We start from the raw sequence: 115,343 nt of genomic DNA on the forward strand, positions 1-115,343 counted from the left end.
ATTTTTAGGATTAGACAAAAATTCCCATGCTTCCTTTTTAGAAATAGGAAGATTTTGTTTCGCATGAAGCGTGTATATTTTCATAAATGCTTTTCTACAGTCTTAAAACTGAATTTTTCTATTCATGCGTAACAATCTGTACAGCTCATTTTGAGCTGTATTTCTTTGCCTTCTGAAAGAAATAAAAGCGATGAAATTTTTTAGGAAACTTGACATAATGATACTTTTTTTTGCTAAGTTAGAGTTGTTTCATGATATTCTGAAACACTTAAACAAAACATTAACAGTTATCGTCACAACATGAATCATCTTTTACTAATTTACAACTCAAAACAGCTAAAGCACATCCTAATAAAGGACCCAGAATGTAAATCCATAAATGTTCTAGATGCCCTGAAAGGAGTGCGGGAGCTATAGATCGAGCAGGGTTCATGGAAGCACCAGTAATAGGTCCAGCAAACATTGCTTCTAAAAGGACAACCCCACCTATAGCTATTCCTGCAACGACTCCAATTTCTTTTGCTCCAGTAGAAACATTAATAATGACTACCATTAAAAAAAAAGAAAGTATAATTTCTAAGATAAATACTTTAAATGGTTCAATCTGGGGCAGGGTAGCTCCTAGAAGTTCATTTTCAGGAAATAGAAATAATATTAAAGCACTAGCAATACATGCACCGATAAGTTGTGATACAACATAGCCAGGCACATGTTTCCAAGAGAATCGTTTTGCAACTGCAAAGGCAATGGTCACAGCCGGGTTAATATGGGCGCCACTTATGTCACCAAAAGCATAGATCATGCCCATTACAATAAGCCCAAAAGTTATTGCAACACCAGGATGTGTTACTACACCTTTGGTAACTTCATTAATAACGATGGCCCCTGTACCACAAAATACAAGTGCAAAAGTGCCAATAGCTTCTGATAGATATTTTTTAAACATTTTACAAAAGTAGGAACTTATTAGTAGTTTCTATTTTATATTTTTGTTAACAAGTAAGTTACAGGTCGAATTGTACCTTCGCTGAAACACTAAAAATCAATATACAAATCATGAAAAAATTACTAGTATTATTTCTTGGAGTAGTATTTGCAACGCAAGTACAGGCTCAAATTACAACGCCGGCACCTAGCCCTTTTCAGAAAATAGAACAGAAAGTTGGATTAACAGATGTTACTTTAGAATATTCTAGACCTTCTATGAAGGGAAGAACAATATTTGGAGATTTAGTTCCTTATAATAAAGTTTGGAGAACTGGAGCGAACGCGAATACTAAAATTACATTTAGTGATGATGTAATGATTGGTGGAAGTGAAGTGAAAGCTGGCACCTATGCTATCTATACAAAACCTATGACTTCAACTTGGGAAATCTATTTTTATTCAGATAGTAATAACTGGGGAAATCCTCAAGAATGGGATGAAAGCAAGGTGGTCGCAACTGTAAAAGCAGATGCCTATCCAATGCCCATGGAAGTAGAAACTTTTACGATGAGTTTTGACGACTTAAAAAACGACTCAGCTGTAATAGGTATATTATGGGATAAAACTTATGTAGCTGTTCCTTTTAAAGTGAATACAGATGAAATGGTAACTGCTAGCATTAATGGCGTTATGAATGGTCCAAGTGCAAATGATTATTATTCTGCTGCAGTTTACTATCTTGAAAATGGAAAAGATATTAATCAGGCTAAAACTTGGATTGACAAAGCAGTAAGTATGCGTGCAGATGCTTTTTGGTATAAAAGGCAACAATCTTTAATCTATGCAAAGTCTGGTGATAAAAAAGGAGCGATTAAAGCAGCTAAAGAATCGATGGCTCAAGCTAAGGCTGCTGGTAACGCAGATTATGTAGCTTTAAATGAAAAATCTTTAAAAGAATGGGGTGCAATGTAATACTCCATTTTTTAATAATTAAAATAAAAGCCTCAATTTCTTGAGGCTTTTATTTTTTTAATGTACTGATCTTCATCTTATTAATTTACAAATGAGATTCCGTGGTTTTCACAAATTTTTACAACCTTATTAAAGTCAGGAGGTCCAGCTGGCAGATCGGCCAATTCTCTAAACATAAGTTCAATACCAGCAGGAAAGGCACTTGTAATCATTTTTGCTTTTTCTGTTCCTACAACAGTCCATGAATGAGCTACATTTTTTGGTGCAAAGGCTGTATCACCAGGCTCCAGTATAGTACTTTTATTATCTATCATAATTTCAATTTTGCCCTTAATCACTCTAAAAATTTCATCTTCTTTAGTGTGAATATGTGGAGGAATACCTACTCCTGGGTCGACATTATCTACCCATTCCACAATTTGATTGTTGGTATCACTCCCCAGTAACTTATGGGTTTGTATATCTCCAATAACATTTAACACTTCTCCTTCTTTGTCTTTTATGATTTTTGGTTTGAGATTATTAATTGTTTCGGTATTTTCAAAAAATTGCTTGCTATTGGCTATCCCAGGAAAAAGTGCAAAACTAAGTCCTAATCCAGAGGTTTGAATGAATTTTTTTCTATCCATGGCTTTAAATTTATTGCTTAGATAAATATAAATGATTGACTAGGGTATAAAGTATAGATTACTACGGTAAATCCTTTGAATATCGGAAATCAGCTTTTTCGAATTTGAGAAGGTGTTGTTCCTGTATGTTTTTTTAAAAAATAACTGAAATAATCGGGTGAAGAGAAACCAAGTTCATACCCTATTTCTTTGATAGTCTTGTCTGTGAATTTTAAGCTATGGCGGCTACGCATTACCAGTTGTTCTATGATAAGATGTTTGGCATTTACACCTAAAACTTCCTTGACGCTTTCATTTAAATATTTTCTGGATACGTTCAGTATATTGGCAAATTGCCTCACTTCGTGGTACTGCGTTATATTATTATCAATGCTCTTTTTGAATTTATACACTAACGCAGACTTAGCATTTGAATCTGAAATAACCGATTTTATATTACACTTTCCGTCGCAATAGACAAAAAAGGTATTTAGTAGCGAAATAATGGCTTCCTCGCGATGTTTTAGATGGGTACTCAATAGCTCATCCAACATTTCAAGAATTGCTTGTACACGTGTTTCAATGCCTGGGGAAAGCTTTATTTTAGGAATCTCGTCACTATTTAAGAGACGAACTTCAGTAATGTGTAGATTTTTAAAAGTAGGATGATTTAATATACTTTTTGGGAGATATAGCACATATCCTGATGAAGTTGTTAAATCTTGTTTTATAATTTTCCAATTGCAATTTGGTTTTAAAAAAAATATTGAATTAGATACGTTCTTATATAAAGTATCATTAATTTCAATTGCTTTTGCTCCATTTTGAATCCAACAAACCGCATATGAAATCATATTCTGATTTGAAGTAATTTTATTTAAAATACCCGATATTTTAATAGTATCAATATTCATTTTGACCATATTACTATCATTTGTAGCTATAATTAATTCAGTAAAAAACAACAGTTTACCAAGAATTTTTTAATTAAAATATACTTAATTTCTGTGTAAAAATATCATTGTTCCAATCCAGCTTCCCCCTATAACTAATTTTCTTTCAGTTTTTGCTATTTATCTAACACATTTAAATACCTCTCAATATTTTCAATTAAGTTTTGAGCTTTTTCTTTGACTTTTTTCGACCAGCTTATTTCTGCTCTAGTTTTAAGCAATCTGCCCACTACAATACTTTCAAATTCAATACTCTCTAAAACGGCTTCTCTATTATTTATTCTTGCGATTCTATTTTTAAAGTATGGATTAATTCCTGTTATGTAATCAGCTAAATCCCAATTTTTGTAAACAAATCCTTCTACATTATCTCTTGCAAACTGATTATGTCCTTCAAATAGCTTAGAGAACCTTTCGGTATCTTCGTAATAGGTGTATTAATAGATTCCTTTAAAAAGTTATCATTTATCCATTTAAAATGACCTCCAGATTCCATTGTTTTTAAGGCAGTAGAAACAGAATAGAAGGATTTTTCAAGAGCAACATCACCAATGTCATTTAGCGGTATATCTTTTGTTCCTTCAGGATTTGAAACAATTTTAAAAAAAATATCTATGTGTCCTTGAATAGATTTATTATACAAAATTTGCTTATCTAATTTTCTTAGATCTTCTTTTAAATTTAACTGCATAAGCTCAAGTGATGCTTCAAGTTGTTCTTTTTCTTGAGCTTTCTGATTTAAATTATTGATTTGAAGAGCTATTAAAATTCCAATTACTACAAGTACAATTTCTCCAATTGCATAAAGAAGATATTTGCTGAACTTATTTTCAGTGAGTAATCTTTGACGAATTTTTCTGAAAAATTTTAACATTAGAGGTTGGTTTTCTAATAGATATGATTTTTATATTATTGGAGTTTCAAATTCAGTTTTAGCAACTACTTGCCCTATAGTTTAATATATTTTAAATCAATTATGTACTTCTATATATTCATTAATTATAGTAATTAATTTATTGGCTTTTAAGATTGCATCTTTTGAAAGATCTATTTCTCCTGTTGCTCTAAATTTTCTTCCAATTAAGGCATTTTCCAACACGCTACTTTCTCTCAAAATATTAGTATTATTTTGTGTTGGATTTCGTTCTTTTGAATTTGAATAAGGATTTGAATTTGGTAAAAGTGAACCAAACTCTATTTTGTTATAGGTAAAGCCTTCTATATGATTTTTTACAAATTGATTATTTTCATTTGTAAGATTTGATAATTTGTCAACTATAGCATAATAACTATAAATCGATTGTATTAAATCTTGATTTTTAATCCATTGAAAATGAGATCCTGATTCCATTGAATTAAAGGTTGTAGTAGTAGGAAAAAAAGTTCTTTCCGTAGCTATATGAAATATGCTATCAGCAAAAGTAGATAATTGAAGGTCTTTATATTTTGGTATTGAAATAATTTGAAAAGTAAAATCTACAGCTTTTAATACTGTTTTATTATACTCGATTTGTTCATTTAGATCATCTATATCGTTATGAAGATTTAATTTTAAAGAATTTAAAGATGCATTTACTATATTCCGTTCTTTTTTGGATTCATTTAAATTATTGATTTGTAATGCAATCAAAATCCCGATGACCACAAGTATAATTTCTCCAAGAGCATAAATAAAATATTTACTGATTTTGTTATCAGTGAGCAATTTGTGTCGAATCTTTCTGAAAAATTTTATCACAAGCCGTTAGTTTCTCTAAAGATATAATTTTAATTTAATTAGGGAGTTTAGACTTTGAAAACAAATGCCTCTAGTTATTTATTTTCGTGAGGATTGACAGCTTAACGCTGGCGCGTGATTATCTCGCCATTCGGCCTTCGTAGCCGAGCCACTTCGGCGAAGGAGGCAAGGCGAGGGGAAGCGCAGCCTATTTTTTGGCTGTGCGTGCGTTTCGGAAGCGCAATGGCAAGCTGTTGTTCGAAATCCAGTCAGATTAGTTTTAATGTTTAAATATAAGATTAATTATCAAGCTATGATTTCAGCCCCGCTGAATTATAACCATTGTTATGTGCAGTTTTTTACTTCAACCGTTTCTTAATATCCATTCTTTGATGAAGAACCCTAACAATTTCAATTTTGTTGTTGTTAATTTTTCTGTAAAAAATAAGATGAGATTTAATTTTAGTTACTCGATAATTCTTTCGAGTCTGTTCAGCCGATTTACCAATGAGATAATTTTCTGCAATGAATTCTATTTCATTAATAATTAAATTGTAATATCTGTCAGCTTGCTCTTTAGACCATTTTTTAAAAGTATATATCCAAATATCATCTAAATCAATAATCGCTTTTTTACTTATTCGGTAATTGTCTTTACTCATAAGTACTGCCGATGTAGCTTTTCTAAATTTTTCTTAGGATCGAAGTTTTCTACAAAACCACTTTCTTCACCAACTTCAAGAGCTTTTATTAATTCTCTTTCTTTTTTTTCTTCTCTTTCTAATAATCTTAATGCTGAACGAATTACTTCGCTAACAGAACTGTATCGTCCAGATTTTACTTCATCTTTTATAAAATCTTCAAAATGATCTCCAAGTGATATTGATGTGTTTTTTCCCATTGTATACTGAAATTTTATCAAATATACCAAGTTTTGGTAACTTGACCAAATTGCACATAACGTCTACGGTTATGATTTGTTGGGGACTGACAGCTGTAGCGATGGCGGGCGAAACGGCAGCAGCGAAGCTGCGTGTGTTTCGGAAGTGCCTCAGAAAGCTGTGCATTCAAACCTTTCCGATAAATTAATTGTTTAAATGTAGTAAAAAATAACCTCGCTTTTGTGCAGCCCAATAAATTATGAACCGTTGTTATATAATGTTTGTATTCCAAATGAACTTTTTTTGCATATTTTTCGGCGTAGTTCCGAATAAAAAAGAAAGTTCCGAAGAATTGTATCTCTTTCGGCAAGTAGTAGAGTAGAAGCTTACCATAGAATATCAGATTACTTTTTCAGGAGTAGCTAAAGAATGCTCCCTATGAAATATTTTATAACGGTTTTGTGTATGGCTCGTTGCGGAAAATCAGCTATGATTTTCCGCCGTAACCGAAAGATAGCAAATTGCAATGAATTCCGATTAGGAATTCAGCCGCAATGAGCTATACACGGTGTTGCCACACGTTTTTTATTTTTCCGACCAGACTTTACTTGTCCAAAATCGGTTGTCATTTATATTAAATCGACCATCAATAAATTCCATTTCGGTCAGATAAATTTTCCGAATTGATTTTTGGACTCTGTCAAATCCATCCAATTCATCAGAAGTCGAACTGTATTTAAGGCGGTCGTAAATTTTTATTTTTTTAGATTCAGCTTCTTTGATTCCGATGTAACATTCTCCAGAGTACGAAATTCCATCGTCATTCATTGCGTATTTGTTTTCCTTTTTGGTAATTGATAGAAAAACAATTTTATTATCTGAATTGTAAAAAATAGTGTCAATATAAACTTCTAAAGATTTTCCTTCTGGCGTTGCAGAAGAAAGTCTAATAGAATCACGTCTTAATTTTGTCAGATTCGAGAGTTGTTTTTTATCCGCTTTATATTCAGATTGTTCAATTCCATATTCGTTCAAATATTCATTCGGTGTTGATGTTTTCTTACAACTCAAAATGAGCAAGAACGTTAGAATTATTATATGGATTGCTGGTTTTCTCAAATGTGTGGCAACGTCTCTGGTTATGATTTCGGTGGGGATTGGCAGCGTTGCGTTGGCGCGTGATTATCTCGCATTAGCGAGGGGAAGCACAGCCTGTTTTTTGGCTGTGCGTGCGTTTCGGAGCAATGGCAAGCTGTTTGTCGAAATCCAGTCAGATTAGTTTTAAAGTTAAATATAATGATTTTCACCAAGCTATGAATTCAGCCCCACTGAATTATAACCGCTGTTGGGCAAAGTTTTTTACCTTTTCTTTCTAAACATTTGAAGAAACTCCTCTTCTTCAGATTCTAATATTTGTTCATAATCAAATAATTCAATTCCCGCTTCCTCGTATGCATCTTCCCATTTACCATAATTATGATTTTTTTGAATAGCCACTAATCGTCTATTCTCGTCTGGGGTAACTAAAATATATTTTCCAAGTTCTTTTTGATATAACTCTTTTAAGTTTGTTCCATCTCCATTCAGACTGATTTCAGCATCAGTTAAGAGTTTCTTAGCCGAGTCTTTTCTTGGGTATATATGATCTCTTGTTAATCTTACCTCTGCTGAATCTCTCAAACTACTTATTGCTGCCTTAGAAACTTTATTGTTCCAATAATCCTTTCCATGTGGTAAATACCAAATTGCAGCTCCAATAATAGTTTCTATAAATGCCCTTTGATTTTTTGAAGTGCTTTCTTCGGAATAGTATTCACGTATTGAATTGATTAAATTTTCTAAAGCTATACACCGTTCTCTTAGTCTTTCTTCTGTTGTCATTTTTCTAAATTTTGCCCAACGGCTCTGTATAAGAACAGTAGGGCTGAAAATGAGCGCAAACCATTCGGTTGAACACAAGCCGAATTTTTAAATTTTACTTATTACTTTTCTTTTTTCAATAAGCCAAATTTTAAAATTTGGCGACTTAGCAAATGCGCCCAAACCTTTTGGTTTTACGAGAATTGCCCTATTGTTTTTATACTTTGTTGCCCATAGTACTTTTGCGTTCAGCTTTGATTAACTCATTATCTTTCTTCCAAATATAAATCGGACAAGTTATAAAATTAAACAAAATCAAATACCAAGTCCAATTTGATTTGACAGATTTTTCAATATTCTCAAACGACCTCAAACGGACGATTAAAAAAATCAATTGTCCGACCGTTAAAATCTGCAAAGTGAACATTTGAATATAATAGACTTTTATTGACGGAATTAACCAAACAAATTCTTTCGGAAACCAAAATGTAAACATATACATAAAGGAAAGTACCGATGGAATTGTCAGTAAAACTTTAATCAGATTGTTCAGTTCGTTTTTCTTGGTCATTAATGCTTAAATAATGGATTGCGATTATTAATTTGATGTTAGGATTTGATAAATCAAAACTTTCTTTATTAGTATAAATCCATTGTTGTAACAGTGTCGAACTTTCAAAATCGCCAGAAGCAATTAGTCGGTCTGCATATTTTTTTAAAAACTTATTATTTTGCCCAACCGCAAGTAAGAAATCTGCATATTTGCCTTCTACACCTTTTGCGCAAAGTGATTGATAACTTTTATTTGTCTTTAAATTTGTTGTTTTGCAAAAATTCCAAATTTCGTTGAACGTGGTTTTTCCAATTGAATTATAAAGCACTTTCTGCATTTGGAAATCAACAAGCTCAAAAATCGGTTCGTAACCAACATCAATTAAATCCGGAAGAATTGGCTCGAAACAACTTTTGAAATCGGTTTGGTCATTTTCGCAGATTTGGTTCTCAAAAAATTCGGTTATTTTCTTTAAATCCGCAATTTGGTCGGCTGAAAAATTAGCTTTCAATTCGGGTGTTGAGGATTGACTTTTACAGGACAAATTTAAAATCAGAACAAGTAATATTAATATTCTCAATGTTTTTTCAGTATTATGGGCAACGGTCTAGTATAAGAAAAGTAGGGCAGTTGTACGCGTTACTTTTCGGATTAAGCTAAAGCCGAATTTTTAAATTTTGTTATTTATCTTTTCTCCTTTTAAATATACTAAATTTAAAAATTTGGCGACTTGGCAAATACACACAGACCTTTCGGTTAAGCACTTTTTGCCCTATTTTTTTTATACATTGTTGTGGTGCGTTTTTATTCCAGTTTCTTTTTTAAATCATCAAATTTTGATTTCATTGTTGGATTTCCGTAGGTTAACTTTTTTATCGTTAGTCCATCAGCTTTCTTATTTGCAAGTCGTAATTGATTTTCACTTGTTGTTAATTCTTGCTTAACTTTTTGCATTCGTGCAATTGATTTATCAATCTCTGCAATTGCTTTTTCAAAATGACTTGATGCTGATAAGTAATTTTTAGCGAAACCATCTTTAAATTGATTTATCTTGTCTTCAAAATTTGTTATGTCAATACTTTGATTTCTTATTGTGTTTAATTCTTGCTTATACTTTAAAGATGCCATTGCTCCATTCCGCAAAAGAGTAATTATTGGAATAAAGAATTGAGGACGCACCACATACATTTTTGGGAACTTATGAGACACATCTACAATCCCTTTATTATAATACTCACTATCACTTTCCAATAAAGAAACTAAAACTGCATATTCGCAATTCTTTGAATTTCTGTCTTTGTCAAGTTTTGCAAGAAAATCTTCATTTTTCTTTTTGTTAGTTGTTTCATCATTTTCGTTCTTCATTTCGAACATAATTGAAACGATTTCATTTTCTTGGTCATCTGTCTCTTTAAATATGAAGTCCCCTTTAGTTCCAGAACTTGCATCATTATCTTTTTCAAAGTATGAATTTTGAAAAGCTGAAGAACGTAGGTTGTTAAACTCGATTTCACAATGTTGCTCTAAACTTTCTCCCATCATTTTAGTTGAAAGTTTGAGTTTCATATCCTTTACTCGAGCAATTTCATCGTCCTTGTATTTTATTATAGTGTCTTTGTTCTGTAATTCGGTGGTGTACTTTTGCTCTAATGAATTTTTAAGATTTTCTTTTTCTAATTCTTTAGTTTTTATATCATTTTCTAGATTGTCGCGTTGCTTTTCAATTTCTTTAGTTGCTTTCGATACTGCCAATTCTTTTACAGTTTCAAAATTTTCAACTTTGGATTTTAAATCAGACAATTCATTATCTTTTTCGGCTAATTTTTCTATTAATTCACTCTTACTATTTGCTTTTAGCTGTGTTATCTCGTTTTCTTTTCTTGAAAGTTGTTCTTGCAGTGAACTTTTAGTTTTTTCAATAGCAAGTTCAACAGCACTTTGTTTCTGTTGTTCAGCAATTGTAAGTCGCTTGTTTAGTTCTTCTTCAAATTGATTATCACGAACTTGTTTTACAATATCAGCAAACCCAGCTTCATCAACTTTAAATGCTTTGTCACAATTTGGGCAAATAATTTCGTTCATATTTAATATTTTCGTTTAAGTTCGGATTTTTTTTCAAATGCACCACAACGTCTCTGGTTATGATTTCGGAGGGGATTGGCAGCTTAGCGTTGGCGCGTGATTATCTCGCCAAAGGCGAGGTGAAGCGTAGCCTATTTTTGGCTGTGCGTGCGTTTCGGAGCAATGGCAAGCTATGTGTCGAAATCCAGTCAGATTAGTTTTAAAGTTTAAATATAAGATTAATTATTAAGCTATGAATTCAGCCCCGCTGAATTATAACCGTTGTTGCCCACTTTTATTTTATTCGTTTATAAATTTCAAATTCTTTATTATTCCCAAATTCTGCTTTGTTTTTCAAAAGATTTTTAATTTTCAATTTATGAGGTTTGAAATAATAATTCCCATCAGTTCCTTTAAAAATAAGTTTTCTTTTCAAAAGTCTTTTTGTGAATTCAAAACTTTTTTTTGCTTTTTCTTTTTGAATTAATCTATAAATTAGAATTTCATTATTCTTAATTTCCCATTTTCCGTACTCGATATGTTCTTTTGTGAAGTATCTTTCAAATAAATTATCTTTTTTAAAAGTCAAATCAGGATATCCAGTTCCGCTTTCAGTTTCGTATGGACACCAAGGTATTTCTTCATATTTTGATTTTTCAGCATTATTTCTCAAATCAAGTTCTTTTTCAAATCTCCACGTTCCTAATAATAATTCAGACTGACTTTTTTGAGCAATCAAAATTCCAATTTGAAAGGTTAATATGAAAGTTATCAGGATTTTTTTCATAATTGTGGGCAACGGTCATGGCTATGAGTAGTGCGGGCGCAAACACGCACTTTCCTTTCGGTTGAGCACAGAGCCAAAACCTTGTTTTCTGGTTTTTTATCTTATTTATTTTAAAAAGCCAAAACAAGGTTTTGGCGGTCATTGCAAATTAGCAATTTCTCCTCGATTAAGCACCTAATCCCGCATTACTTATAGCCGTTGTTGTGGTGCGTTTTTCTTCACTTTTATTGTCCAATCAGCTATATTCAATTCCATTTTTTCTTGTCTTTCCCATCTTCCCATTTCTTCACATTCAAATTGTAATTTATTCCCGTCCCAACCTTTAAATCAATCATATCCATCTCGAAAGGACTTTTGATAACTTTTAAGTCTTTTAACGAGTTTGTCAGTTTGCATACGTCCGAAAATTCAGATAAAATGAAAGTTCCGTTGGGCGTAACTTCTAAGTTTGCATATTGTGGTTGGTCTTCGGTTTCGATAATATTCAAATTCGATGCGTTTAGCCGGAAAGCATAGTCAGAGGTCAGAACGATAATTTCATCCCGTTGATTTGAAACTTTAACATCTTTTGGATATCCGCGAAATTGTCCGACAATTTGAGTTCCGTATTCATTCGTAAATTTTATCCAAGTCCAAGATTGCGAATTCCACACGCTTTCGATATCATATATTCGCTCTTCAAATTCGCCTGAGTATGGTTGATTTACTATTTCAGCTTTCACTTAATTTTCTATTTCGCAATCTTTTTCTCAAATGCACCACAACGTCTCCGGTTATGATTTCGGTGGGGATGGACAGCGTTGCGTTGGCGTGCGATTAACTCGCCTTTGGCGAGGGGAAGCGCAGCCTATTTTTTGGCTGTGCGTGCGTTTCGGAGCAATGGCAAGCTGTGTGTCGAAATCCAGTCAGATTAGTTTTAAAGTTTAAATATAAGATTAATTATCAAGCTATGAATTCAGCCCCGCTGAATTATAACCGCTGTTAGGCAACGTTTTTATTCTCGTAATGCTTAATTTCATTCAGCTCTTGCTCTTTGTTCTCTTTTTCTTCTTCAATGTCATAGTCATCTTGAATTCCCAACCAAAACTTAGCTGAATTTCCAAAATATTTACTCAATCGTAAAGCAGTATCTGCTGTAATTCTACGATTACCTTTTACAATTTCTGAAATACGGGTTTGTGGAATTTTTAAATCTTTAGAAAGACGGTAAGCCGTAATTTCAAGAGGTTCAAGAAATTCATAACGTAAAATTTCTCCTGGATGTATATTTGCTAACTTTTCCATATTGTTATTTTTAATGATAATCGATTATTTCTACTTCGGATGCGTTTCCTTTGTTCCATTGAAATATTATTCGCCATTGCTTGTTAATTCGAATGCTATAAAATCCGTTTAAATTCCCACTCAATTTTTCAAGTCGGTTTGATGGAGGAATACGTAAATCACCTATATCTTGTGAGTTATTCAACATTCTCAGTTTACGGCGTCCAATATTCTGTATTTCAACCGGCATTTTTTTAACTCGAATAGCATTCCATATTTGTTCAGTTTCTTTCGAGCCAAAGGATACAATCATAGTTTTGATTTACGTTACTAACGTCAAAAGTAAGTAAAAATTTTTAATTGAAGAAAAATTTTAACCAAATGTTGCCTAACGTCTCCGGTTATGATTTCGGTGGGGATGGACAGCTTAGCGTTGGCGCGCGATTAACTCGCCCTTGGCGAGGGGAAGCGCAGCCTGTTTTTTGGCTGTGCGTGCGTTTCGGAGCGATGGCAAGCTGTGTATCGAAATCCAGTCAGATTAGTTTTAATTTTTAAATATAATGTTTTTTACCAAGCCATGAATTCAGCCCCACTGAATTATGAACCGTTGTTAGCCATAGTCTCAGCTAAAATCAGGACTGTAAACATCAATTTTTAGATTTAGCTCATTTTCCAATTCAGCTATTTCTTTGTCAGCTTTTGACTTGCTCCTAAATTCTCTAATCAGAATTTTTTCAGTGTGTTTTTTATTTAACAAGTAAATTCTATAAACAATAAATTTTGTTGTGTTTTGTGCGTTAGTATAACTATAAGTTGTTTGTTTTTGATTAATGGTCAAAAGACTTAAGTATGGATAATATTTAAAATTTTTCCAATCTCCAGTTTTAATTCCGAAATGACTTGTAAATTTTCTAAATCTATTATTAGTAATATCTATATCAATTCCATTATGAGAGAAACCTAGATAAATTCCTAAAATTACAAGTATAATTCCTCCAATTTTCGAATCAAATCTAAACAAAAAAGCAATTCCCAAAATAAAAAAAACAAATCCAACAATCAGTATGAAAATTGTAAATTTTGGAGTTACAAATCTTGTTTTATGTTTTTGCATGGATTATGGCTAACGTCTACGGTTATGATTTCGGTGGGGATGGACAGCTTTGCGTTGGCGTGCGATTAACTCGCCTTTGGCGAGGGGAAGCGCAGCCCGTTTTACGGCTGTGCGTGCGTTTCGGAGCGATGGCAAGCTGTGTATCGAAATCCAGTCAGATTAGTTTTAAAGGTTAAATATAAGATTAATTATCAAGCTATGATTTCAGCCCCACTGAATTATAACCAATGTTGCCAGCAGTTTTTATTTTTTCGGTAAATACAATTTCATATTCTCAATTTCTAGCTCGTCCAAATGTCCCATTTTACTTTCGTCTTTAGTTATTAAGTGTAAATGAATATTTGAGTCGTGATGCGTGAAAACTCCCTTGTGTTCTGTAGAGAAAAATCCAATTATCGTTGCTTCTTCATCTTTCAGTTCGTAATTAGTTTGTCCTTGATGAGCTTCTTTTGGTGATGAAACTTTTGTTCCTTGTGGTAAATTTTGAATATGAATAACTCCTTTTGAAATTTTCCCTATTAATTTGAAGGCAAAAGGTCTTTTAAATTCAGTCGTCTTTTCATCTACTAATCTTTCAAGGTCTTTAATTGACTTAATATTTGAGGCTAATTCTATTTCGTTCCATTCAGTTACGTTAGCATAAACTAAAAAAGGTGCTGAGACATCAAATGTTTTTTCAACTGTCATAGTTGAATCAGATGTGACTTTTGAAACATAACTTTGTCCATTATTGATAAGTAATTCTCCAGTTAGATAGCTTTCTGGTCCAAGTCCATAAAGCCCTTTTTTATTAGTAATAGTATCAAGTTTAATAGTTCCACTTAATTCTCCTTTCCACATAACATTTTTCATTGCACCTACAATATTAATGTCTGGATAGGTTTCATTCGAATTGTTTTTCTTTTGGTCAGAATTGCAACCAAATATTCCGATTGTTAGAATTCCAACTATTACTTTTTTTATCATAGATTTCGGTTTTCTCAAATTGCTGGCAACGTCTCCGGTTATGATTTCGGTGGGGATTGACAGCTTTGCGTTGGCGCGTGATTATCTCGCTTTAGCGAGGGGAAGCGCAGCCCGTTTCACGGATGCGCGTGAGTTTCGGAAGCATGGCAAGCTGTATGTCGAAATCCAGTCAGATTAGTTTTAATGTTTAAATATAATATGATAATTATCAAGCTATGAATTCAGCCCCACTGAATTATAACCGCTGTTGCCTCACGTTTTATTTCAGACTTTTTTTATTGAATAGAACTTAATGTAGAAATCGGAAAATAAAGATGTCATTTTTTCTTTCTCTCTCAACCATTTATTTCGGTACCTTTTGTTCCTTTTATCGTAATCGTGATATAATTCTCCTACTAAATCTGCTTTAAAGATGTCTAAATATCTTCGCCGCCAAGAAGACCAGATACTAAATTCTTCATCTTCTATTTTAGTGTTTTTGAGCAGGTCAATTATTTTATCGGCACTTTGCTTTAATGTATGATGAGATGGAAATTTTAATTTTTCTTCTTCCCAAAGTTCATTTTTAATTTTTTTAAATTCTTCTTGTAATTCCTCAAAAGCTGTTTTCATATTGAATAGTGTTATAGTACAAATATATGAAAAAAACGAATGCAATAGTTTTTACCTATTGTTGTCCGTATGTTTAATTAGCAAAATCGTCAAATTTCAAAAACAGATATTTTTAATTTGTCTGTACAATTAAGAACTTTAGTGTTGTTTTTGCTGAAATGTGTGGCAACGTCCTCGTATATGGCACGTACCGTTCTTCGGCTGAGTGAGATACACGAAATTTATCTAGTTTAAAGATAGATAAATTTTGGTGTATAAAGAGGTATGTGCTATATACGTTGTTAGCTACAGTTTGTTATTTATTAATCTCCTTCGCCTTCTGGAACAATCACAAAAGCCCATTCCACTTCATCAGGAACTCCGTATTTCACTAAAAATTCACCTCCAAGTCCGCTAACTTGTGATTTTTTGTCTTCTATTTCAAGACCATAGGTTTCTCCAAACATGAATTTTACGCCATTGTTTAACTCAAGCGTATCTGTATCGACCATATTGAAAACTTTGAATTCGTTCGCTTGTATTTTAAGTCTTTCTGAAACTTGAATTTCATTTAAAGTTTCATTGAAAATAAACACCTTGTAAGTTTTCCCAGTTTTCTCGTATTTCGCTGGAATTATGGAAACTTCATTTCCCTTTTGGATAAATACATTTCCGTGTTTATCTGTCCACTTTTCCTCTTTTGCCATTTCCATTGGGTCAAATCCGTACATAAATTTATTTAACTGTCCATTCGAGCTTTCCAGTCCTACAATATCCATTAATTGCTCAATATAAACACAAACCATTTCTCGGTCTTCGGTATCTAACTCCAGATAGTTTTCTCTAAATTTTGAAAGTCCAATTCCGATCTGTTCTTGATAATCCTTGTCAGTCGGTTTTTCAGATTCCGCAACGTTTTTAAAGTCATATGCAATTTGGTTGATTTTCTCTGTTAAAATTGGTCTCACTTTTTCATCTGCGAGTCCAGGATAATGATTCGGATATGGTAGTGCAACAAATTTTTTCTTTGCAATGAATTCCGCAAACAGTTCATTAGCATTTTCTGGTGTTTTCATTTCAGTTGCTTTTTGTCCGCAAGCAGATAGGGTTAAAAAAACTATGAAAATTTGGATGTATTTCGTCATTTCGAAAATTGTAGCTAACGTCTTCTGTTATGATTTTGGTACGGATTGGCAGCGTAGCGTTGGCGTGTGATTATCTCGCCAAGGGCGAGGGGAAGCACATTCCGTTTCACGGATGTGCGTGAGTTTCGGAAGTTTCGGCAGCTGCGAATCGAAGACCATTCGGTTTTAGTTTAAGAGCTAAATGTAAACAAAATATTACAAGCTATGATTTCAGCCGTACTAAATTATAACAGTTGTTATATAATGTTTGTATTCCAAATGAACTTTTTTTGCATATCTCTCGGCGTAGTTCCGAATAAAAAGAAAGTTCCGAAGAATTGTATTTCTTTCGGCAAGTAGTAGAGTAGAAGCTTACCAAAGAATATCAGATTACTTTTTCAGGAGTAGCTAAAGAATGCTCCCTATGAAATATTTTATAACGTCTACGGTTATGATTTCGGTGGGGATGGACAGCGTTGCGTTGGCGCGCGATTAACTCGCCTTTAGCGAGGGGAATCGCAGCCTATTTTTTGGCTGTGCGTGCGTTTCGGAGCGATGGCAAGCTGTTTTTCGAAATCCAGTCAGATTAGTTTTAAGGTTTAAATATAAGATTAATTATCAAGCTATGATTTCAGCCCCGCTGAATTATAACCGTTGTTGTAAGCAGTTTTTTTATGGATCATTCTGAAACTCATCATTCACACATTTTAATTCAGTTTCTTGTATTTCTACTAATTTGTTAATATCAAAATCAATTCTCCAAGATTTTAATTGAGTTTTGAAAAAAGCACTATCATTAATTATTGAAAACGCGAAAATTGTTTCATCATCAGAAGGGTTAATTCTCTCGCAATATCCAAAGCCTATTTTCAATTTATTATTGTTTACCAGCTTGACAGTATCTAATAGTTCATATGCAACTTTCCATTCATTTATTCTTATGATCCTTTCTAAAATTAATATATGGATACTATCGTTTTTAATATACTGGAGTCCCTTATTACTGTTTGAATTATTTAAATGGTTTAATAACAAACCTCTCTTTTTCTGAAAATCTTTAAATTTTGGAAAAATCGTTATATCGCGATAGAAAGAGTATTTATTCAAGTTGTCATTTACGAGTGTTATTCCATTATCTTCTTTTAAAAATTTTGTTCGACTTTTAGGAATTAAAATTTCTAAATTTTGAAAATCACCAATCCCTCTTGAAACTTCAGCTATTTTTATTAATTCGCTGTCCTTAAAAAAGATTATCAAGTTAATTCCATCCTCAGACTTAATTAGGTGACGCTCAATTTTTGATAAATCTAATCTCCAAAATTTTTGAATTTTTTCAACATCAGCGTAGGGTCCTAAAATCATCATTTCGTCCCACTCAAAACTATCAAGAATCTTGAAATCAATAATTTCTTTATTGGATGAAAATTTACTTTCTATTTTACCTGAAATTTGATCATCAGATTTCATTTGATTATCAATTTCTTGACAAGAAATGCTTATCAGGAATACGAATAATATGTAGCCGAAATTTTTCTTCAAAATTGCTTACAACGTCTCTGGTTATGATTTCGGTGGGGATTGACAGCTTTGCGGAGGCGCGTGATTATCTCGCCAAAGGCGAGGGGAAGCGCAGCCTGTTTTTTGGCTGTGCGTGCGTTTCGGAAGCGCAATGGCAAGCTGTGTATCGAAATCCAGTCAGATTAGTTTTAAGGTTTAAATATAAGATTAATTATCAAGCTATGATTTCAGGCCCCACTGAATTATAACCAATGTTGGCTCAAGTTTACATTCTATTCATAACTTCAAACTCAGCTTTTACCATATTCAAATATATTTTTTGATTTCTAGGAATTTCAGTGTTTAGATAAAAATAATCCTCAAGACTATGTAGTGCTTTTTCAGCTTCTTGAATTTGTCCGTTCATTAGATAATATTGAATCTGATAAATCTGAGTAAAATAGTTGTCTGGTCCATTATCATCAGATGCCAAAATTTCATCAATCATTGGTTTTATCTGCGAGTCATTATCAGAGTTGTCATCAAAAATATAGTATTTTATGATGTCAGATTTTCTGTCAGATTTAAGTTTGAGTTCTTCAGTTTCTGGTGTAAATAAATCTTTACGATAGATAAGGCGATCATTTTTAAGAAAATACCACCTTGCTAATTGGTCTTTTGGATCAGGCTTCTTTTCAAATTGTCGAGTAGCATTACTAAAATTTGTAAACATTATAAAAATTTTCTCTTTATCCTCAATCTCTTTGATAGAGTAAGTGATTTTTGCAGGTGCTGGTTTTACTTCTTTAAAATTCACTTGAACTTTGTCCTTGTATGTTACTCCGTCATAAACTTCTCGTAAAATTGAAGTCATCTCTTCATAATCGTAATTCTTATACAATTCGGTCATAAAGAAGGAATCTGGACATAAATGATGTATAAAAGAATATTTGTTAATTCCTAATTCGTGTTCTGAAGTTTTATTTTCTCTTGTGATTTTAAATTTATCCTGTGCGTTGATAGTTAAACAGATAAATGCAATTAGTGTGGTTGTTATTATTTTTCTATTCATAAATTCAAATTTGAGCCAACGTCTCCTGTTATGATTTCGGTACGGATTGACAGCTTTAGCGTCTGGAAGCGCAACGGCTTTGTAACTTCTAAAGTTATTCTAGAAGGAAGCATGCGTTTCGGAAGCTTCGGCAAGCTGTCGACCGAAGAACAGTCAGATTTAGTTTAAGAGTTAAATGTAAACAAAAACCTCCAAGCTACGAATTCAGCCGTACTGAATTATAACAGTTGTTGTGCGTTCGTATTTTTTTCAACATAAAACTTTTATTGTTTCATTTCCACTCTAATCAGTCGTATTGTTATAGTGTCACTCAAATTTTCTACAGAGTGAGGTGCTTCTGGTTTTTTATACATTGTCAAAGGGAAAGTAAGTGGTTCCGGTATTTTGCGAGAATCCATAATTACATTTCCTTCTCCATCACGGTCAATAAAATCTCCCCCTTCCATAATATAAAGTACACTCGGCCACTGATGATGATGAACAGCTTCTAATTCGTTTGGGGCAATTGTTACTTCCAAAACTCTTACTTTGTCATTTTCCAACAAAATCTTATGATTTTTCGATGCAGAAACTACAGCATCTTGTTCTTTAGGCCAATCCGCTGGATTTCCTGTTTTGTATAAAAGTTTTTGTTCTTCAGTTATTTGTCCGAGAACTGAAGTAGTTGAAAATACCGTAAGGCAAATCAAAGTAACTAGAAATTTAAAAGTTGATTTCATAATTGGTTATTTTTAGTCTTAATGCTTACTCTAATCGGTTTTCAGCTTTCCCGTTTTTCTTTTTTAGAGTCGTTTGTCATATGACGCACAACGTCTCCGGTTATGATTTCGGTGGGGATTGGCAGCTTTGCGTTGGCGCGTGATTATCTCGCCATTCGGCCTTCGTAGCCGAGCCACTTCGGCGAAGGAGGCAAGGCGAGGGGAAGCGCAGCCCGTTTTACGGCTGTGCGTGCGTTTCGGAGCAATGGCAAGCTGTGTGTCGAAATCCAGTCAGATTAGTTTAATGTTTAAATATAAGATTAATTATCAAGCTATGATTTCAGCCCCGCTGAATTATAACCGTTGTTGTGTGGCGTTTTTTTTACCATAAATATTTTAATTCAATTCTGTCCGTTTTAATGTCCAAAACTCTATACATCGAACCTCTTATTTCAATAAGCGTACTTCCCTCGTCAATATCCAAATTCTTTTTAAAATCCGAGTTGTTTTCTTTGTCAAAAGTCCAGCGATAGATTCCGTTACTTTTTGGTTTGTTTTCAGTTGTTCTTGTTAGAACCAGATTACGATTTTTTAAAACTCCATTTTCCCATCCAGAAACTTCCCAAATTCCATTAAAACCGCTAGCCAAAGAATCAGCTACTATTTCTCGTTTTTTTTCTAATTCAATAAACTTGTGTTTGAATATTTTACTTTCCAAACTATCGTAGTCAATTCCATTCCATTCACAGTTCCCAACGATTTTAATTTCTATTCCATTTGTTTTGATGTCATAATAGTCAATGGATGATGAATTGAATGAACAAGTGTCTTTTATTGTTTTTGCTTTTTCAATAAATTCAGTTATTAATTTTAAGTCAGATTTTCCGATTTCAGTTGTCCAAGTTGAGTCAGTTCCAGAACCATAATAATAAAAAGGACTTTTTTTAATTGCTTTTATTTTTTCTCCGCTTTTAAAAATGTCCATTGAGTAAAATTCAATTCTTTCATCTCCAGTTCTAAATCGAATTTCAATGTCCGAAAAGTCATTATATTCCGCTTTGTCAATCTTGTCAGAATTGCAAGAAGTCAAAATTAGAAGTAAGATTATTAAATGTTTTCTCATTGTTTCTTAAATGACACACAACGTCTCTGGTTATGATTTCGGTGGGGATTGACAGCTTTGCCTTGGCGAGTGATAAACTCGCGTTAGCGAGGGGAAGCGCAGCCTATTTTTTGGCTGTGCGTGCGTTTCGGAGCGATGGCAAGCTGTGTGTCGAAATCAAGTCAGATTAGTTTTAAAGTTTAAATATAAAGATTAATTACCAAGTTATGATTTCAGCCCCACTGAATTATATCGTTGTTAGCTGTAGTATTTTTTTTCCACTTCATTTTTTAATTCTGATAATGCTTTAATTACAACTTTTCCAATAGCTCTTGTTTGGAATATAATTGAATTAATATTTCCTAGAAATAAATCGTTTAATTCGGCAAGATTGGTCTCACTTTCTGTATTTGGTTCTGCGTGATGTGTTCCGCCAAGATTGTAGAGTGCAAAGTTTAAGATATCTTTTACTGTATAAATTGTATCATTGTGATAAATTAATAATGCTTTAAAAAACTGATCTTTTTTAGTTTTAACACTCTTTGCATTCGGTATTCCGTCTGGAGGATAGAAGCCGTCAGCGACTATGTATGTAGTTGGCTTAGGTATTAAACTAGGGCTAGATTCAGAACGCATTTTAGTATCTCGATATTCAAATTCAATTTTTAATTTAAATTCTCTATTAATTTTATCTACAAGAGGACCAGTCGTATCAAATAATAATGATCTAATAATTTCGGATGATTTTAAAATTTGATAAGGTTTATCAGAATGTATTTTTAGTTCTAAGTCATTTAAAGTTTCAATAAATAATTCGTGTTTTTCCATATTACAGCTAACGTCTCTGGTTATGATTTCGGTGGGGATTGACAGCTTAGCGTTGGCGTGTGATTATCTCGCGTTAGCGAGGGGAAGCGCAGCCTATTTTTTGGCTGTGCGTGCGTTTCGGAGCAATGGCAAGCTGTTTGTCGAAATCCAGTCAGATAAGTTTTTAAGTTTAAATATAAGATTAATTCTCAAGTCATGAATTCAGCCCCACTGGATTATAACCGTTGTTAGCCACAGTATTTTATCAGTAATCTTTTCTCGAATAAAAATCTTTTTCCTTGATTTCAATTCTGTTCTCATTAAACCAATTGGCAAAATCAGAAAAATTCTGCTCTTTATTAGCATACCATTCTTGATAATCAGTTGGACTGCCTTGTGATAAAATCCAATAAGTGTACGTTTCTAAAAATCCGTTTTCCTCAATTTTAAGTTGGTGGTCAAGCAATTTATTTGGATAATCTTTGTGAAACTTTTTCTCATTAAACCAAAAATCTAAAAAGTTTTTTCGAGCGTTATAAATTGTTGAAAGGTTTATGTTATTTTGAAAATCGATAGCGGAAAAAGCAAAGGCTGTTGCAAAAGTTCCCTCAAATGGTAAACCGCTACCTTTTTTCAATTTTCGCATATCTTTCTTATCTTCAATTACAATTTGAAATCCTTTTTCGGTAAGATGAAATTCGCCAGTTGTATCAGATTGGACTTCATAACTTTCTTGATAATTTTCAAAAAGTAATTTGCTTATCTCTTCAGTCCTTTGAGTGTTTGGCTCCAATAATATAAACATCTCGCCATAAAGTAAAGTCCAAATTCGTTCCTCCGTTAATGAAAATACTTTTGATAGCCTGTAATAATTTGATGAATAATTTGGATTAACTTTTATACCATCTTCCCAAAAATCAATCGCCTCATTATATTCTTTATTATGAAATTTTATACTACCACTTTCTAAATGGAACTTTCCTGAATTAGGGAATTTCACCATTCCTCTCTTGTAAGTTGACAAGGCTACTTCTGGATTTCCAGTTAAATCATACGCATTTCCGAGTAATTGATAAATATTATCGGTAACGTCCTTGTGTTCAGTTATAGTGTTTAAAATCTTAATCGATTTTGCATAGTCTTTTTTCTTGTAATAAGCGTAGGCAATTTCGTATGGATAATCTATTCGTTCTACATCTAACTTTTGGGCTTGTTCTAACAAATCAATTGATTTGTCTAATTCACCTTCATCCATTAGTTTAATTGCATTACGTCCTAAATCAAGAGCTTTTTCTTTGTCAGTTTGGGCAAACGTAAAGTTGGAAATTGAAAATATTAATGCAATAAAGAATATTTGTGTTTTCATCATATTTTTTTCAATATTGTGGCTAACGTCTCCGGTTATGATTTCGGTGGGGATGGACAGCTTTGCGTTGGCGTGCGATTAACTCGCCTTTGGCGAGGGGAAGCGCAGCCTATTTTTTGGCTGTGCGTGCGTTTCGGAGCGGTGGCAAGCTGTGTATCGAAATCCAGTCAGATTAGTTTTAAGGTTTAAATATAAGATTAATTGTCAAGTTATGATTTCAGCCCCACTTAATTATAACCGATGTTGGCTACAGTATATTAGTTCAGATTTTTTTTGTCAACTCAGATATTAATTCAGATAGTTTTTCCCCAAAAGATTTAGTCCAAATATCAATCAGATTTATTTTACCATTTTCTGAATTAATTATTATCCTAATTCCAGCATTAAGTTTGTCAAACTTTCTCCGTTTCGTTTCTATTCCCTTAATAGAATTATAAGAAAAAGTTAAACTATCTTTCTTTAATATGTTTTTCCTAAAATAATCAATTGGTGTAATTGTGAGTAATCCATTTTCGGAGTCAATCCGAATGTTATTGTTTAGTTTAATTCGGTTAATTCTTTCATTTAAAGTAAAAATCACCCATATTAAAGCTATTCCAATTAGGAATAATTGCATTGAAAAAGGAAAAGGAATTTTAATAAGAAGAAAACAAACAATTAGCGGTATTATAATGACTAAAAACAAATCTCCGATTATATTCAACTTATTAATCTTTCTCGGACATATAGATAATACATTTTCGTCAAAGAATATTTCTGGATCTCTAAAATTATTCCTTTCTTCTTTATAATAGTTTATAAATTTTTCTTGTTCTACGGTCATTTATATTGTTGCCAACGTCTCTGGTTATGATTTCGGTGGGGATTGACAGCTTTGCGTTGGCGCGTGATTATCTCGAGTTAGCGAGGGGAAGCGCAGCCTATTTTTTGGCTGTGCGTGCGTTTCGGAAGCGCAATGGCAAGCTGTTGTTCGAAATCCAGTCAGATTAGTTTTTTTGTTTAAATATAAGATTAATTATCAAGCTATGATTTCAGCCCCACTGAATTATAACCTGTGTTAGCTAACGTTTTTTAATCAGTTTTATATTTTCTTCAGTTATCGTTAAGTAACTAAACTTTTTATTTTCCTTTTCTATAGTTCTGTCGATAATCATTATACTGTCGGTCAGCTTTTTAATTTTCCATAGTTTCTCAACCTTGTCCAAATCACTTTGTAATTCCAGAGTTAAGAATTCTGTTGAATTACTGATGTCAATTCCAGATTTGGATACTTGATAAAAATATGATGCAGAAATAGTATCGCCTTTAATTTCATAAAAAGGCGGATATTGAAAATCACTTTCAGATATTCCTGGTGGCGCAGGTGGCGGTGGCGGTTTTACTATACTGTCATTAAAGAACAAATCATAATTTTTCTCCTCAATCCAAATTCCATTCAGTAACTCTTTATTCCATTGAATTTTACTTTTCTCAAGGGTTATTTCATAGTCCTTTTCGGAAATCAAAAGCCCTTTGAGAGTATTCTTGTCAATCTGCTTGATTGCAATTACTCTTCTGTCAAAAACCAATAAGTCGTTATTTTCAAAAGATGCAATTCTCCAAGGTAAATTCTTGTCGCTATATTCAAAAACAGTATAGGTTGAGTCCTTAAAATCGATAGTCAAAGTGTCCTTTTCTCCGATTGAGGTCATAACAAAGGTATTCCCTCGTAAAGTATTCGAAATGTCAATCCGTTCAACGTTTTTTTGACAACTAAACAGCGTTAAAATCAGAAGTAAAAATATTGTCGGTTTGTTCATTCTCAAATGTTAGCTAACGTGTTTGTGTATGGTTAGTTGCGTGTTTCAGCAACTAATTTAGTAAACAAAAACGAACGCGAGAAAATTCCGAAGGAATTTTCCAAATAGGCAACGACCAAAGCAATTAATTATACACGTTGTTGTAGGTAGTTTTTATCCTTTATTTTCATATAAATACCATTCCGTCAATGTCAGATTAGATATCAATAATTTTTTTCCGATGTATAATTGTACAATTCCGCTTTTCTTTCCTTTTTCCGTAATAATATTCCAGTTCAGATTTGAATCAAATTCCAGAAAGTCGTGTTCATTAAATCGGTTTTCGCTGTTGCTTTTCCACCATCCGTTTCGAATTGAGTCGTTAGAAATAAAAATGATGATTTGATTAATCACAACGATTAAAACCAAAACCTTTAAATATTTAAATAATTTTTTCATTCAGATTTTGGTAATTCAATTCCAATTATTTCTGCCTCTCCAATTTTATTTGGTCCTTCGTGAATCCACCATTTTCTTCCGATATCCATATATTCATCAATCGGTTGTCTCGATAAAAATCGGACTAAAACTTCTTTAGTTTCTCCAGGCATAATCCATTCATTCTGGTCAAATTGAATATCTCCCATATATGCATATTTGAATTGTCCATTTGTTTGGTATTCAAAAACGTGGTTTGGTCTGTATCCACTTTTTATCCCAGTTTTTCTTCCGCCATTTTCTGTCGAAATGATTTTTAATTTTGCTTTAACGTGAATCAATTCAGGCGTTTCGTCAAGGTCAAAATCAGTAATGCTATAATCAGTATATTTTCCGAAAGCGTGAGTGTCAAAAACTTTTCCATAGCCTAAATTCAGCCATCTTTTGTAAATCAATTTTCCATTGAAATACAAGTAAAGTTCATTGTCGTTTTTTATTTCCTTTCGTATTATCACAGTTTGTTTAAATTACCTACAACGGTCTTGTGTATGAAACGTAGCGTATAAATAAACGCTAATTTTTCGGATATAGCACGAGCCGAATTTTTTATTTTTTTGTTTAATTTTCTTTTATAAATATAACCAAATAAAAAATTTGGCGTACTTTGTAAATATATGAAAACCCCTCGTAAAGCCTATAATAGCTATGTTTTATAAACGTTGTTGTGCGCAGTTTTTTTTATTCTATTATTCCAATTATGTTACTCGTTCCTTGTACTGACTTTAAAAACTTTTCATAATTTTCAATTTTTTTTCTAGCGTCTGGAATGTTTAAATCTTTAGCATTTCCAGAATTAACTTTTTCGGTAATACGCTTTATTTCTTCAAAATCTACATTTTTGAAAATATCTTGTACTTCATTTACTTGCATAAGATACCATCCAGATAAATTTATGTAATGTCCTTTATAACCTATAAAATTTAATATTAAAAGATTTAAAAGGTTGTGAAGTTTCAGAGCATTAGCTTCTAATTCAGCTTCCCAACTTGAATCAATTGGTATTCCACCGTGTAAGTAAGCGTTTCGCTGGTCTAATACTTCTAAATCATCTTGATTAAGAGTAATTCCATATAACTCAAATGGTTTTATTAGTTTATCCTTATTTGTAGGACTATTTAAATTATTAATTTTAGTAGCAAGAATGTCAAATCCTTTAGGGTCAATTTTAGTTTTATAAGTTTCTAAAAGAGCTATTTGTTCTTTTCTGAAACTTTTGGCGGTTGGTTTGTCTTGGATTGGTTTAAATACTTCTTGATTTAAATCTTTTAAAAACTCTGTAAGAGTTTCTATGGCTACCGAATAAAGTGCTCCTTTTTGAATTGAATCAGATAAATTACCAGCAGTAATTATAAGTTCTATTGTACGCAATAATTCAGGATGATTCAAAACTTTTTCGCAGAATGACGAAAATAAATTTGAATCAAACATTTTGTGATGTTTTTCCAAATCCTTTTGTTCCTGTTCACTTCTGTCTTTGAAGGTTTGAAAGAAAAATGTAGGGTTAACTATTTGATTTTTAGAAATAATAGAAGGTGATTCTAAAACATATTCATACTCATCGATTGTTTCAAAATTTTCTGTATTTGATAAAGCATAAACCACTTCTTCTTTGTAAAATTTACCGGATAAAAAAGCAAAGCATAATCTAATTATATATGAGTATTTTTTGAAATCATCTAATGCTATTTTATTAACCGAATCGATTATCATTGAATTCATTGGTTCAATACCATAAAAATCAAATTTATTTCCATTTATTTCAACATTGACAAACATTCCTTTAGTCGATGGAAATGGTAATCCTATTAATGACTTTTGTAGATGCCAAGTCTCATAATCGAACTTTAAACGATTTTTTTTGAATTCTAAAATTTCTGTTGGATAAGTAAATTCAGTATCATTTGTCTGAATAACAATTCTTGTATAACTAGGTTTTGGGCTTTCACTAAATGTTTTTAGGTTATTTAGTGTTCCATTTAGATATTGAGGTTTTTTCGGATATTCTGTTTTAAAATTACTTACGGATTCTTTTTTGGTATAAAACGATTTTCCGTCTTGAATGATAGTTAGAGCTTTGTTTAATCCATAACTCTCTTTATGTAATACACCTCCAATATTTAGAAGTTTTTCAACTTTAATTTGAAATGGTAATCCTTGTTCTCTGTTATTTATAATCTCAATTGGAAAATTTTGTTGAACTGCTTTTTTATCCGAAGTATTAAATGAAAGTTGAATTTCATATTTACCACCTAAAGCTAGTTTTTGCAAGCATTCAACTGTTTGTTTAAAATTCTTATGTTTTGCTGTTTTTAAGATTTTTTTTTCATAATCTAAAAGAGGTCTAACAAGTTGCTTTTTCAATTTAAGAAATATTAATTTTCGATTTATACATTTTTTTATCATTCGGTCGAATCTTGAAATTGCGCACAACGTCTCCGGTTATGATTTCGGTGGGGATTGGCAGCTTAGCGTTGGCGCGCGATTAACTCGCCAAAGGCGAGGGGAAGCGCAGCCCGTTTTACGGCTGTGCGTGCGTTTCGGAGCAATGGCAAGCTGCTTGCCCAATTCTTTCAGATTAGTTTTAAAGTTTAAATATAAGATTAATTACCAAGCTATGAATTCAGCCCCGCTGAATTATAACCAATGTTGTACGCAGTATTTTATACCGCTAAACGTTTAGTCAAAGTCAAAATATATTTCGCATTAAATATTTCCACACTTTTATTCAATTCGTCACAGTCTTTCTGCTCCGCTTTTCTCAAATTCAGTTTTTCACAAACATTGTCAATCAGTTCAATATCATCTAAATTTTCAACCCCATATATTTTATGGATATCATCTTCTGGGTAAATTGAAAAATCATCCATTTGAATAAACTCTCGAATTTCGTCGTGAACGACTTCAACGTGTCGCTTTTCAAATCCGCTTTTCACAAGGCGGTTTATATATTCCGTTCGAGTTATTTTCGGTCGACTTTTGTTCAATTTACGCAACTTTTTATCATTCCGTTTATTTTGAACGTAACTAAAAATCAATATTAGAAAGATGATTACTCCAATGATGATTATCGTTTTTCCCATATTGCGTACAACGTCTCTGGTTATGGTTTCGGTGGGGATTGACAGCTTTGCGTTGGCGCGTGATTAACTCGCGTTAGCGAGGGGAAGCGCAGCCTGTTTTTTGGCTGTGCGTGCGTTTCGGAGCAGTGGCAAGCTGTTTTATCGAAATCCAGTCAGATTAGTTTTAAAGTTTAAATATAAGATTAATTTTCAAGCTATGAATTCAGCCCCACTGAATTATAACCTGTGTTAGCCACTGGCTTTTTTCAGCTCAAAATTTCACTCAGATAAACTATTCCGTAAATCCATCCTAGATATAAAGCTGTATATGTCAGCGAATAAATAGATGAAATTCCGATATCACCTTTGGTAATTTTTGATTTTGAAAAAACAAATTTCATTGCTCTAAAAAAAATCCAATAAAGTGTAGCTAAAATTATAAAAATTGAAAACCAGAATACAGCTTCGAGAAGTATTAGTAAAACGATTATCAAAATTGTCATACCAATCCAAAGCAATAAAGATAAAATAAATCCACCAATACCTTCTCCTACATCAACGGAAGGAGAATTAAAATCAGGTGTAATATTACCGAACATATCATCGTCTCTAAATTTTCTAAACTTGGGGAAATTATCAGTTAGTCCAATCCCTTTGTAAAGGCCGTATGTCATAAATAGGAAAAGTGCTGTTCCGATTATTGATAATGATAAATATAAGTTTGAAGTGATTGTACGATTATAATTTACTCCAGTTGCATAGACCGTAAGAATTGTGATAGCAACCACTAGCAGTGAAACTATAAAAACTGATTTTCCTTTTAAGTATTCTTGTTTGTTTTGCAATTTGAAGTTTTTTTCAGCTTGTGGCTAACGTCTCTGGTTATGATTTCGGTGGGGATTGGCAGCGTAGCGTTGGCGCGTGATTATCTCGCCAAAGGCGAGGGGAAGCGCAGCCTATTTTTTAGCTGTGCGTGCGTTTCGGAGCAATGGCAAGCTGTTGTTCGAAGTCCAGTCAGATTAGTTTTAAAGTTAAATATAATATTTTTTACCAAGCTATGAATTCAGCCCCACTGAATTATAACCGTTGTTACAACACGTATTTATTACTTAAAACATTTCGTGATGCAATTTTAGCCTCTATCACATAATCACTATTTTCATCCGCAATACGTTTTAATTCCGATTCCGATTTTGTCTGGAATTTCTGCTCGTAATTTAGAATACGTTTCTCTTTTTCTGCGTTCTTCTCCGCAATACTTTTCTCGGTAGTTTCCTTTTCCGGAAATATTTTATCAATCAGCCCTTTGTTCGTCATTAAAAATACAATGAGTAGAATTAGAAGTAGCGGATTAAATTGAAAAAAGATGATAGTGATTCCAAAAGTCATAAAGAAAATATCAATCAGAGAAACAGTTCCGATTAAAAGAGTTAGTCCAAAAATATAAGTGTACCATTTTCTATTCTGAAAATATAAAATTGTTGAAATCAATATGAGAGTAAATCCGATGTAATGTCTGTAATTAAGTGCAGTGTCAGAAAACAAAGATATTCCGATTGAAACAAGCACGAGAATAATTGCAATCAAAAGGGGTGTAAAATTTTTCTCGATGTTTTTTTTCATATGTGTTGTAACGTCTCCGGTTATGATTTCGGTGGGGATGGACAGCTTAGCGATGGCGTGCGATTAACTCGCCTTTGGCGAGGGGAAGCGCAGCCTATTTTTTGGCTGTGCGTGCGTTTCAGAGCGATGGCAAGCTGTGTGTCGAAGTCCAGTCAGATTAGTTTTAAAGTTAAATATAGTGTTTTTTACCAAGCTATGAATTCAGCCCCGCTGAATTATAACCGCTGTTGTAAACCGTTTTTATAAAACAATTATTTTTTCCCATTCATAATTTTCATTCGAAAAATGTCCGTAACAGGCTGTGGGCAAATACTCAATATTTTTTAAGTTTAATCTTTCAATAATCGCATTAGGTCTAAAGTCAAATTCATTTTTAACGAAATTGGTAAGACTTTTATTGAAAATATTATTTGTGTTTACTGCTATCATTACTGGTTCTTCTTTTCCAAAAGCATAAGAAACACTAATTGTACAATTTTCAGCCATTTCGTTTGCTACGATGTTCTTCGCGACAAATCTTGACATATAACTTGCAGACCTATCCATTTTTGATGGGTCTTTACCAGAAAAAGCTCCTCCACCGTGTTGAGATAAACCACAATAAGTGTCGATGATTATTTTTCTTCCGGTCAATCCAGTATCATTCATAAAGCCTCCTTGAATAAAATCAGATTTATCAAATATCAATTCTTCGATTGAATTTTTATAGAATTGGTCATTTAATATTAAGTCTTTGATATTGTTTTCTAAAGCATCAAGGTCACAATTTTCTTTATGTTGAAGGCTTATTATAAGGGACTTAATTTTATTATTTTCAATTGTTGCTTGAATTTTACCATCAGGTAAAAACAATTTTTTGTTTATCCTGTAATCATCAATATTTCGAGCAATATCATTTATTGCTAAAACTCCAAATGGAAGAAAATTATGCTCAATTTTATTGCAGGCAAATCCATACATTACTCCTTGGTCTCCAGCAAGCCCTTTTTCAACAATTTTATTTAATTGATAAGATTGTACGTTTATTTTATTGATAATTTCTAAACTATCAGAATAACCAATGCTTTTATAAATTTCGGATGCAATTTTTTCTACATCAACTTTAGCATTTGATTTTATTTCTCCAGCTATTATTAAACTATTTGATACTCCTAAACATTCAATACCAGCTTTTGTGTTGCTATCATTTTTTAAGAATTCATCTAAAATTCCATCAGAAATTTGGTCACACACCTTGTCAGGATGACCTTTTAAAACTGTTTCTATAGTATAATGTTGGTTTACCAAGTTTAACTGATATTATAGAATTTTTTCATTTCTTCCCACTCTTTTGTTAGTTGAACTTTCTTTTTTTCATAAATCTTGTCATCTAAACCAGACTTATTGTAGGCAAGAAGAGTTTCATACTCCAATGAAAGTTTTAGTGGATTGGCAACTTCAAGTCTTTTGTACGGCATTTTCTCTAACTCTGTAAAAACCTCTTTATAATTTTTCAATAAACTTTTCAATCTATCTGTAAAATTTAGATGATGTATTAATTCGGTAAGAAAGAGTGAAGATAAAAATATTTGAATTATTGGTAGTCCAATTGAGTTTTGTATTAATCCAAAATACGCCACTATCAAGAAAATTAACCCAAATATTGAATTTTTTAAAACCATACTTGGTCTTTGAGCCTTTGCTAAACTATAGGTGAAAAAGCAGTTTTCAAATCCGTTGACTAAAACCTTATACATTCCATCTTTGACTTCGTCATTGTCAAAATAATGTTGTGAGCGATTTCCCAAAAATTTTGTTCCTAATGAATTATCAATAAAATTTAGTCTTCTATATTCGGATACTGATGGATTTATAAAAACCTCTATTACAACATCAAGAATGTAATATGCAACTATAATAATGAAGTTGATAATTTTTATTAATTCAAAAATTGTAGGAAATTCAATTTCATATCTTTCTATAATTGGAACAACTATTGAAATTATACCAGCAGAATAAAGAAGAATATCTGCAATTCCTTTAAGACGTTTTAATCTCTTAAATTCGTTTTGATAAGGAACTATTTTACTTTTAAATTTTCTTTCAGACATCTGGTCATTCAAATGGTTTACAACGGCTCCGTATATGAAAAGTAGCGCTGAAAATAAGCTGTTTCTTTTCGGATAAACACAAGCCGAATTTTTAAATTTTACTATTTATCTTTTTACTTTGAAATCGTCAAATTTAAAAATTTGGCGACTTTCCAAAAACGCCCAAACCTTAGTGTTAGCAATGACTTGCGCTATTTTTTATATACAATGTTATGCCACGTTAATTAACCGCAACATTATCAAATGACCATTTCATTACAGCAAAATTATCTAAAATATTTTCGTGTCTATCTCCGATTGAAGTTTTAGTCCATTTTTCTTCTTCGGTATAATTTTTTATTTCCGCTTGTTGATTTAGTAATGGATTGTCTTTGTATGACTTTAATTTTTGAGAGAAAGCTATATTTCCAATTGATTTATTATGTGAGCCTGAAATAAGCATCAAATTTCCTAAACAATTTAAATACTGCTCTAAAAAATCTTCATCATAAATATTTTCGCTTGTGACTTCATAACCACTCGCTAATGGGTCGCCATCTGTTGGTGTTTGTGGCGAAATATGTTCTATCTGTTCGTCTTCAATATTACCATTGTTAATATCATAGCCTTTATTTTGAATATGGTTTTCATATTTCCACAACAGATAATTTAGCACGCTATTTTTGTACATATAGCCGTCTAAATATTCGTACATTCTATCATCGCCCCAGTAATATGCATCATTAAATTTGTCTTTGAAATGAGTTCTCAATGTTTCCAAGTCGCCATTAAAAGCCGTCAAAATTTCATTTAGCCTACTTATTAAGTCGGCTCTACTGTTTATTAACTTATACCTAAATACAGCTATCTCAAGAATATGATATAGTGTATTTAGCTTTTTGTTGTCGTCGCCGAAGAATTTGTAACCTTTTATTACGAAAGGATAGACAAAAACAGGAATTGATAGGTTTCTTAAATCCTTCAAGTATTTGTCATTTGAATTATCCATTTTCTTTATGTTAGAAAATGAAGTATGCAGTTCATCGGCAAAATCTTTAATCCATTTAACTTTGTTTTTAGACGCTATAAGTTTCTCCTTTATGTCATCCAATGTTCTATAATTAAATCCTTTCACATAAGCATTACAATGATAAATCAGTACGCTATCTTCATTGAGCGTTTTAAGGTCATTAATTATTAGATAAATCAATTTAAATATATTAGAAACGTACGCTACATTACCTTCTGTTTCTTCTTCTGAGCTATAAACGTACATTTGATACATAAAATAAGATTTGATTTTTTCCATATTGGTCAAATCTTTTCCTCGATTATTTTGAAGTTCGAACATCAGCGCAGAGTCTTTCTTTCCAGCAAGTTCAATACTCGTAATTTCAGTTTCTTCTACTTTATTCAAGATTTTTAGCAAAACAGAAGTATCAAGTTTGTTCAGCTCCTTTTTAAAATGATTTTTGGCTTTTAAAATTCTTACTTGTGATGGCGTAGCGGTTGAAAATTTTTCTTTTCCTTCGACAATGACACTTTCAAAACAAGCTTGGTCATATTCAACAACACGAAGTTTAACATTTCCAGCATTTTTTAAATATATACTTTCTTTGATTTCTGGTTCAAACTCAAATTTTTCTTTTTCTTTTCTTAATTTTAGAACATCGATTATTGCTCTAAAAAAAATCGAGAGAGTAGTTAATCTTTGTTGACCATCAATTACTTCGTAGGTTATGTCTTTCTTGATAGTCTCGAAAAGCAAATTCCCATAAAAATAGTTGTTGTCGCCATTTACTTGCTCTTTCAAATCAGTGAGAAAAGTATTCCAATTATCTGCATCCCAAGAGTAAGCTCGTTGATAAACAGGAATTATATAATGTTTTTGAGAACTATCAAAAAGCCCCAAAATTGTAGTTGGTTTAAATTGCATTGATGTTGTTTTTTTAATGTGGCATAACGTCTTCGGTTATGATTTCGGTGGGGATGGACAGCGTTGCGTTGGCGTGCGATTAACTCGCCTTTGGCGAGGGGAAGCGCAGCCTATTTTTTGGCTGTGCGTGCGTTTCGGAGCGATGGCAAGCTGTGTGTCGAAATCCAGTCAGATTAGTTTTAAAGTTTAAATATAAGATTAATTATCAAGCTATGATTTCAGCCCCACTGAATTATAACCGCTGTTAGACAATGTTATTTTTAATTCGATTTATTAATGATACTGTAATTATTTCAAATAAAAGTTTTCTTTGTTCTCGAATTGCCTCCCATTGATTTGTTGACCAAATTGTAGAATTTCTTTTATCCATCCCGTGGGCCAATATGTGCCTTATGTCGTCTATCGTATCTCTACGGAAATTTGAATTTTGAGATTTCACCTTTTCAGTAACAGCTTCTCTTAAATTTTGATTTCCCTTAGCATAATCGTGCAACAACATTCTTTCAAAACTTTTTTTAACCTTTGAACTTCCTTGACCATTATACCAGTATCCTTCTATAAAAGTCCATAAACACAATAACTCAATTTTAATATTTCTAATTTTCGAGATCTTTGTGAGAGAGTACAAAACACTTAATTCGGATTCCGTAAATTTTGAAATAGAATTATAAATTTGTACTACTTTATCAAATGTTTTTGGGTTTATAGTATGGCTATCTTTACTATATTTTCCATCCCAACCTACCCATCCAGGACAACTCACGCCTCCTTTTGGTACATATTCAGAAGTATGTGAAACATATGAATCATGATAAACCAATTCTAGTGCTAAATTAAAAGGAAAAGCAAATTTATGAAAGCCTAAATTTTTGACTGGATTAAGTGTAGTTACATAGACGTTTAAATGAGGTATCGGAGTATAAGTAATTGAAGTTGAAATGTTTTTCATAATTTTATTCTCAACCCAATCATTATGTAGATCTGATAATTGATTTACACCGTCATAATCAGTAGCTACTATATCAATAAGCTCATCATTTATTTGAATTTTTTTAGATAAATAATTATGTTGAACAGTAATTCCATTTATAGCCCATAAAGCATATCTCAAATTATCCTTCATAATATTGTCTAACTCGTTATATCAAAACTAAAAGTACTGTTTACAAATCTCTAGATTCCGTATAAGCCAACTTTTAAGTTCTGTTTTTAATAATTTATAATCATTGTTTTTTAAAAGTAAACTAAAATCTTTCAAATTTAAAATTATAAATATATTAATTCATACATTACCCACAACCCACAACCCACAACCCACAACCCACAACCCACAACCCACAACCCACAACCCACAACCCACAACCCACAACCCACGACCCACAACTCACAACCCACAACTCATATAGCAATTTACTATTGATTCGATAAAAACCCGCCGCCACGCATTTTAGTCGCTAATTCCTTTAAGGCAATGTCCAACGGGCTCTTTATGGATAATAAATCTTTTTTTGCAACATGGGTATAAATCATGGTCGTTTCTGGCTTGGCATGCCCTAACAACTCTTGAATATATCGTAAATCAATACCACTTTCCAGCAAATGGGTTGCGTAACTGTGTCGCAAAGTATGCGGTGTCACACGTTTTTTAATCTTAGCTTTTTTACAGCTTTTTCTTAAAAAAGCACGAATACTTTCAGGGCTGTATTGTGAAAAATTACGTCCATAAATCAAATATCCGTTGGGCTGATAGGTCATTTTATAATTAGAAAGCAACGGAACCATGGTTTCAGCAAGAATTACATAGCGGTCTTTACGCCCTTTTCCGCCACGAACGACCAGCTGTCGCCTGTCTATATCAATATCCCTTATATGTAAATTGAGGACTTCACTTATCCGTAAACCACACGAATAGAGTAATGCTAAAATAGTTCGGTGTTTTAAATTGGCAGTGACTGTGAGTATGTCCAAAACTTCTTCTTTACTCAATACAGTTGGAAGATACCGTGTTTTTTTTGGCATAAATAATTGTGTGGTATCTATCTGAGTTCCATAAAATTCATGAAATTGTTTCATCGCACTAATAAATTGTCGATGCGTATTGATAGAATATTTATAAGGTGCAAAAACCTTTTCTACATATTCTTGAACCTTTGGAAGGTCTAACCTGGTTAGATCCATTTTATTGTGGTATTCTACTAGGCCAGCTACCAACATTAAATACGTCATCACCGTACTCTCACTATAGCGTTTACCTTGAAGATACTCTCTAAATTGTTTCAATACCAACCGGTTTTCAGCAGAGATATTTTTTATTTTTCCTTTTGTTACTGAAGATTTTTTGAGGACACCGCGTTTTGTGATCACTTCGGAAACTATCGCGACACCTTTTAACTTGGTTTGTAATGTTTTAACAATTTCTGAAGCTTCCAAAATATACCAGGCACGGTGCGTTTTACTGTATTTAGCATAAAACGTTTCTTTAATTATTTTTTTAATGTCTGGATTGTATTCAAAATATAGGAATAATTTGAGCGAAGCCCGATGCATTTTCCGTTCGTACGAAAGGGTAGGTAGTTTGTCAAACTCCATAAGGATTAGGATGCCAGAACGCATCTATGCCTAAAAAACCTTTAGGCGTTATTTAAAATAGGGGAGTTAGACTTATGCAGACAAAACTTTCCGAAGAAAAATAAAGTACTTTGCATACTTGCAAAAAGAAGCCGAATTTATATAACCTCACATTACATACTATTCACTTCTACCAGTAAATGTCTTAAATAGTTATGACAAATCCTAATAAATAATACACTTGTTATTTATTGGAGGTATTTAGAAACGGTTGGATCACTAAAGCGAGTACCATCACAATCACACACCCTACCAGGTTAAGCCATAAATACGGCATTACATCGATCCACCAGATATATACAATAATAGCCTGTGTAATTAAGGCCGCTATAAAGGTCGCGCTCCCTCGCACATATTTTACAAAGAAAGCAAGTAAGAAGATACCAAGTACATTTCCATAAAAAATAGAACCAATAATATTTACTAATTGAATCAAATTATCAAACAAATTGGCAACACAGGCCACACCAATAGCGATCACACCCCACAGTAAGGTAAACCAACGAGACGCCCGCACATAATATTTTTCGGTTCTGCCTTTTACATTTCGTTGAAACAGGTCAATAGCAGTAGTAGAGCCTAGCGCATTCAATTCGGAAGCGGTTGAGGACATCGCAGCACTTAAAATCACGGCGAGTAAAAGTCCTATAATTCCGCGAGGAAGATTATTTAATATAAAATGTATAAATACGTAATCTTTGTCATTAGTTTCGGCATTCGGATTTGCCTTCTTAATCACTACTTTTGATTGTTCACGTAGCGCATCTTCAGAAGTATTTAATTGTGCAATTTCATTGCGCAGCGTTTCTTTTTCTGAAGCTGCTTCCGCTCTTGCAAAAGCGATTTGCTTGACACTAATCTGTTGTTCTAACGCACGTTTTTCAGTTTCCAAAGCTTGGTATTCGGAAGCATATTCCGAAGCCATTACGTCTTTTACAGCTGCCGGATTAAAATGCAAAGGCGAACTATTAAACTGATAAAACACAAAGACCATGATCCCAACCAAGAGGATACAAAATTGCATAGGCACTTTTAATAGACCGTTAAAGATCAACCCCATTTGACTCTGTTTTACGCTTTTCCCCGAAAGGTAGCGTTGCACTTGGCTTTGATCTGTCCCAAAGTAGGAGAGGGCGAGAAAGCTTCCGCCAATAATTCCGCTCCAAAAGGTGTACCGATTGTCAAAATCAAAAGAGAAATCAAGAACTTCCATCTTTCCGCTGGCACCGGCAATGTTAAGAGCATCCGAAAAGCCAATATCCAACGGCAGGTAATTCAGAATCAATAAAAACGCCAGTAGCATCCCTAAAAAGATAATACCCATTTGTTGTTTTTGCGTCACACTCACGGCTTTGGTACCGCCACTTACCGTATAAATGATAACGAGCACACCTATAATGATGTTCAGATAAATAAGATTCCACCCCAGCACTGCAGACAAGATGATCGACGGTGCAAAAATGGTAATTCCCGCAGCCAGACCTCTTTGTATTAAAAAGAGAATGGCGGTAAGCGTACGTGTTTTAAGGTCAAAACGTCCTTCCAGATACTGGTAGGCCGTAAATACTTTAAGACGATGATAGATAGGGATAAAAACTAGACAAATGACGACCATGGCGATGGGCAGTCCAAAATAGAATTGTACAAAGCCCATTCCCGAGTGAAAGGCTTGTCCGGGTGTAGACAAAAAGGTAATTGCACTTGCTTGTGTTGCCATGACACTCAGGCCAATGGTCCACCAGCGGGCCTCGCTTCCGCCTTTTAGGTAATCGGTTACATTTTTGTTGCCACGACTTTTATAGGTTCCGTAAAGGACGATAAATGCTAAAGTGCCAAGAAGAATAATCCAGTCTATCTGCTCCATGCTAAGCGTAATGTTGGGTTAGTAAGTAGAAAAGATAAATGTAGCCAGCGTTGACCAGTAGTACCACAGTGTACTTCCATTTCCAGGTAAATTGCTGCTTTTCTTCGTGGATTTCTTCAGACATAAGGACGGAATAATTTGAAGTTCTAAAGTTATCTATTTTAAATGGCTTCGGAAAGTTTTTCTTTGAAGGAAAATGTCTCTTATAGAGATTGTCCCCTTGAGGGGACTTTAGGGGTGTTTTTCTACTTTTTTTTAAATTTATTTATAGGAGTAGCAGCTTCAAAGCTTGAGTTGTTCCCTTGAACTGCCTTCGACGAGTGTAATGAGATGATGGCAAATACTTTTAAGGGTGGTTTTACTTCGCGTAACTCTGTATCGCTCTGCGAATCTCTGTGGAATAAATTTTCGTCTCACATTTCACCAATCACGTTTCATTATTTTTTATGAAATAAAAAGTATTTTTGTCCCATGCAAGAAACGCTGAAGCAGCTTCCGTCCAAAGCAGCCGAGAAACATAAAGAGAATAAAAAATTCTTCACCAAACTGAAGAAGAAACCACCCAAGCATCTCGATACGCTCATGGTCGAACTGCATGAAGCCGAATTTGAACGAACCGATTGCCTAACGTGTGCTAATTGTTGTAAAACTACCGGCCCTTTATTTACTCCAAAAGATGTGACGCGAATTGCCAAACATTTTAGGATGAAGGAGCAGCAGTTTATTGAAACCTATCTTCGGGTGGATGAAGACAACGATTATGTATTGCAAAGTGTGCCATGTACGTTTTTGGGAGCTGATAATTATTGTAGTATTTACGATGTACGACCTAAAGCCTGTAGTGAATTTCCCCACACCGACCGAAAGAAATTTCAGCAGATCTCAAATCTAACATTAAAGAATGTGGCTATTTGTCCGGCGGCATTTAATATAGTTGAGGAGATGAAGAAGAGACTACCGTATTAGTTGACAGTTCTCAGTTGGCAGTTCTCAGAATTTTAACTTCACGATTTTACACCCCTAAAGTCCCCTCAAGGGGACAGTCAATTTGAAAATTTTTATAATAAACCTACTTGAGCACGAGATATTTTTTTCTTTTTGATAAGATATTTGAGTCAGGAATTGTCCCCTTGAGGGGACTTTAGGGGTATTTTTAAATTGATTGTAATGTACATACGTTTCACCTCTCACGAATTATTCATACAACAGATACTTCTTTCTCATCAGGTCATATGTTGTAAGACCCTCTGCCCACGTCGCTCTAATATCGGCTGGAGCTAAACCCTGTTCAATTTGCTGCTGCAATTTTTTCGTTCCAGCAAGATTGGTAAAGAAATCATTAAAAAATTCTTTTTTCTTTCCGTAGCCAACATACGCTTCGATCAACCATTCGAGATTAATTTTGTCCAATTGTGGTGCTTCAGAAAGATCTCTCCCATTACAAAGCTGCCCTTTAAATTTAGGATACTTGGCTCCTTCATTCGATTGTGGTGTAAACTGAAACGTAAATTTTTCCGAAGGCAACTCAGGCGCACCAAAAATCTGAAACTGCTTGTCTGTTCCGCGACCAGCACTTACAACCGTACCTTCAAAAAAACAAAGACTAGGGTAGAGGTTGATGGATTGATCGTTTGGTAAATTAGGAGACGGCTTTACAGGTAGTGAATAGTTTTTTTCATGTAGGTAATTATCCATAGGTATGACAGTCAAATCACATTGGATTCCAATATTCAGCCATTTTTCACCATTAATCATTTGCGCATATTCGGCAATGGTCATTCCGTGAACGACAGGCACAGGATGCATCCCGACAAAACTTTTATAAACTGGCTCTAGTATGGGCCCATCAATATAACGCCCATTTGGATTAGGACGATCCAATACCATGACAGGAATTCCCGCTTCGGCACAGGCTTCCATGACATAATGAAGCGTAGAGATATACGTGTAGAATCGAGCGCCCACATCTTGAATATCAAATACGACCATATCGAGCCCTTGTAACTGAGCCGCAGTTGGTTTTTTATTGTTTCCGTAGAGCGATATAATAGGCAATCCCGTAGCGGTATCGATTCCGTCTTTTACAAGTTCTCCAGCATCTGCTGTACCTCTAAATCCGTGCTCTGGTGCAAAAACTTTCTGGACATTGATCTTTTCTTTTAATAAATAATCCACCAAATGCATGTCATTCTCTATGGTCTTAGTACCAATACGAGAGGTCTGATTGGCTACTACCGCAATTCTTTTTCCCTGTAATAGTGGGAAATACTTTTGAGGCAGGGCTGCAGCAACGATGATTTCATTTTGGAGCGTTGCTTCCTTTTTTCTTTCAATATCTCTTTCGGCATCTTCTTTTACGGCAACTCCCGCTTCTATTAGGTCGTCTAAGGTGCTTTCATTTTCAGGAATAGTGTTCGTTGTGGTGCTTCCGCAAGAAAAGGCGACAAAAAGCGTTAATAAAAGTGTATTTTTGAAAAACAATAATCGCATAGCATTCGTGAATTTAGAATTTTTTATCGCCAGACGTATCATCACGTCCAAAGACCATAAAAGTAATATTTCGGCACCGATAATAAAAATTGCCATTACCGCAATTGTACTTGGGTTTGTGGTTATGTTGGTTTCTATTGCGACGGGTGTCGGACTCCAAAAAAAGATCAAAGAAAAAGTCTCTGCCTTTAATGGTGATATTGTGATTACCAACTACGATACCAACTTCTCAAACGATTCTGGTATCCCAATTAGTATCAATCAGCCGTTTTATCCCGAATTTAAATCTGTTAACGGAATTCGCCACGTGCAAGCGACGGCTTTAAAAGGAGGCGTAATTCGTACCGAAACCGATTTTGAAGGAGTGGTTGTTAAAGGTGTGGGAGCCGATTATAACTGGGAGTATTTTGAAGAATTTCTAACTGAAGGCAACTTGCCCGATCTCTCTGGAGACCTGAATAGCGAATCATTAATTTCGCAATATCTTGCCAATCGCCTCGGATTTAAAGTAGGGGACAAGGTACGTACCTATTTTCTCAATACCGATAGTTCCAAAGCACCACGAAGCAGAGCATTTGTGGTTTCAGGAATTTATGATAGTGGCTTTCTCGAATTTGATCAACAGTTTATGATGGCAGATATTCGGCACGTTCAACGACTTAATAATTGGGAAGATACACTGGTGGGAAGCTTTGAACTTTTTGTCGAAGATTTTGATGAGATCAATGAGGTTGCCAATCAAGTGTACACCGAAATTCCTAGCGACCTCGATGCGGTTTCGATCCGCGACAAATACTACTCGATCTTTGAGTGGACCGACCTGTTCGATTTCAATATCGCCCTTATTATTGGTATCATGATTTTGGTCGCAGGGATTAACATGATCACAGCCTTGCTCGTATTAATTCTGGAACGTACACAAATGATAGGAATTTTAAAAGCACTGGGAAGCACAGATTGGAGCGTTCGAAAGGTATTTTTATACAATGCGATGTATTTGATTGGCGTCGGACTTTTCTGGGGAAATCTTATTGGTATTGGTTTATTATTAATTCAAAAATATTTTAAAGTTATTACACTCAATCCACAAACCTACTATGTTACCGAAGCTCCTGTCTATTTTGATGTTGGCTATATAGTGTTGTTAAACATTGGAACTTTTCTGCTATGTCTAGTAATGTTATTGGTGCCATCGTATATTATTTCAAAAATATCTCCTGTAAAGGCGATCCGATTTGAATAACTTGGGCGCTCCCCACTCACTCACTGCCTTCGTTCTGGGTCAGGCTATCCGCTATATCCAAGACTTAAAAAACGTCTTGGGATGCCGCTGCTATCCTTAGCGCAAAATCCTTGCACTTCACATCCCTAAAACGTACCTTTGCCGTCTCTAAAAAAGACTATGGAATACGCAAAAAATATATTGGAAACTATTGGGAATACGCCTTTAGTGAAGATCAATAAACTGGCCGAAGAAATTCCGGCACTGGTACTCGCCAAATACGAAACCTTTAACCCTGGCAACTCGGTAAAAGATCGTATGGCAGTGAAGATGATTGAAGATGCCGAAGCAGATGGTCGCCTCCAACCTGGCGGTACCATCATTGAAGGAACCAGCGGAAACACAGGAATGGGATTGGCTCTGGCTGCGATTGTCAAAGGCTACAAGATGGTATGTGTGATTAGTGATAAGCAGAGCAAGGAAAAAATGGACATCCTCCGTGCGGTAGGTAGTAAGGTAATCGTTTGCCCCACCAATGTAGAACCGGATGATCCCCGATCGTACTACTCGACTTCAAAACGCCTTGCCGAAGAAACACCTAATAGCTGGTATGTGAATCAGTATGACAACCCAAGCAACGCTGCAGCACATTATGAAAGTACTGGACCAGAGATCTGGAAACAAACCGATGGAGAAGTTACCCATTTTGTAGTAGGAGTAGGAACTGGTGGAACCATTAGCGGGGTGGGTAAATACCTAAAAGAACAAAATCCGAATGTAAAAGTTTGGGGAATTGATACTTACGGAAGTGTCTTTAAAAAATACCACGAGACAGGAGTTTTTGACGAAAACGAGATCTATCCATATATTACCGAAGGCATCGGAGAAGATATTTTACCAAAGAATGTAGATTTTTCAGTCATTGATGGTTTTGAAAAGGTTACCGATAAAGATGCGGCCATCTATACGCAAAAGCTATCAAAAGTTGAAGGAATGTTTTTAGGGAATTCAGCAGGAGCAGCGATGAAGGGACTCCTTCAGCTAAAAGATAAGTTTACTAAAGACGATGTAGTAGTCGTATTATTCCATGACCATGGAAGTCGCTATGTAGGTAAAATGTATAATGACGAGTGGATGCGCGATCGCGGATTTATAGAAGACGAAGCAACGGTTGCAGAGGACCTTATTAAAGATCATGCAGATAAACCTTTAATTACAGTAAAAACCGAAGAGTTAGTTTCTCACGCCATTGAGCGCATGAAACAATTTAAGATCTCACAGATTCCTGTAGAAGATACCACAGGTTTTGTAGGAGCCTTAGATGAAACAGATCTACTTCGAAAGTATCTGGAAAATAAGGACATTTCTAACTTGCCAATTAAAGAAGTGATGCACAAACCGTTTCCTATTGTAAAACGAAGCACTCCCATTGAAGAAGTATCTAAACTGATACATAAAGAAAACAATGCAGTATTGGTAGCTCTTGAAAATGGAAGCTACCATATTATTACAAAGCATGATATTATAAGTGCCTTGTAATTAAAACCTATAATTGGTTTAAAATCCCGCTTCTCTAAGCGGGATTTTTTTTATCTTTAAGGTTCTCCCCGGTTGGCGCGCCAACTATATGAAGGAAGACTTTTTACATTATGTCTGGAAATTTCAGAAATTTGAAATAGCACAGCTTACTACTACAACCAACGAGTTGCTTACAATTAGTAACGCAGGGCAACACAATGCCAACTCGGGACCTGATTTCTTTAATGCCAGAATTACAATAGGTAATCAGCAATGGGCAGGAAATGTGGAATTACATATAAAAGCTTCAGACTGGTATGTCCATCAGCATGAAAAAGATGTAGCATATGATTCGGTGATTCTACATGTGGTTTGGGAATACGATGCTGATATCTTCCGAAGGGATGGCACAACAATTCCAACGATTGTTTTAAAAGAAATTGTTTTACCAGAAGCTACTTCCAATTACCAAAATCTATTTACAAAAGAGTATCAGTTTATAACCTGTGAGCAGTCCATCGCAACAGTTTCAGAATTTACACTTAGTAATTGGATTGAACGGTTGTATTTTGAGCGTTTGGAAAAACGATCGTTAGCGATTAACAGAGAAGTAGAAACCCTTCAGTATGATTGGGAAGCCTTACTTTTTAGAATGTTGGCAAAAGGGTTCGGACTTCAAGTTAATGGCGAAGCATTTTGGAGTATGGCTAGTTCTTTAGATTTTTCTATAGTGCGAAAATGTAAGAGCTCATTTCAGTTGGAAGCTTTATTGTTTGGACAAGCTTCATTGTTAGAAACAGAGATGGAGGACAAGTACTATCTAGCTTTGCAACGAGAGTACAGATACCTTCAGAAAAAATTTGGTGTTTCAAATGCGCATGTGATTCCGGCGAACTATTTTAGGTTGCGTCCACCTAACTTTCCAACCATACGATTGTCACAACTAGCGGGTTTGTATCATAATTCAAGCCACTTATTTTCAGAAGTAATGGCAGCAAGAAATTTGGAGCGCTTGTATGTATTATTTGATTGTAGGGCAAGTGAGTACTGGGAAACCCATTTTAATTTTCAGGTCGTTTCAAAAAAGAAAAGCAAGCAGCTTACTAAAAAGTTCATCGATTTGTTACTTATAAATGTGGTACTTCCTGTAAAATTCTGCTATGCTTCGTATCAGGGTCAGGATGTTTCTGAAGAGATCATTTCGTTGGCAAGTGCGATGCCTTCCGAAGAAAACACTATCCTTACAAAGTTTAAAAACATTGGTATTAGGTCAAATACTGCTTTAGAAAGTCAGGGATTACTGGAGCTTAAGAAAAATTACTGTGACCCAATTCGCTGTCTGCATTGTGCGATAGGAACCGCTATTCTAAAAAATTGATCATTTCCACTTGATATTGCAGCCTATGCTTGGTTTTTGATCTTTTCGTTGCGGATTGTTATTTAAAATGTTATCCAATGCTTCTCTAAGGTCACGACCGTTGACCGGAATGCCATTGCCCGGGCGAGAGTTGTCAAGTTGTCCTCTGTAGACCAACTTCAAGTTATCATCAAACAAATAAAAGTCTGGTGTACAAGCAGCATCATAAGCTTTAGCTATTTCCTGACTTTCATCAAATAGATATGGAAAACTAAAATTGTGTTTACGGGCGTTTTGCCACATTTCGGCCGGACCGTCCTGTGGATATTTCTCTACATCATTACTACTAATGGCAACAAAACCAAAACCAGTCACTCGATAATCATTAGCCAAACGAACCAGTTCTTCATTCACGTGTTTTACAAATGGGCAATGATTACAGATAAACATTACGACAGTGCCTTTTTCGCCACGAACATCTTTAAGACTCACTGCCTTATTGGTAATCGTATCTAATAATGTAAAATCTGGAGCAACAGTGCCTAAAGACATCATATTTGAAGGAGTGAGGGACATAGTAAGAAATTTAATGATTAGTTGTAAAAGTACGGTTAAAGTTACAAAGTATGGTTTTTGATATTGCGTCTAAATTATTAAACATTTTATAATTTTTTGAATTTGAACAGTAACTCTTGTATCTTTAAATAAAACAAAATAACATGAAAGAATCATATAGTTCTTTGTCGGTTGCGATAGAAGATTTAAAAAGAGAAGGATATACTGAAGACTTTAATCTCATTGAAGAGGGAATCAAGTCAAAAGGGTTAAAAAGAGAATGGAAAGCTGAAGGATTGGATGTAGTGAAATTTTACCGCTTTGAAGGAATGACCAACCCTGGGGATAATACAATATTGTACGCTATTAAAACTGCAGACGGGCATAAAGGTTTATTGGTCGATGCGTATGGAGCCGATAGCGGCCCTATCTCGAAAGAAATGATCGAGAAACTACGAATCAATCATGAGTAAGAAGTTGTCCTGGACCGATTTTGAGAAAGTTGATATGCGGGTAGGAACCATTATCGAAGTAAATGATTTTCCCGAAGCCCGAAATTCGTCCTACCAATTACATATTGATTTTGGTGCCGAAATAGGCATTAAGAAAACATCTGCTCAAATTACCACATTGTATAAAAAAGAAGATCTTCTTGGAAAGCAGCTTGTGGCTGTAGTAAATTTTCCACCAAAACAAATCGCTAGTTTTATGAGTGAATGTCTTGTTTTGGGTGCTGTAAATGGAAAAGATGTCACCTTATTACATCCTGGACTTAAAGTTAAGAATGGATTACGAATATCCTAAAACTTCTATTTTAAAATATTTATAAATTCCTAGGAAAGGTCCTATGGCCAAAATCATAAATAGATACGGTATTGGGATGGCTGTAGAAAGAAAGGAAAGCAATTGAATACTAATAATTGTGATTGCAAAACCCATACAATTTACTATGGTTAGAGCGGTTCCTTTTATAGTTGGCGTAGCATTATTTGCTACTAAAGTTGAAAACAAAGGACTGTCTGCAATCACTACCATACCCCATAACATTAGAATTCCTAAAAAGAGAAATGGTGGTAACTCAAATAATAGAGGAGAAGCAAGGCACAAAACTCCAGAAATACATAATGAAGCATAGGCAACTTTTTTAATCCCCTTTCTTGCTGAAAGAAAACCTCCCAAAATACACCCCAAACTACCAGCAGCGATGATTAGGAACGTCCATAAAGAGCTATTGATAGCAGTTTCTGGATTCTGAAGGTCATATGTTGCCAGAAAAACAGGTATAAAAGCCCAGAATGCATACAGTTCCCACATGTGTCCAAAATAGCCAACCGCAGCGTGTCTGAATTTTTTATTTTTAAAAACATGTATAAACGCAGAAAGTTTTAGCTTTTGAGCAGCCTCTCTGTAGGGTCCATTTGGAACAAGAAATCCAATACAGAGTCCTCCTAGCATAGCTATAATTGAGATGCAGATAGTAATAATTTTCCAGGAAGTTTCAGAAAAAAAAGTGACTAGTAGGTGTGGAAAAGCAGTTCCCAATACCAATGCAGCTACGAGAAAGCTTAAAGAAATTCCGAGGCTTTTTTTAAAATAATCTGCAGCGATTTTCATTCCTACAGGATAAATCCCGGCAAGAAAAAAACCAACCAAAAAACGAATCAAGAGGAGCGAAGTGAGTATATTTCCTTCCCAAAGTGTGGCTAAATTTAGAAAAGCGCCCAGCATGGCACAGCCTAAAAATACCTTTGAAGGAGAAAAGCGATCTGAAATAGTAAATATGGCAAATACCAATGTTCCAATAATAAAACCTAGCTGAACTGCTGAGGTTAAATTTCCCAATTCATTTTCCTCTAATTGAAAGACACTGATTAACTGTGTAAGTATCCCATTCGTAGCAAACCACAAAGCAGTACCGCAAAATTGAGAAAATATAATTATGGAAAGTATGTATGGAGGAATCCGCACAATGAAGTTATCTTTTTTCGGGTGGAATGTGTCCATAATCACTGAATTGCTGATGGGTGATTTTTAGATCCTTCGGATCGAAAATTACAGTAGTAGCAGCAGGATGTTTGTCAATATGATAAGAAGGCCTTATAGGTCTAGGAGTTAAGTTTCCTGTGCAATTAGGACAAATATTTTTAAACAATTTCTGCGCGCACGTAGTACAATAGGTACATTCAAAAGAACAAATCATCGCTTGAATACTATTGTAGGGAAGTTTTTTATTACAATGTTCACAAGAAGGGCGAATTTCTAACATATGCTCACTTTTATATAAGGTCTAAAGATACACTAAATTGTTAAATTAATGTTAATATAGTACTATGCATTGCAAAGTAGTGTAACAAAAAAGGTAGTTGGGTCGTCTATATAGTATAACCGAATAAATAAAAAAACTATGAGAACCTTAAACACCGATCAATTAACAAGCAGAGTAGCTACTTTAAAAGCATATACCTGGAACCTGAAGCGACGTCACCGACTTTAATTGCTTCTAAAGAACTTACAAAATTATTCATCAATCAAAAATCAATCTATCATGAGAACATTAAACAACAATCAATTAACAAGTAGAGTAGCCACTTCAAAGGCGTATGCCTGGAATCTGAAGCGTCGCTACAGACTCTAAAAGCAGGAACAACCAAAATCAGTCACTATGAAATCTGCTTCGAGAGTATTTAAAAAAAGACAGCTGGAGAGTACCAGACGACAATGTATTGTTGGTGCAACTTGCATGCTCGCTAAACACCTAGGTGACCCCTTATACAAGCGTATTCAATTACGGGAATATTAAAACAAAAAACCCAACCAAAAACTAAAACTGAAAAGTCTATCGACGCTTTTCAGTTTTTTTATGACTATAATTAAACCTCACTGTCTAATAAATCAGTTGCCACATGATATCTAGGGTCTTCGATCGAATCATTAATAATGGTTTCAAATTCTGGATTCCATTTTAATAAGATTGTTTTACAGTCCGGACTTAAATGTGTTAGGGTTACTTTTTTCCCGTTGTCGATATATTTATTAGCGATATTCCGAAGGGCTTCCACACCACTGTGATCATTGATTTGTGATTCGATAAAGTCAATTTCAATATGCTCAGGATCGTTGGCTACGTCAAATTTTTTATTAAAAGCCGAGGTTGATCCGAAGAATAGGGGACCCCAAATTTCATATACTTTCGTGCCATCTTCTTTGATGCGTTTTCTAGCTCTAATCATGGTTGCACTCTTCCAGGCAAAGGATAAGGCGCTCATGATAACCCCAGCAATGACGGCTATTGCCAAATCCTGCCAAACTGTGATTGCCGAAACTGCAATTAACACAATGGCATCTGTCAACGGAATTTTATGTAGAATTCTAAAACTACTCCAAGCAAAAGTTCCAATTACTACCATAAACATTACTCCTACCAGGGCTGCAATAGGAATTTGTTCTATCAAGGGAGCTCCAAATAAGACAAAACAAAGTAATGCGACTGCCGCCACAGCTCCAGAGAGTCGTCCACGACCTCCAGAGTTAATATTAATAATAGATTGTCCTATCATTGCGCAACCACCCATGCCACCAAAAAGTCCATTCACAATGTTAGCTCCTCCTTGCGCTACACATTCACGGTTTCCGCTCCCACGGGTTTCGGTCATTTCATCAATTAGATTTAAGGTCATTAAACTTTCAATCAATCCCACAGCTGCTAAGATAAAAGCTGTTGAAAGAATCATGCTCCAGTTATCGCCAATCGTGTAAAATAACGTAAAAATCTGATCTTGAAATGTAGGAAGCCCTCCTTCTAGGCCTGTTCCGCCACCATCTTTGATAAAGGATCCTACGGTGCTTACGTCCATCTTTCCGAAGATAACAATCCCAGCAACTACAACAATTGCGGTTAAAGCCGCAGGAATCTTTTTTGTCAGTTTTGGCAGTCCAAACATAATTGCCATTGTAAGTGTTACTAGGCCTAACATATAGAGTAGGGTATTCCCAGACATCCATTGCATTTCGCCCCCTACATTTTCTTTAAATAAGCCTAGTTGAGATAAGAAAATTACGATGGCTAGACCATTGACAAAGCCCATCATTACAGGATGCGGAATTAAACGAACAAATTTTCCTAAACGAAGCACTCCCGCCAGAATCTGAATTCCACCTACAAATAATAAAGTGATAAACAACCATTGTAAACCTAGATTTTCTATAGGAGTAGCCAATGTCTCTCCAACTTCGTTTCCTTTAGCAATTAAGTGTACCATAACCACGGCCATAGCTCCAGTAGCTCCACTAATCATTCCGGGACGACCTCCAAAAAGAGCAGTGATGATTCCCATCATAAATGCACCATATAATCCAACAAGGGGATCAATGCCAGCTACAAAAGCAAACGCTACTGCTTCTGGAACAAGTGCTAAAGCAACTGTTAATCCTGAGAGGATATCATTTTTTGGATTTTGTGTAAAGTTTTGTAGGGTCTTTTGTAATAACATAACTACTTCTTAAAAAGCGGCAAAGATACTGTTATGTAGAGAGGGTTACTAATTAATGGCATCAATTTTGCATTTTTATAAACTATAAAAGCAAAACTATGGAGAAATTGAACTAAATTCGCCAGCTTTTTCAGACGAAACGTAAAGCACTGCCCAGCTGCAATGAAACATAAAGTAAACATTTTAAGTCCCGAAATGTCCCTAAAAAGAAACATTGCCGGTGGTAGTAAATCAAAAGCCTTCTTGTATTGAGAAGGCTTTTTTTATGCTTTAGTGTGTTGTTGTATGTAAATTCTGTAATATAATTTTTAAGATTAATTACTTTGTAACGTCTTCCAGTTTTCGTCTGCTTGTTTCTGAAGTCTTTCCGGACCTTCTTCAGCCCATTTCTTTTTTGTATCTGCAAACACAGTATCGTAGAATAAATATAATTTTCCGTCTCTGATTTCAAACGATTCTGGATTAATCCCAATTTTTTTATTATCTGCGCCCACTGCGTATGCACAATAGCCTCCATATTGAGGTTGGTATTTTGACGGATTTGCTTCAAACTCTGATTTGTTTTCTGCAGATGCAAATTTGTACTTCGCTCCTTCAAACATGGCGGTATGAACATCTAAACCAGGTACTGATGTATTGTTAAAATATTCGGTGACATCATAACCTTCTGCCATGTATCCATTTCCGTTTGTATTGATGGGACTTTTGGTTCCTGCACAGCTTAATAGTATCGTTGCAAGAATGGTGGTAAGTATATATTTCATGATTTTGGTTTATATGGTTGTCTAAGTTTAAACCAAAACCTTTCAGTTTAGATTTTAAATTTTATCTTACGTACATAGCCTAATAGGGTATTCTTGTTATAAGCTTACGGTTACAAATTACATTTCGCTTCCGAAGAAAATAGCATTCATCAACAACTTATTGGTTCCATACCAAAATGCCCTAAAGTTATGATTATCTGTAAAATATATAATATTTCCGTTACCAAGTCCTTTCTCTTTAAATGCAGATGTACCTGCTAGATCTTTAAGATTTGGCTTTGAAATATAGCCGCTTAATAAGGGAGCATCGGTATATTGGATAGGATTATTATAACTATCTGGATCTGCCTCCAAAAATAAAGTAGAGTTTCTGAATACCGGCAACATTTCATTTTTATATCCAAATGCAATAGGGTGGGAGCGATCCAATTTTGTATTGAAAATGGCACCACCAATCACTTGTGCGCCACGATAATCCCCTCGTTGCTCAAAACTAATAGCACGTGCTGTATCTTTTCTAGTTTTAAATTCCATCTCTAAAAGCTTCGTACTATTTAACCAACGACCAGTGTTTTTATAAGCGATAAGCGTTCCTCCATTCTCCACCCAGGTTTTTATTTTTTTTGCATCATCTTTGCCCAATGCATAACTATTTGGCAAAATAAGATCTGTATAGCGACTCAAATCGGTACGACTAAAATTTCGAGTATCCAGTTTTGTAAGTTGCATATCGTACCGTTGATCGAACAAATGCCAAATCTCGCCCGCATCATACGAAGTAACTCCCTCCCCAACCAGCATGGCAACTTTTGGAGCTTCAAGGGCTCTAAATTGATTACTACCTAAGTCTATTCCTTTTGTCAATCCCGTGCTAACTGCTGTGATGAGTACGTTTGCTTCCGCAGCTATTTCTTTTATGACTTCGGAAAGTTGGGTCGCATCCATTGACTGGTTTTGCACCGGAATTAAAATCGTTCCGTAGTCATAGTCTTTCCCAGCAATCGAAAATTGCTTCATGCCTACTTTGGCTCTAATTCCTTTTGAAAGTATAGCATTAAGTGCTTTTGGGGTAAGGTAATCGTGCCACTCCATCAAATACGCATAATTAGAAGTTGAAGGAAGTGCCACTCCACGTTTCTCAAAATTAATTACTTCGGTTCCTAATTTCCCAACCGAAGCAGTTTCGTCATAATCCATATTAAATGCCATCGGAAACGTCCATGCACTAATATCATAAAACAAACTATCCTGAAACGAAGTCCGTTTTTCAAACATCGCATTGATCAATCGATGCTGCTTCTGATTTTTTGGTATTACATAACTATACCCTTTTTTATAGGTTTTACCATTACTAGTGTAATCCTCTTTAAGTTCGTGAAATTTAATTTTATGACGGTTTAAAATTTCAGCTAAGTAAGCTACTTTATTGGCATCTTTTTCATCCCCAAATACAATGGCTCCACCATTAGCTGCTTCTTTTTGAGCATTGTTAAAAAAATCTTTTTGATAGTTCAGTAACTCTTCCCGCATGCTGCTGGCAGCTTCCAAAGTAGAAAGTGCAGCTGTAAATTGATTGCGAATGGTGAATGGAAAGGTTAAAATCCCATTGTCACTTTCTTGAGCATGACCGCGCGAACTTGCCTGCTCAAAAAGAATACCTATAGATCCGTTGATGTCTGGGAAGGTGGAACCTTTTCCGTAGTAGAAATCATCAAAGCTTTCTTCGGTATAATAAAAGCTTCCTATCTTATCGAATGCTCTCGCATGAAATTTAGCGATGTCTCCGGTTAATTCCTGATTCTTTTTAGGAGTTAATGGGTGTGTACGCGACGGGATTCCTGGTTGAAAAAAGAAACTGGCATTGGTTCCCATTTCGTGATGGTCGGTTAAAATATTGGGATACCAGTTATGAAAAGTTTCAATTCGTGCACGACTTTCTGGCAATTGTACTGGTAGCCAGTCACGATTCATATCAAACCAATAGTGGTTGGTACGTCCTCCTGGCCAGATCTCATCATATTCTCTGTCATTAGGGTCTGGATTAATATTCTTTGCTTTGTGAATATTTGCCCAATATGCAAAACGCTGTAACCCATCTGGATTAAAGGACGGATCGAAAAGTATGACCGTATTATTTAATAATGCATCAATTTTTGATCCTTGAGCTGCGGCAAGATAGTACGCGGCTACCAAACCAGCATTGGCACCACTAGGTTCATTTCCGTGGATCGAAAAGCCTTGATACACCACCACAGGCATGTTTTGGGTACTAGCCGAATTACCTTCGGTTAAACCCACATGTTCTTGTCTAATTTGTTCAAGATTCGAATGATTTTTTGGAGCAGTGATTGTAAGTAAGAGTAGCGGCCTTCCTTCAAATGTACTTCCGCGGTTTTCCAGCGTGATTCGGTCACTACTCTCTGCCAGAGTTGTCATATAGTGAACCAACTTATCATGAGTAACATGCCATTCTCCCACTTCATGACCTAAAACGCTTTTTGGCGTTGGGATCGTAGGATTGTAAGAAACATCATTGGGAAGATAATAATCAAGGTCTACAGTGTACTCCTGTGCCTGAATTGTAATACTGAAAATAATAAAAAATAAGAAGCTAAAATTTCGCATGTAACTGATTTAAAAGGAAGTTTGCATTTTAAAGTCACTAAAGATAAGTATAAAAAAAATCGCTCCAAAGTTGGAGCGATGTAAGTTTTTTTCTTTCCGAAGAAATACTAGTTATATATCATCAAAGTCTATATCTGTAAATCTTGACTCAGCAGGTTGGTCTAATGTTGCACCTGCTTCAGAAGCACTTTGAGGTCCTTCCTTATCTTCTGGTTTTTTGTAATCACTCTGGTGACGCTCACTAATTACTTCTTCTCCTTTTTCGTCAATAACATACTGTATCATTTCACCTAAGTTGTCTTTAAACTCGATAAAATCCTCTTTGTAAAGATAGATTTTATGTTTCTTGTAATGGAAAGATCCGTCGTCGTTGGTAAATTTTTTACTTTCGGTAATTGTTAGGTAATAATCTCCTGCCTTGGTCGCTCTTACATCAAAAAAGTAGGTGCGTCTTCCTGCGCGCATCACCTTACTAAAAATCTCTTCCTGCTCCATATACTTATCACTCATAATCTATGTATTGTTTGTTTAACGTTTGCCCAAAAATCTAAAAAAAATGTAAATACCGCAAGGTTATTTTACATTTCTTTTTCAGAGAGTTGTTTGTGGAATAATTCTTTATAGTACCCGTCTTGGTTTACTAGCTCATTATGAGTACCTTGTTGTATGATTTGCCCATCTTCAAGCACGATGATTTTATCGGCATTTTTCGCAGATGATACCCTGTGACTAACAATTATTGTGGTCTTATCCTGTGAAATTTTATGAAGATTTCCTAAGATCTCTTCTTCGGTTTCTGTGTCTACTGCGGAAAGACAATCGTCAAATAATAATATCTTGGGATCCTTGATGATGGCTCTTGCAATGGAAACACGTTGTTTTTGTCCGCCACTTAAGGTAATGCCACGTTCTCCCAACACAGTATCGTACCCTTTGCTGAAGCCTACAATATTTTTATGCACGGCGGCCAACTTAGCAGCTTCAATGACATCTTTATCGGAAGCATCTTCCTTCCCAAATTTAATGTTGCTTCGAATACTTTCACTAAACAGGAAGGCATCTTGAGGAACATAACCAATGGCGCCACGTACACTGTCTAGGTTAAGATCCTTTAAAGGTACTTCATCCAGTTTTAGCATGCCATGTTCAACATCGTACAGCCTGCCAATTAGTTCTAAAAGTGTAGATTTACCTGAACCCGTATTTCCAATAACAGCCAGGGTTTCTCCAGGGTTTACCGAAAAAGATACATTTTTTAACGCTGTAATATTGGTGTCAGGATACGTAAAACTTAAATTCTCAAAAGTAATTTTTCCTTTGATGGGAGTTGCTTCGGCCACTAGATTCTGAATAGCAGGTTCTTCATTTAGAAATTCGTTAATTCGTTTTTGAGAAGCTTCAGCTTGTTGCACCATGGAAGATACCCAGCCTACAATCGCTACTGGCCACGTCAACATATTTACATAGATCAAGAATTCTACAATCGTTCCGAAGTCAATTAAACCATCAATAAATTGCTTCCCACCTACATAAACCACTGCAATGTTACTGACTCCAATAAGTAGCACCATTAAAGGAAAGAAGAGCGCCTGTACTTTTGCAAGATCAATATTTTTCTCTTTACTGCCTTCTGAAAGTTCTATAAATCCATCGTTGGTACGAGTTTCAATTCCGTAGGCCTTTATAACAGAAATTCCACTAAAACTTTCCTGAGCAAAGGTGGTAAGACTTGAAAGGTATTGTTGTACTACCGTACTTCGTTTATGAATAGCTATACTGAGCTTGTACACTAAGATGGAAAGAATTGGCAATGGCAAAATTGCATATAAAGTAAGCAAAGGCGCTGTATAGAACATATAACTTATTACCACAATAAATAAAGTAACTGTTGTCGTACTATACATTATGGCCGGACCAGTATACATACGTACTTTTCCAACATCCTCACTAATTCGGCTCATTAAATCACCTGTGCGGTTCTGTTTGTAAAAGCTTAGTGACAGGCGTTCATATTGCTTAAAAACAACATTCTTAAGATCATACTCAATATAGCGCGACACCACAATAATTGTTTGTCGCATGATAAAGGTGAAAAGTGCTGCTAGCAGCGTGGTGCCTATTATGAGCAGAATGTTTTTAATTAGTTCAGATTTTACTTCGGAAAGTGTAATTCCTTCTCCTGTAACATACTGCTCCACTATGTTTAAAGTGTCTCCAATGATGATTGGAACAAAAAGTTTAAAAATTGCAGCAATAATTGTGACAATCAACCCCAAAAGCAGGCGTCCTTTATACTTTAAAAAATAACGGTTAATGTACTGAAGCTCTTTCATATATGTCTCAAGAGGTATTAACAAATTCTCTTTTTTGCTATACCACTATTGCGAAATCATTAAGTTAACACTACTTTTGCGCGTCCGTTTTGCGGATATAAAAATTTTAAAAGCTTATGATAACGGAAGTAGTTAACACAAAAGAACTAAAAAAAGTAGATCCGGTATTTGGTCAAATTTCATTTGACGAGCACGAGCAAATTGTTTTTTGCAATGACAAAGATACAGGATTAAAAGCAATAATTGGAATTCATAATACAGTAATGGGACCTGCCCTGGGAGGAACCAGAATGTGGGATTATAATAGCGAATGGGATGCTCTAAATGATGTATTACGACTTTCTCGTGGAATGACATTTAAATCGGCTATCACAGGATTGAATCTTGGAGGTGGAAAAGCAGTCATTATTGGGGATGCTAAAACGCAAAAAACACCAGAATTGATGTTGAAGTTTGGTGAATTTGTTCATTCTTTAAACGGAAAGTATATCACAGCCGAGGATGTTGGGATGACAACTTCAGATATGGATCTTGTTCGAACTGTGACTCCACATGTTACAGGTATTTCTGAAGAAAAAGGAGGTGCCGGAAACCCTTCTCCAATTACCGCATATGGAGTTTATATGGGAATGAAGGCTGCTGCTAAATACAAATTTGGAAGCGATACTCTTGACGGTAAGGTAGTTTATGTTGAAGGTATTGGTAATGTGGGTGAAACCCTAGTGAAACATCTTTCAGAAGAAGGAGCTAAAGTATATGTGGCAGATCTTAATCAGGAACGACTAGAAGAAGTGCGTGACAAATACGGAGTTGATATTTACGGCGGAAATAATTTGTATGCAGAAGATATGGATATCTATGCACCTTGCGCCCTTGGAGCAACTGTGAATGATGAGACCATTCCGCAGTTAAAAGCGAAAGTAATTGCAGGAGCAGCGAATAATCAATTAGCAAGTGAATTAAAACACGGCAAGATGCTTAGAGATTTAGGTATTGTCTATGCTCCCGACTTTTTGATCAATGCCGGAGGAATTATAAATGTCTATGCAGAACTTGAAAAGTACGGCAAAAAGGAGATCATTGAGAAGACAGAAAATATTTACAATACCACCTTAGAGATTCTCAAAAATGCTGAAGCCAACCAAGTGACAACACATCAGGCTGCACTTTCAATTGCACAGTCAAGAATTGAGGCGAGAAAAAACGGAAAGTAATTTTTCTAACACGATAAAATAGTATCTTTGCAGCGCACAAATTTTGTGCGCTGTTTATTTTTAAAAGTTCTTTACACACTATGCTCACAAGAAGACATATTCGTATTAAGGTGTTACAATCTGTTTATGCATTTCATCAAAGTAAACAGCCCGATATTGAAAAGCAGGAAAAATTCTTATTGTATAGCATGGATCAAATGCAAGACTTGTATTTATTACTGATACAATTATTACTTGCCATACAGGGACAGGCTGAAGATTACCTGGTAAAATCTCAAAAAAAGCACTTAGCAACTTCCGAAGAAAAGAATCCAAGTCGTAATTTTATTGAAAATAGAGTATTACAACTTATTACTGCCAATCCATCTTTTACCGAAGCAATAAAGAATAAAAAACTAGACTATTGGGCACAAGATGATGAGTATGTTACTATTTTGTTTAAACAACTTCGGAAAAAAGAGTGGTACCAGGCATATTTAGAAAAAATAGCCACTTCTTACGCAGAAGACCAAGAATTTATACTAAAGTTGTATAAAGAAATTATTGCTCCAAATGAAAAATTGTATGAGTATCTAGAAGATAAGCGATTAACTTGGTTGGATGATTATCCGTTAGTTAATACTGCGCTCATGAAGGCTTTGGGGAAAATCTCTGATAAAAATGCATCTGATCTGTTGGTCCCAAAGTTGTATAAAAATCATGAAGATAGGGAATATGCGTTAACGCTTTTTAGAAAAGTTATCTTAAAAGAAGAGGACCTTTCCGAAGAGATAGAAGGAAAAACGCCAAATTGGGATAAAGAACGAATCGCAGAACTTGATTTAATTATTCTAAAAATTGGAATTGCCGAATTTTTGTATTTCCCATCCATTCCTGTGCGAGTTACCATCAATGAATGCCTCGAAATCTCAAAAGAATATTCTACACCAAAGAGTAGTATTTTTATCAACGGTATTTTAGATAAACTGGTAAAAGAATTTGAAGAAAATAGTAAATTAAAGAAAATTGGTCGCGGACTTCGATAAAACTAAAAAAATAACTACTTTTACCACCGCTTAAAAACAAATATATTTATCCTATGAAAAAATCAATTTTATTAGTTGCTGTGGCAGTTGCTTTCGCATTTACATCTTGTAAAGATAATGCTGCAGACAAAGTTAGTGAAACTAATGTAGCTGCTGCGGCAGATCGTGATGCACAAGTAACCGAATTTCCTGTAATGACATTTGACGAGATCGAACACGATTTTGGAACCATCGAACAAGGAACTAATGTAGAGCACTTATTTACTTTCACCAATACAGGAGAAGCTCCACTTGTTATCGTTGATGCTAAAAGTAGCTGTGGTTGTACCGTACCTTCTTTTCCTAAAGAAGCAATTGCTCCTGGAGGTAAAGGGGAACTTTTGGTAAAGTTTAATGGTAGTGGTAAAAACCAAGTTAGTAAAACAGTTACTGTAACAGCAAATACAAAAGGAGGAAAAGAATTAATTAAAATTAAAGCTTTTGTAAATCCTAAAGACGCTGGAACTAGCTCAGTAAAAGCAAACTCATAATAAATAGAACTATCCCCGATCGTTATGGAGCAAATACAAGGTTTTTTACCTATTATTTTATTGTTTTTTGTGATGTATTTATTTTTAATACGTCCGCAAATGAAAAAGCAAAAGCAAGAAAAAAAGTTTGCTAGTGAAATTAAAACTGGTGATAAAGTTGTTACAAAAAGCGGCTTACACGGTAAAATTTTAAACCTTAATGACGATGGAACTTGTGTTCTTGAAACTATGGCAGGTAAGATGAAGTTTGAACGTTCTGCTCTCTCAATGGAGATGAGTGCAAAGTTGAATACCAATAAGCTTATCGAAAAAAAATAGTATAAAGCACACTCTAATTATAGAATAAAAAATCCCGCAACGTTGCGGGATTTTTTATTGGTGTCTTTTTAAATCTGACTTTTTATAAAGATGATAGAAAAGCCTACGACTCTGTAGGCTTTTTCTGTTTTTTGATTTTAATAGATAACTCATTTGATTTTTCATCAAGATCCATAGCAATGGTATCCCCTTCCTTGAGGTTTGAGTTGATAATCTCCTCGGCAAGCGCATCCTCAATATATTTTTGAATTGCTCGCTTAAGAGGTCTCGCACCATAGTCTTTATCAAATCCTTTATCTGCAATATAATCCTTAGCTTTTTCAGAGAGCTTTAAGGTATATCCTAAATCGGTTATTCTCTCGAATAACTTTTCTAATTCAATGTCAATGATCTTATGAATGTCTTCTTTTTCAAGCGCATTAAATACCATGACATCATCCACACGGTTAAGGAATTCTGGTGCGAAAGCTTTTTTCAAGGCATTCTCGATGATACTTTTTGAGGTAGCATCTGCCTGACTTGCTCTTGCCGTAGTTCCGAAACCAACTCCTTGCCCAAAGTCTTTTAGTTTTCGAGCGCCAATATTTGAAGTCATGATGATTATCGTATTTCTAAAATCGATTTTACGACCTAAGCTATCAGTTAAATGACCATCATCTAATACCTGAAGCAACATATTAAAGACATCTGGGTGTGCTTTTTCTATTTCATCCAGCAGTACCACCGCATAAGGCTTTCTCCTTATTTTTTCGGTTAACTGTCCGCCTTCTTCATACCCAACATATCCAGGAGGAGCTCCTACAAGACGTGAGATTGCAAATTTCTCCATGTATTCGCTCATATCAATACGAACCAATGCATTTTCAGAATCAAACAGTTCACGGGCGAGTACTTTTGCAAGTTGTGTTTTTCCCACTCCCGTTTGACCGAGGAAAATAAAGGAACCAATAGGCTTATTAGGATCTTTTAATCCAGCACGATTTCGTTGAATAGCTTTTACTACTTTGGCCACGGCTTCATCTTGACCAATTACTTTCCCTTTAATTAATTGAGGTAATTCTGCCAGTTTATTGCTTTCAGTTTGTGCAATTCTATTTACAGGAACACCTGTCATCATTGAAACAACTTCGGCAACATTCTCTTCATCTACTGTTTCTCTATGTAATTTTGAATTAGTTTCCCAGGCTTCCTGCTCGGTAGCTAATTCTTTTTCAAGATTTTTTTCATCATCACGAAGCTTTGCAGCCTCTTCATATTTCTGCTTTTTAACAACAGAATTCTTTAATTCCCGTACTTCTTCAAGCTTGGCCTCAATATTTAATATCTTATCGGGCACATTGATGTTCGTAATGTGGACGCGAGATCCTGCTTCGTCCAAAGCATCGATAGCTTTGTCTGGAAGAAAACGCTCGGTCATATATCTATTGGTCAATTTCACACAGGCTTCTAATGCATCATCTGTATACGTTACATTGTGATGTGATTCGTATTTATCTTTTATATTCTGAAGAATTTCAATGGTCTCTTCAACTGAAGTGGGTTCGACCAATACCTTCTGAAAACGACGTTCTAATGCGCCGTCTTTTTCAATATATTGCCTGTATTCGTCTAAGGTAGTAGCACCAATACACTGGATTTCACCACGAGCCAAAGCAGGCTTAAACATATTTGAAGCATCTAGTGATCCTGTGGCGCCACCCGCACCTACAATGGTATGGATTTCGTCAATAAACAAAATGATGTCATCGTTTTTTTCAAGCTCGTTCATGACGGCTTTCATACGCTCTTCAAACTGTCCGCGGTATTTTGTTCCTGCAACTAAGCTGGCAAGATCAAGTGTTACAACACGTTTATCGTATAGAATTCTCGATACTTTACGCTGTGTAATTCGTAGCGCTAACCCTTCGGCTATGGCAGATTTTCCAACGCCAGGTTCTCCAATAAGTAAGGGATTGTTCTTTTTTCTGCGACTTAATATCTGTGAAACACGCTGTATTTCGGCTTCTCTTCCCACTACAGGATCTAATTTTCCTTCGAGTGCCTGAGCAGTAAGGTCCCTTCCGAAGTTATCTAAAACAGGTGTTTTAGACTTTTTGCTCCCTTTGTTGTTTCCGCCGGCAAATAAATCTTTACTTTCTTCTTCTTGAGTAGAATCGTCATTGTCTTCTGGAAACGACTCGCTGGTTGGGGACTCTATATAATCATCATCGTTTGTAATCATAAGTTTAAATTGATCTTTCACACCGTCATAATCTACTTTTAATTTATTCAATAATTTTGTCGTGGGATCATTCTCATTTCTTAAAATGCACAACAATAAGTGAGCAGTATTAATCGAAGAACTCTGAAATAACTTTGCTTCTAGGAAAGTTGTTTTTAAAGCTCTTTCTGCCTGACGGGTTAAGTGAAGGTTTTTTTTATCATTTTCATTAGTCCCTGCAGCTGGATTGGCGGGACTTAAAATTTCTACTTTTCTTCGTAATTGAGTTAAATCGATATCGAGTGCGTTCAGAATAGTGACTGCTTTGCCGTTTCCATCACGCAAAAGACCTAACATTAAATGTTCGGTACCAATGAAATCATGACCTAAACGTAAAGCCTCTTCTTTGCTGTAAGCAATTACATCTTTAACTCTTGGGGAAAAATTATCATCCATATATCTAAATTCCTATCTTCTAAAAATACTAAAATTACTAACTAATGGTCAAAAATTGTACCTCTATTTTAAACCTATAAGTAAAAGGACAAAAAAACCACTTGATATCAAAGGAGATAGCTTAATAGTTATTAAGTAAAAATGGTTAAAATTTGTTAATAAAATCGTGAATAACCGTCGTCTTAAATCTTCGGTAAACCCTCAAAATAGTGTATCTTGCTTCATTAGAGTATAACTAATAAAATTAACAAAATAGTATATGGCTGAAGGTGAAAAATTGATTCCAATCAACATTGAAGATGAAATGAAATCTGCATATATCGATTATTCGATGTCTGTAATTGTGTCACGTGCCTTACCAGATGTAAGAGATGGTATGAAGCCCGTTCACAGGCGTGTGCTTTTCGGAATGCATGAATTAGGTATTAGAGCTACAGGTGCCCATAAAAAATCAGCAAGAATTGTAGGAGAGGTGCTGGGTAAATATCACCCACATGGAGACACCAGTGTTTACGATGCTATGGTACGTATGGCTCAAGAATGGAGTTTACGGTACTTATTGGTCGATGGTCAGGGTAACTTTGGATCCATTGACGGTGATAGTCCGGCAGCGATGCGTTATACAGAAGCTAGAATGCAGAAGATCTCTGAAGACATGCTGGCAGATATTGATAAGGAAACAGTTGATCATCAATTAAATTTTGATGATACTCTTCAAGAACCCACCGTTTTACCCACCCGTGTCCCAGGCCTTCTTATTAATGGAGCTTCAGGAATTGCAGTAGGTATGGCAACCAATATGCCTCCTCATAACTTATCTGAAGTTATCGACGGTACCATGGCGTATATCGATAATAATGATATTGAGATTGACGAATTGATGCAGCACGTAAAAGCGCCAGATTTTCCTACAGGTGGTGTGATTTATGGATACGACGGTGTTAAAGAGGCTTTTCATACTGGAAGAGGTCGTGTAGTGATGCGTGCTAAAACGAGTTTTGAAGAAGTACAGGGACGCGAATGTATCATTGTTTCTGAAATTCCGTATCAAGTGAATAAGGCAGATATGATTAAAAAGACTGCCGATCTGGTCAATGATAAGAAAATTGAAGGGATTTCGAATATTCGTGACGAGAGTGATAGAAAAGGTATGCGCATCGTTTATATTTTAAAACGTGATGCTATTCCTAATATCGTATTAAATACTTTATTTAAGTATACAGCGCTTCAGTCGAGTTTTAGTGTCAATAATATTGCCCTGGTAAAAGGGAGGCCACAAATGCTCAATTTAAAAGAGCTGATTCATTATTTCGTTGAGCACCGTCATGAAGTGGTAGTTCGTAGAACAGAATATTTACTTCGGAAAGCTAAGGAGAGAGCACATATACTAGAAGGACTTATTATAGCTTCAGATAATATTGATGAAGTAATTCGTTTGATACGAGCGTCGGCAAATGCAGATGAAGCCAGAGAAACGTTAATGAAAACGTTTGAGCTTTCAGAAATACAAGCTAAAGCTATAGTCGAAATGAGATTGCGCCAGTTAACAGGACTGGAACAAGACAAATTACGTAGCGAGTATGAAGAGTTGATGAATACCATTGCCGACTACGAGGATATTCTTGATAAGAAAGAACGTCGAATGGATATTATTAAGGAAGAACTTCAGGAAATAAAGAATAAATATGGTGATGAACGTCGTTCGGTTATCGAATATGCTGGTGGGGACGTGAGTATTACCGATTTAATACCCGATGAAAAAGTAGTTCTAACTATTTCTCATGCTGGGTATATTAAACGAACCTCTCTTACCGAATATAAAACACAAAATAGAGGAGGCGTCGGTCAAAAAGCTTCAGCTACCAGAAATGAAGATTTCTTAGAACACTTATTTGTAGGGACCAATCACCAGTATATGTTATTCTTTACACAAAAAGGAAAATGTTTCTGGATGCGAGTCTTTGAAATACCAGAAGGAAGTAAAAGTTCAAAAGGGAGAGCCATTCAAAACTTAATCAATCTGGAACCAGACGATAAAGTGATGGCATTTATCTGTACTCAGGACCTTAAGGATGAAGAGTATGTAAATAGTCGTTATGTCATTATGGCAACGAAGAAGGGTCAGGTTAAAAAGACGCCTTTAGAACAATATTCACGACCTAGAACTAATGGGATTAATGCTATTACTATAAAAGATGGCGATGAGCTGCTAGAAGCAAAATTAACAAGAGGTGACAGCCAGGTCATGCTAGCTGTTAAATCTGGAAAAGCGATACGCTTTGAAGAAGAAAAAACACGTCCTATGGGCAGAAATGCCTCAGGGGTACGCGGAATTCGATTAGCCGATAAAAAAGATGAAGTCGTTGGAATGATCGCGATAAACGATCAGGAATCTGAAATTTTAGTAGTTTCTGAAGGCGGATACGGTAAACGATCTAGCATAGAGGATTATAGAATTACAAATCGTGGAGGAAAAGGTGTTAAAACCATAAATGTTACTGAAAAAACTGGTAAATTAGTGGCCATCAAGAATGTAACAGATGCAGATGATCTTATGATTATCAATAAGTCTGGAATTGCCATTCGAATGGAAGTCGCAGATTTACGTGTTATGGGAAGAGCTACTCAGGGAGTTCGTCTTATTAAAGTTAGAGCAGACGATTCCATTGCGGCAGTCGCCAAAGTAATGCATGATGAAGACGAAGTAAATGAAGAGGATATAATAGAAGCAAATGACAATGGCACACCTCTTGATACTAATGAAACACAAACCGATAATAACGAATAACTTAATTACTACAACATGAAAAAACAAATAGTAACTGTAGCAATTGCATTAATTACTGCAGTGTCTTTTGGACAAAAGAAAGAAGTTAAAAAAGCTGCAAAAGAAGTAAAATCAAAAGATTATGCTGCTGCATTATCCCTTTTATCAGAAGCAGAAGGCTTATTGGGCTCTGCAGATGAAGAAACCAAAGGATTGTATTATATTACAAAAGCTGAAGCATTATCAGGTTCTGCTGGTAATGACTTTTCAAAATTAAAAATGGCAGCAGATGCGTTAGTGAAAGCGAAAGAAACTGACCCAAGCTTATTTAATGAAATTGAAGCTATTACACTTGAACTTCGCGCAGCACTAGTAAATAGTGCTATCAAAGATCAAAATGCGAATAACTATAAAATGGCATCAGATAAACTGTATACTAGTTATACTATAAGCAAAAAAGACACTTCAGATTTATATTACGCAGCTGGTAACGCTATTAATAATGAAGACTATGATACTGCATTAACGTATTATAAAATGCTTAATGATTTAGGATTTACGGATATCAAAAAAGAATATATAGCAACCAATAAAACTACTGGTGAGATTGAAACTTTTGGATCTATTGGAGAAAGAGATTTAATTGTAAAATCTGGAGAGTACTCAAACCCTTCCATTCGAAAAACAGATTCTAAAAGAGGAGAGGTTCTTAGAAATATTACCCTGATTTACATAGAAAAAGGGGAAGACGATAAAGCTTCAGAATTAATTAAATCTGCAAGAGCAGAAAACCCAGAAGATACAGGTCTATTGAGAGCAGATGCTGACATGGCTTATAGAATGGGTGACATGCAACGATACAATTCATTGATGAATGAAATCATTGCTACAGATCCTAATAATCCTGATATACACTTTAGTCTTGGTATTGCAGCTTCAGAGCTGGGAGAAAAAGAAAAAGCTATGGAATATTATGAAAGAGCTATTGAATTAAAACCGGATTATGCAGGAGCTTTAATAAATTTAGGAGCTCTAAAACTTGAGAAAGAAGCTTCAATTGTTGAAGAAATGAACGGTCTAGGAACTTCAAGAGCAGACAATGCTCGTTATGATGAACTTAAGGCTGAGCGTGAAGCACTCTATAGAGAAGTGGCTGCCCACTTTGAAAAAGCAGTCGTCATTGAAGAAGATAATGTTGGACTTGTAAAAACTCTTGTTAATATTTACAGCCAATTAGGAGAGGACGCCAAGAAAGATGCTATGAAAGCGAAACTTGATAAAATGCAACAATAGATAAATAGTATTATATAAAAAAAGCCTCAAATTTATTTGAGGCTTTTTTATATGATGCGTTTAATGACTCGTAGTTTATGTGTATGTTCTCGTTTGTCATAATTGAAAATTCCTGAATGATCCAAACGATCAATGCGTACATGACCATGTGCATGAATGATATAGTTATCTTTCATAATAATTCCCACATGTGTGATGGCTCCTTCTGTATTGTCAAAAAAAGCAAGATCTCCGGGTTCACTTTCCTCAATAAAGCTCAATGCTTCCCCTTGTCCTGCTTGCATACTCGCATCTCGAAGTAATTTATATCCGTTAATTTTGTATACCATTTGAGTAAAACCGCTACAATCAATTCCAAACGGTGTTTTGCCACCCCACAAATAGGGTGCATTTAAATATAATAGCGCAGTTTCAATTAGTTTTTCTTTCTGAAGCACTCCTGAAACTGTTTTACCTTCAAAGGTATGCTTCAAGTAGGTCGTTGCACTTACAGTACTTCCTAGCGGTATGGAAAGTAGGTGTTTGTTTTTGTCTGAAACAACTTCTACCAAGTCTGCTGAAAGTTGAGTAGGTCTATTTTTTTCTGAAACATAGTCCTCTTCATTGATTAAAAGAAATTGTTTGTTATCTATCCAGCCTTCGTATCGGTCAAATTCAAGGCGTATCCGACTCCATTTTTTTCGCTGTTCTAATACTTTAAACAATTCCCCATACAAAATCTGTGAAACCAATTCACTTGTGTCACTGGCTTCAAATCTAAGAGGAACTATACTAAGATGACAAATACCGTATTTCATCCGGGTAGAGGCTAGGTATTTGTATTAGTTTCTTTCTATAACCATTGCAGAGGCGCCACCACCACCATTGCAAATCGCTGCGGCACCAATTTTGGCGTCTTTTTGTTTTAAAATATTCAATAAAGTGATAACGATACGTACTCCACTGCATCCTAATGGATGTCCTAAAGAAACAGCACCACCATTAATATTAACATTGCTGCTATCGAGACCTAAAATTTTCATGTTCGCTAAGCCAACTACCGAGAAGGCCTCATTAAATTCAAAATAATCTACATCATCCTTTTGAATTCCTGCTTTTGCTAAAGCTTTTGGTAACGCTTTTGAAGGGGCTGTAGTGAACCATTCTGGTTCGTGAGCAGCATCTGCATAGCCAGTAATAGTAGCTAAAGGAGTCAATCCAAGCGCTTTTGCTTTTTCCTCACTCATTAAAACAACTGCACCAGCACCATCGTTAATCGTTGAAGCGTTTGCAGCAGTGACCGTTCCATCTTTACTAAAGGCAGCACGTAGTGTTGGAATTTTATCCATACGTACGTTTTTATATTCTTCATCTTCAGAAACAATAACAGGCTCACCTCTTCTTTGTGGTACTTCTACAGGTATTACTTCATCGGCAAAGTTCCCTTCACTCCACGCTTTTGCAGAGCGGTTGTACGATTCTATGGCAAAAGCATCTTGCTCTTCTCTGGAGAAATTATATTTTGTAGCACAAGCATCTGCGCAAACTCCCATGGCATTTTGATCGTAGGCATCTACCAGACCGTCTTTTTGCATACCATCTATTAGGGTTTGAGGTCCAAATTTGTGGCCGTTGCGTAAATGAACATAATGCGGAATGTTACTCATGCTTTCCATACCTCCAGCGACAACCACTTCGGCATCTCCTAATGCAATAGCCTGCGCGGCATTCATCATGGCTTTCATACCAGATGCACAAACTTTATTTACAGTCGTACATGGAACTGTATTTGGAATACCAGCATGCATCGCTGCTTGCCTTGCAGGGGCCTGACCTACACCAGCCTGTACCACATTTCCCATATATACTTCCTGAACTTCCGCAGGATCTAGATGTATTTTAGATAAAGCACCCTTAATTGCCGCAGTACCTAACTGGACAGCAGTTAACGATGATAAACTACCCATAAAGCTTCCAATAGGGGTTCTTACAGCAGATACGATGACAACTTTTTTACTCATTATAGAATATATTTTCTGAATTTTATTAAATCAAATGAACCACAAATTTACATATTATAAAACGATTTTTCAATCTATCATCTTCGGTTTTGGGATTAATGAAGTCTTATTTATACCTTTACTACTCCAATAGAACTGAATGAAGAATTTTTTCTCACTTATCACTAAAAATCAGTCACTGATTTACAAAGTATTTCTATTCTTACTTTCCACATTTTTAGTGATTTATCTCTTACCGAAAGGAGGGCAATTTAAATATGATTTTCAGAAAGGGAAACCATGGCAGTATGAGAACCTATATGCCGATTTTAGTTTTACTATTAAAAAAGATACCGAAACTCTTGAAAATGAAAAGGAATCTGTAAGAGCGAATAGTATTCCATTTTTTGATAAGGACATTTCTATTGCTGAAGCTAGTAAGCTTCAGTTTAAAGATTTTTTTGAAGAATCTTATAGTGATTCCCTTTATAAAAGTTCCAAGGCTTCAGTAGCCAGAGTTGGAAACAACATACTTTCAGAAATATATAAGAACGGGGTAATAGACGAAATTAATGGATATCCCAAAGACAAATTAGTATATCTAAAAAACGGGAATGAACTTGAAGAGATTAATTACGGGCAGCTTTTCAGAAAAAATGATTTAGAAAATTTTATAGCAACTACTTCTAAGGCTGAAGGTATTGACGATGCCACCCTACTGTTAACTCAGTTACTAAATAGGACGGTACAGCCTAACATAGCTTTAAATGCAGATCTGACTGAAGAAGCAATCAATGCCGAAATTGAAGCTATTAACCCTAACCGCGGAATTATTGAGAAGGGTGCTCGAATCATCGCAAAAGGGGAAGTAGTAGAAGGTGATACCTTTCAGATACTAAACTCACTTAGAAATGAATATCAGTCGCAGGTATGGAGCAACTCTAATTACAATTGGCTTCTTGTTGGTTATTCCATTTTAGTCTCTCTTGTTTTTTTAATGCTGTATTTATTTTTACATAAGTACCGACCTCGCATTTTTGAAAATAACACAAAGGTTACTTTTATTTTCTTTAATGTTATACTAATGGTATTGCTCACGACTATTGTTGTGAAGTGGGATGCAGTATATGTTTATGTTGTGCCTTTATGTATTTTACCGCTGATTCTAAAAGCCTTTTTCGACCCTAGACTTGGTTTGTTTGTTCATGTGCTTACTGTTTTGCTTTTAGGATTTATTGTACCTAATAGTTTTGAATTTCTCTTTTTACAGACCATTGCTGGTATTGTAACCATCTTAACCGTTTCTGAGTTGTACCGTCGTGCTAATTTATTTATTTCGGTAGGGCAAATCACTTTGGTTTATATCGTAGGATATTTTGCCTTTTTCTTAATCCAAGAAGGAAGTATAATTTCTTTAGAATGGCAAACCTTAGGCTATTTTGTGTTGGCTGGTCTTGCTACACTTTTTGCACATCCTCTGATTTACTTTTATGAGAAAATTTTTGGTTTGGTGTCTGATGTTTCTTTGTTAGAATTGAGTGATACGAATTCAAAATTGCTGAAAGAACTTTCAAACAAGGCGCCTGGGACGTTTCACCACTCTTTAAATGTGGCGAATTTAGCGGAAGCTGCTGCCAATGAAATTGGTGCCAATTCTATGTTAGTACGAGTAGGAGCATTGTACCACGATATAGGCAAAATGATCAATCCAACCAATTTTACAGAAAATCAGGTGAATTCTGTGAACACTCATAACGAATTAGAACCTACCGAAAGTGCGCGTATCATTATTGGTCATGTTATCAATGGAATTGAGATTGCCAGAAAAAATAACCTTCCAGATAGAGTAATAGATTTTATTAGAACGCATCACGGGACAAGTGTCGTGTATTATTTTTATAAAAAAGAACAAGAATTAAACGGTGAGGCAAAATTGGAAGATTTTCAATATCCTGGTCCCATTCCCTTTTCTAAAGAGACAGCAATCTTAATGATGGCAGACAGCGTAGAGGCAGCGAGCAAGAGTTTGAAAGAGCCTACTTCAACGAAAATTGATGCGTTTGTAGAAAAAATTGTAGACGGACAAATGGAGCAGGGCCAATTCCTAAATGCAAATATTACGTTTAAGGAGATTCAAATTATTAAGAAAGTATTGAAAAAGAAACTGAACAATATCTACCATTTGCGTGTAGAATATCCTGAATAAACAAAAAATCCCCAATCATTGATTGAGGATTCATGTGATCGCACCAGGATTCGAACCTGGGACCGCCTGCTTAGAAGGCAGGTGCTCTATCCAGCTGAGCTATGCGACCCAATAAAATAAGTTTATAAAAAAACCGAACATGGCGTTCGGTTTTTTTTGTCGGGGTAGCAAGATTCGAACTTGCGACCTCCTGCTCCCAAAGCAGGCGCGATAACCGGGCTACGCTATACCCCGAATAAACTTACTAAAGTTCAATTTTTAAATGCTATAAAAACATTAATAAAAATTGCGGAGAGACGGGGATTCGAACCCCGGCAACGGTTACCCGTTGACAGATTAGCAATCTGCTCCATTACCACTCTGGCACCTCTCCTTAAGTTATAAGAACTTTCGCTATTTAAAAGCGGTTGCAAATGTAGTTTAACCATACAAATATAACAAGCAAAAAGCATGTTTTTTATCGTAAATAAAAAGTATGTTTTATAAATAAAGATAGGAGAAACAACCTCAATGGGTTACCCATTTAAATTTTCTCACAGATTAGCATTGCTTTTTTTTCATCTTCAAGAGTTGTAAAGAATAGAAACCTATCGCCTCCGTCATTTAGTTTCCATTTTTTCCGAAGAGTTGAAACATCCACAGGAAAATTACGTGTCGTTATATTTGCTTTTTTAAAAATTAATGCAGCCTTCATTTCTTTTTTTGAATAGGGAACGACATTCTTAATAACAAACCTTCGTCCTGGAAAATCTCGTAGTGAGTCACTGGTATATAGATGTGAATGCTTATGAAGCTTTCTTATTTTAAATGCTTCAGAAAGTTGGTCAAAGGCACCACTCTTTAGTATAGCAGCATTAGGTTCGTAGAGGAAGCGACTGGGTTTGTCATAAACCGCTTCAGAAATAGTTCCTAAGGGAAACTCAAATTTTTCTTCTGAATTGTTTTTAAGATTTATTGTCTTCACCAGAGTAGGTTTTGAAGGGTTCTTTTTCAGAAGCCATACCACTTCTTTTACTTCATTGTTCAAGGCGACAATATGAATTTGACAGACATGCTGTAATTCTGAAAGTCCCACAGCGATATCTAGCATAGGTGAAGTTTTGATAAGTAGGGTAGGAGCACTCTCAAAAAACGTATTTAAATATTCAGGTACGTTAGGTTCACAATCAGATAGAAAAAATACTTTCCCTTTTGATTCATTGCGTCTCGACGGATCCAAATATATGACATCGTATTTTTTGTTTTTAATAGCCTCTACGCCGTCTGCATGAGCCACCGATATATTTTTACGATTGAGAAGTTGAAAGTTATGTTTTGCGATTTCTGAAAGCGCCTTGTTTACTTCATAATAAGCTACTGTTTTGAAGGCCGTAGCAAAGAAATATGAATCGATGCCGAAACCGCCAGTTAGGTCTGCAATACGTTCTCCTGAAACGATGGACGCTTTGTAAGTTGCGGTGGCTTCGGAAGAAGTCTGCTCTAGATTTAATTTTGGCGGATAAAGAATAGCTTCCGAAGTAAACCAAGTAGGCAATTTTTTTTCTGCCTTTCTTCGGCTTTCAATCTGTTGCAAGAGTTCCTGAACGATAATATCTTTAAAAGGACTTCCTGAAAAAGCTAATTTTGAAAGGTCTTCAGAATACGTGCGTATAAATTGCTGGACTTCTGGCTTCAGTAGTTTTTGCATACAATACGATCTAAAGATTTTTGGTGAGGCGCTTTACAATTTTATATTCAGCAAAAAATTCTTTCGCAATTACTTTAAGTGCTGTGTAAGTAGGAACAGCCAATATCATTCCGGCAATACCAAAGACCAGTCCGCCAATAAGAATTACAATAAAAATCTCTAATGGATGAGAACGCACACTTTTTCCGAAGATAACGGGTTGACTTACCAAATTATCAAATAGCTGAGCGAGACAGTAAAAGAAAAATACCCAAATTAGATCAGGTAATAATTCGCTAGAGAAATCTGCAGCCAAATTATTTGAAACCACAACGAGTAACATAAGACCTCCGGCCACTAGGGGCCCGAGATAAGGGACAATATTTAAAAAAGCGCAAATAAGAGCAATGGCGATGGCATTTTCGATATCAAAATACAGTAGAATTACCATATAAGCCAATGTGAGAATCATAATCTGAAGAACCAATCCTATAAAGTACCTTGAAAGTAATTCTTTGGTTTTTGTAAGCACACTTATAAAACGATCCTCACGACCAGGTTTTGCAAAGACGGTAATGGTGTTCTGTACCAGTTTTTCTTCTTTTAAAAGGAAAAATGAAATAAAAAAGACTGCGAACAAACCAACAACGACACTACCAATGTTTCCGAAGAAAATCTCCACAAAGCTGGGGATGACCTCCATGTCAAAATTTTGAATATAATCGGTTCGCTTAATTGCTTCAAAGATATCAATTTGTTCTACCCCAAGATAATCTGAAGCCTGAATGGACAATTCATTAATGTCACTTTTTACAAGCTCAAAGTCAATATTGGCAATGCTTCTGCTTTGTTCAATGATCACGGGGATAAATACCCAGAATAAAATTAAAACACTGGTAATCACAATTAATAGTGTGAAAATTGAAGCTACGGTATTTGAAAATTTTAATCTTCTTTTTAAAAATAAAACGACTGGACGCCCTATTAAAGATACTACAGCAGCGATTCCTATATAGAGAATAAGCGATTGGATTTGGTATAAAAACCATAATAGAATTATAATAGCAGCTAAAACACCTACTGCTTTCAATATCCCGTATGCAATCTTCTTAGAAGCTATTTTCATACCGTAAATATACTATAATGTCTATTGGTAATTCTCAATTTTATGTTAACGCATAAAGAGCAATAGCGGTAGCCTGTGCAACATTCATACTGCTATTTTCTCCAAACATTTCAATATAGATACTTTGATCCACGTTAAGTAAAACATCTTTTGAAACACCATGACGTTCATTTCCAATGACAAGAGCGATTTTTTTAGTTTTTGCTGAAAATTCTTTTAAAGGAGTGCTTTGATCGGTTAATTCTAATGCTATGGTAGTATATCCTACAGTTTTTAATGCTTCTAATTCTGAAAGTGTAGTCTTTTCAGAAACCAGGTGTGGAACTTTTGAAACTGTATTTCTTGCAGTTCGTAGCAACCGATTTGAAGTAAAATCTATCGTAGTGTTACAGAAGATTATTTTGGCAACTCCTAATGCATCTGAAAGTCGAAACAATGCGCCAATATTTGCAGGACTTTGGATTCCATCGCAAAGTAAAATGAGATCTTTGCGTTGTTTCGAAAAAGGTGTGCTATGATGTGAATGTTGAGTAGCCACTAATTTTCGAATGCATAGGTTACAATATTGGCACCCATACGTAACGCTTTTAATCGTACTTCTTCTGGATCATTATGAATTTCGGGATTTTCCCAGCCATCTCCTAGATCACTTTCAAGCGTATACAATAATACTAACCGGCCTTCAAATGTATAGCCAAATGCCTGTGGGCGAGAGTTGTCGTGTTCATGAATTTTTGGAAGTCCGTCTGGAAATTTAAATTGGTAATTAAAAATTGGATGATTCCCAGGCAACTCTTTTAATTCTAATTCTGGAAAAATTTTGACCAGTTCTTTTCTTACATATTGATCCATTCCGTAGTTATCGTCTATATGCAAAAAACCACCACTACTAAGATAGGCACGAAGATTTAGAGCTTCTTCGGCAGAAAAGAAAACATTTCCATGACCAGTCATGTGAATAAAAGGATAGGAAAATAATTCTACGCTTGTTGGGGTGACCGTTTCTGGTTTAGGATTTATCGACGTATTTACCTGCTGATTACAAAACGAGATTAAGTTGTTGAGTGCGGTAGGGTTACTATACCAATCGCCACCACCACTATACTGTAACACGGCAATTTCTTGCGCATTCGAGTTAGCTGGGATACTCACAAAAATGGTAAAAACGAAAAGAATTGAAAAAAGCCTCATAGAATTCAAAAATACAAATATGGTTGTATAGAATTCTAACTTTGGTGCTTTAAATTTTATTGTACATACCGTTGATGTAGTTTGAAGAAAATGACATCCAGTCATTATAAACTTCTATTGGAGTTGTATGTGAATTATGAATCACTTGTAAAGGATGATACCCTGAACCTATATGTAATGATTCATTCTCTAATTCAACAGCAGTATTTCTGTCAGTACTTGCAAGACGTAGGCTGTCTTTAGTATACTTTTTTGCTGGGGACATAATATGTAATAATTTGATTTGGAATGTGCAATCTAATGCTATAAATAGAATTTCTTATACTTTAAATGTTAAAATTCAATAATTATATCGATTATAGGTTATTTTTTATCGATTAAGTGTAAAATTGTATATATGAAATATGTGTAACCTTTTGAATATAAGAATATTGGGTTTTGAGGTAAATTTTATTTATTTTGAAGTAATATTTTCGTTAAAAGTCAATTTTACTCAGATGAACGTAATAAATATGTAGGAAAAATCTTAATAATGAAGTTTCACTACTAGTTATGTTAAGATTTATTCGTTAATAAATGCAACGCTGTGGCAGGCAACAATTGCTGCTGTTTCTGTTCTAAGCCGGCTTACACCTAAGGTGACTGGAATAAAACCAGATTGTATAGCTTCTTCAATTTCTCTAACAGAAAAATCACCTTCCGGACCTATAAGCAATAAAATATCCTGAGAAGGTTTTACAATATTCTTTAAAGATTGTTTTTTGATTTCTTCACAATGCGCTATACAGTTTAGTTCGCTTAATTGACTAGTAGTGAGAAATTCGGAAAAGGAAATAGCGTCATTCAATTTTGGCATATAGGCTTTTAATGATTGTTTTGCCGCACTAATGATTATTTTTTCATAGCGTTCGGGTTTAATGACCTTTCGTTCGCTATGATCGCAGATAATAGGAGTAATTTCTGAAACACCAATTTCGGTCGCTTTTTCTAAGAACCATTCAAAGCGGTCATTTAATTTGGTAGGTGCCACAGCCAAATGTAGCGAATAGGGAAGTGGTTTTTCTTTTTTAAAACTATTGATTTGCGCAATGCATTGTTTAGGATTTGTACTTATTAAAGTTGCTTCAAAAAAGTATCCTTTCCCATTGGTGAGGTGTAAAGTATCTCCTACATTCTTCCGAAGTACTTTTACCATATGCCTGCTCTCATCCTTTTCGAATGAAATCTCCGAATCACCTTCAGTAAGATTAGGATTATAAAAAAGCTGCATAATTACTGTTTAGATTCGGCATGTTCAATTCCCAACTCGATCCAATGCTGTAATTTTTCTTCAGTATCAAATCCTTCTTTTTGAACAAAAATAAATTCCTTCATAGGTTTTCCTGTAAAATCCATAGGTCTAACATGGGGTCTCTTTATAATTTCTTCCATTTTTTCAGGAATGACGCGTACCATTAATCGCTCTTTGGTTTCTCCTACACACATTTTTCCTTTATACAGCATACAATGGCCTCCAAACATTTTCTTTTCGGTAATATGAGAAGTCCAAGGAATGACAGCAATTCGTAATCTTCGTACAATTTCTTCGGAAGTACTCATTAGGATTTGTTTCAGTAAAAATACATTAAAACTTCATTCGTGCCTTTGCAGTCACCTCATTCGTGGCAAACATTTCTTTCTTAAATTTTAATTCACCCACCATGGCTATCATTGCGGCATTGTCTGTACAATATTCAAATTTAGGAATGTGTGTGGTCCATCCGTATTTCTGCCTCGCTAAAATCAAAGCATTTCGAATACCGCTATTTGCCGAAACACCACCTCCAATCGCTATTTCTTTTATTCCTGTATGTTTTACAGCATTTTTTAACTTATCCATTAAGTAGCTCACAATGGTAAACTGAAGACTCGCACAAATATCTTCTATATTTTCTGAAATGAAGTCAGGATCTTTTGCAACCTCTCTCTCTACAAAATAAAGTACTGCTGTTTTTAATCCGCTAAAGCTAAAATCCATAGGATCTACTTTCGGTTTTGGAAACTTAAACCTTTTAGGATCTCCTTCTTTTGCGTATCGATCAATTAAAGGTCCCGCAGGATAGGGGAGTCCTAATATTTTTCCTGCTTTATCAAAAGCTTCACCTACTGCATCATCAATGGTTTGCCCAATGACTTCCATCGAAAAATAGTCAGTCACTTTTACAATTTGAGTATGACCTCCACTAATGGTCATTGCTAGAAACGGAAACTTGGGCACAGTTTGTCCTTCCACTTTTATAAAATGTGCTAAAATATGAGCCTGCATATGATCCACATCAACCAATGGAATTTTCAATCCCATTGCAAAAGACTTTGAAAATGAAGTGCCTACAAGTAACGATCCCATAAGTCCTGGTCCGCGTGTAAATGCTATGGCAGATACATCATTTTTATCGATATTTGCTTTGCGTAATGCCTGATGCACAACCGGAACAATATTTTGTTGATGCGCCCTTGAAGCAAGCTCCGGAACTACACCACCATATTCCTCGTGGATTTTTTGTGTAGCAACAACATTAGACAATACAATGCCGTTGTTTATGACAGCAGCAGCAGTGTCGTCACAGGACGATTCAATACCTAGAATGAAGCAATTATTTTCTTTCAATGTAAAGAGGCATATTTATTGGTTGTAAAATTAAAACTTTAAAAGCGTATCAAAAAGCTTAGAAAAATAATAGTTCGCTCTTTTGCAATCATCGTATTGTTATTGCTGCTTTTGATTATTATTTTGTCTATTCCGAAGGTACAAACCTACATTGCCACTAAAGTTACCACAGATCTCAATGAAACTTATGGAACTGACATCCATATTGGCCGTATAGGTCTCAATTGGAAAGGAGAGGTAGATATTCGGGAGGTCTATATTGCAGATCATCACCAAGACACGCTCATCTACGCTCGGGAACTTCAAACCAATGTGATTAGCTTTCAGAATTTAATTAAAGGAGATCTTGGCTTCGGAAACATCCACCTCCAGCAGGCAAAATTATACGTAAAAACATACAAAGGCGAAGAAAGTGATAATCTCTATATTTTTTCTGAAAAATTTAATACTGGACAAAAAAGTACCAATCCATTTTCACTTTTTAGTAACGATGTAAGGCTTACCGATAGCAAAGTAACCATCACTGATGAAAATGCTGAAACTCCCGATATACTCACGCTAACAAACGTAAATCTATTTGCCGAAAGTTTTAGAATTGACGATACCGATGTTACCGCTCAAATAGAAGAACTATCTTTAGATGCAGCCAGAGGTTTTTCTATTAAAAATCTACAATCAGATTTTACCTATACGCTGGAAAAAATGGAGCTAAAGGAGTTACTTTTAGAAACTGAAGCTTCTACGTTAAAAGGAAATCTTTTGTTTTCGTATGGCGAATCCGGCCTTGCCGATTTTATAAATGGAGTAACCATTAATGCAGAATTTGATGAATCCCGTTTGGCTACCAATGACCTCAATGCATTTTATCCAGAGTTTGGCGATGACTTGATCTTTGAGATTGACGGGACAATTCAAGGGAACTTAAACGATTTTAATTTCTATGGCGGAAACATACGGGTAGGTGGAAATTATATTTCTGGTGATTTGGTGTTTAAAAATTTATTACGAGAAGAAACAGACTTTATCATAGATGCTAAAAACCATAATTTATCTACCAGTTATTATGAATTAAGACGCTTAATGCCAAGAATATTGGGCGATGTTCTGCCAGCAGAACTAAAATCCTTAGGACGATTTACCTTTATTGGCAACTCGACTATTACGAGAACTTCTTTACAAAGCAATAGCATTGTTAGCACTGAAATTGGCACAGTCGATGCAGATTTACAAATGGGCAATATCAATAATTTTGAAAATGCGTTTTACAGTGGAAAAGCAATCTTAACACGAGTAAATCTTGGAAAATTAGTAAACACCGAATCCTTAAAAACAGTTTCTGCAAACCTTACTTTTGATGGTCGCGGATTTACACAACAGACGGTCAATACAAAAATAAATGGAACGATTTCATCTATTGTTTTTGAAGACTATGATTATAAAAATATTACGGTGTCTGGTAATTTAAAAAATCCCATCTTTAATGGGGACCTAAGTATTAATGATCCAAATTTGAAACTTAATTTTAAAGGGCTTGTCGATGTTTCTAAGAATTTTAATCAGTATGATTTTGAAGCCAATGTAGAATTTGCCGAGTTAAATAATTTAAATCTAATTAAGCGGGACAGTATTTCAGAATTTACCGGAAAAATCATCATGGATATGGATGGAACTACGATAGATGATGCGGTGGGATCGATAACGTTTCAGAATACGTTTTACCAGAATGAACGTGATGATTTCTTCTTTCAGGACTTTAATATCGTCTCTTCCATTGAAAATGAGGTTCGCACTATAAAGGTAAATTCTTCAGATATTGTAGATGGAGAAATTTCAGGAAAATTTAAAGTGGAAGATATTCCGAATCTCTTCCGTAACGGAATTGGTAGTATTTATGCAAATTACATTCCGAAGGAAGTAACTACAAATCAATACATTGATTACAATTTTTTAATCAATAACAAAATTGTGGATCTGTTCGTACCGCAAATAGAATTAGGAGAAAATACTCGAATTAGAGGGTCGGTATTTAGTGATGAGTCAAAGTTTAAGCTCGATTTTAAATCGCCAGAAATCCTTTTATTTGATAATTACCTCGGAAAGGTAAATCTTCAAGTGGATAATAGCAATCCATTGTATAATACGTATGCGTCTGTTGACTCAGTATATACTGGGGTTTATAATGTAGTGGATGTGAGTATGATCAATAAGACCATTAATGATACTTTGTACTTACGTTCAGAATTTAGAGGAGGAAAGACTAAAGACGATCTTTTTAATTTATCACTTTTTCACACTATCAATCCGGAAGGGAAATCGGTAGTAGGCGTAAAAAAATCTGATATTACGTTTAAGGATAATGTTTGGTATTTAAATGAGAACAACAATAATCTAAACAAAGTTGTTTTTGACGATAATTTTTCGAAAGTTAAAATTGACTCGCTGGTATTGAGTCATAATGACGAAATTATCCAATTAGCTGGAGAACTGCGCGATTCGACCTATAAAGATCTCAAAGTGCGTTTTAAAGACGTCAATATTGGAAATATTACACCCCAAATTGATAGCCTACGACTGGAAGGAAATGTTAATGGATCTTTTGATTTTCTTCAGAAAAATGGGGCATATTATCCAAATTCAACCGTTAAAATTGATAATGTGGTTATTAATGATGTTCCTTTTGGTAATTTAAACCTAGCCGTAGAAGGAAACGAGAATCTCACCGAATATGATATCAATACGACACTTACCAATAACAATGTAAAATCCATAACTGCCATAGGACAGATAAATGTAACGCAGAACAATCCACGAATAAAAATGGATGTGACCCTTAATGATTTTAATTTGCAGGCCTTTAGTCCGTTTGGGGGAGACGTCATAACCAACATACGCGGACTGGCATCAGGGAACGTGCGAGTATCTGGGAATTATAAAAGTCCTGATTTTATAGGTAGAATTAATTTGAACGAAAGCGGACTTAAAATTCCTTACCTCAATGTTGATTTTGATATTGAGGATAATTCACAAATTACAGTTACCAAAAACAAACTCGATCTAAGAACCGTAACCATAACCGATACCAAGTATAAAACGGAAGGAACTCTTACAGGAAATGCCACACACGAGAATTTTAATAATTGGGGACTAAATTTATTTATAGAAGCCCCAGAAAAATTGTTAGTACTCGACACACCTCCCGATGATGATGAATTATACTACGGAACGGCTTTTATAAGTGGCTCTGCAGATATTAGCGGCCCAATAGACGAATTAGTAATAGATGTAGTTGCGACCACCGAAGAAGGAACGAGCTTTAAAATTCCGATAAGTGATACCGAAACTATTGGTGATGATTCTTTTATAAAATTTTTGTCTCCAGCCGAAAAACAGGCTCGTATTAGTGGCGAATCTATTGTAACTAGAGAAGTGAAAGGTCTTTCTCTAAATTTTGATTTGGATATAAACGATAATGCCGAAGTTGAAGTGGTGGTAGATAAGGTAAATAATTCTACCTTGAAAGGACGAGGGGCAGGAACATTACTGATCCGTATCAATACCCTCGGAAAGTTTAATATGTGGGGCGAATTTACTGTGATTGAAGGTGTGTATGATTTTAGGTATGGTGGGTTTATACGTAAGACGATTGATGTAGTCCCTGGCGGAAACATTAACTGGGACGGAGATCCCGAAAGAGCCCGATTAGCAATTAGTGCCAAATATGAAACTACGGCAAATCCTTCCGTATTGCTGGACAACCCTACGGTTAACCGAAAAATCCCAGTAGAAGTGCTTATTGATCTTACGGGGGAATTATTACAGCCAAATTTAGATTTTAGAATAGAATTTCCACGAACCAGTTCTATCGTTCGCAGTGAGTTGGATTATAAGCTTCAGAACGCAGATGAACGACAAAAACAGGCGTTGTTTCTCGTTGCTTCCAATTCTTTTGTAAATGATGATTTTGCCGGAGCCGGAGTTTTTTCAGCACAAAGTATAGTGACAGAAAGAGTTTCAGGGTTGGTAAACGAATTGTTTGCTGGTCAGGATAGTAAATTTAGAGTGGGATTGGATTATAGCCAAGGAAGTAGATTACCCAATCAACAGTCTGCGGACAGGTTTGGAATTACGTTATCGACGCAAATCAATGAACGAATTTTAATTAATGGAAAAGTTGGAGTGCCAGTGGGTGGTGTTAATGAGACTGCTGTTGCAGGGGATATTGAAGTGCAATGGTTAATTAATGAAGATGGGAGCCTTCGTATGAGCTTCTTTAACCGACAGGCAGACATTCAATTTATTGGTGAAGATCAGATATTTGAACAAGGCGCAGGAATATCCTATTCGGTAGATTTTGATACGTTTAGAGAATTAGTTCAGAAATTATTCAACAAAAAACTGACTTTAGAATCTGAAGAAGAATTACCAGTCACGCCAGATGATGATACATTACCTGTTGATTTTAACAGTAAAGGAAAACAAGAAGAGGAATGATTGAGTTGACAGTTTTCAGTTGACGGTTTTCAGTTGACGGTTTTCAGTTGACGGTTTTCAGTTGACGGTTTTCAGTTGACGGTTTTCAGTTGACGGTTTTCAGTTGACGGTTTTCAGTTGACGGTTTTCAGTTGACGGTTTTCATATTTTTTAATTCACTTACAACCCACAACCCACAACCCAGAACTCACGATTCACTACTTCCCAGCAATAGCCGAAATCTCTACATTTACATATTTAGGTAGATTGGCAACTTCAACTGTCTCACGTGCAGGTGCAGTATTTTCATCAAAATAACTAGCATACACTTCGTTAATCGCTGCAAAATTATTCATGTCTGAAATGAAAATAGAAGTTTTTAGTATGTTTTCAAACGTCATTCCTGCGGCTTCTAAAACGGCTTTTAGGTTTTCCATCACTAATTTTGTTTCTGAAACTATATCGCTTGTTTCAAGTTTTCCTGAAGTAGGATTTATAGCAATTTGCCCAGAAGTATAAAGGATGTTACCATATTGTACCGCTTGATTATAAGGTCCAATTGGAGCTGGGGCTTTGGTCGTTGTAATTATTTTTTTCATACTTGAATCCCTGAAAAGTCGGGGGAACTATTACAATTGTTGATCTGGTTCTCTTCGTTTGTCATACTTAATATCACTTAAAACCGAAGATTTTATACCAATATAAAAATACCACGCAGTATTGATACTACCAATAGGGGTCCAGTTAAAACTCATTTGCCAGCTTTCTAGGTCCCGCTGAAAACGGAGCTGTGTTAAAGTGACACCTTCGTTTTTAAAATCGTAACCAGATGACACGCCTACTTTCCATCGTGGCGAAAGTTCCAGATTACTACTAAACATAAGTGATTGAGAGGATATTTCATTCTGTCGCTGCCCATTACTATAGGTGATTGTGTATGCCAGCCTTAAATCCCAGGGGATTTTATAATTATACCAGTCGATGCCGGTCTTATCTTCATTTTCATCATCGGGTTCAAATATCCTTCCGTCGTTAATATTAGTCGCATCTCCAAACAGATCATCGGGTCGACCACCATTTCTAAATGTATCATTATCAATTCTGTCCAGATCTTTTTGAGTGCCTTGACCTTCAAAATCTTTACTCGAAAAGGAGTAGTTAAAACTTAAATTCGCATTAGTCAATCGAAATAAACTACCCCCATTATCAATATTAAACATATCAATGCGCCGGTTATTATTATCCAGTGCGTAAGGGTCTAAGGTTCCAATAAAATTAAGGTCTAATTTTGGGATGACAGGAATACTACCAGAAACTCGCAACGGACTAATATTTAAACTATCCCCAGCCAGATTGTAAGCGGTTGAAAAATTAAGGTTATTAAGTAAGACTACTTTTTTAGGTTCAGTGGCAGTAGTATCTCGGTCACGAACTTTGGCTTCAAAAGTATTGCTCAATGAGAATCCAATATTACTGGAATAGGTTCTTCCTGGAGCACCAAACAAAGTGTTTTCAAACCTCGAATACTGTACAACTTCATTTTGAATTTCCGGATCTGCAGAAACAATAGGGACTTCATACGAGTCGTAAAATTGATCAAAACCAGGATTGATGTTATAGCTAATATTAGGACGCATTACATGCCGTAAAGCCTGAATTTTTTTATCATTTCCGAAAGGAAACAATCCATAGATAGTCGTTCCTAATCCTGTAGAGAAATTATAAGTTCTATAACTGTCAAACCCTGGAATAGTATCTTGTACCACAGCTCCCGCTCCATTATCAAGAGTTTGGTCAAAACGTCGGCGTATGGTTTTAAGTACCCATGTTTCCTGAAATTGTGTACTCGCAGACGCACTTATGTAATCTAGAATTTTAAAGTTGGTCGAAATCGGAATGGTATGTTGGGCACCAATTTGGGCATTATCAAACATTTCTGGAGTGAAAAATAAAGAGTCGGTCGTCTGTATTCGGTTTTCTGCGCGAACGTCGTATTGAAAGTTGATATTCTGAAGCGCCCCTTTTTTAGTCCCAATTTTAGGGGCAAATGGATAAATTCTTGAGACACTTGCCGTCACATTTGGTAGTGACATATTAATTTGCTGTGTATTCGTATTTTGCGAATGTGTTCCTGCAACTGTGACATTGACTTGTGGCTCTCCCTCAAAAGTTTTTGAATAGGAAACCGAAGAGTTTAGAGTGTTTACCAGCGCGCTGGCATTGTTGGTTTGGTTAATTGATTGCTGAAAGTACCTACTACTTCCTAAATTCACAGAGGCCGAAAATCGGGAAGATGGATTCGACTTTGCATCCTGCGAATGGGACCAGCGGATGTTGTAAACAGACGACTGACTAAAATCTGGAAAACCTCGTTCACTGTTAATTAGATTCTCATAACGAACACTTACATTTCCCCGAAACTTATATTTTAAAACATAGGTTGATTCGCCCCGTAATCCATAACTTCCATTTGTATAATAATCCCCAAGAAGGGTAAGATCGACATAATCGTTCACTGCAAAATAGTATCCTCCATTCTGAAAGAAAAATCCGCGACGCGATGTTTCTCCAACCGTTGGGATGATGAACCCAGATGTTCTGTCTTCGGTTAAAGGAAAGTATGCAAATGGAAGCCCAATAGGAGTAGGGACGTCTGCAATCCACATATTGGTAAAGCCCGTCACTATTTTTTTCTTCGGAACAAATTTCGCTCTGCGCGTGTAGAAATAATATTCTGGATCTTCGATGTTCTTAGAAGTCGTAAATTTTACATTCTTCAGATAGATTACTGAATCATTTACTTTCTTGGTCACTTCAGCCTTTACTTTAAACCCGCTTTGTTCGGTACGCGAATTATAGACCAGTGCTTTTTCAGAATCAAAATTAAACCGAAGCGAATCGGGCTCCACAATATTCTGGCCTTGTTTAAATACAGGTTTTTGTGAATACACTCCAGCACTATCAATTCCTTTTGCATAGACTTCCTTTCGGTTATTGTCAATAACAATCAAACCGGCTTCAATTCGAATATCTCCATAGATAACATATGCCTCATTATAGATAAATACCTTGTTTTCCTTTCGGTCTAGATATACATAATCCTCCCCATAATACTCTACAATATTGTCAAGATATTCTTTCTTAGGTTTTAGCGTGTCTGTCTTAATAGTATCGACAATGGCCTCGTTTTTTTCAGAAATGATAGCTTTAGGAGAAGCAATAACTGTATCAGATTGTATGGTAGAAGGGATAACCACTTCATTTTTAGCGGGTATATCCTGTGCATGCAACAATGTGCTACCAAGCAGTAGAATGCATATAATTAATACGGATTGCTTATTTATTTGCAATGCTGCGAACCTTTAATTTTGTAAATTTGGCTTAGTTTTTGAAAATCTATCTTTTCAGAAACAGATGGCTCAAAATTAAGCATATTTTTTTGGCTTCAATTTTAAAATACAACTTTTTAAAATATCAAATAAAAACGCACGTTTTACACCTATGAAAACGAAACTATTATCTTATTTCGTACTTGTTTTTCTCTTTGTTGCAGGAACTTCATTTACAGTGCTCAAGAATGATACCACAAAACCATTTGTTATTGTGCTTGATGCGGGTCATGGAGGTGACGATACAGGAAACACCTGGAATGGTTTTAAAGAAGATGAAATCTCTTTAAATATAGTTTTAAAAATCGGAGCTGCCTTAGAGAAAGAACCAAATGTCAAAGTAATTTATACACGAACAAAGGATGTGTTTATTAAACTGAAAGATCGTGCAGATATTGCAAACAAAGCAGATGCAGATCTTTTTGTGTCAGTTCATTGCAATGCACATAATAGTCAGGCCTACGGAACCGAAACCTGGGTTTTAGGATTGCATAAAAATCAGGCAAATTTTGAAGTAGCTAAAAAAGAGAATGAAGTAATTTTCTTAGAGGACAATTATGAGGAAACCTATGCAGGTTTTGATCCTAATTCACCTACATCTTTAATTGGCTTGATGTTGCTTCAGGAAGAGTATCTGGATCAGAGTATTGCTTTAGCAACTTTGGTTCAGAATAATTTTACCAATTCACTTAAAAGAAAAGACAGAAGTGTAAAACAGGCAGGTTTTTGGGTATTACATAATACATATATGCCAAGTGTATTGATAGAAACGGGGTTTCTTTCCAACAAAGAAGAAGGTGCCTATCTTAATTCTAGTAAGGGGCAAACCGAAATGGCGCAAGAAATTACTAAAGCTATAGTGACCTATAAAAATAGTCTTGCCATGTCTACTGAAAAATTTCAGAATCCAACTATTGAAACCGAAGAGATCGAAAATGCAATTGAAACTACCGAAAAGAAAGAATATAAAGACATTACCTTCAAAGTACAGTTAGCTGCTAGCAGTAAGAAAATAGATACAAAATCTTCTAATTTTAAAGGACTAAAAGATATTGACAGAAAAAAAGAAGGGGAACTTTATAAATACTATTATGGGGATACTTCAGATTATAATAAAATTCAATTAATGAAGACTTTTGCACAAGAAAAAGGGTATACGACCTGCTATATTGTAGCTTTTAAAAAAGGTGAAAAAATAGAACTTTCCGAAGCCTTAAAATCTGAGGTAAATTAAACTCCCAATTCTAACATTTTTATTCTAAATTTGCTTAAAAGCAAAAAATTCAACATTGAGACTATCTAGAGAAGTAAAAACAGGTATACTGGCCATAGGAGCGATCCTCTTATTTATATTTGGATACAGCTATTTAAAAGGGACTAACCTTCTTGAGAAAAACCGGACATTTTATGTGAAATATGATAATGTCGAAGGCCTTGCCAAATCAGCTCCTGTAACCATTAACGGGCTTAAAGTTGGTAAAGTTTCTAGTATCGATTTCTTAAATGCACAAGGCGGCCTCGTAGTAGAATTTACGTTAGAAGATGATTTTTCTTTTTCAAGAAACAGTGAAGTAAGAATTTATAGTAGCGGTTTAATTGGCGGTAAATCATTAGGTATTTTTCCTGTTTACGATGCAGGCACCGTTGCTGTTTCTGGAGATACGCTTACGGGTTCAGTTGAAGATGGGATGTTAAGTGCCGTAACCAAAGCATTAGGGCCATTAGAGAAAAAAGTAAACAATACACTTTCAACGGTAGATACTTTGTTACTTGCCTTTACAGATATCGTTGATGAGCCAACTAGAAATAATTTAAAAGAGGCGATTAACAGTCTTAACGGAACCCTCCAGTCCCTCAATGGAGTTTCAACAAAGTTAAATAGAGTATTAGCAAATAATACAGACAAACTGGACAGAACCTTTACCAATCTGGACATTACTACTCAGAATTTCGCAAAGCTTTCAGATTCATTGTCACAAATTGAAGTAGGGCAAATGATTAGCGATCTTGAAAATTTTACAGGTCAATTAAACGAAATCGCTCAGTCTATTGATAGAGGAGAGGGCAATCTTGGGAAATTACTCAAAGAAGAACAAGTTTATGAGAACCTCGAAGCTGCCACCAAACAACTGGAGGAATTATTACAGGATTTAAAATTGAATCCTAAACGATATGTTCACTTTTCTTTATTTGGCAAAAAGCCAGGAGAATATAAAGCACCAGACGACCCTAAAAAGTAACTCATGCAGTACATTCCTAATATCTTATTTATAGTGGCGCTAGTCGCTGGTATAGGTTATTTCACTATTAATATCCGAAAAATCATTCGCAACATCAAACTTGGAAATCCAGTTGATGTGAGCGATAATAAAGGAGAGCGTTATGGAAATGTGGCCCGCATTGCACTTGGGCAATCAAAAATGGTTAAAAGACCTATCGCAGGATTATTACATATCATTGTCTATGTTGGGTTTATAGTAATTAATATTGAGGTGCTGGAAATCATTATAGACGGTATCTTGGGAACTCATCGAGTATTTGCTGGACTTGGTCTCGTATATGATTATTTGATCGCAACTTTTGAGATTTTGGCTTTATTGGTTTTTATTGGCGTGATCTTTTTTTGGACTCGAAGAAACATTCAAAAAATCAAACGGTTTTGGGCAAACGAAATGACTTCTTGGCCAAAGAATGACGCGAATTATATTCTTTATTTTGAAATGGTCTTAATGGTTCTCTTCATTACGATGAATGCAGCAGATCTTCAGTTGCAACAAATGGGCGCTGCACATTATGTAGAAGCAGGAATGTTTCCGGTGAGTGGTTTAATAGCACCTCTTTTCGATGGACTTTCAGAAGGGACCCTTATTCTTGTTGAAAGAACTGCATGGTGGTTACATATACTTGGCATTTTAGTATTTCTCAATTACCTCTATTTTTCAAAGCATTTGCATATTATTTTGGCGTTTCCCAATGTGTACTTCGGAAGGGTTACCCCAAAAGGAAAATTTAAGAATAATGAGGCTGTCACTAAGGAGGTTCAATTAATGATGGACCCCAACGCCGATCCATTTGCTGCTCCGGCTGAAGGTGCCGAGGCGCCAGCAAAATTTGGTGCGAGTGATGTCATGGATCTCAATCAGATACAATTATTAAATGCCTATACATGTACCGAATGTGGTCGCTGTACCGACGAATGTCCCGCAAATAAGACAGGTAAAAAATTATCTCCCCGTAAGATTATGATGGATACTAGGGATCGTTTGCAAGAGGTAAGTAAAAATATTGATTCCAACAAAGGAGAATTTAAAGAAGACGGTAAACAATTACTAGACGACTATATCACACGCGAAGAATTGTGGGCCTGTACGACCTGTAATGCGTGTGTGGAAGCCTGCCCTGTGAGTATTGATCCGTTATCAATCATCATGGACATGCGTCAGTATCTGGTCATGGAACAGTCTGCAGCTCCAATGGAATTAAATGGTGCAATGACAAACATCGAAAATAACGGAGCACCCTGGCCTTACAATCAGATGGATAGATTAAACTGGAAAAACGAAGCTTAAAAGATAAATCCGAACTACGGAAAGAATTATGAACAAAGAAGAAGCAGAAAAGTTATTACATGATAAAGTTGAAGATGGTGAAAAGATAAGCCCGGTCTTGCCTAAAGGTGTAAAAAATTACCTTATTGATATCGACGGTACCATAACTGAAGATGTACCAAACGAAGAACCAGAACGTATGGCGACTTGTGAGCCTTTTCCAGATGCTTTAAAAACATTAAATAAATGGTATAATCAAGGTCATCTTATCTGTTTTTTTACTTCTAGGACCGAAGAACATCGTGAAGTAACAGAAAAGTGGCTCAAAAAACATGGTTTTAATTATCATTCCTTACTAATGGGAAAACCCAGAGGAGGAAATTACCATTGGGTAGACAATCATTTGGTGAAAGCTACCCGCTACAAAGGAAAATTTACAGACCTAGTAGATAAAAAAGTAACCATACAGGTATTTGAAGAGTAAAAACTGATTTAGATCTTATAAATTATAAGGATATGAGTGAAGCATTAAAAGTGCCAACAATGGCCGAATATATGGCAGCAGGAAAAAAACCAGAAGTTCTTTTTTGGGTAGGATGTGCTGGAAGTTTTGACGATAGAGCCAAAAAAATCACGAAAGCTTTTGTAAAACTATTAAATAATGCGGGTGTTGATTTTGCAGTGTTAGGTACCGAAGAAAGTTGTACGGGAGATCCTGCAAAACGCGCAGGAAATGAATTTTTATTTCAAATGCAAGCCATGCCTAATATCGAAGTATTAAACGGATATGAAGTAAAAAAAATAGTTACTGCTTGTCCACACTGTTTTAATACCATAAAAAACGAATATCCTGAATTAGGTGGAACTTATGAGGTAGTACATCATACACAGTTTTTAAAAGATTTGTTAAATGAAGGTCGTCTTAAAGTAGAGGGCGGAAAATTTAAAGGAAAACGGATTACATTTCACGATCCATGTTATTTAGGTCGTGCCAATGGGGAATATGAAGCCCCACGAGATTTATTACAAAAGTTGGAAGTTGAATTAGTAGAAATGAGGCGTTGTAAAACGCGCGGACTATGTTGTGGAGCCGGAGGTGCTCAGATGTTTAAGGAACCAGAACCAGGAAAAAAAGACATCAATATTGAGCGTACCGAAGAGGCTATGGAAGTGCAACCAGATGTTATTGCTGCAGGGTGTCCATTTTGTAATACCATGTTAACCGACGGGGTAAAAGGAAAAGAAAAAGAAGGTGAGATCGAAGTAATGGATGTAGCCGAAATGATTGCGAATGCTTCAGATTTATAATTATGTTGACAGATTTTAAAAATTTACCAGACGATTCAAGAATCTGGATATATCAATCTAACCGAAAGCTTTCCGAAGAGGAAGTTTCCATTATACAATCAAAAACTTCAGAATTTTTAACGCAATGGACAGCACATGGAGCCAATCTGGAAGCAGGATTTGAAGTAAAATATAACCGTTTTATCATTATTGGTTTGAATCAGGAAAACGCTTCAGCTTCTGGTTGTAGCATTGATGCTTCGGTACATTTTATTCAGCAGTTGGAAAAAGAGTTTGAAATAGATCTACTTGACAAAATGAATGTCACATTTTATAGTGGAGATTATATCGCACACAAGTCACTTTCAGACTTCAGAAAAATGGCTAAAAATAAATCGGTGTCGCCAAATACTGTAGTTTTTAATAACTTAGTGAATACCAAAGCCGAGTATCTTGAAAACTGGGAAGTACCCGCAAAAGAAAGTTGGCACAATAGATTTCTAGCATAGTTTTTGTACCTTAGAAATCATGAAAAAAACGATTGCAGCCCTCTTTTTACTTACTCCTATTATTGCGTTGTTTGCGCAACAAAGAAATCCATTACTACTTGAAAATGATTACCCCAATCAAAAGGCCTGGGTAGATAGCATCTATGGTAATATGTCGTTACAAGAAAAGGTAGGACAGCTATTCATGGTTGATATCTTTTCGAGTGATCCACAGTCTAAAGTGGATAAAGTAAAAGAATTGATTAAGAATCAGCATATTGGTGGCGTGATTTTTTCAAAAGGAGGCCCGCAACGACAGGCAAAAATAAATAATCAGTTTCAGGAATTAGCAAAAATACCTCTTATGATAGGCATGGATGCCGAATGGGGACTTGCTATGCGATTGGATTCGACTTTTGCCTATCCATGGAATATGACGTTGGGCGCTATCACAGATGACAAAATTGTACAAAAAGTTGGAAAACGAATTGGAGAACACTCTAAACGTTTGGGCGTTCACATAAATTTTGCACCCGTTGTCGATATAAATACCAATCCTAAAAACCCCATCATTGGAAATCGCTCTTTTGGAGAAGATAAAGATAATGTAACCAACAAATCATTAGCTTTTATGAAAGGAATGCAAGAGGCTGGAATTTTAGCCAATGCAAAGCATTTTCCAGGGCATGGAGATACCGATACCGATTCCCATAAAACCTTACCAACTATTAATTTTACCAAAGCACGAATTGACAGTATAGAGTTGTACCCATACCGAAGGTTAATCGACGCTGGATTGAGCAGTGTGATGGTTGCACATTTAAATGTTCCTTCATTAGAAGAACGTTATGATTATCCGTCCTCGATATCAAAGACGATTGTTACAGATATGCTAAAAGGTGAATTAGGCTTTAATGGCTTGATTTTTACCGATGCCTTAAATATGAAGGGAGCTGCTAATTTCAGTGTTCCTGGGGAAATAGATCTGGCAGCATTTCTGGCAGGAAACGATGTTTTATTGATTTCTGAAGACATCCCTAAAGCACATCAAATACTAGTGAATGCCTTTAGGGAAGGCTTAATAACTGAAGAGCGTTTGGCGCTTTCGGTTAAGAAAATTCTTTACGCTAAATATAAAGTGGGTTTGCATAACTATACACCTGTAGATACTAACTATTTGGTGGAGGACTTAAACTCAGTACTAGATGATGCTTTATATGAAGAAGCGATGGAGAAGGCTTTAACTGTACTAAAAAATAAAAAGGCTATCCTGCCCATTAAAGACCTTCAGAAGAAAAAAATCGCCTATATCAACTTAGGGGATGATTCTGGAGCAGTTTTTTTGGATGAATTGCGAAAGTATACAGACATTGATTTTGTAAAAGCCGAAAAACTGGACGAGTATATTAAGAAACTCAAAAACTATAACTATGTAATTGTAGGGTTTCATAAATCGAATGAAAATCCCTGGAAGGATTATACGTTTACAGATAATGAACTTACCTGGCTTTATGAAATAGCTCGTACTAACACAGTCATTCTAGATGTATTTGCACGACCTTATGCTATGCTTGATCTTAAAACCACTAATAATTTTGAAGGGATTGTAATGTCTTATCAAAATAGTGAGGTTTCTCAGCAGCTATCGGCTCAGTTGATTTTTGGCGCACGTGAAGCGAAAGGAAAATTACCTGTTTCTTTAGGAGAAGATTTTCCACTAAACACGCACTATGAAACAAAATCATTACAACGACTGCAATATGGAACTCCCGAAAGTGTAGGTCTTAATAGTTATAAGCTAAAAAAGATAGATTCTTTGGCTCGTGTTGGACTTTGGGGTGGAATGACTCCTGGAATGCAAATTCTGGTGGCACGTAAAGGAAAAGTGATCTACAATAAAAACTTTGGGTATCACGAACAAGATAAGAAGAATAGCGTAAAAAGCAATGATATTTACGATGTAGCATCTCTAACAAAAATTCTTGCATCTCTTCCGGTAGTAATGGAGCTTGTGGATCGTGGAGAGCTTTCTATGGATACAAAACTTTCAGCAATGCTGCCTGAGTTTAAAAAATCAAATAAAGGGAATATCACATTGCAGCAAATGTTGACACACACCGCTCGTTTAAAAGCCTGGATTCCTTTTTATGTGGAAACATTGGATACGCTTACAGGGTTGCCTTCAGATAAATATTACAGGTCTGAGCCTGGAGGAAGGTTTACAGTGAAAGTAGCAGAAGATCTATACCTTCGGAAAGATTATCGGGACAGCATTTATAAAATCATTAAAGAAAGTGATCTTAGAGACAGAGCTGGCTACCGGTATAGTGATTTACCTTATTATCTGTTAAAGGAATATATAGAAAATTTCTTCGGAAACCCTATGGAGAAGGTGGTGCAACGAGATTTTTATGAATCAATGGGTATGAATTACACAACTTACAATCCGAAAGAAAAATTCACGCTTGCAGACATTGTCCCTACCGAAGATGACCATACCTATAGAATGCAAAAAGTTCATGGCTATGTACATGATCAGGGTGCCGCAATGCTGGGCGGTGTAAGTGGTCATGCTGGATTGTTTAGTAATTCAAATGATGTGGCCAAGATGATGCAAATGTACTTACAAGGCGGTTATTATGGAGGGAAACGGTATCTTTCACAAGAAACTTTAGAAGCTTTTAATACCTGCTATTACTGTGAGGATGACATTCGTAGAGGAGTTGGATTTGATAAGCCACAACTTGGAGATTCTGGACCTACCTGTGGTTGTGTATCTTTGAGTAGTTTTGGACACAGCGGATTTACAGGAACATTTACTTGGGCAGATCCTGAAGAAGAAATTGTATATGTTTTCATGTCTAACAGGACGTTTCCAGATGCGAACAATAGAAAACTTATAGGTAGTAATCTGAGAAGTAATATTCAGCAGGCGATTTATGAAGCTATTGACTATACCAATAAAGAACCTTCAATAGAATTAACCGAAAACAAATGAAAATAGCCATTGTATGTTATCCCACCTTTGGTGGAAGTGGAGTAGTTGCAACAGAATTAGGTGTTGCATTGGCTGCGCGTGGACACGAAATTCACTTTATAACATACAAACAGCCTGTACGTTTGGAATTAATCACACGTAATATTCATTTTCATGAGGTTTCGGTACCTGATTATCCTTTATTTCACTATCAGCCCTATGAATTAGCGTTATCCAGTAAGCTAGTGGATATGGTTAAATTGTATAAAATTGATGTTTTACATGTTCATTATGCCATCCCACACGCATATGCAGGGTATATGGCAAAAAAGATGCTGGCTGAAGAGAACATTCATATACCTATGGTGACCACACTCCATGGAACTGATATTACGCTGGTAGGAAGTCATCCTTTTTATAAACCAGCAGTTACCTTTAGTATCAATGAAAGTGATGTCGTTACTTCGGTTTCACAAAGCTTAAAAGATGATACGTTACGTCTTTTCGATATTACAAACGACATTCATGTGGTGCCTAATTTTATTGATACCACTTCGCATGATAATCCCTATACTGATTGCCAACGAGATCTCATGGCCAAACCAGAGGAAAGAATAATTACGCATATTAGTAACCTTCGACCTGTAAAGCGAATTAAGGATGTGGTAAGAATCTTTTATAAAATTCAGAAGAAGATTCCTGCCAAACTTTTAATTGTAGGAGAAGGCCCAGAGCGTGAACCTGCAGAGAAGTATTGTAGAAATAAAGGAATTGAAAATAAAGTGATTTTTTTAGGGAATAGTAGTGAGATTCATAAAATATTGTGTTTTACAGACCTGTTTTTATTGCCTTCGGAAAAGGAAAGCTTCGGGTTGGCAGCCTTAGAAGCGATGGTTAATGGAGTTCCCGTTATATCAAGTAATACCGGCGGATTGCCAGAAGTTAATGTTGATGGTGTGAGTGGTTATCTAAGTGAGGTTGGCGATGTTTCAGGCATGGCAAAAAAGGCAATTTCTATCTTAGAAAGTAACGAAACACTGAAAAAGTTTAAAAAGCAATCGAAAGAAGCTGCTAAAAAATTTGACACTCAGAATATTGTGCCCATGTATGAGGAGGTTTATGCCAAAGCCATTCAGTATGTGTCATAAAAAAAGCCTTTCCGAAGAAAGACTTTTTATGAATAAACTAAGCCTTATAAAGGCTTAGCTTAATTAATATCATTTAGAATTGATACCGTACTCCAAGTGCGATATCAAAATCTACATCATCATTAAAATCTCCAAATCCAAATTCTGGTCTAAAATCTAATGATAATAGTAATGGGAAATCAAAGTTATATTCTATCCCTATATCTCCAGCTGCATAAAAATAAGTTTCAGAATCATCGTCAAAATCACCAAAGTCATCTTCAAAATTGACCTGAGCAACTCCTAAACCAGGACCTACATACCAGTTAAAACCTCCGTCAATATTCCATACCCAATGGTATAACCCAGTTAAACGAAAGGCGTTAAAATTTCTGTTATCACGATATCCTAAATCGAACTCTAAACGGTTGTTGTTTGAACCAACAGCTCTTTGATAACTCACTTCAGTTCCAAATCCATCATTGTCCCCTAGACGAAGACCAATGGCATTTTCTGCAATTAAAGTGCTTTGATCTTGAGCGTTTGCATTAAATGCAATAGTTCCCAAAAAAGCGAATACTAAAATTATTTTTTTCATAAATAAGTTGTTTTTGTTACTAAACCAAAAGTAGGCTTATATTTCTTACCTGCTTGTTAATGCAATACCAATAAAACCTAAAAATAATCCCAAAGTTTATGCGTGTTGCTTTTTTGCTTTTCTTATTTTTACTGAAGCAGATGAAACAGCTATTGCAAAATTTTAAAGAAGAATTTAAAGGTGATTTCCACTTTGATTCTTTGTATACATCTATGTATGCTACTGATGCTTCAGTGTATCGCAAAATACCATTGGCTGTTGCATTTCCAAAAACCAAAGAAGATATAAAACACCTTATCGCATTTGCAACAAAACACAATACTTCATTAATTCCAAGAACTGCAGGTACTTCGCTTGCAGGACAATGTGTAGGTAACGGAATTGTCGTAGATGTATCTAAATATTTTACTAAAATCCTTTCAGTTGACACTAACAACAAGACAGTTACGGTTCAACCTGGGGTGATTCGTGATGAATTAAATGAATTTCTAAAGCCCTACGGAATATTTTTTGGTCCAAATACTTCCACCTCAAACCGATGTATGATAGGTGGCATGGTGGGAAATAACAGTAGTGGAACGACTTCCATAAAATACGGCGTTACGAGAAATAAAGTGCTTGAGATGAAGACACTGCTGTCTGATGGTAGCGAAGTGACCTTTGGTCCGATTTCAAAGGATAATTTTCTTATAAAAGCTTCACAAGAAACCGTAGAAGGAACTATTTATAAAACCTTACACGATTCATTGTCTTCTGAAACAGCTCGCAATGAAATTAAAAGACAGTTTCCCAAGCCAGAAATTCACCGAAGAAATACTGGCTATGCAGTCGACGCTCTGCTGGATATGTCTTTATTTTCTGAAACGAATATTCCTATAAACCTTTGTAGTCTTCTTTGCGGAAGCGAAGGCACACTTGCTTTTACAACTGAAATAACACTTCAGCTAGACGAGTTACCCCCGCAACATTCGGCAATGGTAATTGCACAATACAAATCACTGGAAGATTCTCTGCATGATGTTAACAATGTGATGAAACACGATTTGTATACTTGTGAAATGATGGACAACGTCATCTTGGAACGAACCAAAGAAAACAAAAAATACGAAGCCTATCGTTTTTTCATTGAAGGGAATCCGAAAGCCGTATTAATGCTGGAATTAAGGGCAGGAACAAAATATGATCTTCAGAATCAAGTGGCATCCCTACAACAATCCCTCTTAAATGCTAACCTATCGTATGCACGACCCATTTTATACGGAACCGAAATTGACATGGCGTTAGAGCTACGTAAGGCTGGCTTAGGACTACTGGGGAATATGGTAGGAGATGACAAAGCGGTTGCATGTATTGAGGATACGGCTGTCGCGCTAGAAGATTTACCTGCTTATATCTTAGAATTTTCTGCTTTAATGAAAAAGTATAATCAAGAAGCAGTCTATTACGCACATGCAGGGGCAGGGGAGTTGCATTTACGTCCTATTTTAAACTTAAAGGAAAAAAAAGATATTGCTTTTTTCAGAAAGATCACTACTGAAGTTTCACAATTGGTAAAGAAATACAAGGGGTCTTTCTCTGGCGAACATGGCGACGGAATAGTACGTGCCGAATTTTTGGAAAGTCAGATAGGAACTAAAAACTACCAGTTACTCCAAAAAATTAAAACAGCTTTTGATCCAAATAATATCTTTAATCCTGGAAAAATCGTCAATGCCTATAAAATGGACGAATCGTTGCGATATGACGCCGAGGTTGTAATAGAAGAACCTAAGACACTGATGAATTTTAGTGACTCCCAAGGTATATTACGATTAGCAGAAAAATGTAATGGTAGCGGTGACTGTAGAAAAAGTGCCGAAGCTTCTGGTACGATGTGTCCTAGTTATCAGGCGACCAAAAATGAAAAAGACACAACAAGAGCTCGAGCTAATGTTTTGAGGGAAGTCCTTGCAAATAATGAGGCTGCTAATAAATTCAACTCTAAAGATCTTAAAGCTGTATTTGATCTCTGCATTAGCTGTAAAGCTTGTGGGACTGAGTGTCCAAGCAATGTGGATATGGCAACTGCCAAGGCAGAGTTCTTGTACCAATACCATCAAAACAATAAAGTTTCCAGAGCTGATACATTATTTGGGAAAAGTAGTTATTATAATAAAAAAGCAGCAATGTTTCCGAAGCTAGCTAATGGGTTATTTTCGAATCCAATGACTTCTAGCTGGATCAAAAAATGGAGCGGGGTTGCCACTAATAGGAGTATTCCTAAAGTTTCAACTAATAGTTTTAGTAGATATACTAAGAATATTGAAAAACAGCACATTAAAAATAATAAAGTTAGAAGCGAAGTAGTTTTATTTGTAGATGAATTTAGTAATTATCTGGAATCTGAAATTGCGATAGACACTTACGAACTTTTAGATAGGATAGGGTATAAAATTACCATTATTGATAGCTTGGATAGTGCTCGTGCCTTGTTATCGAAAGGTTTTTTACAAGAAGCAAAAGTTGAAATTAATAAAAATGTTTCAGCATTAAAAACCTTAGTCTCAGAAACTACACCCCTCATTGGCATAGAACCTTCGGCAATTCTTGGTTTTAGAGATGAATATTTACGGTTGGCAAGCGATGAAGCATCAGCCAGAGCTATAGCGAAGAATACGCATTTGATCGAAGAATTTTTAGCTTCCGAAATACAAAAGGGAAATATTACAGCAGACTTATTTACTTCCGAAGAAAAAATCATAAAGATCCACAGTCATTGTCATCAAAAAGCATTGAGCAATCAGAAAGTCACTTTTGATAGTTTAAATTTACCTTTAAATTATAAACCTGTGATTATGACAACCGGTTGTTGCGGAATGGCAGGGAGTTTTGGATATGAACAACAGCATTATGAGGTGAGTATGCAAATTGGAGAATTAAAATTGTTTCCTTTGGTCCGTAAGACCGATAAAAAGTGCATTATTGCTGCCAACGGAACCAGCTGTCGGCACCAGATCAAAGATGGAACGGGACGTGAAGCGTTACATCCAGTAACTATTTTAAGACAAGCGTTGGTATAAATATTCACTTCGCTATAGCAGTAAACAGTTATTCTTTAATTTTTAAGTTTGGGGATTAAAATTTACATTTGTTGAAAAGCAAACAATGGCGGGAAATAGCTTCGGAAAAATTTTTACAATAACCACATTTGGAGAATCTCACGGAGAAGCCATTGGTGGCATTATAGATGGATGCCCTGCGGGTCTTGCTTTAGATTTTGATGCCATTGAAGCCGAAATGCAGCGACGTAAACCTGGTCAATCTGCTATTGTTACACAACGAAAAGAGCCAGACTCGGTAAAATTTCTTTCAGGTATTTTTGAAGGAACCACTACAGGAACACCTATAGGTTTTGTAATTGAAAATACCAATCAAAAGTCCAACGATTACTCCCATATAAAAGATACGTATCGTCCTTCTCATGCCGATTTTACATACGACAAAAAGTACGGAAATCGCGACTATCGTGGGGGCGGAAGATCTTCAGCTAGAGAAACAGCCTGTAGAGTAGTGGCGGGTGCCATTGCAAAGCAGTTGCTTTCAGAAATTAAAATTACAGCATATGTTTCTGGTGTGGGACCGTTGCAATTGGATAAGAAACATCAAGTTTTACAATTTGATACCATCGAGGATAATCCTGTTCGATGCCCAGATCCCGAAATGGCAGTTAGCATGGAAAACTACATTAAGGATATTCGTAAACAGGGAGACACTGTTGGAGGTGTGGTAAGTTGTGTGATTAAAAATGTCCCCATAGGATTGGGGGAGCCAGTATTTGATAAATTACACGCCGCGTTAGGGCAAGCGATGCTATCGATTAATGCTGTAAAAGGTTTTGAATATGGCAGCGGATTCTCTGGTACGAAGATGAAAGGAAGTGAACATAATGATGTCTTTAATCCCGACGGAAGCACACAAACAAATTTTAGCGGCGGAGTCCAAGGAGGAATTAGTAACGGCGAGGACATTTATTTCAATGTTGCGTTTAAACCTGTGGCTACTTTGATGCAAAAGCAACCAACAATTACTTCTGAAGGTGAACAAGTCGAAATGCAGGGAAAAGGAAGACATGATCCGTGTGTTGTACCTAGAGCAGTACCTATTGTTGAAGCCATGGCAGCACTTGTGTTGGCAGATTTTTGGTTACTAAATAAAATATCTAAATTGTCATCTGAATAATTGTAAGCATTTAATAAAGCATCCCGACTTTTCGGGGACTATCTATGAAGAAATTAGCATTACACTGGAAAATTATTATTGGTCTTATACTCGGAGTTTTATGGGCATTAGTGTCTAGTAAATTAGGCTGGAGTCAATTTACCATTGACTGGATTGCTCCTTTTGGGACCATATTTATCAATTTATTGAAATTGATAGCGGTGCCGTTGGTGTTATTTTCAGTGATTAGCGGAGTAGCAAATATTGGAGATCCTGCAAGTCTGGGTAGAATGGGAGGGAAGACACTCTTAGCGTATCTTATTACTACTGTGTTAGCAGTTTCATTAGGATTAACGTTGGTAAATCTTATTAAACCGGGAGCACTGATTGATGAGGATAGTAGGATTGATAATAGAATTAGTTACGAAATCTGGGCAGGAGAACAAGGGTATGAAATTAAAGATGGAATCAATTATCTTCAGGAGCCAGAATATTTAGAACGAGCACAGCGTATTACAGATCTTTCAAAAAGTGAATTACAGGATGCTTCGGTGGCTTCTAAAATGGAGACTGCAAATGAAACCAAAGATGCAGGACCTTTACAGCCCTTGGTGGATATTGTTCCGCAGAACTTTTTTAAGTCGCTTAGTGATAACGGTTTGATGCTTCAGATAATCTTTTTTGCACTTTTCTTCGGAATATGCCTTTTATTCATTCCAAATGAGAAATCAGACCCAGTGACAAAAATTGTCGATAGTATCATGGAGGTCTTTCTTAAAATGGTGGATTTGGTGATGCAGGCAGCCCCCTTTTTTGTATTTGCTTTGTTGGCAGGTGTTGTAAGTAAAATGGCAGGAGATGACATTGGAAAAGTTTATGAAATCTTTAAAGGTCTAAGCTGGTATTCATTAACAGTTGCTTTAGGTCTTGTCTTGATGATATTTATAGTGTACCCACTTATTTTAAAGTTGTTTGTTAAGAAAATTCCATATTCAGGTTTTTTTAAGGCGATAAGTCCTGCACAAACCTTAGCATTCTCAACATCTAGTAGTGCTGCAACCTTACCAGTTACTATGGAATGCGTAGAAGAAAATCTAGGAGTAGATAAAAAGATTACAAGTTTTGTACTTCCTATTGGTGCTACGGTAAATATGGATGGTACTTGTTTATATCAAGCTGTTGCCGTAGTTTTCCTTGCACAATTGCATATGATAGACCTAACTATTACTCAGCAGTTGATTATTGTCGTAACAGCGACCTTAGCTTCTATAGGTTCAGCAGCGGTACCTAGTGCAGGATTGGTCATGTTAATAATTGTATTAGACTCTGTTGGTTTAAATCCGGCTTGGATCGCCATTATTTTCCCTGTAGACCGTATTCTAGATATGATGCGAACTGTGGTAAATGTCACAGGAGATGCAACCGTTTCATCTATAATTGCAAATGGAGAAGGAATGTTACATTATGAAGGACCAAAAGATCCAAGTGATACATTTGATTTAGATTCAGAATAAAAAACTATTATTGGTTTTTCTTCGTATAATATACTGAAGGCTTTGTGATTGTATTATTAGATTTCGTTAATCGATGATACTATTCAGTTAATCGAAAAGTTTTAAATTCATTTAAATAATAATGATTTTCTAACTTTGGTTTAACTTGAAAATAAGTATTTTGCCTTCCCCCCTTCTTATTAAGGACCTCTACTTTCCTATGGTTTAAAACTATAGGTATGATAAGATTTTTGATGATTTTCTTTGTTTTCCTTTGTTGTTTCAATAGTAAAGGACAAGTTGGAATTAATACAATTACTCCAAGTAACGCAGCTGTTTTGGAAGTTGCCAGCTCTCATGATGGAATAAACTTTGGTGGTTTTATGCCCCCTAAAGTTACACTTGCTCAACGTGCATTAATTCCTGTTGGAGTTTTAGATGACGGGTTATTAATATACTTGATTAATGGAACAGAACGCTGTATACAGATGTATAATGCCGGAGATACTGTTTGGGAAAATGTATATTGCCAACCCATAAATGAACGACCGGTGGCAAGTAATGTAACTTTTACTGGCACATTGGTAGTAGGACAAACATTAACTGCAAGTTTCACCTATTCTGATACTGAAGGTGATGCAGAAGGTGCACATATATATACTTGGTATGCTGCAGACGACGCAGCGGGAACCAATGAAACTCAAATTCAATCAGGAATTTTAAACACCTATACATTACTACCTACCGATGATACAAAATTTATCTCAGTAGAGGTAACTCCTATGGCATTGACTGGGTCTTTAACTGGATTTCCGGTACAATCTACGTATCAGGGGCCAGTTGCATTAACACCTCCACCTATAAACCCTTGGATCAATGAAATTCATTATGACAATGCAGGTGGTGATGCTAATGAGGGAGTAGAGATAGCGGGACCATCTGGAACTGATTTAACTGGATGGACAATCGTACTCTATAATGGAGCGAATGGACAAACATATTCGACTATCAATTTGTCAGGGACTATTTCTAATCAGCAAAATGGTTCTGGGACGATTAATTTTCTTGAAACAGGAATTCAGAATGGAGATCCAGATGGCTTAGCATTAGTGGATGATTTGGGTTCGGTAATTCAATTTTTAAGCTATGAAGGTGTTTTTAATGCAACTAATGGACCAGCTAATGGCATGACATCAACAGATATTGGTGTAAGTGAGGGAAGTGGAACAGCTTCACAATCCATGCAATTACAAGGTAGTGGAAATCAATATTCAGATTTTACCTGGGCTGCAGATATTGCTGAAACTAGGGGATTAGTTAATACAGGACAAACTTTTACTCCTTAGAAATGAAAAAAATTACATTTATATTTTTCTTGATTAACTCGGTTGGTTTTTCCCAAATAGGAATAAACACTGAAACGCCTTCTAGCGCTGCAGTACTTCACTTGGAAGCTTCAAATTTTGGAACAACTACTATGGGAGGTTATCTAATGCCGGTGGTAACTGAAGCTCAAAGAGATGATATTCCTGTTACTACAACTAGTGATGCAGATGATGGATTGCAATTATTTTTAAATGATCCTATAACTGGAAAAAAATGCTGGCAGGTATATGATTCATTTGCGCAACTATGGCGTGATATTTATTGTACCGAGGGTGGTACTATGCCTGTTTGTGCTTCAAATCCTATAGTTCTATACCAAGAAGATTTTGAGAGTTATGCAGAGGATACAGGTGTTACTGGAGCTAGTTCATCTAATGGCGATTATCCTTCGGGGGTATCCAAATGGACATTAACGAGTTTTACAGCGTTTGGCAGTAATACACCTGCACTTCCCGGTACGCTATCCAATGCAGACGATTATGGTTTGGTTCAAAATGGTGAATTAGTGTTTAGAGATACCAATGGTACTTTTAGATTTGAAACACAAGCTATTGATATTTCTGGCTATAGTGATATTTTAATTTCTATGGATATTAGAGAGGAAGGCCCTATGGATTATGCTGGTGAATCGTCTGGGTCTGGGGGTCCAGATCATATCGATGATTTTAGTTGTGGTGAAACAATTTCAGATTATTTGGATATTGAGTATTCTACAGATGGAGGATCTAGTTATACTGAGATTCCAAATTATACCACTTATGGGAACTCAGATCATACCTTTAATAATAATTTGCCTGTTGGGGTCGTTAATTTTTCAGCATCAGGAATTAGTGGCACAAGTCTTATAGTAAGAGTACGATTACAAAACTGGGCTTCGAATGAATACTGGTTTTTAGATAATATTAGAGTAACCTGTAATTAAATATTCTATCAATTTTCCCGCAACGGCTTTGCTACCGTTGTTATTCAGTTAAGCTTTTCAGAATTCCTTTATATTCAAAGGCATAATTTATATTTTTGTTTTTCTAAAACCAACCTTTATGAATGTTTGCTTTATTATGTATCCTTGGGATGAAATGGACCCCGAAAATGATTCAACGCTTGCCATGATACAGGAATTTGCCAAACGTGGGCATGGAATCGCTATTACAACGCCAGCAAATCTAACCATACGTGATAGTGTCGCATTTGCATTTTCAAGATGTTTAAAACGCGCTGAGAAAATATCCAATAACCTAAAGTCATTTCATAACAAAGCACAATTTTATGACGAAATGCTTCCTTTAGTAGGTTTTGATGTCATCGTTTTACGTAGTAATCCGCCCCTTGACATGATTATGTTAAATTTTTTGGACAGTGTAAAGGACGAAGTATTTATCATGAATGATCTCGACGGAATACGACGTGCCAATAATAAACTATATACAGCAGTTTTTGAAGATGAAAACAATGATTTTATCCCACGAACCCATGTAACAAAAAACAAAGAATACTTAAAAAATATCATCAAAGAAGGGCCAGACAAAATGATACTGAAGCCTCTTAATGGCTATGGTGGCTCTGGGGTAATCTTAATTGAAAAGAGTGCTATGAAAAGTATCAACTCTCTTTTGGACTTTTATATCGATAACAAAGATGGTACTTCAAACTATGTCATCCTCCAAGATTATATTGAAGGGGCAGATCAAGGCGATGTTAGAATATTACTTTTAAATGGTCAACCTATAGGCGCTATGAAGCGTGTTCCTGGCGAAGAAGACCACAGAAGCAATGTAAGTGCTGGTGGTACCGTGCAAAAACATAATTTAACCCAACAGGAAAAAGAACTATGCCGCCGTATTGGCCCAAAATTAGTCAAAGATGGACTCTATTTCTGCGGTATTGATGTGATTGGAGGAATGCTGGTAGAGGTCAACGTAATGTCTCCTGGTGGAATCACCTACATGAACAAAGTATATAAGACACGTATTCAAGAAAAAATCATTGATTTCGTAGAAGATAAAGTTCAAGAACGAGTGAATGCATTTGAAAGAAGAACAAAACATCGCAAACATGTAAAGGATGCCTAGTTGTGAGTTATCATTTTGAACAAAAAAGAGATAGTAAACTATCCAAATAAATAATAATGCAAAGATTAGCAGTTTCAGAAATACTACAGAAAATTAAGAATGAAGAAATCTTCGAAGCGGTTGCTGAAGATTATTCATTCACTCTCAAGATCGATGACTATGTTCCTTACGTATGCGGAGCAGTGCATGACGGACATCAATTTAGAAAGGAATTATGGGAAAATTGCCTGCATACTGAGTATGAACGCTGGTTTGAAGAAGATCCTTGCACAAAGGAATTTGTAAAAACACATCCCATTGTCATTGCGGGTTGTGATAGCCGATTTGAATACGACCTCAATCGCGATCCCGAAAATGCAATTTACGAAGATGCCTGGGGCAAAAAACTGTGGAAAAATCCGTTGGGTCCACGACACCACAAGCAAAGTATGGCAAAACATGCAACATTTTACAGTGTGGTACATGCCTTAATCTCTAAACTCGAAGAAAAATTTGGAGCTTTGGTAGTCTATGACATGCACAGTTATAACTGGCGTCGCTGGGAACGAGAGGTGCCCGTAATCAATTTGGGAACTTCAAATATAGACATTGATCGTTTTGGAGATTCTGTGAACGAATGGAGTACATCACTTTCAGCATTAAAACTTCCAAATGATATCGAAGCTACAACCGGTATTAATGATACATTTCAAGGGAATGGGTATTTTTTAAAATTTATTACTGAAAACTTTCAGAACACTTTAGTATTGGCCACCGAATTTAAAAAAATCTATTGTGATGAGTTACGACAGCTTATCTTTCCAGAAGTTGTTTCAGCCATTGAACAACAGCTTCAGCAAAAAATAAAAGAGCATGCAACTGCTTTTTATAAGACCTATTCCAGTTAAACTCCCATCCTTTTTGTAGGAAATTGTAAATTTGCACCATGGCTACTCCAGAAGCAATCATTGAAACACACCCCAACCTCTTTAAGATAGATCATACGCTTAATAAACTCGTACAACGCATCGAGTTATTAAATTATGTCAATCCTATAAATATTGAAAGTGAGAAGAAGAATTTCTTTTCATCAAAATATAATATCAATCCAAATTTTAAATATCGAAAAATTGATTTTAATGCTCATGAGCTTCAGCAAGCTTTATTTTCACAAAATATAGATTCTATAAAAGACGATACCTCCCGAGCTTTTTACAGGGATGTAATTTACGATTATTCTGGACTCATCCAATGTATTGAAACGATAGGTCAGGGAAAAAAATTCTACTTTAATGCCTTGAAATCATTTGGAACGCCAACCGATAAAGATGTAGAAAATGCACAATTTATATTACATTTTGAAGACGAAGAATATGACTCTGAGATGTTTCCGATCTTTTCTGCGGAAGAAGCTGCGGATTTTTTTATGGAATTTGTAAAAAAATACGACTTTAGTTTTAATATTAAATACTCGAACAAAATCTCTGCGGCTGCGATGGTACAAAACAATACGCAGACTCTATTATTAAAGAAAAACCACCGGTATAGTGCGAACCAGTTAAAAGTACTCGCCAATCATGAAATTGGGGTTCATTTAGTCACTACCTTTAATGGTCTCAATCAGTCGTTAAAAATCTTCCATAACGGATTTCCAAACAATGTTGAAACACAGGAAGGCCTTGCTGTTTTTTCAGAATATATGAGCGGTTGTCTAACCTTGTATCGCTTAAAGGAACTATCGTATCGCGTGATGGCTGCCGATAGTTTACGAAAAGGGTTTAGTTTTTGTGACACCTTCGATTTATTACATAATCAATACAAATTAAACAGAGAAGAATCGTACACAATTAGCTTGAGAGCGCATAGAGGTGGCGGATTCACAAAAGATTATATGTACCTCACAGGCTTAAAAAAGGTATATGATTTATTTAGAGCGAAAAAAGATCTAAACCCTCTAATGGCAGGTAAAGTTGCGATAGAAAATTCACATATTGTTCCTAAGTGGATTGAAGAAGGACTGGCACAGCCAAATAGGTATGCAAATTACGCGTTCAAAAAAAGTGAAAACAAGAATACCAAACTTGACTTTATTCTTCAGAATTTAAAATAATTATAAAAACTTTTGCTTTAATTCAGGCGTGGGGATCATACAACTTTCTTTCTTACCATACCATTTGTAGCGATTTTTGGCTATATAGTCATACACTGCATTTCGAATAAATTTAGGTACAATCATGAATCCGTATAAAATAGGGTAGAAGCCACTCATGTATTTGGCAGCTCTCAAAGCTGCGCTCGATTTGACATAGGCTTTCCCGTTGTCTATTAGGATGATAGAATCGGTTTCTTTAGGATCTATATGGTATTTTTGTAATAGCGAGACACCAGGTTCCTCCTGTAATGCTGCAAATCGAAAAACATCGTTCTTATCACGCTTTATTAAAAAGGTAACAGAGGTATTGCAGAGATTGCAAACCCCATCAAAGAGCACTATTTTGTGATTTTTTTCCATTCTTACTGAATATTGCTGCCTAAACTCACACCTTTTCTAACTCAATTAGACTCACATCTGCCGTAAACATACCGTAATTGACTTTTGCTTTTTGTTTCTCGATGGTATCAATAGTTCCAATAGCTCTACCATCAATCATTCGTACTCTATCACCTACTTTTAATGCTACTTTTGGTTTTGGTGGTGGTACTTTTTTGGCTTCCGCTTTTTCTTTACGTTTCTTTTTACGAATAACAGCCACTTTCTGTTCTACCTCCTGTTTAACTTCGTGTTTTTTCTTTTTTACTGCTTTTTTTTCTTTAGGAGCGATCTTTTTTCGTTTGCTGTTTTCGGTCATCACAAGCTTGAAAAGTTCTTCCATGAGTGGCTTTTTCTGCTTGTTGTTAAAGTATTTTTCTGAAAGCACATCAAATTTACGACCTAAACTAATCAATTTCTGATTTGCATCATATAATTCCTGATAGCTCTCTAGTTTTTCCTGAACTCTGCTGTTAATTTCCTCCAATTGCTTGCTTTCTTCTGCTGCTTTTTGTGCCGAAGTTTTCATGCTTTCTGAAGTCTTTCGCAACTTACTTCGCTCTTTCTGAAGATTCGCAATCGTCTTATCAAACCGAACCTTTCCGCGTTCAATTTTTTTCTTTGATTTGTTGATTAGGCTATAAGGAATCCCATTCTTTTGCGCGACCTCAAAGGTAAATGAGCTACCGGCTTCCCCTAGCTGTAATTGATACAGTGGTGCCAGATTTCGCGCATCAAACTGCATATTGGCGTTTACAGCATGGGGCAATTCGGTGGCTAGTAATTTTAGATTGGTATAATGAGTAGTGATGATACCAAAGGCTTCACGTTCATAAAATACTTCGAGAAAGGTTTCAGCTAAGGCACCTCCCAATTCAGGATCACTTCCTGTACCAAATTCATCGATCAGGAACAATGTATCACTGTTGCATTTCCGAAGAAATTGATTCATCTTTTTTAGTCGGTAGCTATACGTACTTAAATGATTTTCAATCGACTGATTGTCACCTATGTCGGTAAGAATCCGTTCAAAAAAACAAAATTCACTTTGAGGGTCACAAGGTACCAGCAAACCACTTTGCAACATAACCTGAAGCAGGCCTACTGTTTTAAGTGTGATACTCTTTCCGCCGGCATTTGGCCCAGAAATTACTATAATTCGTTTTTCTGGTGCTAATTCTATCGTCTGTGGAAAGGTCTTTTCTTTTCGTTTGTTATTTGCGGCTAGCAAAATAGGGTGATAGGCATCCTTTAAATAGGTGCGCTTCTCTTTTGCAAGTAATGGTAAAATTCCGTTAATGCTTAAAGCATATTTGGCCTTTGCATATAAGGTATCAATCTTGATTAAATATTTTTGAAATCCTTTTAAAATTGATTGATAAGGTCTGATGTATTCGGTTAGAGCTTTGAGAATTCTTTTAATCTCTTCGCGTTCTTCGTGAATAAGGTTGCTTAATTCGTTAGCAAATTCAAGGGTTTCCTGTGGTTCCATATAGACGATGCTTCCCGTCTTACTACTTCCTAAAACAGTACCATTGATTTTCTTTCGATACATGGATTTAACAGCAAGTACACGTCGATTATCGACAACGGTCTCCCGTATATCATCAAGATAGTCAGCTTGAGAATACCTGCTTAATGCTTTGCTGAAAGAGGAATTGATTTGTGACTTTACGCTAACCAATCTTCTTCGTATGGCTGAAAGCTCCGAAGATGCATCATCTCTTACCTCTCCATATTTGTCGAGTACTTTCTGAATTTCTTCAGCAATCAATGCAGTGAATTGAACTTTTTCTGAAAATGAATTGAGTTCAATGTAAAACTCCTCAAATTTTTTAAAGAAACTTCGTAGATTTCGAGTGGTTTCAGAAATGCTTAAGATTCGTCTAAAGCCTGAAACTTCGAGGGTACTGTTTTCAATCTCCAGTAAATGTAATTCCTTGAAGATAGGTTCAAATCCGTGGTTAGGAATTCGATTATCACCATTAAGTGATACTTTAAATTCTTTAAGTCGCAATAACTCCTTTTCAACCTTCAATTTTTTTGTATAAGGAACAATCGACAATACATTTTCCTTACCTGGTTCGGTACTGCAATAGTCTGCCACTTGCTGTAAAACAATGTGAAATTCTAAATCTTCTAAGGTCTTTGAGTGAATCTTTGTCATTATAAATTCTTGTCGGAACAGGAATTGTTATTTTTATACAAAAATACGAATTATGGATGTAAAAATTGAAGCAAGTTGGAAGGATGAATTGCAATCTGAATTTCATAAAGAGTACTTTACAAATCTCATTCAATTTGTAAAGAATGAATATATTTCACACAGATGCTACCCTCCTGGAAGCGAGATCTTTTCGGCTTTTGACCATACGCCATTTGATAAAGTAAAAGTCGTATTATTAGGACAGGATCCGTATCACGGGCCAGGTCAAGCCAACGGATTGTGTTTTTCGGTAAAAGATGGTGTACCGTTTCCTCCTTCGCTTCAGAATATTTTTAGAGAAATTGAATCTGATATTAATCGGGATATCCCGAAGAGCGGAAATCTCGATCGCTGGGCAGCACAGGGCGTTTTATTACTTAATGCTACACTTACGGTAAGAGCGCATCAAGCTGGAAGTCATCAAAGAAAAGGATGGGAGCAATTTACAGATGCTGTAATTTCAAAGCTTTCCGAAAAGAGAGCAGGAATAGTTTTTTTACTATGGGGCGGTTATGCGAAAAAAAAAGGAGCCAAAATAGATACATCAAAGCACCATGTGCTTGAAAGTGGACATCCTTCTCCGTTAAGTGCCAATAGAGGGTATTGGTTTAATAATAAACATTTTAGTAAAACAAATGAACTGCTTACAGCAATGGGAAAAGCACCGATTGATTGGTAGCTAAATATTAGAAATAAAAAAAGGCAATTTGCCTATGATATTTATAGAACCATTTATAAATGGTTTTTTTGATCCTACTGAGGATAGTTATATTAAACTATTCGTCTTCAGGTAATTCAGTATCGGCATCGTTACAACTAAACTGTAGAATTAGAAAGTTAGTAACCAGTAAGCCTCCTAAAATGAATAAAAATGTGATCATAATCTTACTTTTTACAGTAGTAAGATGCATGGATTAGGAGAGGGTTGCGTAAAGTCGCTATAAAATTGTTACATTTTTTATACCCTTGGAAATTAACTTTACTATTTCCAGATAATATCCTGTGAATCAACCTTTTTTTCAATCAAATCTAATTGTACTAACTTTTCTTGGATATAGTCAACCTGTTTTTCTGTTAGATTTTTCTGACTCCACTCGGTTAATGACAACCATTGCTGTACATCTTCTAGTTCTAATTGGTATCGATTGGCAATCATTTTATCAATCATTGGAATGTTCTTAAAATCAATGGTGGTATTGTTGATAATACGTAATATAGTCTTAATACTTTCTGGATCTTTTTCTAATATCTCATTTCGTACCGCAATGACAAAGCAAGGCCAAGGAGTAGGGCATTCGTCTATGAGACGAAAGGTACCATTGTCTACATGGGGCTTGGTCATAAATTTTTCCCACATAAAGTAATCTCCGTTTCCTTCAGGTAAATTTTCTAGGGCTCCTTGTAAATTTTTTATAACCGTAAAATCAAGGTCTTTATCGGTATCCCAGCCTTGATTTTCAGCATTGACATACGCCATTAAGTGAGATCCAGAACCAAACCTGCTAATTGCAGCCTGGGTTCCTTTAAGATCGTCTAATGTTGTATACGATGAATTCTCGGCAACATGAATTCCCCAAATTAAAGGGGTATTTACAAATACCTGTACAATCTTGCAGGGATTTCCATTGACAATATCACGAATGATCCCTTCGGTTAAGATAACAGCCATGTCAATTTCACCCTCCCGCAACGCTTTACACATTTGTCCAGTTCCGCCATGATAGTCTGACCAGCGTAGATTAATATCATGCGAATGGTATTCTTTATTTTTTAGTGTCAAATACCAGGGCAGATTAAAATGCTCTGGAACACCACCTATCTTATACTTTTTCAATCTATGGCTGTTTTAAAACGTTGCTTGATTTTATTTTGATATCGTTTCTGAAGTGCTGAATAGCCTAGACTGTCCATAAGATTTTCAGTTACATTCATTGCATTAAGATACAATTTTGTTTTTTCTTTTTCTGAAGTATAGAACGAAAATTGTACGTCTTCTATAACTTCATTATCCAACGTGAGCTCATCTACTATATAATACCGATACTCATGTTTCTTTTCTGAATATTCTGCAGCTGAAAAATGATGGAGTTCCTTGATCAAAAGTGAGTCTTTTCTAACCAAAATTGATTCATTCTTTAGCTTTTTAAGTATTATTTGCTCATCTTCTGAAATTTTTAAACTCGTATTGAAACGCAAATTCCCTGACGATTCAGTAAAATAGTGACTTTTAGGTGGAGAGGTCGCCATAAACACCACAGTTGCGATTATTATTAAAGTAAATTGAGGTATTTTTTGAAATATTTCTATAGAAGAATTTTTATTCTTGATCCAATATAACACTATATATGAAAAGGGGAGAACCGCTATTACAAACAAATCTGTATAATCGACCACCCTTGTAATGCCTATGGGTGCAAACTGATTGTAAAGATCAATACATCCATCAGAAATTGGGAGTTTCCAGAAAACAAAAAACAAGACAGTAAAAAGGATATTTTGTTTTATATACTTCGGAAAGAAATAACTCAGAAAAAACGGCAGAATAAAGACACCAGCAACATCACTAAGTTTTCCTGTAAACCAGTTTCCGTAGGTTTCTTTTAAAAAATGGTCATTAAAAAATAAAAGCATCAAGCCAATTATAAAGAAATGGTTGAATATGTATTTCGCTTCAAACTTCATTTTTTAACCAACGTATCAAGAGTTTTAAGTATTAGTTTATTTACAATCGCTCTAGGATTTTTACTAAATGTACCATTGGCTCTGTTAGCTAGGATAGCATTTAATGAAATGGCTCTGTGACCTAATAAGGCTGCCATGCCATAAATTCCTGAAGTTTCCATCTCAAGATTCGTTATTTTAACTCCTTTATATTCAAAATTTTCTAGTTTGGCATTAAGATTGGCATCTTCCGTTTTAAGTCGTAATACGCGCCCCTGCGGTCCATAAAAACCAACATTAGTAGCGGTTGTGCCTTTACTAAAACCTTCAGTTGAAAAAGTTTGGATCAAATTAGCATCTCCTGAAACAACATAGGGTTTAGATTTGTTAGAGTTCCAATTTGTGTGTTTTACAAGTGCTTCTGAAAATTGATTGTCAAGGAAGTCTGTGTTTCCGTAGAAATGTAGCAAATTATCAAAACCTATTGCGCTTTCAGAAATAAGAAAACTATCTACTGGAATATTATGTTGTATGGATCCAGAAGTACCTATTCGAACGAATGAAAGTTGTGTATGTTTTTCTTTAATGATCCTTTTCTCAAAATCAATATTCACTAAGGCATCCAATTCGTTAAAAACGATATCGATATTATCGGTTCCAATTCCTGTGGAAATTACGGTAAGACGCTTTCCTTTATAAGTGCCTGTATGGGTTTTAAATTCTCGTTTATGAATAGCTACTTCAATAGAGTCAAAATGTTGTGATACATCAACTACACGATCTGGATCTCCTACAGTAATGATCGTTGTAGCAATATCCTCTGGCTTTAAATTGAGATGATAAATACTACCGTCTTCGTTCAAAATAAGTTCGCTAGATGCGAGGGATTGATTTTTCAAAATGAGTTGCTGCTTTTGGTTAGTGAATACTGAGAGCTATAGTTATCCGCCAACACGCTTGGTTTTAAATCCTTTATCTTGGAGAAATTCCATAATTCTATCACGATAATCTCCTTGAATGATGATCTGTTCGTTCTTAAAACTACCGCCAACACCAAGAAGTTGTTTAATTTCTTTTGCTAATTGCTTAAAATCACTATTGGCTCCAGTATACCCTTCAATTATGGTGATAGGCTTGCCTTTTCGTTTTTCGTATTTACAAATAAGTGGATCGTCCTGTAGCCAGAGGTTTAATTCTTCTGAAACTTCTTTAGCTTCTGAAGGCTTATGATCTGGAAATAAATTTTGTAACTGGTCCTGTAAATCCATACTATGTCCGCAAAAGTGGCTTAGATTTTAGATAGAATTCTGAATTATTTTTTAATAAGTCCTATTTCTACCAATCGCTGGTGTAAAAATTCTCCAGCAGTAATATCTTCATAGGCTTTTCCGTGTTCTGGATCAATACATTCTTCTAGGCAGTTCAATTTCATATCACTACGAGGGTGCATAAAGAAGGGTATTGAATACCTTGGTTTTCCCCATTCTTCTTTAGGTGGATTAACCACTCGGTGTATGGTTGAACGCAGTTTATTATTGGTATGACGTTCTAACATGTCGCCAACATTGATGACAAGTTCATCGTCATTAGGAATAGCATCAATCCATTCACCATCGGTTCTCAACACTTGAAGTCCGCCAGACGATGCTCCCATTAATAGAGTAATAAGATTGATATCTCCATGTGCGCCCGCCCGAACAGCACCTTTAGGTTCTGTGGTAATTGGAGGGTAGTGGATAGGTCTTAGAATACTATTCCCGTTGGTGGCCCAATGGTCAAAATAATGTTCATCGATACCAATATATAATGCTAAAGCTCTAAGTACATAGATACCCGTCTTTTCAAGCATTCGATAGGCTTCCATCCCAGTTTTATTGAAATCGGGAAGTTCATCTACAATCACATTATCAGGATATTCGTCAATAAGATTAGCATCTTCAGAAGGTTCCTGACCAAAATGCCAGAATTCTTTTAAGTCACCTTCTTTTTTACCTTTAGCATGCTCTTTCCCAAATGATACATAGCCTCTTTGCCCACCAAGTCCCGGAATTTCATATCCTTTTTTAGTTTCTTCAGGCAACGCAAAAAATGCTTTAATTTCTTTATAAAGTTCTTCGACAAGTTCATCACTTAAAAAATGATTTTTAAGAGAAACAAAACCTATTTCTTCGTAGGCTTTTCCTATTTCATTTACGAATTTCTGCTTTCTGCTAGGATCATCACTTAGAAAATCTGCAAGATCTACACTTGGTATATTGTTCATAATCGTATAAATTAACCATGCAAAGATACCAAATAATGCGGTATTCAGAAACTGAAAAATTTACAATAAATAACTTTGGTACAACCTATTTTTTCTACATTTGATTTCGCAAAACCGAAACCATGAGTTCTAAAACTGAGCCGAAAATATTTTTTGACTACAACCGAAAGAATATCGATGATAACACATTGATCTCTTTATATAAAGGGATGCTAAAACCTCGACTAATAGAAGAGAAAATGCTCATTCTTTTACGACAAGGCAAGGTTTCAAAGTGGTTTAGTGGTATTGGCCAGGAAGCGATTTCTGTTGGTATTACTTCAGTATTACACAAAGAGGAGTACATTCTTCCTATGCACCGAAACCTTGGAGTTTTTACAGGCCGTGACATTCCGCTGTACCGACTTTTCTCTCAGTGGCAGGGCAAGGCAAACGGTTTTACAAAAGGAAGAGATCGCAGTTTTCATTTTGGAACTCAGGAATTCAATATCGTTGGAATGATTTCACATCTGGGACCACAATTTGGTGTAGCAGATGGAATTGCACTTGGAAATTTGCTCAAAAAGAATAATCAGGTATGTGCTGTTTTTACTGGAGAAGGAGGCACTAGTGAAGGTGATATACATGAGTCTCTAAACGTTGCATCAGTTTGGAACTTACCCGTATTATTTTGTATTGAAAATAATGGCTACGGACTTTCAACACCTACCAGCGAACAATATAATTGTGAGAATTTAGCAGATCGTGGTATAGGCTACGGAATGGAAAGTCATATAATCGAAGGCAATAATATACTTGAAGTCTATACTAAAGTAGGAGCTATTGTTGCGGACATGCGAAAGAATCCCAGACCAGTATTACTGGAGTTTAAGACCTTTAGAATGCGTGGACATGAGGAGGCAAGTGGCACTAAATATGTTCCAGACGCATTAATGGACGAATGGGGAATGCGGGATCCACTCATTAATTTTGAAAATTATTTACTTTCTGAAAATATTATTTCTGAAACTGAAATCGAACTTTTTAAAAATGAAATTTCTCAAGAGATTAGTGAAAACTTAGATCTAGCCTTCAATGAGCCAGCTATTTCTTCAACTGAAAGTGATGAATTACATGATGTGTATCAAATAAATACATATCAAGGAGTTAGGCCTAATTCAGATACTGAAGAATTGCGCCTTATTGATGCTATTTCACAAGGACTGAAACAGTCGATGCAACGTCATGATTCGACAGTGATTATGGGTCAGGATATCGCAGAGTACGGAGGTGTTTTTAAAATAACGGAAGGATTTTTAGAGGCATTTGGTAAAGATCGTGTGCGAAATACACCTATCTGTGAATCAGCAATTATTTCAGCAGCTATGGGACTATCTATTAACGGATTCAAAGCGATCGTAGAAATGCAGTTTGCAGATTTTGTTACTTCTGGATTTAATCCTATAATTAATTATTTGGCAAAGTCTCACTATCGCTGGAACCAAAAAGCCGATGTCGTTATTCGAATGCCTTGTGGTGCTGGAGTAGGAGCGGGACCGTTTCATAGCCAAACCAATGAAGCCTGGTTTACACATACCCCTGGTTTAAAAGTTGTCTATCCAGCATTTCCTTATGATGCCAAAGGGTTGATTGCTTCAGCTATCGAAGATCCAAATCCTGTTTTATATTTTGAACACAAAGCTTTATATAGAAGTATTCGACAAGAAGTACCAACTGGATATTTCACAATCCCTATAGGAAAGGCAGCTCTCCTTAAAGAAGGTAATGACATATCTATTGTTACGTATGGTGCTGGTGTGCACTGGGCTTTAGAAACATTGGAAGAATCACCATCGATAAGTGCCGATCTTTTGGATTTAAGAACACTTTCACCTTTGGATACTGAAGCTATTTTTACTTCAGTTAAAAAAACGGGTAAAGTGATTATTCTTCAGGAAGATTCAATGTTTGGAGGAATGGCAAGTGATATTTCTGCTTTAATATCTGAAAACTGTTTTGAAGCGCTAGATGCCCCTATCAAGAGGGTGGCGAGTTTAGAAACGCCTATACCTTTTGCTGCTAATTTAGAGACTCAGTACCTTCCACGCCAGCGATTTAAAGATGCGCTTAACAATTTATTAGCTTATTAATTCTTTAACACTTTTGGTTAAATTTTAGACAAAGACACTTGTTTTAGGAATGTGCTACTGTACCTTAGTATCATTATTAACCAATAAAAACTCACAACATGGTACGCTGGATCATTATTTTTTTAGTAATTGCAATCATTGCAGCAATTTTTGGATTTGGGGGCATCGCAGAAGGTGCAACTGATATCGCAATGATTATT

Annotated in this window: 105 protein-coding genes and 3 tRNA genes (2 of these 108 running past the window's edge); 35 read left to right on the top strand and 73 right to left on the bottom strand. The window is 35.5% G+C overall.

Translation table 11 applies throughout. The features are described from left to right. Positions 1 to 84 carry the 5' portion of an SRPBCC family protein gene (locus ACFQO1_RS05135; RefSeq protein ID WP_380216910.1) on the bottom strand. 384 nt of this gene lie to the left of the window's left edge, so 84 of the gene's 468 nt are visible here — the first part of the coding sequence; the start codon lies at positions 82 to 84; its stop codon lies beyond the left edge, outside the window. 196 nt (positions 85 to 280) lie between these two features. Beyond that, positions 281 to 946, bottom strand: a complete 666-nt coding sequence (locus ACFQO1_RS05140; protein ID WP_380216911.1) for an MIP/aquaporin family protein — start codon at positions 944 to 946, stop codon at positions 281 to 283. Between the two features lie 110 nt (positions 947 to 1,056). Here ACFQO1_RS05140 and ACFQO1_RS05145 point away from each other — a divergent pair, with 110 nt between their 5' ends. Continuing rightward, positions 1,057 to 1,899 carry a DUF2911 domain-containing protein gene (locus ACFQO1_RS05145; RefSeq protein WP_380216912.1) on the top strand — a complete coding sequence of 281 codons (843 nt, stop codon included), beginning with the start codon at positions 1,057 to 1,059 and terminating at the stop codon, positions 1,897 to 1,899. Positions 1,900 to 1,979: 80 nt separating this feature from the next. On the opposite strand, the gene ACFQO1_RS05150 is transcribed toward ACFQO1_RS05145, so the two are convergent. The 20 genes from ACFQO1_RS05150 to ACFQO1_RS05245 form a co-directional block, all read right to left on the bottom strand. Continuing rightward, positions 1,980 to 2,528: a cupin domain-containing protein gene (locus ACFQO1_RS05150; protein ID WP_380216913.1), complete on the bottom strand. Its 549-nt coding sequence runs from the start codon at positions 2,526 to 2,528 to the stop codon at positions 1,980 to 1,982. 89 nt (positions 2,529 to 2,617) lie between these two features. Next, positions 2,618 to 3,421, bottom strand: a complete 804-nt coding sequence (locus tag ACFQO1_RS05155; RefSeq protein ID WP_380216914.1) for a helix-turn-helix domain-containing protein — start codon at positions 3,419 to 3,421, stop codon at positions 2,618 to 2,620. Positions 3,422 to 3,821: 400 nt separating this feature from the next. After that, the gene (locus ACFQO1_RS05160; RefSeq protein WP_380216915.1) at positions 3,822 to 4,334 is read right to left on the bottom strand and encodes a DUF6090 family protein; all 513 of its coding nucleotides are present in this window, start codon (positions 4,332 to 4,334) and stop codon (positions 3,822 to 3,824) included. A gap of 96 nt (positions 4,335 to 4,430) precedes the next feature. After that, the gene (locus tag ACFQO1_RS05165) at positions 4,431 to 5,198 is read right to left on the bottom strand and encodes a DUF6090 family protein (RefSeq protein WP_380216916.1); all 768 of its coding nucleotides are present in this window, start codon (positions 5,196 to 5,198) and stop codon (positions 4,431 to 4,433) included. Between the two features lie 338 nt (positions 5,199 to 5,536). Beyond that, on the bottom strand, positions 5,537 to 5,839 hold the full coding sequence (locus ACFQO1_RS05170) for a type II toxin-antitoxin system RelE/ParE family toxin (protein ID WP_380216917.1): 303 nt from the start codon (positions 5,837 to 5,839) through the stop codon (positions 5,537 to 5,539). Next, positions 5,836 to 6,078, bottom strand: a complete 243-nt coding sequence (locus ACFQO1_RS05175) for a type II toxin-antitoxin system ParD family antitoxin (protein WP_380216918.1) — start codon at positions 6,076 to 6,078, stop codon at positions 5,836 to 5,838. Before ACFQO1_RS05175 ends, ACFQO1_RS05170 begins: the two co-directional genes overlap by 4 nt. 565 nt (positions 6,079 to 6,643) lie before the next feature. Next, entirely contained in the window at positions 6,644 to 7,093 is a 450-nt protein-coding gene (locus ACFQO1_RS05180) for a hypothetical protein (protein WP_380216919.1), read from the bottom strand. 324 nt (positions 7,094 to 7,417) lie between these two features. Next, complete coding sequence (locus tag ACFQO1_RS05185; protein WP_380216920.1) at positions 7,418 to 7,939, bottom strand: hypothetical protein; 522 nt, start codon at positions 7,937 to 7,939, stop codon at positions 7,418 to 7,420. 515 nt (positions 7,940 to 8,454) lie between these two features. Then, a complete protein-coding gene (locus tag ACFQO1_RS05190) occupies positions 8,455 to 9,051 on the bottom strand; it encodes a Tim44 domain-containing protein (RefSeq protein ID WP_380216921.1) in 597 nt (198 codons plus the stop codon). Between the two features lie 224 nt (positions 9,052 to 9,275). After that, entirely contained in the window at positions 9,276 to 10,553 is a 1,278-nt protein-coding gene (locus ACFQO1_RS05195) for a DUF2130 domain-containing protein (RefSeq protein WP_380216922.1), read from the bottom strand. 274 nt (positions 10,554 to 10,827) lie between these two features. Next, a complete protein-coding gene (locus ACFQO1_RS05200; RefSeq protein ID WP_380216923.1) occupies positions 10,828 to 11,319 on the bottom strand; it encodes a lipocalin family protein in 492 nt (163 codons plus the stop codon). A 245-nt stretch (positions 11,320 to 11,564) separates the two neighbouring features. Next, the gene (locus tag ACFQO1_RS05205; RefSeq protein ID WP_380216924.1) at positions 11,565 to 12,041 is read right to left on the bottom strand and encodes a hypothetical protein; all 477 of its coding nucleotides are present in this window, start codon (positions 12,039 to 12,041) and stop codon (positions 11,565 to 11,567) included. A 259-nt stretch (positions 12,042 to 12,300) separates the two neighbouring features. Continuing rightward, the gene (locus ACFQO1_RS05210) at positions 12,301 to 12,603 is read right to left on the bottom strand and encodes a HigA family addiction module antitoxin (protein WP_380216925.1); all 303 of its coding nucleotides are present in this window, start codon (positions 12,601 to 12,603) and stop codon (positions 12,301 to 12,303) included. Positions 12,604 to 12,613: 10 nt separating this feature from the next. Further along, on the bottom strand, positions 12,614 to 12,895 hold the full coding sequence (locus ACFQO1_RS05215) for a type II toxin-antitoxin system RelE/ParE family toxin (RefSeq protein WP_380216926.1): 282 nt from the start codon (positions 12,893 to 12,895) through the stop codon (positions 12,614 to 12,616). 309 nt (positions 12,896 to 13,204) lie between these two features. After that, positions 13,205 to 13,696, bottom strand: a complete 492-nt coding sequence (locus tag ACFQO1_RS05220; protein WP_380216927.1) for a hypothetical protein — start codon at positions 13,694 to 13,696, stop codon at positions 13,205 to 13,207. A gap of 243 nt (positions 13,697 to 13,939) precedes the next feature. Beyond that, a complete protein-coding gene (locus ACFQO1_RS05225; protein WP_380216928.1) occupies positions 13,940 to 14,662 on the bottom strand; it encodes an acetolactate decarboxylase in 723 nt (240 codons plus the stop codon). 264 nt (positions 14,663 to 14,926) lie between these two features. After that, on the bottom strand, positions 14,927 to 15,274 hold the full coding sequence (locus ACFQO1_RS05230; protein WP_380216929.1) for a hypothetical protein: 348 nt from the start codon (positions 15,272 to 15,274) through the stop codon (positions 14,927 to 14,929). Between the two features lie 302 nt (positions 15,275 to 15,576). After that, a complete protein-coding gene (locus ACFQO1_RS05235) occupies positions 15,577 to 16,329 on the bottom strand; it encodes a DUF4844 domain-containing protein (RefSeq protein ID WP_380216930.1) in 753 nt (250 codons plus the stop codon). 720 nt (positions 16,330 to 17,049) lie between these two features. Then, positions 17,050 to 17,844 carry a hypothetical protein gene (locus tag ACFQO1_RS05240; protein WP_380216931.1) on the bottom strand — a complete coding sequence of 265 codons (795 nt, stop codon included), beginning with the start codon at positions 17,842 to 17,844 and terminating at the stop codon, positions 17,050 to 17,052. A gap of 316 nt (positions 17,845 to 18,160) precedes the next feature. After that, on the bottom strand, positions 18,161 to 18,946 hold the full coding sequence (locus tag ACFQO1_RS05245; protein ID WP_380216932.1) for a hypothetical protein: 786 nt from the start codon (positions 18,944 to 18,946) through the stop codon (positions 18,161 to 18,163). 30 nt (positions 18,947 to 18,976) lie between these two features. On the opposite strand from ACFQO1_RS05245, the gene ACFQO1_RS05250 reads away from it, so the two are divergent. Then, a complete protein-coding gene (locus ACFQO1_RS05250; protein WP_380216933.1) occupies positions 18,977 to 19,114 on the top strand; it encodes a hypothetical protein in 138 nt (45 codons plus the stop codon). Positions 19,115 to 19,209: 95 nt separating this feature from the next. On the opposite strand, the gene ACFQO1_RS05255 is transcribed toward ACFQO1_RS05250, so the two are convergent. The 18 genes from ACFQO1_RS05255 to ACFQO1_RS05340 all read right to left on the bottom strand — a co-directional run bounded on the left by ACFQO1_RS05255 (position 19,210) and on the right by ACFQO1_RS05340 (position 38,374). After that, positions 19,210 to 19,665: a cupin domain-containing protein gene (locus tag ACFQO1_RS05255; protein WP_380216934.1), complete on the bottom strand. Its 456-nt coding sequence runs from the start codon at positions 19,663 to 19,665 to the stop codon at positions 19,210 to 19,212. Positions 19,666 to 20,026: 361 nt separating this feature from the next. Continuing rightward, complete coding sequence (locus ACFQO1_RS05260; protein ID WP_380216935.1) at positions 20,027 to 20,767, bottom strand: hypothetical protein; 741 nt, start codon at positions 20,765 to 20,767, stop codon at positions 20,027 to 20,029. 237 nt (positions 20,768 to 21,004) lie between these two features. Continuing rightward, the gene (locus ACFQO1_RS05265; RefSeq protein WP_380216936.1) at positions 21,005 to 21,574 is read right to left on the bottom strand and encodes a hypothetical protein; all 570 of its coding nucleotides are present in this window, start codon (positions 21,572 to 21,574) and stop codon (positions 21,005 to 21,007) included. 244 nt (positions 21,575 to 21,818) lie between these two features. Beyond that, positions 21,819 to 22,922, bottom strand: coding sequence for a tetratricopeptide repeat protein (locus ACFQO1_RS05270; RefSeq protein ID WP_380216937.1), 1,104 nt, complete (start codon positions 22,920 to 22,922; stop codon positions 21,819 to 21,821). Positions 22,923 to 23,181: 259 nt separating this feature from the next. After that, entirely contained in the window at positions 23,182 to 23,742 is a 561-nt protein-coding gene (locus tag ACFQO1_RS05275) for a hypothetical protein (RefSeq protein WP_380216938.1), read from the bottom strand. Positions 23,743 to 23,980: 238 nt separating this feature from the next. Further along, a complete protein-coding gene (locus tag ACFQO1_RS05280) occupies positions 23,981 to 24,718 on the bottom strand; it encodes a hypothetical protein (protein ID WP_380216939.1) in 738 nt (245 codons plus the stop codon). Between the two features lie 153 nt (positions 24,719 to 24,871). Beyond that, the gene (locus tag ACFQO1_RS05285; RefSeq protein ID WP_380216940.1) at positions 24,872 to 25,156 is read right to left on the bottom strand and encodes a hypothetical protein; all 285 of its coding nucleotides are present in this window, start codon (positions 25,154 to 25,156) and stop codon (positions 24,872 to 24,874) included. After that, entirely contained in the window at positions 25,153 to 25,650 is a 498-nt protein-coding gene (locus ACFQO1_RS05290; RefSeq protein WP_380216941.1) for a hypothetical protein, read from the bottom strand. The genes ACFQO1_RS05285 and ACFQO1_RS05290 overlap by 4 nt, the downstream gene beginning before the upstream one ends. 223 nt (positions 25,651 to 25,873) lie before the next feature. Further along, positions 25,874 to 27,556 carry a hypothetical protein gene (locus ACFQO1_RS05295; protein ID WP_380216942.1) on the bottom strand — a complete coding sequence of 561 codons (1,683 nt, stop codon included), beginning with the start codon at positions 27,554 to 27,556 and terminating at the stop codon, positions 25,874 to 25,876. A 299-nt stretch (positions 27,557 to 27,855) separates the two neighbouring features. After that, positions 27,856 to 28,275, bottom strand: coding sequence for a hypothetical protein (locus ACFQO1_RS05300; RefSeq protein ID WP_380216943.1), 420 nt, complete (start codon positions 28,273 to 28,275; stop codon positions 27,856 to 27,858). Between the two features lie 245 nt (positions 28,276 to 28,520). Next, positions 28,521 to 29,099: a hypothetical protein gene (locus ACFQO1_RS05305; protein ID WP_380216944.1), complete on the bottom strand. Its 579-nt coding sequence runs from the start codon at positions 29,097 to 29,099 to the stop codon at positions 28,521 to 28,523. Between the two features lie 244 nt (positions 29,100 to 29,343). Continuing rightward, on the bottom strand, positions 29,344 to 29,877 hold the full coding sequence (locus ACFQO1_RS05310) for a hypothetical protein (RefSeq protein ID WP_380216945.1): 534 nt from the start codon (positions 29,875 to 29,877) through the stop codon (positions 29,344 to 29,346). A 240-nt stretch (positions 29,878 to 30,117) separates the two neighbouring features. Continuing rightward, positions 30,118 to 31,164 carry a methionine adenosyltransferase gene (gene metK / locus ACFQO1_RS05315; protein WP_380216946.1) on the bottom strand — a complete coding sequence of 349 codons (1,047 nt, stop codon included), beginning with the start codon at positions 31,162 to 31,164 and terminating at the stop codon, positions 30,118 to 30,120. A gap of 2 nt (positions 31,165 to 31,166) precedes the next feature. Further along, positions 31,167 to 31,967, bottom strand: coding sequence for a hypothetical protein (locus tag ACFQO1_RS05320; RefSeq protein ID WP_380216947.1), 801 nt, complete (start codon positions 31,965 to 31,967; stop codon positions 31,167 to 31,169). A 220-nt stretch (positions 31,968 to 32,187) separates the two neighbouring features. Continuing rightward, entirely contained in the window at positions 32,188 to 33,882 is a 1,695-nt protein-coding gene (locus tag ACFQO1_RS05325) for a DUF262 domain-containing protein (RefSeq protein ID WP_380216948.1), read from the bottom strand. 244 nt (positions 33,883 to 34,126) lie between these two features. Beyond that, positions 34,127 to 35,005 carry a hypothetical protein gene (locus ACFQO1_RS05330; protein ID WP_380216949.1) on the bottom strand — a complete coding sequence of 293 codons (879 nt, stop codon included), beginning with the start codon at positions 35,003 to 35,005 and terminating at the stop codon, positions 34,127 to 34,129. Between the two features lie 290 nt (positions 35,006 to 35,295). After that, entirely contained in the window at positions 35,296 to 36,471 is a 1,176-nt protein-coding gene (gene xerA / locus ACFQO1_RS05335; protein WP_380216950.1) for a site-specific tyrosine recombinase/integron integrase, read from the bottom strand. 223 nt (positions 36,472 to 36,694) lie between these two features. Further along, positions 36,695 to 38,374 (bottom strand): sodium:solute symporter family protein, encoded by a 1,680-nt coding sequence (locus ACFQO1_RS05340; protein ID WP_380216951.1) that lies wholly within the window; start codon positions 38,372 to 38,374, stop codon positions 36,695 to 36,697. A gap of 471 nt (positions 38,375 to 38,845) precedes the next feature. Between ACFQO1_RS05340 and ACFQO1_RS05345 the strand changes: the two genes are divergently transcribed. Further along, entirely contained in the window at positions 38,846 to 39,340 is a 495-nt protein-coding gene (locus ACFQO1_RS05345; RefSeq protein ID WP_380216952.1) for a YkgJ family cysteine cluster protein, read from the top strand. A 228-nt stretch (positions 39,341 to 39,568) separates the two neighbouring features. On the opposite strand, the gene ACFQO1_RS05350 is transcribed toward ACFQO1_RS05345, so the two are convergent. Continuing rightward, complete coding sequence (locus tag ACFQO1_RS05350; RefSeq protein WP_380216953.1) at positions 39,569 to 40,864, bottom strand: exo-beta-N-acetylmuramidase NamZ family protein; 1,296 nt, start codon at positions 40,862 to 40,864, stop codon at positions 39,569 to 39,571. Positions 40,865 to 40,871: 7 nt separating this feature from the next. On the opposite strand from ACFQO1_RS05350, the gene ACFQO1_RS05355 reads away from it, so the two are divergent. From ACFQO1_RS05355 to ACFQO1_RS05365, 3 genes are all read left to right on the top strand, one after another. Continuing rightward, positions 40,872 to 42,107, top strand: coding sequence for an ABC transporter permease (locus tag ACFQO1_RS05355; RefSeq protein ID WP_380216954.1), 1,236 nt, complete (start codon positions 40,872 to 40,874; stop codon positions 42,105 to 42,107). Positions 42,108 to 42,266: 159 nt separating this feature from the next. Continuing rightward, complete coding sequence (locus ACFQO1_RS05360; RefSeq protein ID WP_380216955.1) at positions 42,267 to 43,625, top strand: pyridoxal-phosphate dependent enzyme; 1,359 nt, start codon at positions 42,267 to 42,269, stop codon at positions 43,623 to 43,625. 88 nt (positions 43,626 to 43,713) lie between these two features. Next, positions 43,714 to 44,982 carry a DUF2851 family protein gene (locus ACFQO1_RS05365; protein ID WP_380216956.1) on the top strand — a complete coding sequence of 423 codons (1,269 nt, stop codon included), beginning with the start codon at positions 43,714 to 43,716 and terminating at the stop codon, positions 44,980 to 44,982. Here the strand turns inward: ACFQO1_RS05365 and ACFQO1_RS05370 are convergent, their stop codons facing one another. Continuing rightward, positions 44,983 to 45,537, bottom strand: a complete 555-nt coding sequence (locus tag ACFQO1_RS05370) for a thioredoxin family protein (protein WP_380216957.1) — start codon at positions 45,535 to 45,537, stop codon at positions 44,983 to 44,985. It lies immediately after the preceding gene. 143 nt (positions 45,538 to 45,680) lie between these two features. Between ACFQO1_RS05370 and ACFQO1_RS05375 the strand changes: the two genes are divergently transcribed. Then, on the top strand, positions 45,681 to 45,989 hold the full coding sequence (locus ACFQO1_RS05375) for a phosphoribosylpyrophosphate synthetase (RefSeq protein ID WP_380216958.1): 309 nt from the start codon (positions 45,681 to 45,683) through the stop codon (positions 45,987 to 45,989). Next, complete coding sequence (locus tag ACFQO1_RS05380) at positions 45,982 to 46,320, top strand: tRNA-binding protein (RefSeq protein WP_380216959.1); 339 nt, start codon at positions 45,982 to 45,984, stop codon at positions 46,318 to 46,320. The genes ACFQO1_RS05375 and ACFQO1_RS05380 overlap by 8 nt, the downstream gene beginning before the upstream one ends. On the opposite strand, the gene ACFQO1_RS05385 is transcribed toward ACFQO1_RS05380, so the two are convergent. The 7 genes from ACFQO1_RS05385 to ACFQO1_RS05415 form a co-directional block, all read right to left on the bottom strand. Then, positions 46,306 to 47,520 (bottom strand): MFS transporter, encoded by a 1,215-nt coding sequence (locus ACFQO1_RS05385; RefSeq protein ID WP_380216960.1) that lies wholly within the window; start codon positions 47,518 to 47,520, stop codon positions 46,306 to 46,308. The two genes, ACFQO1_RS05380 and ACFQO1_RS05385, sit on opposite strands and share 15 nt — an antisense overlap. Further along, a complete protein-coding gene (locus tag ACFQO1_RS05390) occupies positions 47,492 to 47,782 on the bottom strand; it encodes a DUF1272 domain-containing protein (protein ID WP_380216961.1) in 291 nt (96 codons plus the stop codon). Before ACFQO1_RS05390 ends, ACFQO1_RS05385 begins: the two co-directional genes overlap by 29 nt. A 604-nt stretch (positions 47,783 to 48,386) precedes the next feature. Next, positions 48,387 to 50,006, bottom strand: a complete 1,620-nt coding sequence (locus tag ACFQO1_RS05395; RefSeq protein WP_380216962.1) for a SulP family inorganic anion transporter — start codon at positions 50,004 to 50,006, stop codon at positions 48,387 to 48,389. Positions 50,007 to 50,320: 314 nt separating this feature from the next. Then, positions 50,321 to 50,770 (bottom strand): YHS domain-containing (seleno)protein, encoded by a 450-nt coding sequence (locus ACFQO1_RS05400; protein ID WP_380216963.1) that lies wholly within the window; start codon positions 50,768 to 50,770, stop codon positions 50,321 to 50,323. A 117-nt stretch (positions 50,771 to 50,887) separates the two neighbouring features. Continuing rightward, positions 50,888 to 53,395, bottom strand: a complete 2,508-nt coding sequence (locus ACFQO1_RS05405) for a M14 family zinc carboxypeptidase (protein ID WP_380216964.1) — start codon at positions 53,393 to 53,395, stop codon at positions 50,888 to 50,890. Between the two features lie 111 nt (positions 53,396 to 53,506). Then, positions 53,507 to 53,905: a PUR family DNA/RNA-binding protein gene (locus tag ACFQO1_RS05410; protein ID WP_380216965.1), complete on the bottom strand. Its 399-nt coding sequence runs from the start codon at positions 53,903 to 53,905 to the stop codon at positions 53,507 to 53,509. Positions 53,906 to 53,973: 68 nt separating this feature from the next. After that, positions 53,974 to 55,728 (bottom strand): ABC transporter ATP-binding protein, encoded by a 1,755-nt coding sequence (locus ACFQO1_RS05415; protein ID WP_380216966.1) that lies wholly within the window; start codon positions 55,726 to 55,728, stop codon positions 53,974 to 53,976. Between the two features lie 116 nt (positions 55,729 to 55,844). On the opposite strand from ACFQO1_RS05415, the gene ACFQO1_RS05420 reads away from it, so the two are divergent. The 4 genes from ACFQO1_RS05420 to yajC all read left to right on the top strand — a co-directional run bounded on the left by ACFQO1_RS05420 (position 55,845) and on the right by yajC (position 58,815). Further along, positions 55,845 to 56,942, top strand: coding sequence for a Glu/Leu/Phe/Val family dehydrogenase (locus ACFQO1_RS05420; RefSeq protein WP_380216967.1), 1,098 nt, complete (start codon positions 55,845 to 55,847; stop codon positions 56,940 to 56,942). Between the two features lie 80 nt (positions 56,943 to 57,022). Beyond that, positions 57,023 to 57,967, top strand: a complete 945-nt coding sequence (nusB, locus tag ACFQO1_RS05425) for a transcription antitermination factor NusB (RefSeq protein ID WP_380216968.1) — start codon at positions 57,023 to 57,025, stop codon at positions 57,965 to 57,967. Positions 57,968 to 58,020: 53 nt separating this feature from the next. After that, a complete protein-coding gene (locus tag ACFQO1_RS05430; RefSeq protein ID WP_380216969.1) occupies positions 58,021 to 58,497 on the top strand; it encodes a DUF1573 domain-containing protein in 477 nt (158 codons plus the stop codon). A gap of 24 nt (positions 58,498 to 58,521) precedes the next feature. Beyond that, positions 58,522 to 58,815, top strand: coding sequence for a preprotein translocase subunit YajC (gene yajC / locus ACFQO1_RS05435; RefSeq protein WP_380216970.1), 294 nt, complete (start codon positions 58,522 to 58,524; stop codon positions 58,813 to 58,815). Between the two features lie 103 nt (positions 58,816 to 58,918). On the opposite strand, the gene ACFQO1_RS05440 is transcribed toward yajC, so the two are convergent. Beyond that, the gene (locus ACFQO1_RS05440) at positions 58,919 to 61,471 is read right to left on the bottom strand and encodes an ATP-dependent Clp protease ATP-binding subunit (protein WP_380216971.1); all 2,553 of its coding nucleotides are present in this window, start codon (positions 61,469 to 61,471) and stop codon (positions 58,919 to 58,921) included. A gap of 259 nt (positions 61,472 to 61,730) precedes the next feature. On the opposite strand from ACFQO1_RS05440, the gene gyrA reads away from it, so the two are divergent. Further along, entirely contained in the window at positions 61,731 to 64,259 is a 2,529-nt protein-coding gene (gene gyrA, locus ACFQO1_RS05445) for a DNA gyrase subunit A (RefSeq protein WP_380216972.1), read from the top strand. 15 nt (positions 64,260 to 64,274) lie between these two features. Then, the gene (locus ACFQO1_RS05450; RefSeq protein WP_380216973.1) at positions 64,275 to 65,531 is read left to right on the top strand and encodes a tetratricopeptide repeat protein; all 1,257 of its coding nucleotides are present in this window, start codon (positions 64,275 to 64,277) and stop codon (positions 65,529 to 65,531) included. A gap of 47 nt (positions 65,532 to 65,578) precedes the next feature. Here the strand turns inward: ACFQO1_RS05450 and ACFQO1_RS05455 are convergent, their stop codons facing one another. Both ACFQO1_RS05455 and ACFQO1_RS05460 read right to left on the bottom strand, forming a co-directional pair. After that, positions 65,579 to 66,328, bottom strand: coding sequence for a C40 family peptidase (locus tag ACFQO1_RS05455; RefSeq protein ID WP_380216974.1), 750 nt, complete (start codon positions 66,326 to 66,328; stop codon positions 65,579 to 65,581). A 24-nt stretch (positions 66,329 to 66,352) separates the two neighbouring features. Continuing rightward, on the bottom strand, positions 66,353 to 67,531 hold the full coding sequence (locus tag ACFQO1_RS05460; RefSeq protein ID WP_380216975.1) for an acetyl-CoA C-acyltransferase: 1,179 nt from the start codon (positions 67,529 to 67,531) through the stop codon (positions 66,353 to 66,355). A gap of 139 nt (positions 67,532 to 67,670) precedes the next feature. Between ACFQO1_RS05460 and ACFQO1_RS05465 the strand changes: the two genes are divergently transcribed. Next, on the top strand, positions 67,671 to 69,716 hold the full coding sequence (locus ACFQO1_RS05465) for an HD family phosphohydrolase (RefSeq protein ID WP_380216976.1): 2,046 nt from the start codon (positions 67,671 to 67,673) through the stop codon (positions 69,714 to 69,716). 35 nt (positions 69,717 to 69,751) lie between these two features. On the opposite strand, the gene ACFQO1_RS05470 is transcribed toward ACFQO1_RS05465, so the two are convergent. The 11 genes from ACFQO1_RS05470 to tsaD form a co-directional block, all read right to left on the bottom strand. Further along, positions 69,752 to 69,825: transfer RNA gene (locus tag ACFQO1_RS05470), tRNA-Arg, on the bottom strand. A 50-nt stretch (positions 69,826 to 69,875) separates the two neighbouring features. Continuing rightward, positions 69,876 to 69,950: transfer RNA gene (locus ACFQO1_RS05475), tRNA-Pro, on the bottom strand. A 55-nt stretch (positions 69,951 to 70,005) separates the two neighbouring features. Next, positions 70,006 to 70,089 (bottom strand) — tRNA-Ser (locus ACFQO1_RS05480). Between the two features lie 150 nt (positions 70,090 to 70,239). After that, complete coding sequence (locus tag ACFQO1_RS05485) at positions 70,240 to 71,403, bottom strand: THUMP-like domain-containing protein (protein WP_380216977.1); 1,164 nt, start codon at positions 71,401 to 71,403, stop codon at positions 70,240 to 70,242. A gap of 10 nt (positions 71,404 to 71,413) precedes the next feature. Further along, complete coding sequence (locus tag ACFQO1_RS05490) at positions 71,414 to 72,508, bottom strand: AI-2E family transporter (protein ID WP_380216978.1); 1,095 nt, start codon at positions 72,506 to 72,508, stop codon at positions 71,414 to 71,416. Positions 72,509 to 72,548: 40 nt separating this feature from the next. Further along, entirely contained in the window at positions 72,549 to 73,046 is a 498-nt protein-coding gene (locus ACFQO1_RS05495; RefSeq protein WP_380216979.1) for a TrmH family RNA methyltransferase, read from the bottom strand. Then, entirely contained in the window at positions 73,046 to 73,699 is a 654-nt protein-coding gene (locus ACFQO1_RS05500; RefSeq protein WP_380216980.1) for a DUF4159 domain-containing protein, read from the bottom strand. The genes ACFQO1_RS05495 and ACFQO1_RS05500 overlap by 1 nt, the downstream gene beginning before the upstream one ends. 49 nt (positions 73,700 to 73,748) lie before the next feature. Beyond that, positions 73,749 to 73,964 (bottom strand): hypothetical protein, encoded by a 216-nt coding sequence (locus ACFQO1_RS05505; protein WP_380216981.1) that lies wholly within the window; start codon positions 73,962 to 73,964, stop codon positions 73,749 to 73,751. A 297-nt stretch (positions 73,965 to 74,261) separates the two neighbouring features. Continuing rightward, a complete protein-coding gene (locus tag ACFQO1_RS05510; protein WP_380216982.1) occupies positions 74,262 to 74,969 on the bottom strand; it encodes a 16S rRNA (uracil(1498)-N(3))-methyltransferase in 708 nt (235 codons plus the stop codon). Between the two features lie 2 nt (positions 74,970 to 74,971). Continuing rightward, positions 74,972 to 75,298, bottom strand: a complete 327-nt coding sequence (locus ACFQO1_RS05515; protein ID WP_380216983.1) for a TfoX/Sxy family protein — start codon at positions 75,296 to 75,298, stop codon at positions 74,972 to 74,974. Between the two features lie 25 nt (positions 75,299 to 75,323). Then, positions 75,324 to 76,346 (bottom strand): tRNA (adenosine(37)-N6)-threonylcarbamoyltransferase complex transferase subunit TsaD, encoded by a 1,023-nt coding sequence (gene tsaD, locus ACFQO1_RS05520; RefSeq protein WP_380216984.1) that lies wholly within the window; start codon positions 76,344 to 76,346, stop codon positions 75,324 to 75,326. A 111-nt stretch (positions 76,347 to 76,457) separates the two neighbouring features. Between tsaD and ACFQO1_RS05525 the strand changes: the two genes are divergently transcribed. Beyond that, positions 76,458 to 80,837: a translocation/assembly module TamB domain-containing protein gene (locus tag ACFQO1_RS05525; RefSeq protein ID WP_380216985.1), complete on the top strand. Its 4,380-nt coding sequence runs from the start codon at positions 76,458 to 76,460 to the stop codon at positions 80,835 to 80,837. Between the two features lie 197 nt (positions 80,838 to 81,034). Here the strand turns inward: ACFQO1_RS05525 and ACFQO1_RS05530 are convergent, their stop codons facing one another. Together ACFQO1_RS05530 and ACFQO1_RS05535 are read right to left on the bottom strand one after the other, a co-directional pair. After that, the gene (locus tag ACFQO1_RS05530; protein ID WP_380216986.1) at positions 81,035 to 81,415 is read right to left on the bottom strand and encodes a Rid family detoxifying hydrolase; all 381 of its coding nucleotides are present in this window, start codon (positions 81,413 to 81,415) and stop codon (positions 81,035 to 81,037) included. Positions 81,416 to 81,445: 30 nt separating this feature from the next. After that, positions 81,446 to 84,109 (bottom strand): putative LPS assembly protein LptD, encoded by a 2,664-nt coding sequence (locus ACFQO1_RS05535; protein ID WP_380217220.1) that lies wholly within the window; start codon positions 84,107 to 84,109, stop codon positions 81,446 to 81,448. 208 nt (positions 84,110 to 84,317) lie between these two features. Between ACFQO1_RS05535 and ACFQO1_RS05540 the strand changes: the two genes are divergently transcribed. From ACFQO1_RS05540 to bshA, 8 genes are read left to right on the top strand one after another with little or no spacing between them, the layout of a single operon-like run. Further along, on the top strand, positions 84,318 to 85,439 hold the full coding sequence (locus ACFQO1_RS05540; RefSeq protein ID WP_380216987.1) for an N-acetylmuramoyl-L-alanine amidase family protein: 1,122 nt from the start codon (positions 84,318 to 84,320) through the stop codon (positions 85,437 to 85,439). Between the two features lie 55 nt (positions 85,440 to 85,494). Continuing rightward, on the top strand, positions 85,495 to 86,445 hold the full coding sequence (locus tag ACFQO1_RS05545; protein ID WP_380216988.1) for an MlaD family protein: 951 nt from the start codon (positions 85,495 to 85,497) through the stop codon (positions 86,443 to 86,445). Positions 86,446 to 86,448: 3 nt separating this feature from the next. Then, a complete protein-coding gene (locus ACFQO1_RS05550) occupies positions 86,449 to 87,774 on the top strand; it encodes a 4Fe-4S dicluster domain-containing protein (protein ID WP_380216989.1) in 1,326 nt (441 codons plus the stop codon). Positions 87,775 to 87,802: 28 nt separating this feature from the next. Then, entirely contained in the window at positions 87,803 to 88,237 is a 435-nt protein-coding gene (locus tag ACFQO1_RS05555) for an LNS2 domain-containing protein (RefSeq protein ID WP_380216990.1), read from the top strand. A 32-nt stretch (positions 88,238 to 88,269) separates the two neighbouring features. Continuing rightward, the gene (locus ACFQO1_RS05560) at positions 88,270 to 89,061 is read left to right on the top strand and encodes a (Fe-S)-binding protein (protein ID WP_380216991.1); all 792 of its coding nucleotides are present in this window, start codon (positions 88,270 to 88,272) and stop codon (positions 89,059 to 89,061) included. A 2-nt stretch (positions 89,062 to 89,063) separates the two neighbouring features. Then, positions 89,064 to 89,549 (top strand): ABC transporter ATPase, encoded by a 486-nt coding sequence (locus tag ACFQO1_RS05565; protein ID WP_380216992.1) that lies wholly within the window; start codon positions 89,064 to 89,066, stop codon positions 89,547 to 89,549. 19 nt (positions 89,550 to 89,568) lie between these two features. Next, positions 89,569 to 92,526 carry a glycoside hydrolase family 3 N-terminal domain-containing protein gene (locus ACFQO1_RS05570; protein WP_380216993.1) on the top strand — a complete coding sequence of 986 codons (2,958 nt, stop codon included), beginning with the start codon at positions 89,569 to 89,571 and terminating at the stop codon, positions 92,524 to 92,526. Further along, complete coding sequence (bshA, locus tag ACFQO1_RS05575) at positions 92,523 to 93,653, top strand: N-acetyl-alpha-D-glucosaminyl L-malate synthase BshA (RefSeq protein ID WP_380216994.1); 1,131 nt, start codon at positions 92,523 to 92,525, stop codon at positions 93,651 to 93,653. The genes ACFQO1_RS05570 and bshA overlap by 4 nt, the downstream gene beginning before the upstream one ends. 73 nt (positions 93,654 to 93,726) lie before the next feature. Here the strand turns inward: bshA and ACFQO1_RS05580 are convergent, their stop codons facing one another. Continuing rightward, on the bottom strand, positions 93,727 to 94,230 hold the full coding sequence (locus ACFQO1_RS05580) for a hypothetical protein (RefSeq protein WP_380216995.1): 504 nt from the start codon (positions 94,228 to 94,230) through the stop codon (positions 93,727 to 93,729). A 140-nt stretch (positions 94,231 to 94,370) separates the two neighbouring features. Between ACFQO1_RS05580 and ACFQO1_RS05585 the strand changes: the two genes are divergently transcribed. From ACFQO1_RS05585 to ACFQO1_RS05620, 8 genes are all read left to right on the top strand, one after another. Next, a complete protein-coding gene (locus tag ACFQO1_RS05585; protein WP_380216996.1) occupies positions 94,371 to 97,289 on the top strand; it encodes an FAD-binding and (Fe-S)-binding domain-containing protein in 2,919 nt (972 codons plus the stop codon). A gap of 85 nt (positions 97,290 to 97,374) precedes the next feature. Further along, complete coding sequence (gene aroC / locus ACFQO1_RS05590) at positions 97,375 to 98,448, top strand: chorismate synthase (RefSeq protein WP_380216997.1); 1,074 nt, start codon at positions 97,375 to 97,377, stop codon at positions 98,446 to 98,448. A 44-nt stretch (positions 98,449 to 98,492) separates the two neighbouring features. Then, on the top strand, positions 98,493 to 99,941 hold the full coding sequence (locus ACFQO1_RS05595) for a dicarboxylate/amino acid:cation symporter (protein ID WP_380216998.1): 1,449 nt from the start codon (positions 98,493 to 98,495) through the stop codon (positions 99,939 to 99,941). Positions 99,942 to 100,159: 218 nt separating this feature from the next. Then, positions 100,160 to 101,266 (top strand): hypothetical protein, encoded by a 1,107-nt coding sequence (locus tag ACFQO1_RS05600; RefSeq protein WP_380216999.1) that lies wholly within the window; start codon positions 100,160 to 100,162, stop codon positions 101,264 to 101,266. Positions 101,267 to 101,268: 2 nt separating this feature from the next. Continuing rightward, the gene (locus tag ACFQO1_RS05605; RefSeq protein ID WP_380217000.1) at positions 101,269 to 102,228 is read left to right on the top strand and encodes a hypothetical protein; all 960 of its coding nucleotides are present in this window, start codon (positions 101,269 to 101,271) and stop codon (positions 102,226 to 102,228) included. A gap of 118 nt (positions 102,229 to 102,346) precedes the next feature. Beyond that, the gene (gshB, locus tag ACFQO1_RS05610; RefSeq protein WP_380217001.1) at positions 102,347 to 103,375 is read left to right on the top strand and encodes a glutathione synthase; all 1,029 of its coding nucleotides are present in this window, start codon (positions 102,347 to 102,349) and stop codon (positions 103,373 to 103,375) included. Between the two features lie 56 nt (positions 103,376 to 103,431). Then, entirely contained in the window at positions 103,432 to 104,262 is an 831-nt protein-coding gene (locus tag ACFQO1_RS05615) for an N-formylglutamate amidohydrolase (RefSeq protein ID WP_380217002.1), read from the top strand. A gap of 38 nt (positions 104,263 to 104,300) precedes the next feature. After that, positions 104,301 to 105,464: a flavohemoglobin expression-modulating QEGLA motif protein gene (locus ACFQO1_RS05620; protein ID WP_380217003.1), complete on the top strand. Its 1,164-nt coding sequence runs from the start codon at positions 104,301 to 104,303 to the stop codon at positions 105,462 to 105,464. Here the strand turns inward: ACFQO1_RS05620 and ACFQO1_RS05625 are convergent, their stop codons facing one another. Beyond that, positions 105,465 to 105,866 carry a thiol-disulfide oxidoreductase DCC family protein gene (locus ACFQO1_RS05625; RefSeq protein WP_380217004.1) on the bottom strand — a complete coding sequence of 134 codons (402 nt, stop codon included), beginning with the start codon at positions 105,864 to 105,866 and terminating at the stop codon, positions 105,465 to 105,467. It abuts the gene before it with no gap. A 25-nt stretch (positions 105,867 to 105,891) separates the two neighbouring features. After that, positions 105,892 to 108,051 carry an endonuclease MutS2 gene (locus tag ACFQO1_RS05630; RefSeq protein WP_380217005.1) on the bottom strand — a complete coding sequence of 720 codons (2,160 nt, stop codon included), beginning with the start codon at positions 108,049 to 108,051 and terminating at the stop codon, positions 105,892 to 105,894. Positions 108,052 to 108,103: 52 nt separating this feature from the next. Here ACFQO1_RS05630 and ung point away from each other — a divergent pair, with 52 nt between their 5' ends. Then, entirely contained in the window at positions 108,104 to 108,769 is a 666-nt protein-coding gene (gene ung / locus ACFQO1_RS05635; protein WP_380217006.1) for a uracil-DNA glycosylase, read from the top strand. 303 nt (positions 108,770 to 109,072) lie between these two features. Here the strand turns inward: ung and ACFQO1_RS05640 are convergent, their stop codons facing one another. From ACFQO1_RS05640 to ACFQO1_RS05660, 5 genes are read right to left on the bottom strand one after another with little or no spacing between them, the layout of a single operon-like run. Further along, a complete protein-coding gene (locus ACFQO1_RS05640; protein WP_380217007.1) occupies positions 109,073 to 109,924 on the bottom strand; it encodes a substrate-binding domain-containing protein in 852 nt (283 codons plus the stop codon). Then, positions 109,921 to 110,772 (bottom strand): hypothetical protein, encoded by an 852-nt coding sequence (locus tag ACFQO1_RS05645; RefSeq protein ID WP_380217008.1) that lies wholly within the window; start codon positions 110,770 to 110,772, stop codon positions 109,921 to 109,923. Before ACFQO1_RS05645 ends, ACFQO1_RS05640 begins: the two co-directional genes overlap by 4 nt. After that, positions 110,769 to 111,650, bottom strand: coding sequence for a nucleoside phosphorylase (locus tag ACFQO1_RS05650; RefSeq protein WP_380217009.1), 882 nt, complete (start codon positions 111,648 to 111,650; stop codon positions 110,769 to 110,771). Before ACFQO1_RS05650 ends, ACFQO1_RS05645 begins: the two co-directional genes overlap by 4 nt. Positions 111,651 to 111,692: 42 nt before the next feature. After that, the gene (locus ACFQO1_RS05655) at positions 111,693 to 112,019 is read right to left on the bottom strand and encodes a translation initiation factor (RefSeq protein ID WP_380217010.1); all 327 of its coding nucleotides are present in this window, start codon (positions 112,017 to 112,019) and stop codon (positions 111,693 to 111,695) included. Between the two features lie 44 nt (positions 112,020 to 112,063). After that, positions 112,064 to 113,014 (bottom strand): isopenicillin N synthase family dioxygenase, encoded by a 951-nt coding sequence (locus ACFQO1_RS05660; RefSeq protein ID WP_380217011.1) that lies wholly within the window; start codon positions 113,012 to 113,014, stop codon positions 112,064 to 112,066. Between the two features lie 122 nt (positions 113,015 to 113,136). Here ACFQO1_RS05660 and ACFQO1_RS05665 point away from each other — a divergent pair, with 122 nt between their 5' ends. Together ACFQO1_RS05665 and ACFQO1_RS05670 are read left to right on the top strand one after the other, a co-directional pair. Further along, positions 113,137 to 115,143, top strand: a complete 2,007-nt coding sequence (locus ACFQO1_RS05665) for an alpha-ketoacid dehydrogenase subunit alpha/beta (protein ID WP_380217012.1) — start codon at positions 113,137 to 113,139, stop codon at positions 115,141 to 115,143. A gap of 98 nt (positions 115,144 to 115,241) precedes the next feature. Then, positions 115,242 to 115,343: the 5' portion of a DUF1328 family protein gene (locus ACFQO1_RS05670; RefSeq protein ID WP_116693629.1), read on the top strand. 60 nt of this gene lie beyond the right edge of the window; the window shows 102 of its 162 coding nt (coding positions 1-102); the start codon lies at positions 115,242 to 115,244; its stop codon lies off the right edge, out of view.

The sequence above is a fragment of the Jejudonia soesokkakensis genome (genome assembly GCF_042664795.1).
Lineage (GTDB): Bacteria > Bacteroidota > Bacteroidia > Flavobacteriales > Flavobacteriaceae > Jejudonia > Jejudonia soesokkakensis.

Coding starts and splice junctions, on each gene's coding strand:
- ACFQO1_RS05600 (WP_380216999.1), top strand. CDS start 100,160: ATGATAAGATTTTTGATGATTTTCTTTGTTTTCCTTTGTTGTTTCAAT.
- ACFQO1_RS05595 (WP_380216998.1), top strand. CDS start 98,493: ATGAAGAAATTAGCATTACACTGGAAAATTATTATTGGTCTTATACTC.
- ACFQO1_RS05185 (WP_380216920.1), bottom strand. CDS start 7,939: ATGACAACAGAAGAAAGACTAAGAGAACGGTGTATAGCTTTAGAAAAT.
- ACFQO1_RS05490 (WP_380216978.1), bottom strand. CDS start 72,508: ATGAAAATAGCTTCTAAGAAGATTGCATACGGGATATTGAAAGCAGTA.
- ACFQO1_RS05570 (WP_380216993.1), top strand. CDS start 89,569: ATGAAAAAAACGATTGCAGCCCTCTTTTTACTTACTCCTATTATTGCG.
- nusB (WP_380216968.1), top strand. CDS start 57,023: ATGCTCACAAGAAGACATATTCGTATTAAGGTGTTACAATCTGTTTAT.
- ACFQO1_RS05530 (WP_380216986.1), bottom strand. CDS start 81,415: ATGAAAAAAATAATTACAACGACCAAAGCCCCAGCTCCAATTGGACCT.
- ACFQO1_RS05365 (WP_380216956.1), top strand. CDS start 43,714: ATGAAGGAAGACTTTTTACATTATGTCTGGAAATTTCAGAAATTTGAA.
- gyrA (WP_380216972.1), top strand. CDS start 61,731: ATGGCTGAAGGTGAAAAATTGATTCCAATCAACATTGAAGATGAAATG.
- ACFQO1_RS05660 (WP_380217011.1), bottom strand. CDS start 113,014: ATGAACAATATACCAAGTGTAGATCTTGCAGATTTTCTAAGTGATGAT.
- ACFQO1_RS05555 (WP_380216990.1), top strand. CDS start 87,803: ATGAACAAAGAAGAAGCAGAAAAGTTATTACATGATAAAGTTGAAGAT.
- ACFQO1_RS05400 (WP_380216963.1), bottom strand. CDS start 50,770: ATGAAATATATACTTACCACCATTCTTGCAACGATACTATTAAGCTGT.
- ACFQO1_RS05300 (WP_380216943.1), bottom strand. CDS start 28,275: ATGGGAAAAACGATAATCATCATTGGAGTAATCATCTTTCTAATATTG.
- ACFQO1_RS05310 (WP_380216945.1), bottom strand. CDS start 29,877: ATGAAAAAAAACATCGAGAAAAATTTTACACCCCTTTTGATTGCAATT.
- ACFQO1_RS05655 (WP_380217010.1), bottom strand. CDS start 112,019: ATGGATTTACAGGACCAGTTACAAAATTTATTTCCAGATCATAAGCCT.
- ACFQO1_RS05580 (WP_380216995.1), bottom strand. CDS start 94,230: ATGAAAAAAATAATTTTAGTATTCGCTTTTTTGGGAACTATTGCATTT.
- ACFQO1_RS05460 (WP_380216975.1), bottom strand. CDS start 67,531: ATGAGTAAAAAAGTTGTCATCGTATCTGCTGTAAGAACCCCTATTGGA.
- ACFQO1_RS05240 (WP_380216931.1), bottom strand. CDS start 17,844: ATGAAATCTGATGATCAAATTTCAGGTAAAATAGAAAGTAAATTTTCA.
- ACFQO1_RS05550 (WP_380216989.1), top strand. CDS start 86,449: ATGCAGTACATTCCTAATATCTTATTTATAGTGGCGCTAGTCGCTGGT.
- ACFQO1_RS05220 (WP_380216927.1), bottom strand. CDS start 13,696: ATGCAAAAACATAAAACAAGATTTGTAACTCCAAAATTTACAATTTTC.
- ACFQO1_RS05405 (WP_380216964.1), bottom strand. CDS start 53,395: ATGCGAAATTTTAGCTTCTTATTTTTTATTATTTTCAGTATTACAATT.
- ACFQO1_RS05170 (WP_380216917.1), bottom strand. CDS start 5,839: ATGAGTAAAGACAATTACCGAATAAGTAAAAAAGCGATTATTGATTTA.
- ACFQO1_RS05465 (WP_380216976.1), top strand. CDS start 67,671: ATGAAGAATTTTTTCTCACTTATCACTAAAAATCAGTCACTGATTTAC.
- ACFQO1_RS05330 (WP_380216949.1), bottom strand. CDS start 35,005: ATGAAGGATAATTTGAGATATGCTTTATGGGCTATAAATGGAATTACT.
- ACFQO1_RS05605 (WP_380217000.1), top strand. CDS start 101,269: ATGAAAAAAATTACATTTATATTTTTCTTGATTAACTCGGTTGGTTTT.
- ACFQO1_RS05285 (WP_380216940.1), bottom strand. CDS start 25,156: ATGAAAAAATTATTTAAATATTTAAAGGTTTTGGTTTTAATCGTTGTG.
- ACFQO1_RS05390 (WP_380216961.1), bottom strand. CDS start 47,782: ATGTTAGAAATTCGCCCTTCTTGTGAACATTGTAATAAAAAACTTCCC.
- ACFQO1_RS05350 (WP_380216953.1), bottom strand. CDS start 40,864: ATGCGATTATTGTTTTTCAAAAATACACTTTTATTAACGCTTTTTGTC.
- ACFQO1_RS05145 (WP_380216912.1), top strand. CDS start 1,057: ATGAAAAAATTACTAGTATTATTTCTTGGAGTAGTATTTGCAACGCAA.
- ACFQO1_RS05380 (WP_380216959.1), top strand. CDS start 45,982: ATGAGTAAGAAGTTGTCCTGGACCGATTTTGAGAAAGTTGATATGCGG.
- ACFQO1_RS05370 (WP_380216957.1), bottom strand. CDS start 45,537: ATGTCCCTCACTCCTTCAAATATGATGTCTTTAGGCACTGTTGCTCCA.
- ACFQO1_RS05345 (WP_380216952.1), top strand. CDS start 38,846: ATGCAAGAAACGCTGAAGCAGCTTCCGTCCAAAGCAGCCGAGAAACAT.
- ACFQO1_RS05255 (WP_380216934.1), bottom strand. CDS start 19,665: ATGAAATCAACTTTTAAATTTCTAGTTACTTTGATTTGCCTTACGGTA.
- ACFQO1_RS05275 (WP_380216938.1), bottom strand. CDS start 23,742: ATGACCGTAGAACAAGAAAAATTTATAAACTATTATAAAGAAGAAAGG.
- ACFQO1_RS05430 (WP_380216969.1), top strand. CDS start 58,021: ATGAAAAAATCAATTTTATTAGTTGCTGTGGCAGTTGCTTTCGCATTT.
- ACFQO1_RS05265 (WP_380216936.1), bottom strand. CDS start 21,574: ATGGAAAAACACGAATTATTTATTGAAACTTTAAATGACTTAGAACTA.
- ACFQO1_RS05510 (WP_380216982.1), bottom strand. CDS start 74,969: ATGCAGCTTTTTTATAATCCTAATCTTACTGAAGGTGATTCGGAGATT.
- ACFQO1_RS05450 (WP_380216973.1), top strand. CDS start 64,275: ATGAAAAAACAAATAGTAACTGTAGCAATTGCATTAATTACTGCAGTG.
- ACFQO1_RS05140 (WP_380216911.1), bottom strand. CDS start 946: ATGTTTAAAAAATATCTATCAGAAGCTATTGGCACTTTTGCACTTGTA.
- ACFQO1_RS05155 (WP_380216914.1), bottom strand. CDS start 3,421: ATGAATATTGATACTATTAAAATATCGGGTATTTTAAATAAAATTACT.
- ACFQO1_RS05225 (WP_380216928.1), bottom strand. CDS start 14,662: ATGATAAAAAAAGTAATAGTTGGAATTCTAACAATCGGAATATTTGGT.
- ACFQO1_RS05665 (WP_380217012.1), top strand. CDS start 113,137: ATGAGTTCTAAAACTGAGCCGAAAATATTTTTTGACTACAACCGAAAG.
- ACFQO1_RS05385 (WP_380216960.1), bottom strand. CDS start 47,520: ATGGACACATTCCACCCGAAAAAAGATAACTTCATTGTGCGGATTCCT.
- ACFQO1_RS05245 (WP_380216932.1), bottom strand. CDS start 18,946: ATGAATAGAAAAATAATAACAACCACACTAATTGCATTTATCTGTTTA.
- ACFQO1_RS05440 (WP_380216971.1), bottom strand. CDS start 61,471: ATGGATGATAATTTTTCCCCAAGAGTTAAAGATGTAATTGCTTACAGC.
- ACFQO1_RS05500 (WP_380216980.1), bottom strand. CDS start 73,699: ATGAGGCTTTTTTCAATTCTTTTCGTTTTTACCATTTTTGTGAGTATC.
- ACFQO1_RS05630 (WP_380217005.1), bottom strand. CDS start 108,051: ATGACAAAGATTCACTCAAAGACCTTAGAAGATTTAGAATTTCACATT.
- ACFQO1_RS05485 (WP_380216977.1), bottom strand. CDS start 71,403: ATGCAAAAACTACTGAAGCCAGAAGTCCAGCAATTTATACGCACGTAT.
- ACFQO1_RS05415 (WP_380216966.1), bottom strand. CDS start 55,728: ATGAAAGAGCTTCAGTACATTAACCGTTATTTTTTAAAGTATAAAGGA.
- ACFQO1_RS05615 (WP_380217002.1), top strand. CDS start 103,432: ATGCAAAGATTAGCAGTTTCAGAAATACTACAGAAAATTAAGAATGAA.
- ACFQO1_RS05200 (WP_380216923.1), bottom strand. CDS start 11,319: ATGAAAAAAATCCTGATAACTTTCATATTAACCTTTCAAATTGGAATT.
- ACFQO1_RS05235 (WP_380216930.1), bottom strand. CDS start 16,329: ATGAAAACACCAGAAAATGCTAATGAACTGTTTGCGGAATTCATTGCA.
- ACFQO1_RS05625 (WP_380217004.1), bottom strand. CDS start 105,866: ATGGAAAAAAATCACAAAATAGTGCTCTTTGATGGGGTTTGCAATCTC.
- ACFQO1_RS05540 (WP_380216987.1), top strand. CDS start 84,318: ATGAAAACGAAACTATTATCTTATTTCGTACTTGTTTTTCTCTTTGTT.
- ACFQO1_RS05395 (WP_380216962.1), bottom strand. CDS start 50,006: ATGTTATTACAAAAGACCCTACAAAACTTTACACAAAATCCAAAAAAT.
- ACFQO1_RS05340 (WP_380216951.1), bottom strand. CDS start 38,374: ATGGAGCAGATAGACTGGATTATTCTTCTTGGCACTTTAGCATTTATC.
- ACFQO1_RS05375 (WP_380216958.1), top strand. CDS start 45,681: ATGAAAGAATCATATAGTTCTTTGTCGGTTGCGATAGAAGATTTAAAA.
- ACFQO1_RS05420 (WP_380216967.1), top strand. CDS start 55,845: ATGATAACGGAAGTAGTTAACACAAAAGAACTAAAAAAAGTAGATCCG.
- ACFQO1_RS05150 (WP_380216913.1), bottom strand. CDS start 2,528: ATGGATAGAAAAAAATTCATTCAAACCTCTGGATTAGGACTTAGTTTT.
- ung (WP_380217006.1), top strand. CDS start 108,104: ATGGATGTAAAAATTGAAGCAAGTTGGAAGGATGAATTGCAATCTGAA.
- ACFQO1_RS05565 (WP_380216992.1), top strand. CDS start 89,064: ATGTTGACAGATTTTAAAAATTTACCAGACGATTCAAGAATCTGGATA.
- ACFQO1_RS05645 (WP_380217008.1), bottom strand. CDS start 110,772: ATGAAGTTTGAAGCGAAATACATATTCAACCATTTCTTTATAATTGGC.
- ACFQO1_RS05585 (WP_380216996.1), top strand. CDS start 94,371: ATGAAACAGCTATTGCAAAATTTTAAAGAAGAATTTAAAGGTGATTTC.
- ACFQO1_RS05360 (WP_380216955.1), top strand. CDS start 42,267: ATGGAATACGCAAAAAATATATTGGAAACTATTGGGAATACGCCTTTA.
- ACFQO1_RS05515 (WP_380216983.1), bottom strand. CDS start 75,298: ATGAGTACTTCCGAAGAAATTGTACGAAGATTACGAATTGCTGTCATT.
- ACFQO1_RS05160 (WP_380216915.1), bottom strand. CDS start 4,334: ATGTTAAAATTTTTCAGAAAAATTCGTCAAAGATTACTCACTGAAAAT.
- ACFQO1_RS05560 (WP_380216991.1), top strand. CDS start 88,270: ATGAGTGAAGCATTAAAAGTGCCAACAATGGCCGAATATATGGCAGCA.
- aroC (WP_380216997.1), top strand. CDS start 97,375: ATGGCGGGAAATAGCTTCGGAAAAATTTTTACAATAACCACATTTGGA.
- ACFQO1_RS05260 (WP_380216935.1), bottom strand. CDS start 20,767: ATGAGAAAACATTTAATAATCTTACTTCTAATTTTGACTTCTTGCAAT.
- ACFQO1_RS05250 (WP_380216933.1), top strand. CDS start 18,977: ATGATTTCGGTACGGATTGACAGCTTTAGCGTCTGGAAGCGCAACGGC.
- bshA (WP_380216994.1), top strand. CDS start 92,523: ATGAAAATAGCCATTGTATGTTATCCCACCTTTGGTGGAAGTGGAGTA.
- ACFQO1_RS05210 (WP_380216925.1), bottom strand. CDS start 12,603: ATGGAAAAGTTAGCAAATATACATCCAGGAGAAATTTTACGTTATGAA.
- ACFQO1_RS05230 (WP_380216929.1), bottom strand. CDS start 15,274: ATGAAAACAGCTTTTGAGGAATTACAAGAAGAATTTAAAAAAATTAAA.
- ACFQO1_RS05175 (WP_380216918.1), bottom strand. CDS start 6,078: ATGGGAAAAAACACATCAATATCACTTGGAGATCATTTTGAAGATTTT.
- yajC (WP_380216970.1), top strand. CDS start 58,522: ATGGAGCAAATACAAGGTTTTTTACCTATTATTTTATTGTTTTTTGTG.
- ACFQO1_RS05195 (WP_380216922.1), bottom strand. CDS start 10,553: ATGAACGAAATTATTTGCCCAAATTGTGACAAAGCATTTAAAGTTGAT.
- ACFQO1_RS05455 (WP_380216974.1), bottom strand. CDS start 66,328: ATGAAATACGGTATTTGTCATCTTAGTATAGTTCCTCTTAGATTTGAA.
- ACFQO1_RS05325 (WP_380216948.1), bottom strand. CDS start 33,882: ATGCAATTTAAACCAACTACAATTTTGGGGCTTTTTGATAGTTCTCAA.
- gshB (WP_380217001.1), top strand. CDS start 102,347: ATGAATGTTTGCTTTATTATGTATCCTTGGGATGAAATGGACCCCGAA.
- ACFQO1_RS05270 (WP_380216937.1), bottom strand. CDS start 22,922: ATGATGAAAACACAAATATTCTTTATTGCATTAATATTTTCAATTTCC.
- xerA (WP_380216950.1), bottom strand. CDS start 36,471: ATGGAGTTTGACAAACTACCTACCCTTTCGTACGAACGGAAAATGCAT.
- ACFQO1_RS05280 (WP_380216939.1), bottom strand. CDS start 24,718: ATGAACAAACCGACAATATTTTTACTTCTGATTTTAACGCTGTTTAGT.
- ACFQO1_RS05215 (WP_380216926.1), bottom strand. CDS start 12,895: ATGATTGTATCCTTTGGCTCGAAAGAAACTGAACAAATATGGAATGCT.
- ACFQO1_RS05320 (WP_380216947.1), bottom strand. CDS start 31,967: ATGTCTGAAAGAAAATTTAAAAGTAAAATAGTTCCTTATCAAAACGAA.
- ACFQO1_RS05505 (WP_380216981.1), bottom strand. CDS start 73,964: ATGTCCCCAGCAAAAAAGTATACTAAAGACAGCCTACGTCTTGCAAGT.
- ACFQO1_RS05410 (WP_380216965.1), bottom strand. CDS start 53,905: ATGAGTGATAAGTATATGGAGCAGGAAGAGATTTTTAGTAAGGTGATG.
- ACFQO1_RS05620 (WP_380217003.1), top strand. CDS start 104,301: ATGGCTACTCCAGAAGCAATCATTGAAACACACCCCAACCTCTTTAAG.